At 65.4% G+C, this 96,780-nt stretch carries 73 protein-coding genes and 1 tRNA gene (2 of these 74 only partly in view); 42 read left to right on the forward strand and 32 right to left on the reverse strand.

Annotated features, from left to right (window positions below; translation table 11 throughout):
* Together LH20_RS00295 and nudC are read left to right on the forward strand one after the other, a co-directional pair.
* A protein-coding gene (locus tag LH20_RS00295) for a serine hydrolase domain-containing protein (RefSeq protein ID WP_053552496.1) crosses the window boundary here: on the forward strand, positions 1-460 show its end. 827 nt of this gene lie to the left of the window's left edge; the window shows 460 of its 1,287 coding nt (coding positions 828-1,287); its start codon lies beyond the left edge, outside the window; its stop codon occupies positions 458-460.
* Entirely contained in the window at positions 460-1,329 is an 870-nt protein-coding gene (gene nudC, locus LH20_RS00300) for an NAD(+) diphosphatase (protein WP_053552497.1), read from the forward strand. Before LH20_RS00295 ends, nudC begins: the two co-directional genes overlap by 1 nt.
* A 132-nt stretch (positions 1,330-1,461) precedes the next feature.
* On the opposite strand, the gene LH20_RS00305 is transcribed toward nudC, so the two are convergent.
* The 3 genes from LH20_RS00305 to LH20_RS00315 form a co-directional block, all read right to left on the reverse strand.
* A complete protein-coding gene (locus tag LH20_RS00305) occupies positions 1,462-1,887 on the reverse strand; it encodes a DUF2497 domain-containing protein (RefSeq protein WP_053552498.1) in 426 nt (141 codons plus the stop codon).
* Positions 1,888-1,961: 74 nt separating this feature from the next.
* The gene (locus LH20_RS00310) at positions 1,962-3,470 is read right to left on the reverse strand and encodes a TolC family outer membrane protein (RefSeq protein ID WP_053552499.1); all 1,509 of its coding nucleotides are present in this window, start codon (positions 3,468-3,470) and stop codon (positions 1,962-1,964) included.
* A 37-nt stretch (positions 3,471-3,507) separates the two neighbouring features.
* The gene (locus LH20_RS00315; protein WP_083455535.1) at positions 3,508-4,170 is read right to left on the reverse strand and encodes a protein-L-isoaspartate O-methyltransferase family protein; all 663 of its coding nucleotides are present in this window, start codon (positions 4,168-4,170) and stop codon (positions 3,508-3,510) included.
* A 255-nt stretch (positions 4,171-4,425) separates the two neighbouring features.
* On the opposite strand from LH20_RS00315, the gene LH20_RS00320 reads away from it, so the two are divergent.
* The 3 genes from LH20_RS00320 (at position 4,426) to LH20_RS00330 (ending at position 5,363) form a co-directional block, all read left to right on the forward strand.
* Positions 4,426-4,499: transfer RNA gene (locus LH20_RS00320), tRNA-Cys, on the forward strand.
* Positions 4,500-4,503: 4 nt separating this feature from the next.
* Positions 4,504-4,866, forward strand: coding sequence for a hypothetical protein (locus LH20_RS24315; RefSeq protein ID WP_158501076.1), 363 nt, complete (start codon positions 4,504-4,506; stop codon positions 4,864-4,866).
* 44 nt (positions 4,867-4,910) lie between these two features.
* Positions 4,911-5,363 (forward strand): Lrp/AsnC family transcriptional regulator, encoded by a 453-nt coding sequence (locus LH20_RS00330; protein ID WP_053552501.1) that lies wholly within the window; start codon positions 4,911-4,913, stop codon positions 5,361-5,363.
* 113 nt (positions 5,364-5,476) lie between these two features.
* Here the strand turns inward: LH20_RS00330 and LH20_RS00335 are convergent, their stop codons facing one another.
* From LH20_RS00335 to LH20_RS00375, 9 genes are all read right to left on the reverse strand, one after another.
* Entirely contained in the window at positions 5,477-6,496 is a 1,020-nt protein-coding gene (locus LH20_RS00335; RefSeq protein WP_053552502.1) for a sugar kinase, read from the reverse strand.
* Positions 6,493-7,275 (reverse strand): hypothetical protein, encoded by a 783-nt coding sequence (locus LH20_RS00340; protein ID WP_053552503.1) that lies wholly within the window; start codon positions 7,273-7,275, stop codon positions 6,493-6,495. The genes LH20_RS00335 and LH20_RS00340 overlap by 4 nt, the downstream gene beginning before the upstream one ends.
* A gap of 19 nt (positions 7,276-7,294) precedes the next feature.
* Positions 7,295-8,041: a FadR/GntR family transcriptional regulator gene (locus tag LH20_RS00345; RefSeq protein WP_053552504.1), complete on the reverse strand. Its 747-nt coding sequence runs from the start codon at positions 8,039-8,041 to the stop codon at positions 7,295-7,297.
* Positions 8,042-8,132: 91 nt separating this feature from the next.
* Complete coding sequence (locus tag LH20_RS00350; protein WP_053552505.1) at positions 8,133-10,979, reverse strand: TonB-dependent receptor; 2,847 nt, start codon at positions 10,977-10,979, stop codon at positions 8,133-8,135.
* Between the two features lie 112 nt (positions 10,980-11,091).
* Positions 11,092-11,934, reverse strand: a complete 843-nt coding sequence (locus LH20_RS00355) for a rhamnogalacturonan acetylesterase (RefSeq protein ID WP_053552506.1) — start codon at positions 11,932-11,934, stop codon at positions 11,092-11,094.
* A gap of 14 nt (positions 11,935-11,948) precedes the next feature.
* Positions 11,949-12,701 carry an SDR family NAD(P)-dependent oxidoreductase gene (locus LH20_RS00360; RefSeq protein WP_053552507.1) on the reverse strand — a complete coding sequence of 251 codons (753 nt, stop codon included), beginning with the start codon at positions 12,699-12,701 and terminating at the stop codon, positions 11,949-11,951.
* Positions 12,702-12,714: 13 nt separating this feature from the next.
* The gene (locus LH20_RS00365) at positions 12,715-13,989 is read right to left on the reverse strand and encodes an MFS transporter (protein WP_053552508.1); all 1,275 of its coding nucleotides are present in this window, start codon (positions 13,987-13,989) and stop codon (positions 12,715-12,717) included.
* Entirely contained in the window at positions 13,986-16,145 is a 2,160-nt protein-coding gene (locus LH20_RS00370; RefSeq protein ID WP_053552509.1) for a heparinase II/III domain-containing protein, read from the reverse strand. The genes LH20_RS00365 and LH20_RS00370 overlap by 4 nt, the downstream gene beginning before the upstream one ends.
* Positions 16,142-18,364, reverse strand: a complete 2,223-nt coding sequence (locus LH20_RS00375) for a polysaccharide lyase 6 family protein (protein WP_083455217.1) — start codon at positions 18,362-18,364, stop codon at positions 16,142-16,144. The genes LH20_RS00370 and LH20_RS00375 overlap by 4 nt, the downstream gene beginning before the upstream one ends.
* A gap of 240 nt (positions 18,365-18,604) precedes the next feature.
* Here LH20_RS00375 and LH20_RS00380 point away from each other — a divergent pair, with 240 nt between their 5' ends.
* The 6 genes from LH20_RS00380 to LH20_RS00405 all read left to right on the forward strand — a co-directional run bounded on the left by LH20_RS00380 (position 18,605) and on the right by LH20_RS00405 (position 27,595).
* Positions 18,605-20,884 (forward strand): TonB-dependent receptor, encoded by a 2,280-nt coding sequence (locus LH20_RS00380; RefSeq protein WP_053552510.1) that lies wholly within the window; start codon positions 18,605-18,607, stop codon positions 20,882-20,884.
* Positions 20,885-20,901: 17 nt separating this feature from the next.
* Complete coding sequence (locus tag LH20_RS00385) at positions 20,902-22,539, forward strand: carboxylesterase/lipase family protein (RefSeq protein ID WP_053552511.1); 1,638 nt, start codon at positions 20,902-20,904, stop codon at positions 22,537-22,539.
* Positions 22,536-24,104 carry an AMP-binding protein gene (locus tag LH20_RS00390; protein WP_053552512.1) on the forward strand — a complete coding sequence of 523 codons (1,569 nt, stop codon included), beginning with the start codon at positions 22,536-22,538 and terminating at the stop codon, positions 24,102-24,104. Before LH20_RS00385 ends, LH20_RS00390 begins: the two co-directional genes overlap by 4 nt.
* A gap of 52 nt (positions 24,105-24,156) precedes the next feature.
* Entirely contained in the window at positions 24,157-24,861 is a 705-nt protein-coding gene (locus LH20_RS00395) for a TetR/AcrR family transcriptional regulator (RefSeq protein ID WP_235527063.1), read from the forward strand.
* Positions 24,862-24,958: 97 nt separating this feature from the next.
* The gene (locus tag LH20_RS00400) at positions 24,959-25,858 is read left to right on the forward strand and encodes an SDR family NAD(P)-dependent oxidoreductase (RefSeq protein WP_053552514.1); all 900 of its coding nucleotides are present in this window, start codon (positions 24,959-24,961) and stop codon (positions 25,856-25,858) included.
* A gap of 72 nt (positions 25,859-25,930) precedes the next feature.
* Entirely contained in the window at positions 25,931-27,595 is a 1,665-nt protein-coding gene (locus LH20_RS00405) for an MFS transporter (protein ID WP_053552515.1), read from the forward strand.
* Positions 27,596-27,602: 7 nt separating this feature from the next.
* On the opposite strand, the gene LH20_RS00410 is transcribed toward LH20_RS00405, so the two are convergent.
* Positions 27,603-28,895: a hypothetical protein gene (locus LH20_RS00410; protein ID WP_053552516.1), complete on the reverse strand. Its 1,293-nt coding sequence runs from the start codon at positions 28,893-28,895 to the stop codon at positions 27,603-27,605.
* Between the two features lie 102 nt (positions 28,896-28,997).
* Here LH20_RS00410 and LH20_RS00415 point away from each other — a divergent pair, with 102 nt between their 5' ends.
* From LH20_RS00415 to LH20_RS00435, 5 genes are all read left to right on the forward strand, one after another.
* The gene (locus tag LH20_RS00415) at positions 28,998-30,641 is read left to right on the forward strand and encodes a carboxylesterase/lipase family protein (RefSeq protein ID WP_053552517.1); all 1,644 of its coding nucleotides are present in this window, start codon (positions 28,998-29,000) and stop codon (positions 30,639-30,641) included.
* 35 nt (positions 30,642-30,676) lie between these two features.
* Positions 30,677-31,288, forward strand: coding sequence for a TetR/AcrR family transcriptional regulator (locus LH20_RS00420; RefSeq protein WP_053552518.1), 612 nt, complete (start codon positions 30,677-30,679; stop codon positions 31,286-31,288).
* Positions 31,289-31,676: 388 nt separating this feature from the next.
* Positions 31,677-32,945: an efflux RND transporter periplasmic adaptor subunit gene (locus tag LH20_RS00425; protein ID WP_083455219.1), complete on the forward strand. Its 1,269-nt coding sequence runs from the start codon at positions 31,677-31,679 to the stop codon at positions 32,943-32,945.
* Positions 32,946-33,011: 66 nt separating this feature from the next.
* Entirely contained in the window at positions 33,012-36,197 is a 3,186-nt protein-coding gene (locus tag LH20_RS00430) for an efflux RND transporter permease subunit (RefSeq protein WP_053552519.1), read from the forward strand.
* An 11-nt stretch (positions 36,198-36,208) separates the two neighbouring features.
* Complete coding sequence (locus LH20_RS00435; protein ID WP_053552520.1) at positions 36,209-37,615, forward strand: efflux transporter outer membrane subunit; 1,407 nt, start codon at positions 36,209-36,211, stop codon at positions 37,613-37,615.
* On the opposite strand, the gene LH20_RS00440 is transcribed toward LH20_RS00435, so the two are convergent.
* Complete coding sequence (locus LH20_RS00440; protein WP_053552521.1) at positions 37,612-39,120, reverse strand: MFS transporter; 1,509 nt, start codon at positions 39,118-39,120, stop codon at positions 37,612-37,614. The genes LH20_RS00435 and LH20_RS00440 overlap by 4 nt on opposite strands.
* 139 nt (positions 39,121-39,259) lie before the next feature.
* Entirely contained in the window at positions 39,260-40,294 is a 1,035-nt protein-coding gene (locus LH20_RS00445; RefSeq protein ID WP_053552522.1) for a LacI family DNA-binding transcriptional regulator, read from the reverse strand.
* Between the two features lie 306 nt (positions 40,295-40,600).
* Between LH20_RS00445 and LH20_RS00450 the strand changes: the two genes are divergently transcribed.
* The 8 genes from LH20_RS00450 to LH20_RS00485 all read left to right on the forward strand — a co-directional run bounded on the left by LH20_RS00450 (position 40,601) and on the right by LH20_RS00485 (position 57,604).
* The gene (locus LH20_RS00450) at positions 40,601-43,357 is read left to right on the forward strand and encodes a TonB-dependent receptor (RefSeq protein ID WP_083455537.1); all 2,757 of its coding nucleotides are present in this window, start codon (positions 40,601-40,603) and stop codon (positions 43,355-43,357) included.
* Between the two features lie 88 nt (positions 43,358-43,445).
* Entirely contained in the window at positions 43,446-44,954 is a 1,509-nt protein-coding gene (locus LH20_RS00455) for a tryptophan halogenase family protein (RefSeq protein ID WP_268796085.1), read from the forward strand.
* On the forward strand, positions 44,951-46,747 hold the full coding sequence (locus LH20_RS00460) for an alpha-amylase family glycosyl hydrolase (protein WP_053552523.1): 1,797 nt from the start codon (positions 44,951-44,953) through the stop codon (positions 46,745-46,747). The genes LH20_RS00455 and LH20_RS00460 overlap by 4 nt, the downstream gene beginning before the upstream one ends.
* A complete protein-coding gene (locus LH20_RS00465) occupies positions 46,744-48,375 on the forward strand; it encodes an alpha-amylase family glycosyl hydrolase (RefSeq protein WP_053552524.1) in 1,632 nt (543 codons plus the stop codon). Before LH20_RS00460 ends, LH20_RS00465 begins: the two co-directional genes overlap by 4 nt.
* A gap of 5 nt (positions 48,376-48,380) precedes the next feature.
* Positions 48,381-50,435, forward strand: coding sequence for a glycoside hydrolase family 97 protein (locus tag LH20_RS00470; protein ID WP_053555987.1), 2,055 nt, complete (start codon positions 48,381-48,383; stop codon positions 50,433-50,435).
* Between the two features lie 95 nt (positions 50,436-50,530).
* Complete coding sequence (locus LH20_RS00475) at positions 50,531-51,841, forward strand: PAS domain-containing protein (RefSeq protein WP_053552525.1); 1,311 nt, start codon at positions 50,531-50,533, stop codon at positions 51,839-51,841.
* A gap of 168 nt (positions 51,842-52,009) precedes the next feature.
* Positions 52,010-56,710: an NAD-glutamate dehydrogenase gene (locus LH20_RS00480; protein ID WP_053552526.1), complete on the forward strand. Its 4,701-nt coding sequence runs from the start codon at positions 52,010-52,012 to the stop codon at positions 56,708-56,710.
* Between the two features lie 18 nt (positions 56,711-56,728).
* A complete protein-coding gene (locus LH20_RS00485) occupies positions 56,729-57,604 on the forward strand; it encodes a hypothetical protein (protein ID WP_053552527.1) in 876 nt (291 codons plus the stop codon).
* 4 nt (positions 57,605-57,608) lie between these two features.
* On the opposite strand, the gene LH20_RS00490 is transcribed toward LH20_RS00485, so the two are convergent.
* From LH20_RS00490 to LH20_RS00520, 7 genes are all read right to left on the reverse strand, one after another.
* A complete protein-coding gene (locus tag LH20_RS00490) occupies positions 57,609-57,848 on the reverse strand; it encodes a ribbon-helix-helix domain-containing protein (protein WP_083455539.1) in 240 nt (79 codons plus the stop codon).
* Between the two features lie 56 nt (positions 57,849-57,904).
* Positions 57,905-58,627 carry an acetoacetyl-CoA reductase gene (gene phbB, locus LH20_RS00495; RefSeq protein ID WP_053552529.1) on the reverse strand — a complete coding sequence of 241 codons (723 nt, stop codon included), beginning with the start codon at positions 58,625-58,627 and terminating at the stop codon, positions 57,905-57,907.
* A gap of 108 nt (positions 58,628-58,735) precedes the next feature.
* Positions 58,736-60,286, reverse strand: a complete 1,551-nt coding sequence (locus tag LH20_RS00500) for a DUF1963 domain-containing protein (protein ID WP_053552530.1) — start codon at positions 60,284-60,286, stop codon at positions 58,736-58,738.
* A gap of 95 nt (positions 60,287-60,381) precedes the next feature.
* Entirely contained in the window at positions 60,382-61,353 is a 972-nt protein-coding gene (hemH, locus tag LH20_RS00505) for a ferrochelatase (RefSeq protein ID WP_053552531.1), read from the reverse strand.
* On the reverse strand, positions 61,350-63,638 hold the full coding sequence (locus LH20_RS00510; protein WP_053552532.1) for a xanthine dehydrogenase family protein molybdopterin-binding subunit: 2,289 nt from the start codon (positions 63,636-63,638) through the stop codon (positions 61,350-61,352). Before LH20_RS00510 ends, hemH begins: the two co-directional genes overlap by 4 nt.
* Before the next feature lie 132 nt (positions 63,639-63,770).
* Positions 63,771-64,193 carry a CoA-binding protein gene (locus LH20_RS00515; RefSeq protein ID WP_053552533.1) on the reverse strand — a complete coding sequence of 141 codons (423 nt, stop codon included), beginning with the start codon at positions 64,191-64,193 and terminating at the stop codon, positions 63,771-63,773.
* On the reverse strand, positions 64,194-65,183 hold the full coding sequence (locus LH20_RS00520) for an Mrp/NBP35 family ATP-binding protein (protein WP_053552534.1): 990 nt from the start codon (positions 65,181-65,183) through the stop codon (positions 64,194-64,196).
* Between the two features lie 92 nt (positions 65,184-65,275).
* Between LH20_RS00520 and hflK the strand changes: the two genes are divergently transcribed.
* The 3 genes from hflK (at position 65,276) to LH20_RS00535 (ending at position 68,900) form a co-directional block, all read left to right on the forward strand.
* Positions 65,276-66,424 carry a protease modulator HflK gene (gene hflK, locus LH20_RS00525; RefSeq protein WP_083455540.1) on the forward strand — a complete coding sequence of 383 codons (1,149 nt, stop codon included), beginning with the start codon at positions 65,276-65,278 and terminating at the stop codon, positions 66,422-66,424.
* Positions 66,424-67,275 carry a protease modulator HflC gene (gene hflC, locus LH20_RS00530; RefSeq protein ID WP_053552535.1) on the forward strand — a complete coding sequence of 284 codons (852 nt, stop codon included), beginning with the start codon at positions 66,424-66,426 and terminating at the stop codon, positions 67,273-67,275. Before hflK ends, hflC begins: the two co-directional genes overlap by 1 nt.
* Before the next feature lie 125 nt (positions 67,276-67,400).
* Positions 67,401-68,900 carry a trypsin-like peptidase domain-containing protein gene (locus LH20_RS00535; RefSeq protein WP_053552536.1) on the forward strand — a complete coding sequence of 500 codons (1,500 nt, stop codon included), beginning with the start codon at positions 67,401-67,403 and terminating at the stop codon, positions 68,898-68,900.
* A 429-nt stretch (positions 68,901-69,329) separates the two neighbouring features.
* Here the strand turns inward: LH20_RS00535 and LH20_RS00540 are convergent, their stop codons facing one another.
* Positions 69,330-70,616 carry a cytochrome P450 gene (locus LH20_RS00540; RefSeq protein ID WP_053552537.1) on the reverse strand — a complete coding sequence of 429 codons (1,287 nt, stop codon included), beginning with the start codon at positions 70,614-70,616 and terminating at the stop codon, positions 69,330-69,332.
* A gap of 138 nt (positions 70,617-70,754) precedes the next feature.
* On the opposite strand from LH20_RS00540, the gene LH20_RS00545 reads away from it, so the two are divergent.
* Positions 70,755-73,445 (forward strand): M1 family metallopeptidase, encoded by a 2,691-nt coding sequence (locus tag LH20_RS00545; RefSeq protein ID WP_144423472.1) that lies wholly within the window; start codon positions 70,755-70,757, stop codon positions 73,443-73,445.
* Between the two features lie 18 nt (positions 73,446-73,463).
* On the opposite strand, the gene LH20_RS00550 is transcribed toward LH20_RS00545, so the two are convergent.
* Both LH20_RS00550 and LH20_RS00555 read right to left on the reverse strand, forming a co-directional pair.
* Positions 73,464-73,919, reverse strand: a complete 456-nt coding sequence (locus tag LH20_RS00550) for a globin (protein WP_144423473.1) — start codon at positions 73,917-73,919, stop codon at positions 73,464-73,466.
* Entirely contained in the window at positions 73,916-75,508 is a 1,593-nt protein-coding gene (locus LH20_RS00555; protein ID WP_053552539.1) for a helicase HerA-like domain-containing protein, read from the reverse strand. The genes LH20_RS00550 and LH20_RS00555 overlap by 4 nt, the downstream gene beginning before the upstream one ends.
* A gap of 293 nt (positions 75,509-75,801) precedes the next feature.
* Between LH20_RS00555 and LH20_RS00560 the strand changes: the two genes are divergently transcribed.
* Together LH20_RS00560 and LH20_RS00565 are read left to right on the forward strand one after the other, a co-directional pair.
* Positions 75,802-76,827: an integrase core domain-containing protein gene (locus LH20_RS00560; protein WP_053552540.1), complete on the forward strand. Its 1,026-nt coding sequence runs from the start codon at positions 75,802-75,804 to the stop codon at positions 76,825-76,827.
* A gap of 83 nt (positions 76,828-76,910) precedes the next feature.
* Positions 76,911-77,441, forward strand: a complete 531-nt coding sequence (locus tag LH20_RS00565; RefSeq protein WP_053552541.1) for a septal ring lytic transglycosylase RlpA family protein — start codon at positions 76,911-76,913, stop codon at positions 77,439-77,441.
* Between the two features lie 17 nt (positions 77,442-77,458).
* On the opposite strand, the gene LH20_RS00570 is transcribed toward LH20_RS00565, so the two are convergent.
* On the reverse strand, positions 77,459-77,869 hold the full coding sequence (locus LH20_RS00570) for an acyl-CoA thioesterase (RefSeq protein WP_053552542.1): 411 nt from the start codon (positions 77,867-77,869) through the stop codon (positions 77,459-77,461).
* 133 nt (positions 77,870-78,002) lie between these two features.
* On the reverse strand, positions 78,003-78,473 hold the full coding sequence (queF, locus tag LH20_RS00575; protein ID WP_053552543.1) for a preQ(1) synthase: 471 nt from the start codon (positions 78,471-78,473) through the stop codon (positions 78,003-78,005).
* Between the two features lie 151 nt (positions 78,474-78,624).
* On the opposite strand from queF, the gene LH20_RS24130 reads away from it, so the two are divergent.
* The 5 genes from LH20_RS24130 (at position 78,625) to LH20_RS00600 (ending at position 84,594) form a co-directional block, all read left to right on the forward strand.
* Complete coding sequence (locus tag LH20_RS24130) at positions 78,625-79,911, forward strand: hypothetical protein (protein WP_268796086.1); 1,287 nt, start codon at positions 78,625-78,627, stop codon at positions 79,909-79,911.
* Positions 79,912-80,103: 192 nt separating this feature from the next.
* Positions 80,104-80,946 carry a 3-mercaptopyruvate sulfurtransferase gene (sseA, locus tag LH20_RS00585; RefSeq protein WP_053552545.1) on the forward strand — a complete coding sequence of 281 codons (843 nt, stop codon included), beginning with the start codon at positions 80,104-80,106 and terminating at the stop codon, positions 80,944-80,946.
* Positions 80,947-81,112: 166 nt separating this feature from the next.
* Positions 81,113-82,441 carry a chromate efflux transporter gene (gene chrA / locus LH20_RS00590; RefSeq protein WP_083455222.1) on the forward strand — a complete coding sequence of 443 codons (1,329 nt, stop codon included), beginning with the start codon at positions 81,113-81,115 and terminating at the stop codon, positions 82,439-82,441.
* A 21-nt stretch (positions 82,442-82,462) separates the two neighbouring features.
* Positions 82,463-83,668, forward strand: a complete 1,206-nt coding sequence (metC, locus tag LH20_RS00595; protein ID WP_053552546.1) for a cystathionine beta-lyase — start codon at positions 82,463-82,465, stop codon at positions 83,666-83,668.
* Positions 83,665-84,594, forward strand: coding sequence for a mechanosensitive ion channel family protein (locus tag LH20_RS00600; RefSeq protein WP_053552547.1), 930 nt, complete (start codon positions 83,665-83,667; stop codon positions 84,592-84,594). Before metC ends, LH20_RS00600 begins: the two co-directional genes overlap by 4 nt.
* 81 nt (positions 84,595-84,675) lie before the next feature.
* Here LH20_RS00600 and ppa read toward each other — a convergent pair whose 3' ends face one another.
* Together ppa and LH20_RS00610 are read right to left on the reverse strand one after the other, a co-directional pair.
* Complete coding sequence (gene ppa, locus LH20_RS00605) at positions 84,676-85,212, reverse strand: inorganic diphosphatase (RefSeq protein WP_053552548.1); 537 nt, start codon at positions 85,210-85,212, stop codon at positions 84,676-84,678.
* Positions 85,213-85,393: 181 nt separating this feature from the next.
* Entirely contained in the window at positions 85,394-87,331 is a 1,938-nt protein-coding gene (locus LH20_RS00610; RefSeq protein ID WP_053552549.1) for a M61 family metallopeptidase, read from the reverse strand.
* A gap of 94 nt (positions 87,332-87,425) precedes the next feature.
* Here LH20_RS00610 and hisS point away from each other — a divergent pair, with 94 nt between their 5' ends.
* The 6 genes from hisS to LH20_RS00640 all read left to right on the forward strand — a co-directional run bounded on the left by hisS (position 87,426) and on the right by LH20_RS00640 (position 94,687).
* Positions 87,426-88,679, forward strand: coding sequence for a histidine--tRNA ligase (hisS, locus tag LH20_RS00615; RefSeq protein ID WP_053555991.1), 1,254 nt, complete (start codon positions 87,426-87,428; stop codon positions 88,677-88,679).
* On the forward strand, positions 88,679-89,746 hold the full coding sequence (prfA, locus tag LH20_RS00620) for a peptide chain release factor 1 (protein ID WP_053552550.1): 1,068 nt from the start codon (positions 88,679-88,681) through the stop codon (positions 89,744-89,746). The genes hisS and prfA overlap by 1 nt, the downstream gene beginning before the upstream one ends.
* Complete coding sequence (prmC, locus tag LH20_RS00625; protein ID WP_235527065.1) at positions 89,739-90,602, forward strand: peptide chain release factor N(5)-glutamine methyltransferase; 864 nt, start codon at positions 89,739-89,741, stop codon at positions 90,600-90,602. Before prfA ends, prmC begins: the two co-directional genes overlap by 8 nt.
* Positions 90,603-90,870: 268 nt before the next feature.
* Positions 90,871-91,638, forward strand: a complete 768-nt coding sequence (locus tag LH20_RS00630) for a DUF4167 domain-containing protein (protein WP_200905467.1) — start codon at positions 90,871-90,873, stop codon at positions 91,636-91,638.
* A 120-nt stretch (positions 91,639-91,758) separates the two neighbouring features.
* Positions 91,759-93,105: a DUF4139 domain-containing protein gene (locus LH20_RS00635; protein ID WP_053555993.1), complete on the forward strand. Its 1,347-nt coding sequence runs from the start codon at positions 91,759-91,761 to the stop codon at positions 93,103-93,105.
* Positions 93,062-94,687: a DUF4139 domain-containing protein gene (locus LH20_RS00640; protein WP_442800444.1), complete on the forward strand. Its 1,626-nt coding sequence runs from the start codon at positions 93,062-93,064 to the stop codon at positions 94,685-94,687. The genes LH20_RS00635 and LH20_RS00640 overlap by 44 nt, the downstream gene beginning before the upstream one ends.
* Before the next feature lie 17 nt (positions 94,688-94,704).
* Here LH20_RS00640 and LH20_RS00645 read toward each other — a convergent pair whose 3' ends face one another.
* Positions 94,705-95,100 (reverse strand): acyl-CoA thioesterase, encoded by a 396-nt coding sequence (locus LH20_RS00645; protein WP_053552552.1) that lies wholly within the window; start codon positions 95,098-95,100, stop codon positions 94,705-94,707.
* Positions 95,097-95,399, reverse strand: a complete 303-nt coding sequence (locus LH20_RS00650; RefSeq protein ID WP_053552553.1) for a hypothetical protein — start codon at positions 95,397-95,399, stop codon at positions 95,097-95,099. Before LH20_RS00650 ends, LH20_RS00645 begins: the two co-directional genes overlap by 4 nt.
* Positions 95,400-95,531: 132 nt before the next feature.
* Between LH20_RS00650 and LH20_RS00655 the strand changes: the two genes are divergently transcribed.
* The gene (locus tag LH20_RS00655; protein ID WP_053552554.1) at positions 95,532-95,957 is read left to right on the forward strand and encodes a CBS domain-containing protein; all 426 of its coding nucleotides are present in this window, start codon (positions 95,532-95,534) and stop codon (positions 95,955-95,957) included.
* A 37-nt stretch (positions 95,958-95,994) separates the two neighbouring features.
* Here LH20_RS00655 and LH20_RS00660 read toward each other — a convergent pair whose 3' ends face one another.
* Positions 95,995-96,780: the 3' portion of a lipopolysaccharide biosynthesis protein gene (locus tag LH20_RS00660; protein WP_083455223.1), read on the reverse strand. It continues 732 nt past the right edge of the window; only the last 786 of its 1,518 coding nucleotides appear in the window; its start codon lies off the right edge, out of view — the gene reads right to left on this strand; its stop codon occupies positions 95,995-95,997.

Here is a 96,780-nt window from a genome sequence, read left to right on the forward strand (position 1 = left end):
TGCGCCGGTCGGGGGCGTGCTGATCCCTATGGATCCCGCGACGAGCTCGATCTACCTCGACAAGCCGCCCTATCCATTCGGCGGCGGTGGGCTGGTGTCGAGCGCGCGCGACTATGACCGCTTCCTTGCGATGCTGCTTGGCGAAGGCGAGACAGGCGGGGTGCGGATCATGAAGACGGAGACCGCGCGGCTGGCGATGTCGAACCTCATCGATGACGCGGTCGACCGCAAGGGCACCTTCATCGAGGGCGAAGGTTTCGGCGCCGGCGGGCGCGTGTCGCTGCCGACCTCGGCTACCGGCGAGGGGCTTTACGGCTGGGCGGGCGCGGCGGGCACCGTTGGATTCGTCGACCGCGTGCGCGGTTACCGTGTTGGCGGCTACACCCAATATATGCCCTCCGACGCCCTCCCCTTCCAGTCCGGCTTTGCCAAGGCCTTCTACGAGGATGCACTGCGCTGATGGCCATGCCGCTCGGATTCACAGGGGCAAGGCTCGATCGCGCCGACCAGGTGCGCGTCGATGCGGAACGCTTTGCAGCCGCGATGGCGGATCCGCGCGCCTTGTGCCTCGCACTTGACGGTATTGATCCGATTCCCGGCGAGCGCGGAGGCCTTCGATGGGAGCCCTTCGATCCTGCCGATGATCGGGCGGTGATCCTGCTCGGCCTCGACGAGGCCGGGGTCCCGCATTTCGTGCGCGAGCCCGGGCCCGGGCAGCGCATCGATGCGCGCTCGCGCACCGTGATGCGGCTGCTGCCACTCCTTTCGCCCGAGGAAGCGGCGCTCTATGGCGGCGCGCGTAGCCTCGTAGACTGGCACGCGCGGCACCGCTTCTGCGCGGTTTGCGGCACGCCGACCTCCTTGTTCCGGGGCGGTTGGGGGCGGCAATGCAGTGCCTGCGGGGCCGAACATTTTCCCCGCGTCGACCCGGTTGTGATCATGCTCGCCGAGTTTGAAGAGCGCGTGCTCGTCGGCCGCCAGCCGGGCTTCCAACCCGGTTTCTTCTCCGCGCTCGCCGGTTTCGTGGAGCCGGGAGAATCGCTCGAAGAAGCGGTTGCCCGCGAATTGTTCGAAGAAGCGGGGATCCGCGTGACCGACGTCTCTTACGTCGCAAGTCAGCCCTGGCCCTTCCCTTCCTCGCTGATGATCGGTTGCCGGGCCCGGGCGCTCGGACCCGCGTTGACGCTCGACACGACCGAGATCGAGGCTGCGATGTGGGTAGACCGCGCCGAGGTTCGCGCGGCGCTCGCGGGCGACATGGGTGCCCCCTTCATGGCCCCGCCGCCGCTCGCCATTGCGCGGCATTTGCTGGAGGAATGGGCGGGGTAGAGCAGGTCACTTCAAGCCCGGCACAATGGTGCGCGCAGAGCGTCTCGAAGCCCTGTCCATCATCCGTTCCCGCCGGGAAAAAGGCGCCATTCGCCAAGCTCAGGGCGAACAGGCCTCAAAAGCGGCGCGCGCCTAAAGCCGCCGCCCGGTAATCCGGCTGATTTCCTTTGCCACCATCGACTCGACCATGGCCGGCAAATGGGTGTCGAGCCATTGTTTGAGCATCGGGCGTAGCGCCTCCAGCACCACTTCTTCCACGGTGCGGCCACCCGGGGCGGTCGCGGCGGGCGCGGTCGCGGCGGGAGCGGGCGCAGTAATTGCGGCGCTCAGGGCGCTGAGCGACTGGCGTGCGGCGTCGGCGCTTTCGGAAGAAACGAGTTCCTCGTCAGCCACCGGGGTGGCGGCCGCGGCCTCATCGGCTTCTTCCTCGGCGAGATCGAGGATGTCGTCGGCGGGGCTGGGCGCGCGCGCGGATCCGGGCGCCTCGTCCCGCGCTATCACGCGCCGGATCGACGACAAAATATCCTCCATCGACGGTTCTCGCGACAGGTCGCCCATATATGTCCCTTCCGGCGCGCCCCTCACGGGCGGTTAACCATCTCTTACCGGGCGGGGAGGAACCTTGCCAAGCCCTATTGTTGGAGCGCGGGGTCAACCGGGCCGATCAGGGGATTGGTGCCCTCGGGCACGCTGGCGTCAGCCGCGGCGACGCTGCGCGTGTCGGTTGCCTGCTGCTGCGGCGCAGGATCGTCAGCCCAGTCCCAGATCTGACCCTTCACGCGCGCATAATTGGCGGCAGGGTCATAGAGCGGGCCGCCCTCGATGCCGAGGTCGCGTGCCTCGGCCTTGCCCATCGCCGCGAGAACAGAGAAGGCGGCAACATAGCTATTGCGCTTCGCCGAGACGAGCTGGACCTGTGTGTTGAGATATTCCTGCTCGGCATTGAGGATGTCGAGAATCGAGCGCGTGCCGACGCTGTTTTCTGCGCGCACGCCTTCAAGCGACAGCGCATTGGCGCTCACCGCCTGCTGCGTGGCTGCAATCACTCGCTCGTTCGCCTGCCACGCGGCATAGGCGCCGCGGGTCTGGGCAATGACGTCGCGTTCGGTCGCAACATAGGTCTCGATCGCCTGGCTCGAGCGCGACTGCGCTTGGCGGACCTGTGCCGAGGGACGCCCGCCCTGGAAGACCGGGATGGTCAGTGAGACGCCCGCCGCCGCACTCGACGTTTCCTGCGACACGCCGACCCCGGGAACCCCGCTCGACAGCGAGCCGAGGAAATTGTTGTAGCCTCCGCCGAGCGTCGCTGACAATTTGGGCGCCCGGGTGGCCTTCGCGGTGCCGATGTCGGCGCGCGATGCATTGACCAGCTGATTTGCCGCCTCGATGTCAGGGTTGTTGGCGAGCGCGATTGCGACCGCATCCTCCGCGGTCGCCGGCAGGTTCGGGAGCGGCGGAGGCGGCTGAAGGTCGACCGGTGCCTCGCCGACGAGCCGTATATAGGCCTCGCGGCTGGCGATGAGATTCGCCTCGGCGGTACGCAAATCGCTTTCTGCAAGCGCAAGCCGTGCTTCCGACTGAGCAACGTCGGTGCGCGTCAGGTCACCGATTTCGAACCGGTCGCTTGTCGCCTGCAAATTGGTCCGCAGGACGGAGACATTGTTCTGGTTGAGCTGGACGATCGCCATATCGCGCAGCACGTCCATATAAGCGCCGACGACCTGCGCGAAGACGCTCGCCTCGGTCGCGCGCAGATCAGCCTGGCCCGCCTCGACGCGATATTTGGCTGCCCTCACCGCATTGCGGACCGCGCCGCCCTGATAGATGGGGACCGACAGCTGGGCGCCCGCACTGATCGAGCGGGCGGGCGAGGAGAAACTGTTGCCCGGGATAACGATATTCTCGGTATAGTCGGTGCTCGTGCCGATGCTCGGGAGACCGAAGCTCTTCTCGATGGGCACATTTTCGTCGTTCGCCCGCTGCCCCGCACGGGCCGCGGTCAGCGTTGGGTTATTCTCATATGCCTTTGCGAGCGCCCCCTGCAGCGTTTCGGCCTGGGCCGCGGACGCCATCATCAGAGCGCTGACCGCCAGGCCGGCGAGCCAGCGGCTGCGGGGCAATCTGTGGTCTGGATCGTACATGATCGTTTCAGCCTGATGAGAAGGGAGAGAAAGGTTTTTAGAACTGGAACCCGGCAGGCGCCTCGAAGCCGGGCAAGGGCGCGACGTCCATGTCGGCAAACGGGCGCAGCGCGACGATGCCGCCCGCCTTCACGCCTTGAACCAGGCGGACAACCGCGCCTTCGCGCCGGGCAGCGACCAGCTTGCCGCCTTCGGCAAGTTGGTCGGCGATCGCATCGGGAAGAACCTCGATTGCGCCGTCGATGATGATGCGGTCGAACGGGGCGCCATCGGGAGCTCCCCCCGAAAGCGGACCTTCGATCCAGCGAATAGCATCCGAAGCCGTCGCTTGGCGTCCCGCTGCGATCAGCGCGGCATCCTCTTCGAGCGCGTGAACTTCAGCGCCGAGGCGGGCGAGCAGGGCCGCGCTATAGCCTGTCGCGGCGCCGATGAGCAGAACGCGGGCGCCGGGGCGGATCGCTGCCTCGACGAGCATCCGGCCGGTGACGAGCGGAGCATTCAGGTAGCGCCCGCCGCCAAGGTCGATCGCGCGGTCGATATAGGCAACGCTCGCGAGCGCGGCGGGCACATGCGCCTCGCGCGGCTCGGCGGCCATCGCAGCCACGACGGCGGGGTCGATGACGTCGTTGGTCCGAAGTTGGCTGTCGATCATGGCCGAGCGCATCTCGGCCGCGCTGATATCGCTCAATTGGGTTGCCATGCCTGCCATCCGATTCCTGGAGTTTCAACCTCGCGGCGCAGCTCTAGCCGAAGCCGCGCTGTATTGCAATAGTAATACAGCCCTGCTGCCCGCGTTGCCGCCGCGCATAGCGGCGCAGAGGAACGCCGCCAACCCCGGATCGCGATAATCGCGGCGGGTCAGGCGAATCCTTGACAAGGCGGCGAAAGCCCCCCACTAGCGCAACCCGTCCAACACCCGGCCGTCCGCTCGTGCGGCAACGGCAGTTCGGCGCGAGGCCCGATGGCGGAGTGGTGACGCAGCGGACTGCAAATCCGTATACGCCGGTTCGATTCCGGCTCGGGCCTCCAACGAATGACGATTTTCCCTGATCGACGCAGGCCAACACAGGCGCCTCGCCGGGCCGCCTCGGGCCTGCCCTTCGGGTTAGCGGTTACGGATACGATTGACCACCATGCGATCATGAAGGCGTGCGATGATTCCACTGCCGGTTCGGGTGAAGGCCATTGGTATGACGGCGTGGACGAGGCAGGCGAGCGCACCAAGGAACATTGCGGCGGAAAAGCCAAGAGCGTGACGAAAATGCTCGCCATAGCTTTCGCCAACCGAGGCGGGATGCGCAATAAACAGGTGCTTTATCACCTCATTTCTCCTTCGCCGGGACTTTTAGCGCCGTGGCGGGAGAATGTTCTTCCAAATATTCCACCTTTCGTGTAAAACTCCGCAAATTATTTCACAAATTTTGGACGAGGTGGCAAAGTTTGCTCGACTTGATCGACCGAAAGATATTGCGCGCGTTGCAGGCTGACGCATCGCGTTCGCTTGGCGACATCGCCAGCGAAGTGGGCCTGTCTTCCAGTCCCTGCTGGAAGCGCATCAAGCGGCTCGAAGCTGAGGGATATATCGTCGAACGCGTCACCATCCTCGATCGAGAACGGCTGGATCTGGGGGTGACCGTATTCGCCGCGGTCAAGACCAACCAGCATCATGAAACATGGCTAGCTGATTTCGCCAGAACGGTTGCAGCGATCCCCGAAGTGGTCGAATTCTATCGAATGAGCGGGGACGTCGATTATCTGCTCAAGATCGTGTGCAAGGATATTGCCGACTATGACCGCATCTATCGAGCGCTGATCAAAAGCACCGCGATCTATGATGTCAGCTCTTCCTTTGCGATGGAGCAGATCAAGTGCACGACGCAATTGCCGATATGAGGGGCGGGCGATTGTTCCAGGACCCTGACAAGCCGTAAAGCGGCATTCGGTTCGTCTCCCGGCGCCGGTTTGCAGCAACTGGGTCGCCGCTGAGCACAAGCTGTCCGCAGGCCCTAGCGCGCGACGTCGCTTGGTCCGCCGGCTGCGCTGGCGACGGCTGCGGGTGAGAAGGGTGCGAAATCCCCCCGCAGGCCATGCTTGAGCGACGCGAGTGCCAGGCCCCGCGCTGCAGCATCTTCGATACTGGCGCCTTTGAACAGACCGTCCAGCACTCCGGCGGCAAAGGCGTCGCCCGTGCCAATCCGGTCGACGATCGGCGCGACCACGCGCGCCTCGGTCTGACAACTGGCATCGCGGCAGTCGATGCGGGCGGCAAGTTCGTGCCGATCGGACCCCACGATGTGGCGCGCGGTCGAGGCGATATGCTCGAGGTTCGGGAAGGCGCTGAGCAATGTGAGCGCCGCCTCGCGCCGCCGTTCGCCGCCTTCGCCCGAAAAATCGCGGCCTAGAAGAAGGGCGGCGTCGCGGTGATTGCCGAACAGCAGGCTCGCTTCGCTGATGATGGCGCGCAGGGTCGCGGCCGGATCGGCCTCCCAGCGCTCCCAGAGACGGCCGCGCCAATTCCCGTCGAACGAAAGGCCGAGCCCGGCAGCGCGCGCCGTTCGCGCGGCGGCGAGCGCAGCGTCGGCGCTCTGCCGGCCGAGCGCGGGGGTGACGCCCGAGAGGTGAAGCCAGCTCGCATCGGCGAGAAGCGCGTCCCAGTTCCATTCATCGGCTTCGGCGGTGGCGAAGGCCGAGTCGTCTCGGTCGTAGACGACCTCGCTCGTGCGTGCAGGCCCGCCCGGCAGATGATAATAGAGGCCGACGCGCCCCGGCCGGCGCAGAATGGCGCTGGTGTCGACTCCGTGGCGACGCAGCTCGGCGATTGCGGCATCGCCGATCGGACCTTCAGGAAGCGCGCTGACCATCCGCACCCGGTGGCCGAGCGCAGCGAGCGCGACCGCAACATTTGCCTCGGCGCCGCCGACGTGGACGTCGAAACGCGGCGACTGGAGCGGCTGCTCGCCGACGGGAACGGCTAGTCGAAGAACGATCTCGCCGAAACAGACGATGGTCTTGGCAGGTTCGATCATGACGCAAATCCGGGGTCGGGGCGGGCGGTGCAGGCGATACGCACCGTTTCGCCGAAATGCGCAGCTGCGGTCTGGCCGGGCGCTATCGGATGCACGCCGGTGACGGCGCCTGCCGAAATCCATTGCCCCGCTTCCAATGCAATCACGCCGTCCATATGGAGGTCGACGAGAAAGCGCAGCGAGCCGAGCGGGCCATCGAGAATGTCGCAGGGGCGGCCCGAGCCAACGCGCGATCCCTCGATCTCGGTGATGACCTTGATCCGCTCGAAGCTCTCGGCTTCAAGGCGCGGGCCGAGAAGGAGACCATTGTTGATGCCGATATCGGCAATGATCGCGTAGGGCGCGTGATCGTGAACGTCGGGGGCGGGCGAACTTGCAACCTCGAAGCCCGCACGGATTTCGCCTACGAAGTTCAATGCGTCCTGATCGCTTGCGACGCGGCGGGTGGGGACAGCGGACAGGCGGAGCATGACTTCGGCCTCGATCGCCCCCACGCCGCCGGCAAAGACGCGGGCGGCGCCGGGCACTTCGCCATCAAGTTCCGCCACCCGGAGCACCGGCCCGGCGAGACGCTCGGCTCCCAGCGTCTCGATCAGCGCTTGCGGAATGCGACCGACTTTCCATCCGAGCACCGGTACGCCGAGCGCAGCGCAAATGTCCCGCTGGACTCTATAAGCGTCCGCGAGGGTCGCAGGGACGGGCGCGGGAAAGGCCGCCAGTGCCCGGCCCGAGCGGCGTGCATGAAGCAGCGCGGCAGCTGCGCCCGTTCCGGCGCTCATGGGAGAGAAGCGCGGCGCATCAGGCGAGCTTGGCGCTCAGGAGATAACGTTCGCGACTTTCGGCGGCACGCTGGCGCAGTTCGACCATGGCGCGTTCCTCGGTCTCGTCGAGCATCGATTCGAGCAGGCGATTGAAATGGCGCCGCATCGCAAGCCGCGCTCCGCCGGCGTCGCGCTTCCTGAGCGCCTCGACCACCCCGGCATGTTCGGCCTGGCGCGCCGCACCGTCCTTGCGGCAGATCATCGAATGGCTGGTGCGCACCTCGGGCAGTTCAAGGCGCATTCGCCACAGGCTTTCGATGACATGAATGATCGCCTTGTTGTTCGACGCAGCGGCGATCGTCATGTGAAACTCGCGATCGATCACGCTGATCTCGTCCTCGCTCGCGTCTTCGTTCGCCATCGCCTCGAGCAGGCCTTCCAGTTTCGCGAGCGTTTCAGCCGAGATGGTCGGAGCGGCGAGCGCCGCCGCCTCGGCCTCGAACAGCGAGCGTGCTTCGGTGAGCTCGAAGGCACTCACCTGAGGCAAGATGCCGCCATCGCCAGGCAGCTTTGCCTGGACATAGGCGCCGGCGCCGGTGCGGATATGGATCCACCCGGTTGCCTGCAGTGCGATCTCCGCCTCGCGGATCGTCACGCGGCTCACCTCGAAGCGTTCGGAAAGTTCACGCTCCCCGGGCAGCCGCGTTCCCGGCGGATAGACTCCATCGAGAATCAGCCGGCGAATCGCATCGGCAACATCTTCAAAAAGGCGGCGTTCGGCCATGACTTAATCGTCTCCCCACATAGGCGTCAGCCCCTGCATACAATCAGGTATGACAATTTTGAAGCCATGACCGAACGTCCTTATCTCCCCGTCAGATCCGCGCGCGAATACCGATGAAATATTTAGAGCCGTAATAATGATATTGGCGGCTGCTGCCGTAGACCGGCATGTACGTTGTCTTGGGCTCGTTGAAGATATTGAGCGCCTCGAACCGCAGCGACACCCCCTTCATCAGGGCCAGCGAGGCTCGGAAATCGAAGGTTTCGTTCGGTGCGACAAAGCGCAGCTGGCTGTTGCCTCCGACAAAGTCCTGATAATAGTTCGACCGGTAATTGTAGATAGCCTGCAAGGAAACCGGCCCGATCTCATAATAGGCCTGCGCCGAGAGGACGTGCTTGGAATAGCCCGACAGGCCAGCAGGGGCGATCAGGCCGGGCGACACGGTTTCCGTCTCCGGATCGTAAATGTCGCCGAGGCGAATATCCTCATTCTCGAAATTGGCGTCGGCATAGTTGTAACTGACTTTCGCGCCCAGCCCGTCGAGGGGCTTTGGCAGAAAGCTGAAGCGCGTTGCCGCCGTCAGTTCGAGGCCGTAGACCCGTGACTTGTCGGGGCTGTTGCGCGTCTGGGTGACCGGAACGGTGACCTGCTGACCATCGATCGTGAAAGTCTCGTCGTAGACGACTGGCTGAAATCCGCCGGTGAACTGCTTGTAATAGACCGTCGCGGCAAGCATCGTGTCCTTGTTGGGATACCATTCGAGCGCGGCGTCGGCGTTCCACGACATCAGTGGCTTCAGGCGCGGACTGCCATTGGCGCGGACATTGTCGATCGCATTTTCGATCGAGGTGAAGCTGCCTCCGTCCTCCAGCGTAATGGTCCGGCCCGCGCCCAGCGCACTGGGGTTGGGACGCGACATGGCGCGATATCCCGCCACGCGCAGCAGCGTATTCGGCGCGACCTCGAAGATGGCGTTGACGCTCGGCAGGATGCGCGTGGTGCTGGCCTTGATCGTTTCGGTTTCGAAATCACCCGTCTCGTCAAGGTGGAAGGTTCCATCGCCATTGTCGACGAGGACAAGATCGCTTCGGAGCCCTTTTGAGGTCACGTCGGTCTTGACGACACGGACGCCGAAATTGCCGCGAACCGGCGTCGACCCGATCTCGCTGTCATAATCGGCCATCAGATAGCCCGCATAGGTGCGCTCGGTGACGTCGCGGTTGGAAACCGAGCGCAGGTCGTCGGGAAGACCCGGATCTTCGGTCCCCAGATATTCGCGGAAGAGGCAATCAACGTCGAACGTCGCCCAGCTGTGGATGCTATTGCCCGGCGCGTCGCTCAGATAATCGGTTTGCGGAAAAGCCTGGCGGCAGATGTTGTTGATCCGCCGATCTTCCTCAATTGCAGGGTTTTCGTTGAAGTCGCCGTTGCGCACGTCATAGTCGCTGAACTTGAGCTGCGCGACGCGGACGCCAGCGGACAGCGCGCTCAGGAAGCCGTCGAGCTCATATTTGGCGTCGAAGCGTCCCGCGACGATCTTGTTGTAGCGGCGGCTCTCGTCGCGGCGGAAGCGGGCGTCGTCCCAGAAAAGGTCGTGGTTGTTGAGGTCGAAGCGCGGGTCGATCGTAATCGTCGGGATAAAGCTGCCCGGCGCGATATCGTAGATATAGGGAATGCGCTGATCGTCGATCTCGGTGCGGACTCCGTTAACGTCCATCCGGTCGGTGCGCAGGCGGAAATTGCGCTCGGTTTCGGAACGGATCGTGCGCGAGTATGACGCATCCGCCGTGAGGGTCAGCCGGTCGGATGGCGTCCATTCGACCGAAAGGCCGCCGCCCAGATATTCCTCCGAGCGTGTCAGCGTCGAGCCGTTCGATTCGAGCGAACTTGACCCTTCCAGGTGCGAGACGATGCCATTTTCGTCGAACTCGACGTTGGTCAGGCTGCGCCGCGCCTCCGAGATAGTCAGGTCGCGCCGGTTTTCGACAAAGGTGCGGTCCGAATATTGAAGGTCGAGGTTGATGTTGAACTGGTCCGAGGGACGCCACTGGATCGCACCGAAAACAGCGTCACGCTGGTCGGTCTCGCTGATCTGGCGGAATATGTAGCTGTTGGGGACGAGATAATAGGGTATCCCGTCACCATAATTGTCGCGGCTGAGTTCCGTGCAATTATTGTTGATGACCGTGACGTCGGCGCGGCACGCGGTCCAGGTGGTGCTCGCGGCGTAGGTTTCCTCGGGATTGTTCGTGTCGTTGCGCTGGAAGCCGATCGAGATGCCGATGGTGTCGTTCGCGAACTGGTCGACATAGCTCAGCGTGCCGCGCCAGCCGACCCCGCCGCTGCCGCCAACGATGCGGTCCCCATAGGGATTATATTGGGCCTTGAGCTCGCCCTGAATGCGTGTTTTGCCATAATCGAGCGGACGCAAAGTGCCGATCTCGATCGTGCCGGCGACACCGCCCTCGACGAGGTTTGCCTGCTGCGTCTTGTAGATTTTGATCTGGTTGACCAGTTCGGAAGGGAACTGGTTGAAATTGACCGAGCGATCGCCGCTTCCGTTGGTCGCGTCGCGGCCGTTGAACGTCGAGTTTGAAAGGAAGGGCCCAAGGCCGCGCAGGGCGATTTCGGACGCATCCCCCTTTTCACGGTGAGTCGTGGCGCCCGTGATTGTCTGGATTGCCTGTCCGACCGAGATGGCGGGGATGTCGCCGATATCATCGGCCGCCAACGTGTCGACAATCGCGGTCTCGCGGCGCTTTGCCTCGATCGAGCTCTGGATTGTTTCGCGGATGCCCGAGACGACGATCGCATCACTATCATCCTGAGCCGCAGCACCCGCGTCCTGCGCCGCTGCAGGCATTGCAACAATGAGCATTGGGCCGGTCCCTGCGAGAAGCGCGGCGCGCAGCGCGCGGGTCGGATTGCGAGAATTCACTGTATCTCTCCCCTTGGTAAATCGAGTCTTTTCGGAACCGGCTAGTCGAATATCTATACCAGTTTGTCAACCACTGTGTCAGTCAAACTGGACAGTCCAGAACAGCCGGGCGCTAACGGACGAGTTGGCTGCGCAGGTCGGGAACGGCCTGGGCGAGCGCCTGCGTGACAAGCTTGGCAACGACTTCCGCCCCGACGTCGCCGAGGTGCGTATAGTCGAACTTGCGGGTCACTTGGCCGCGGGGTCCTTTCCCCTCGATCCGAGGCGGCGGCGGCGGCGCAGGCCGCGCCTTGAGCGTCGTTCCGGATTTCGCGGCCGCGAGCTCCTCCGCCGTCGGCGGTTCTTGCGCGAGCTGGGTTGCGGTTTCCGCCCCCATCTGCTGCGTCTGCGCAGCGCTCAGCGCGTTGAGGTCGACGAGGGGCACGCCCTCAGCCTTTGCGACCGCGCGCACCTGATCCGACCAGCTCTCGAGCGTGTTCTGGAGCTTGCCATCGCGAAACTCGCGGCGGGTTAGCGGCGTGAGAAGCACCGGAGTCGCGCCGGCCGCGCGCACCTCGGCGACGAATCGTTTCAAGTTTGCGGGGAACTCGGTGGTTTCATCAGTCCAGCGTTCAGCCTTGCTCGACTGGTCGTTGTGCCCGAACTGGATCAGCACAAAAGTGCCCCGATATCCAGCGACCTTCGCCTCCGCGAGCGCGATGGCCCACGAGCCTTCCTGACGATAGCTGCGCGTGCTGCGCCCGCCGCGGCCGGTGTTAAGACAGGCGACCGACGATTTGACGTGCTTGGCGCAAAAGGCGCCGCCCCAGCCGCTATGCGGCGCCATCGTCGAATCCCCGACAAGAATGATCTTGTAGGGCTCGAGCGGGGGCGCGTCGGTGCGCTCGCGCTCGGTGGCCTGCGCCCCGCCGGCGAGAACCGTGGCAGCGATGAGGCTCGTGATCAGTCGGCGCATTTAGGATCTCCCGCTTAAGAGAAGGCGAGGCCGCCGTTGATGTCGAGGCACACGCCGGTGAGGAAGCTTGCGGCCGGCGATGCAAGGTAGGTGATGCTGTCGGCAACTTCGTCGGGATGGCCTTCACGGCGCAGCGGCGTGTTGCCCGCGGTCGCGGCGCGCCCTTCGGGCTTTGAGAAGATATCGTGGAAGCTGGTGCCAATGAGGCCGGGGCAGACCGCGTTGACGCGGATGCCCTGCGGACCGAGCTCCTTCGCCATCGACCGCGTCCAGGTCATCATCGCTCCCTTCGCGGTCGCATAGACCGACGCGCCGGGTCCGCCGCCGTCGCGGCCGGCGAGACTCGACACGTTCACAACCGCAGAACCTTCCCCGAGGAAGGGCAGCGCCCCTTTCAGGACAAGAAAGGCCGATTTGAGATTGAGCGTCATCACCTGGTCAAAGAAGGCTTCGTCCATCTCGCCGAGCGTCTTGCGCGCGACCATGCCCCCCGCGAGATTGACGAGAATGTCGAGGCGGCCGCTGAATGCGATCCCGACTTCGTCAAGCATCGCCCTCACGGCGCTGCTGTCGGTGACGTCGGCCTGGATAAGGAAGGCTTCGCCGCCCGCGGCCTTGATCGCGGCGAGCGTCTCTTCAGCCGCTTCGCGGCCGCTGTTGTAGTTGATCGCAACGCGCGCGCCCGCGCGGGCAAGGGCAATCGAGACCGATCGGCCGATATCGCGGCCGCCACCGGTGACAAGGGCGGTTTTCCCCTGGAGGTTCATGTGATGCAATTCCTTATTCTTGGGTGGGTTGGGATGGGGTGGCGACCGGTTCGACGCGGCCGCCGATCAGTCGGAAGGCAAGAAATGATAGCGGGACGATTGCGGCCGACAGCGCGAAAATCGGCGCGTAGCTGGTCTTCGTCAGCACCGGAACAAGCCAGGTGGTTATCAGCGTTCCCGCGACCGCGGCGGTGCCGCTGATCCCGGCAAGGCTGCCGACTGCGCCGCCGCCGAACCAGTCGCTCGGCAGCGTCTGGATATTGCCGATCGCCGTCTGGAATCCGAAGAGGATGCACGCGATCAGCAGCACCGCGGTCAATGGGTCAGCGGCGCGGATCGTGAAGAGCAGGGCGGGCAGCATGATGGCACAGCCGATCCCGATGGAGAGTGTGCGCGCCTTGTGGACGCTGCCGCCGCGGTCGATGATCCGCCCCGCGAAAAAGCCCCCAAACAGACTGCCAAGCATTGCGCCGACGAAAGGAACCCAGGCAAAGAGCCCGATCTGCTTGACGTCGAAGCCGAAGGTTTCGGCAAGATAGATCGGCAACCATGACACGAACAGCCACCAGACCGGATCGAGGAAGAAGCGCGACAGGATGACCGCCCAGCTTTGACGGTAGCGTAGCAGTTCTCCAAGCGGCATGCGCCGGTCGTCGGTGCGGCCAGCTTCGCTGCGGCCGGAGAGTATATAGGCGCGTTCCTCGGCGCTGAGACGCGGGTTGGTATCGGGATCGGCCTTGTAGAACCAGAGCCACGGCACGAGCCAGATCAGCCCAAGGATGCCGACGAACATGAAGGTACCGCGCCACCCGAACTGCACGAAGAGCAAGGCGACGAGCGGCGCCGATACGATGCCGCCAAGAGAGGCTCCGGCATTGAAGATGCCCTGCGCGAGCGCGCGCTCACGCGAGGGGAACCAGAGCGCATTCGCCTTGGCCGCGCCAGGCCAGTTGCCTGCCTCGCTTACGCCCAGTGTTGCGCGCAGGACGCCGAGCAGCGGCATCGAGCGGACCAGGGCATGCGCGGCGATCGATAGCGACCAGAAAAGGATCGAGACCGTGAAGCCGAGCCGCGTGCCGATTGCGTCGAAGACCCGACCGAAGAGCGACTGGCCGAAGGCATAGGCGATCATGAAGATCGTCACCAGGAGCGCATAATCTTCCTTGGTCGCGCCGATGTCCTTCGAGACCTCGGGCCACATCACCGCGAGCGCATTGCGGTCGATATAGTTGATCACGGTGGCAAGGCCGATCAGGCCGATCACGCACCAGCGCAAATGCCCCTTCATTGAGCGTCTCCCTTGGCGAGGTCGAGGCGGCCGACGGGGCCGGTCCAGGCGAAGCTGCGACCGGCGACGGTCGCGTGATGGCTTGCACGCGCCGAGGTATCGTGCGCGATTGCTATGGCAAGGCGATGGCCATCGACGAAGGTCACGAGCACGATGTCGGCGCCGTCCTCGCGCCGGTGCGCGAGCGAGCCGATGCGCGAACTGCTTGCCACCACCGCCTCGGACGAGGCGTCATAGCGCCCGTGCGGTTCGAGCAGGCTGACGAAGGTCGTCTCGGCGGCGCCGTCGACGCGCTGGATCAGCGCGGGTTCGCGGCGAAGATTAAATTCGGGATCATTCGCGCCGCTTTCGGCGAGGATAAAGCGGGCGCCCTTGGGGGGCGCCATGTGGTAAGAGTAGAAACGGCTGCCCTGCATGAAGGTGAGGCGCGCCGCGCCGTTGCGGGTCCCTTCGCCGTCGACCCATAGATGCTGATAACCGTTGACGCTCCCGAGCACTGGCCGCTCGGCCAGATGCTGGTCGAACGCAATGTCGCTGTCGATGATATGTCCCGAAAAATGCAGCGGCAGGTCATAGCGATGCCTGCCGCTGCCAGTCCCGTGGAGGATGTCGAGGATCAGCGGATTTGAAAGGCCGTCGACGTCGAGCATGACGAGCGCGCGGCGGATGGTGACGCCGGGATATGCGCCTTCAATTTCGGCGATCGACCAGCGGGTCGGGGCGTCGAGGCCGGCTGAAAGCTGACGGGTCGGGACCTTTTCGCCAGCCTTCCATTGGCCGCCGAACTGGCTTTGTTCATCGACGACGAGCGTGTTGTGCGCGACGGTCGCGCTCGCCCAGCTGTCATTTTCGGGAAGGTAGCGCCCGCCGCGCTTCGCCTCGACGTTGAGGAAGCGCGCGGCGCCATAGTCGGTCACGACCGCACCTGTCTCGTCATAATAGAGCCAGTTGAGGCGGTCGAAATGGCCGTGCCCCATGCCCTGCACGCCGTTCTTGGCGACCAGAAGCGGCCCATTGCTTGCGCGGCCCTCGCGCAGGAGAACGAGTGCGCCCTGCTTGCCGTCGGGACCGTCCCCCAGCAGACGCGAAGTGAACGGCCAGGGCTTTGCCTTTCCCGCAGCGACATCGGCGGCAAGCATCTGCCCGGCCGGCGTGAGCACCGTGTGCCCCTGCCACTCGGCGATCGACAGGAAGGCGGGGTCGTGCGTCGCGGCGTAGGCAATCGCAACGCCATGATAAAGTTCTTCGGTACGCAGGCTTTTGTCGGGCATCGCGTCGTTGATCGGAATGAAATATCCCGAATGGGTGAGGTCGATGGCGGTGCGGACCGCCTTCAGCACGATGCCGTCCCGGTAGTCGAAGATCTTGCGCTGCGGTTCATTCGCCTCGATCGCGGCGGCGAAGACGACGAAAGGCTGGAGCGCGTAACGCTGGTAGTAGGGCCCCTCGGCATAATAGCCGTCGGGCGAAAACAGCAGATCGAGCTGGCGCAGGAAGCCCGCCTTTCCGCTCTTGTCGAGCCCCATCAGCGCCTTGTCGACAAGATCGCGGTCGCCGAGGAGATAACCAGCGAGACCGACCCCGGCGCACGCCCAGGTCGCATGATTGTGGATGCGATTGATGACCTCAGGCGAACCGTCGGACAGGAAGCGTGCCATCGGGCGAATGACGCCCTCGTCAATCCGGCGGCGGTCGTCGGGGGAAAGCGCCTTGCGGATTTCGGCATAGCCTTGAACCGCGTTGACGAGGAAGACGCTGTCGTTGAGGCTCTGCCAGAACAGACGCCCGGGCACCTGGTTTGCCGCGGCGGGGTGCGGCCCGAGCGCCGGATAGAGGTCGGCATAGGCGAGCAGCATGTCGCGGACATGATCGAGATAGCGCCGGTCGCCGGTGAGCCGGTAAAGCTGGCCACCCTCGAAGATGATCCGGTAATTGCGCTTGTGCTGTTCGTGGGTAAAGCCGCCCCCCGCATCCTTGGGGACCGGCACGTTGATCCCCGCCCCGATCGAGGCGTCAAGGTCGCGCTTTGCACCGGTAACTTCGGCAGCGAAGAGCGGAGCATAGGCCGGCTGCGCGGATGAAGGCTGCCCGGATGCCGGCGCTGCCGCAAGCGGCAGCGCGCTTGCTGCGAGGAGTAGCGCGAGTGCACGGGTCATGGGCGGCTATCCATGAGATTGCCCGCGAGTTCGGCCCGTAGCGGCCCCTTGTAGACCAGTTCCTCGATGCGCGGCGCGGGGGTGGCGCGAAAGGCGTTACCGCTAATGCGTGTGTGAGGTTTGCCGACTGAATGGATGACGACAAGCGGCGCCGACGTCTCGAAGCTGTTGCCGAGAATTTCGCTGTGCTGCGCGCCCGACAGGCGAAGCGAGGCATCGCCCGCCCCGCTGTCTGAAACGCTCGATCCTGTCATCGAAAAATAAGGGCCGAAGGTGCTTTCGTCGGTGCCCTTGCGCAGAAGGTCGGCCACGAGTCCGACGCGCGCAAAGCTGCTCCCCGCAATTTCGAGGCGTTCGACCGGGTACCAGCCCTTGGGTTCCTGCTCGCCCGTGCCGAGGACGACCGCGCCGCTCATGTCGGAAAAGCTGCTGCCGAGAAGCGCGATCGCGTTCGCGAACGTGCCCGGGGCCATCACAATGCCGTCGAGCCGCGCCGCCTTGCCAGGGCCGCGGACCGACACGCCCTTCATCTCGATTTCGTAATTGGGCGCCACCCCGGGGGCGACCGCGATCAGCGCCGCGTCGGCGCTGGCACCGCGCGCATCGAGCGTCAGGTCGGCCAGGCGCAGACCTCCGCCCGCCTCGATACGGGCAAAGGCGCCGCTCGCGACATGGACGACCGGCGCGGCGCCCGCCTGTCCCGCGATGGTCAGCCTGTGTCGGACCACAACCGGCGAGGCCACCTCATAGACGCCCCCGGCAAGCGCGAGCGTATCTCCTGCGCGCGAGGCGCCGACTGCGTCGGCGAGCGACGCGCCTGCCGCCAGTTCGACGGTGCGACCGGAGCCGAAGTCCGCTTCGGCGGTGTCGGGGCGATACCAGGAGGCGCCTACCTCTTCGCGCTTTACGGGAACCAGATCGCGCGGCGCACCGACCTTGGCGAGCGCGGGATCGGTGGGGTAGAGAAGGCCGTTGGCAGCGCGTTCGAACCGGAGTTCGCGCTGTTCGACACCGCGCGTCACGAGCGGCTGCGCGACGGCTGCCTCGACATTGCCCGCAAATGTGATGCCAGCGATATCGTCCTCGGCGCGGAAGGGGTCGGTGTTCTTGGTGCCGCTGACGAGATTGCCCCTGAACTGGCTTTCGACCGGCGGCGCCGAGCGTTCGGCATCTGCGCCCGCGGCGAGAGTGATGCGCGCGCTGTCGAGGATCGAGTTACGCTCGATCAGGGCATTGGAAACCTGATGGTAGCGGTTGATCACCGAATTGGGCACGCCGTTCATCACGGTGAGGGCGCTTCTGAAATCCTTGCCCGCGAGCCCTTCCATATAGTTGAAGCGTATGATCTGGTCGCGATTGATTACGCGGACGCCGCCGCTGTCGGGCACATGGTTGCCAAGGAAGATGTTGCGCTCGACAAGATTGCCGTTGCCGTGGCGCAGCACGAAGGCGCCCTGCGATGAAAGCACCAGATTCTCGCGAAGGATATTGCCGCCGGACTTGACCGAGACGATCTCGACCTCGCCGCTGGTGCGGTCGAAAATGTTACGCTCGACGACCGTGTGGCTGTCGGACAGCGATTCCTCGCTGGTGCCGATGCGGATCGTCTCGCCGCCGTTCGAGCCCAGGGGCGGACGGGGGCCGAAATAATTATGGTCGATGCGGTGTCGGTTATCGAGCGGGTCGCCGGACTTGCGGATCACCGCCAGCGTGACCCCGCTATTGGTCTTGCCCTCGAAATGCGAGTGGTCGACGCGGTTGTAGGTGCCGTATATCGCGACCCAGATATCCTCGGAGCGCCGGTCGGGCTTGCTGAAACCGTCGATGACGACCTCGGTAATGCGTGTGTTGCTCGCGAGCATTTTCGAATCGCGGCGGAAACTGATGACTTCGCGCGTCGGGCTGGCGCCGCGCTTGAAAACGAGCCCGGAAACCACAAGGTGGCGGCCGCCGAGGCGAAGGTTCGAAGCGCCAGTGAGCAGCACTTTGCCCTTGGTCTGTGCGGTGAGGGTGATTGGCGCCTCGGCCGTGCCTGCGCCGGTGAATACAAGCTGCGCGTCGCGCCATTCGCCATCGCGCAGGACGATCGAATCGCCGGGCTTCGCGCTCTTTACCGCGGCCTTATACTCGATCTGGTCGGCCACCAGTATCTCGCGGGCCTCCGCCGCCTCCATTGCAAAGGCGCAAATCGCCCCCATCAAAACAGCCCGCAGCAGCATCGCGTCCTCTCTCCCGGTTCATCTCTTGTGCCCACATTGGACTATACAACTGGTATGACGATTTCAACCCTCTTTGGCTGTCAATCTGTCAAACCAGCCTGGACCTTTGAAAACGGGGTGCAGACCCGAGGGAGCAAGATATTCACGCACATGATAGTGAATGTTGACTCGCGAGCGAATCTGACTCATACAAGGGGTCGAAGGCGGTGCCGGAGAGTGCCGCCCGGGAGGGAGAGTCATATGAAGGTTCAGCTTCTCGCGACCGCATCGGCGGCCGCCCTGTTCGCGCTACCCGTTTCCGCTCTCGCGCAAACGAGCGAGGCCGATTCACCGGCCGAAACCACCGCACAAAATGCGCCCCGCGGCGGCAAAGATATTATCGTCACCGCGACGCGCCGTACCGCCCGGCTGCAGGATGTGCCGCTCAGCGTCACCGCCTTCGGTCAGGAGCAGCTCGATGACCTCGGCATCGTCGGCTATGAGGGGATCGCCCAGAACACCCCGGGCATCGTCGTCAACCGGCCGACGCAGAACTTCAACAATTTCACCAGCCGCGGGATCAATACCAACGGTTACAGCGCCGGCCTGCAGAGTGCGGTTGCCATCTATGTCGACGAGCTGCCGATCTCGGCGAACGGCAATTCGACCATTCTCGACCCCAATCTCTATGACGTCGAACGCGTCGAATTTCTGCGGGGGCCTCAAGGGACCCTGTTCGGATCGAACTCCCTTGCGGGGGCGATGCGGATCATCACCAAAAGCCCCGACCTCGACGATTTCGAGGCCTCGGCGAGCGCTGATATCGGTCTCACGGGATCGAGTTCGGTGCGCCAGCGCTACAACGCGATGATCAATATGCCGATCATGACCGACCAGCTGGGGCTGCGCGTCACCGGCTATTACCGCAACGAGGACGGCTGGATCGACAACATCGGGACCGGCATCAAGGATTCGAACAGCCTCGAGGCCTATGGCGGCCGCGCGATCCTGCTGATGCGTCCGAGCGACCGGATGACGGTGAAATTGCTCGCCTCCTACGAGAACAGCAAGCCCGCCGATTCGGCGCTGACCAACCCGGCGCTCGGCAAGTTCGTGCGCCGTTCGGACCGCCCCGACCTGTTCCAGGGCAAGCTCACCAACTATAATGTCACGGTCAATTACGAGTTCGACTTCGCCGAACTGATCAGCTCGACGACCTTGTCGGACTATGACGCTTCATTCTACGTCGATCTTGCGGGAACCTTCGCGCAGGCCTTTCCGTTTGCGCTCGACGCATACGCTTATGACGATCTGTTCGTTCAGGAGACGCGGCTTGTCTCGCGCACCTCAGGACCAATCGACTGGGTCGCCGGCTTCTTCTATTACGACAAGCGGCGCACCGTCGATTTCGCCTATCGCTCAACGCAGGAATTCCTCGACGCGCGCGGTCTGACCGGCCTGCCCGACGAATATTATCAGCGTTTCAACAGTTACACCGATCAGAAGGAAATCGCGGGCTTCGGCGAAGTGACCGCGCATCTCAGCGACCGCTTCTGGGTCACCGGCGGCCTGCGCTACGGTAGCACGGAAGTGCAGAGCTTCACGCGCGGTGGCGGCTACAACAGCAATTACCTGACGCTCGCGCTGCTCGGGCTTTCCAATCTGCCGGTGACGATCGTTCCGATCAACTATGCCGAAGGCTTGAAGGTCAAGGCCAACCGGCTCTCATGGAAGGCCAGCGTGTCGTGGAAACCGGTCGACAGCCTTACCACCTATGCGACGGTGTCCACGGGCTTCCGCACCCCGGTGGTCAACGCGCGCGCCGGGCTTGCTAGCGTTGTCGACCCCGGCGACCTCATCATCCCTGACGGCGCCAAGTCCGACAGCGTGACCAATTACGAAGTCGGGTTGAAGGGCCGCTGGTTCGATGGCGACCTCACCGCCAATCTCGCGGCTTATTATATCGACTGGAAGGACATCCAGGTACAGGCGAACCGCGTCTCGGATTCGGTCCAGTTCGCGACCAACATCGGTGCGGCGGAAAGCTATGGCCTCGAATTCGAATTCGTCGCCCGGCCGGTCGCGGGACTCAGCCTTTCGCTCAACGGCTCGTTCAACCGCGCCAAGGTGACCAAGCTGACCGATACCGAAGCTGCGATTTCGGGCGCCGAACTCGGAACGCGGCTCGCCTCGCCGCACTTCCAGGGCTCGGGGACGCTGCGCTATGATTTCGCGATCGGCGGCGGCAAGACCGCGTTCGCATCGGTCAATGTGTCGCACGCCGGTTCCTTCCCGAACCAGTTCCCCAATGTTCCCGGCAATCCCAACGCGGCGAGCCCGACCTATGATTATACGCAGGCCTGGACCAACACGAACCTCTATGCCGGGACGAAGCTCGGGGCGCTGAACCTCACCGCTTATGTCGAGAATCTCTTCGATGCGAGCAGGATCACCTATGTGCACCCCGAGGCATTCCTGGACGGGCGTTATGCCCGGATGCGGCCTCGGACGGTCGGCCTGCGCGCCGATTATCGCTTCTGACCGGCAAGCCTGCACAAATGACCGCTCGCCCCCTGTCGCTTGTCCTGCTTCTTACAGCGCTTCTCGCGGCCCCGGCTGCTGCGGCGCCGGGACCCGTTGTCGCGGCGCCAGCGGGCGAGGTGCGAGGAGGGACGGCGGACGGCATCCGCGCATTCAAGGGCATTCCCTATGCAGCGCCGCCGGTCGGAGCGGCGCGCTGGAAGCCGCCGCAGCCGGCGCCCCGGTGGCAGGGCGTGCGCGATGCGAGCGAGTTCGGCCCGGCGTGCATGCAGCCGAAGGCGCGCGCGGGCAGCATATACAGCTGGGATCTGCCGGCGATGAGCGAGGATTGCCTGTCGCTCAACATCTGGGCACCTGAGGGGGCGAAGGATCTGCCGGTCTTCGTCTGGATCCATGGCGGCTCGCTCGTCACCGGATCGGGCGGCGATCCAATCTACGACGGAAGCGCGCTCGCGAAACGCGGGATGATCGTCGTGTCGGTCAACTACCGGCTCGGTATGTTCGGCTGGTTCGCCCATCCGGGGCTGAGCGCCGAGTCTCCCGATCATCTGTCGGGCAATTATGGACTGCTCGACCAGATTGCGGCGCTCGAATGGGTGCAGCGCAACATCGGAGCCTTTGGCGGCGATGCGAAGAATGTGACGATTGCAGGCGAGTCGGCGGGCGCGCTCAGCGTCATGTACCTGATGGCGGCACCGCAAGCGCGCGGGCTGTTCGCGAAGGCGATTGCCGAGAGCGCTTACATGGTCTCCGCCCCCGGCCTTCGCGAGCCGATCAACGGCATGGTGCCCGCTGAAGAGCAGGGCGTGGCGCTCGCCGCAAAGCTCGGCGCGCCCAATCTCGCGGCGCTGCGGGCGCTCTCTTCCGAGGAGATTGCGAGCAAGCCGCCGACTTTGGGCTATTTCCCTTTCCCGGCGGTCGATGGCCAGGTCGTGCCGCGCCAGCTCGTCGAGACCTTCGACCGCGGCGAGCAGGCACCGGTGCCGATCCTTGCCGGTTTCAACAGCGGTGAAATCCGGTCGCTGCGTTTCTTGCTCCCGACACCTCCGGCCGACGCAGCCGCCTATGAAAAGGCGATACGCGCCCGGTATGGCGAGCTCGCCGAGGCGTTCCTCGCGCGCTATCCCGCCAAACATGTCGAGGACTCGATGCTCGCTGCGACGCGCGACGCCATGTATGGCTGGACCGCCGAGCGGCTGGTGTCGGACCAGGCGGCGCTTGGCCAGCCTTCCTATTTCTATATCTTCGATCATGGTTATCCCGCCATGGAGCAATGGGAGCTCCATGGCTTTCACGCAGCCGAGCTGCCTTATGTGTTCGGGACAGCTGGCAAGACCCCGCCCATGTGGCCGAAGATCCCCGACACGCTGGCCGAGCGCAAACTGAGCCAGGCGATGGGCGATTATTGGGCAAGCTTTGCCCGTAGCGCAAAGCCCAGGGCCGGGGGAGCGCCCGACTGGCCCGACTATGCCGACGACCGGGGTTTCGTTCATTTCGCGGAGGAGCCGCGCGCCGCGCACAATCTCTTTCCCGGAACCGCCGCGCTGCACGAAGCCGTGGTGTGCCGCCGCCGCGCCGCCGGCGATATTCCCTGGAACTGGAACGTCGGCCTCGCCTCGCCGCCGCTGCCGCCGAAGGCCGAGGGGTGCCAATGATCGACGGATCGATGCAATCCTACGGACTGACGCTCGACAAATTTCTCTCCCACGCCGCCAAATGGCACCCTGACGCCGAAATCGTGTCGGGCGGGGCAGACGGAAGCATCCAGCGCATCTCTTATGCCGCGCTCCATGATCGGGCGCGGGGCGTCTCGGGAGCGCTCGCCGCGCTCGGCATCGCGCCGGGTGACCGCGTCGCGACGCTCGCGTGGAACACGCAGGGGCATGTCGAGGCATGGTACGGTATCATGGGAATGGGCGCGGTGTGCCACACGCTGAACCCGCGTCTGACCGCGGCGCAGCTCGGCTCGATGCTCGCGCAGTCGGAGGCGCGGGTCCTGCTGGCGAGCCCCGATCTCGTGCCGCTCGCGCGCGATGCGAGCGCCAACCTGCCCGCGCTGGCCCATATCCTGCTGCTCGACAGCGAAGCGGGGCAGGGGGATGCCGCGGCGCTCAATCCGCTGATCGATGCCGCGCCGCGCGACAGCCGATGGGGCGATTTCGACGAGACGGCACCCTCGGGTCTCTGCTTTACCTCGGGAAGCACCGGCGCGCCGAAGGGCGTGACCTACACGCACCGCGGCTGCTACCTCCACACGATGCGTCAGCTTCAGGCCGACGTCCTCGGCCCCACGGCGCGCGATGCGATCCTCGCGGTGGTGCCGATGTTCCACGCCAACGCATGGGGCCTACCCTTCGCAGCGCCCGCGGTCGGCGCGAAGCTGGTGCTGCCGGGCCGTCACAGCGATGGCGCGCATCTGGCGCGGCTGATACGCTCCGAAGGTGTCACCGCTGCGGCAGGTGTGCCGACCGTGTGGCTCGGCCTTCTCGAGCATCTCGAGGCCGAGGGCGGTGAGGTGCCGACCCTCCAGCGCATTCTGGTCGGGGGGGCGTCGATGCCCCCGGCGCTGATGGAACGGATCGAGACACGGCTCGGTGCCGAAGTGCAGACGAGCTGGGGAATGACGGAATTGTCGCCGCTCGGCACCGCGGCGATGCCGGGAGACCCGGCGCGCCGGGCGTCGCTGTCGGGCAAGCCGGCGATGGGGATCGACCTGCTGATCACCGATGCTCATGGGCGGCCGTTGCCCGAGCAACGCGGTGCCGAAGGCCATTTGCGCGTGCGCGGCGGCACGGTCGTTGAACGCTATTTCGGGCAGAGCGAGCCGGCGACGGACGCTGAGGGCTGGTTCGATACCGGCGACCTTGCGCGGATCGACGCGAAGGGCAACCTGACGATCACCGGCCGCGCCAAGGATCTCATCAAGTCCGGGGGTGAGTGGATCAACCCGGCGGAGATCGAAGCGCTCGTGGGAGCGCTGCCGCAGGTCTCGCTGGCGGCAGTGATCGGACGTGCCGACCCCAAATGGGGCGAACGTCCGGTGCTGCTCGTCGAAACGTGCGACCCCTCGGTCAGCGACGCCGAACTGCTCGAACCCCTCGCCGGGCGCGTTGCGCCCTGGTGGGTTCCCGACGCCGTAATCCGCCTTGAGGCGATGCCCCTCGCACCCACAGGGAAGATCGACAAAATGCAATTGCGAGCGGAATATGGAGAGGTGTAGGCCGGGGGCGGCCGCACACCCTATCGAGCGGTCCGGAAGGGAAAAGAATTTGGTGTCCAAGGCGAAGACCGCGACAAGGCAGACCGCGACCAAAAGGCCGACTAAAGCGGAACAGCGCGCCGAAACGATGGAGCAGATTCTCGACACTGCCGAGCGTCTCTTTTCAAAGCACGGCTTTTACGGGGTGACCTTGAAGGACGTCGCCAAAGAGGTCGGCGTCCACCACACGCTCCTCAACTATTATTTCGATGACAAGAAGACCCTGTTCGATGCGGTGTTCGCGCGGCGCGCGGTGGTCACCATCGAAAAGCGCATGAAGGCGCTCGACGATTATGATCGCGCTGCAGCGGGAAAGCCAACGGTCGAGGGCGCGCTCCACGCCTTTCTGGACACCGATCTTGATCTGTATATCCAGGGCGGTGAGGGCTGGAAAAATTATGGTGCCTTCAGTGCGCAGGCGTCGAACAGCCCCGAGGGCGCCGAATTCATGGACAAATATTTCGATCCCGTGGTGCTGCGGTTGATTGAAATACTGAAGAAGGCGCTGCCCGACGCCGACGAGGCAGACATCTTCTGGGGTTATCATTTCGTCACCGGCGCGCTGATGCTCACCCTCGCGCGCACGGGGCGCATCGACAAATTGTCGCAAGGCCTTTGCCATTCGGACGATTATGCCGCGGTCAAGGCACGGATGGCCCGCTTCATGGCGGCCGGCTTCCGCGACATCTGCGAACAGCGCAAACGCGAGAGAGAATAAGGAAGAAGCGGAGGACTTCAGCACCTTTCCCGCATCTCCGCACGCCATTCATTTTATTCACTCACAAGTGAGTTATAATCGTTCGAGGAGAAAAGGCATGTCGCGAGAGTTGCAGGATCGGGTAGCCATCGTGACGGGTGCGGGCGGCGGGCTGGGCCGCTCACACGCGCTGCTGCTCGCGCGGTACGGCGCGCGCGTGGTCGTCAACGATAGCAATGCAGGTGCCGCGGAACGGGTCGCTGCCGAAATCGAGGCAAGGGGCGGACAGGCGCTGGCGGCGCCAGCCTCCGTTACCGATGAGGAACAGGTCGCGACCATGGTTCGTGCGGCGACGCGCACCTGGGGCGGCGTGGACATATTGATCAACAATGCGGGCATTCTGCGCGACAAGAGCTTCGCAAAGATGGATCTCGCCGACTTTCGCCTCGTCCTGGACGTGCATCTGATGGGGGCAGCTATCTGCGCGAAGGCTGTGTGGGATCAGATGCGTGAGCGCCGTTTCGGCCGCATCGTGATGACGACCTCTTCCTCGGGGCTCTACGGCAATTTCGGCCAGGCCAATTATGGCGCGGCCAAGATGGCGCTCGTCGGACTGATGCAGACGCTCGCGCTCGAGGGCGAGAAATATAATGTCAGGGTCAACTGTCTCGCGCCCACTGCGGCGACGGCGATGACCGAAGGCGTGCTGGCGCCCGATGCGCTGGCGCGGCTGTCGCCCGAAGCTGTAAGTCCCAGCCTCCTCGCGCTCGTGGGCGATGAGGCGCCGACGCGCACGATCCTCTGCGCAGGCGCGGGGCATTTCGCGAGCGCCCATGTCACGCTGACCGACGGGGTCTTCATCGGCGAGGGTGGCGACGCCGCCGAGCGGCTGATCGCTGCCTGGGATCGCGTGGTGGACCGGGCGGGAGAGGTGGTGCCGGCGTACGGCTTCACGCAGGCCGAACGCGAACTGGCGAGCGCGGGCTTCGACGCGCCGACCATGGCGGCCGCGCGCTGACATTCCCCGAGCGTGGCGGACGGACCGGAGAAAGTGCCCGCCGCCGCACCGGGACGAACGGGAGAGAGAGTGATGGCTAGGAAGAGCGAAGCGCCGGCCGGCGCCCCCAAGGCGCGCAGCGAAACGCTGGTGATCGCCGCATCGTCGCTGGGCACGGTCTTCGAATGGTATGATTTTTACCTTTACGGACTGCTCGCCAGCGCGATCTCGGTCCACTTCTTCGCCGGAGTCAACGAGACGACCGGCTTCATCCTTGCGCTGATGGCCTTTGCCGCGGGCTTTGCCGTCCGCCCCTTCGGCGCGCTGGTCTTCGGGCGCGTCGGTGATATCGTGGGGCGCAAGAACACTTTCCTCGTCACCATGGCGATCATGGGGCTTTCGACCTTCGCCGTCGGCTTCCTCCCGGGCTATGACAGCATCGGTATAGCGGCACCGATCATCCTCATGCTGCTGCGGCTGCTGCAGGGGCTGGCGATCGGCGGCGAATATGGCGGCGCGGCCGTCTATATCGCCGAACATGCGCCGCCGGGAAAGCGCGGCTTTTATACCAGCTTCATCCAGACCACCGCGATGATCGGGCTGATCCTCGCCTCGACCTTCGTCGTGTCGCTGCGCCTGTTCATGGATGCAGAGACGTTCGAGGCGTGGGGCTGGCGGCTGCCCTTCATTTTCTCGATCGTTCTCCTCTCGGTCGCGCTCTGGATCCGCTTGCAGCTGGAGGAGAGCCCGGTGTTCCAGCGGATGAAGGCCGCCGGCGCGACGTCGAAGGCGCCGCTCAAGGAAGCGTTCGGCGAATGGCGCAACCTGAAGATCGTGCTGCTCGCGCTGTTCGGCGCCGTCGCGGGGCAGGCAGTGATCGGCTTTGCCGCGCATCTCTATCCGCTCTTCTATCTCGAGCGCATCGCGCGGGTCGACGGGGCGACCGCCAATTTCCTCGTCGCCACCGCGCTGACCATCATCATCCCGAGCTTCGTCTTCTTCGGCTGGCTCAGCGACAAGATCGGGCGCAAGCCGATCATGATGACTGCCTGCGTCATCGCCGTCTTCGCCTATTTCCCGCTCTACAAGGCGCTGGTGATGGCCGCCAACCCGGCGATGGCGGCGGCGGTCGAGCAGGCGCCGGTCACGGTCGTCGCCGACGCCGGCGAATGCTCGTTCCAGTTCGACCCGATCGGCCGTAACAAGTTCGACGGCACGAGCTGCGACATCGTGAAAGCCTATCTGGCGCGCAGCGGGGTCAATTACTCGAATGCCGATGCCGCTCCCGGGACCGTGGCCTCGGTGCAGATCGGCGAGGACGTTCACCGCGCACCGGACCCGGCGACCCTGACGGGCGAAGCGAAGGCGAGCGCGATCGCCGCCTTTCAGCAGGAGCTCCACGCCGCGCTCACCCGGGCGGGCTATCCCCCCGCCGCCGATCCGGCGCAGGTCAACAAGGTGAAGGTCATCGCGATCCTCTGCATTTTCGGCCTGCTTGCGACGATGGTCTACGGTCCGCTCGCCGCGCTGCTTGTCGAGCTGTTCCCGGCGCGCATCCGCTATAGTTCGCTGTCGCTGCCCTATCATATCGGCAATGGCTGGATCGGCGGTTTCATGCCGACGATCGGCTTCGCGATGGTCGCCGCGACGGGAAATATCTATCAGGGGCTCTGGTATGCGGTCGCCTTTGCGGCGATTACCGCAGTCGTCGGCATCCTGTTTCTGCCCGAAACCTACAAGCGCGATATCGAGGCATAGCGGGGGCTCAGGTTCGCGCTGCTTCCGCCAGCAGCTTGCCGAACGCCGCCGTGGTCGCGGCGACGTGCGCCGGATCAATGCAGCGCGCGTCGTCGTCCTCTACGTGATGGAACCGGTGGAGCCCGAACACGCCCGCGACCGACGAATAGCCGGCGGCAATGATCGCGCTCAGTTCGCCGGCTGCCAGCCTGTCGCTCGAATAGGGGCTTTCCAGGCCCGCGAGACCTGCGAACAGCCGCCGCGCCGCGGTTAGCAGCGGCGGGCTGACGACCAGATAGCGCTGCGAATCTGTCCCGGCGAGCGGGGCAAGCCCGAACAGCCCTTCGTGCCAGTCGCGCGCGGCGAGATTGGCGCCGAGGTGGAGCCAGAAATGCGTCTCGTCCGGTTTGGGTGCTGCGGCCTTCAGGGATTCCTCGGCGCCCAGATTCTCATATTCATGGCCGCTGTTGCAAAGGAAGGCGAGGTTATGATCGGGCAACATCGTCGGCGCCCGGCGCGCGAGGTCGAGCCACGCCGCAATGCCGCCGCCGCGTTCGCCCGCGCAGCCGAACCAGCCCGAGCGCGGGGTCGACACGACGATCCAGCGCCGCTTGCCCCTCTCGAGCCGCCCGATGACGTTGAAAGCCGCCCGGCGCCCCCCTTCGCCGCTGAGCGTGACCGTCGCTCGCGCATGCTCCATCGCGGCGGAAAGGAAGGGCGCGGCGTCGGCCGGAGCGAGGAGCCCGACTGGGCCCGCGAACATCGGCTCACGCCCGTCGGCATTGAGCGCGATGACCTGTCCGGTCGGGCCGTTGGTCACGACCACCGCCGCTCGTGCGCCGGCCGAAAAGGCGGCGTCGATGGGGCCGCGGACGGACTTGGCGAGCGCCGACGACCAGCGGCCATATGGAAGCTCGACGAGCGCGATGGCCTCGTCGAGCGGCGCGCCCGCGCGCCCTGCGCCGTCGATGCGCACGAGCGGGCCAGAGAGGCCGCCCGCGGGTGTGGGCACCACGATCGGCTGCGGCCACAGCGCTGCGCGCGCGTCCCCCGTGACGATCGCGCAGTCGCCGGGCGTGAACGATGGCACCGAAATGGCGGGCTTTTCGACGACGAAGCCCGCGCGTTCGAGCTCGCCGGCAAGCCAATGACCGCAAGCGATATCACCCTCGCCGCCTGACTGCTTGTTCCCGAAGCCCAGATAACGATCGAGATCGCGCACCATCGAGGCGAAGGTGTCCGCCTCGGCCGCCCCCGCTGCGGTGGCCAGCGGCAGCGCCGCGCTCCGCGCCAGAAATCCGCGCCGCGTTGGTTGCCGCATTCCCAAAGTCCGCCTCCCGCTCATCGCGCTTGATATTCACTCGCGTGTGAGTTTAGGTCGAGCCGATGGCGCTGACAACCGCGCCGCGGCGGGAGAGACGATATGATGCGCGTCGGCGTCTGGCTATGGGTGCTGCTCCTCGCGCTTGCGCCCGCCTCTCCAGGACAGGCGGCGGATCGCCCACAGGTGCGCGTCGCCGAGGGCCGGCTTGCGGGCGAATGGCGGGGCGATCTTCGCGTCTTTCGCGGCATTCCCTATGCCGCGCCTCCGGTCGGTGCGCGGCGCTGGCGCCCGCCCGCACCGCCCGAGGCGTGGCGGGGTGTTCGTAAGGCGGCAGCGTTCGGCGCGGCGTGCGTCCAGCCCGCTTATCCCGACGACAGTGTCTATTTCGAACCACCGGCGCCGATGAGCGAGGATTGTCTGACGCTCAACATCTGGACACCGAAGGCGGCGGCGAAGGCGCCGGTGATCGTCTGGATTCATGGCGGCGCGTTGCTCCGCGGCACAAGCGCGCGCCCGCTCTATGACGGCGGCGGATATGCGAAGCGCGGGATCGTCTTTGTCTCGATCAACTATCGACTCGGCGTCCTCGGCTGGTTCACGCACCCCGCACTGAGTGCCGAATCGCCCGAGGGGGTGTCGGGCAACTACGGACTGCTCGACCAGATCGCAGCGCTTCGCTGGGTCAGGCGCAACATCGCGGCGTTCGGCGGCGATCCCGCCAATGTTACCATCATGGGCGAATCTGCCGGCGCGCTGAGCGTCGCCTATCTGCTTGGCGTGCCGCGCGCGCGGGGGCTGTTTGCGAAAGCAATTGCGCAAAGCCCTAATATCCGTGCGGTGCCGAGGCTTCGCGAACCGGCCTTCGGACTTGCTGCGGCCGAGGCGATGGGAGCGCTATTCGCCGACGCGGTGGGGGCAAAGGATCTGCCGGCGCTCCGCGCGGTCGATGCAGAGCGGCTGACGCGGGCGGCGCTCGCCGCGCGCTTTGTGCCGCAGCCGACGGTCGACGGCGCGTTGCTGCCCGGCCAGCTCGCCGATATTCTTGATCGCGGCGAGCAGGCGCCGGTGCCGCTGCTTGCCGGCTTCAACAGCGGTGAGGTGCGCTCGCAGCGCGGGCTGGTGCCGAAGGCCCCCGCCGACGCCGCGGCCTATGAGGCCGGGATCGAGCGGAGCTATGGCGACCTCGCGCGCGCCTGGCTTCGGCTCTATCCGGCGGCGGACATGGAGGGCAGCCTGATCGCCGCGACGCGTGATGCCGTCTATGGCTGGGCGAGCGAACGGCTGGTGCGTGCGCAGGCCGCGGCGGGGCTGCCCGCCTATCTCTATCTGTTCGACCATTGCTATGCTGCGGCGCGGGCGCGCGATCTTTGCGCCTTTCACGCGAGCGAGCTGCCGTTCGTCTTCGGCCGCGCCGATACCGGGCTTCCCCCGAATTGGCCCGCGCCCGGCGGCCCCGTGGACAGCGCGCTGGCCGGGGTCATGATCGACTATTGGGTGAGCTTTGCACGCGAGGGGGTGCCCAGCGTCGCCGGCTCGCCGATCTGGGCTTCCTATGGGAGCGATGAGGCCTATATGCGCTTTGCCGCACGGCCCGTCGCCGGCCGCGATCCGCTGCCCGGCATGTTCGAGTTGCACGAAGCGGTGATGCGGCGCCGCCGCGCGGCGGGTGAGCAGTGGTTCCTCAATCTGGGCCCCGCGAGTGACCCGCTTGCCGGCCCGCCTGTCGCCGGCGTCCGCCCCTAGACAAACGGCGCGCGCGAACATATATACCGGACGTTATGGAAGTCGAAGCTCCTCCCGCTGCCAAGGGCCGCCCGCGCGAATTTTGCGTCGACGCTGCACTGGCGGCGGCGCTGCGCGTCTTCTGGAGCAAAGGCTATGAGGGCGCCTCAATGGCCGACCTCACCGAGGCGATGGGGATCACCAAGCCCAGTCTCTACGCCGCATTCGGCAACAAGGAGGCGCTCTTCAACAAGGCGCTAGACCTTTATGAGCGCGAAAAGCTCGATTATATGCGCGAGGCGCTGAAGGCGCCCACCGCCCGCGGGGTCGCAGAGCGGCTGATGCGCGGCGCGCTCGAAATGCAGACCTGTCCCGACAACCCCCACGGCTGCCTCGGCGTCATCAGTTCGGTCGCCTGCGGGTCGGAGGCCGAGGGCATTCGCGAAGCGGTGCTCGAACGGAGCGCTGCGGCCAAGCGCGCGATGCTCGAGCGCTTCGAGCGCGCGAAGGCGGAAGGCGACCTGCCGTCCGACGTCGATCCTGAAGGTCTCGCTGCGCTGCTGACGGCGATCAACCAGGGGCTCGCCGTGCAGGCGGGCGCAGGCGCGACGCGCGCCGAGCTCGAACGGCTGGTCGAGACCAGCCTAAAGCTCTGGCCGGGACGCTGACAAAAAATCTTTACCATACGGTACAGAATAGCCTTGACGTGGCGCATTCTCACTTATATACCGTCTAGTATATAAAACATTCCCTCCTCCCCGTTCGGCAGCCGCTGTGCGTTTGCCGAAGGAGTGTCGCCATGTCTCAACGAAACAGACTTCTCCCCCCGGCCGGCCGCCGCATGTCCCCTCTGCGGCGGCCGCGCCCCCTGACCGCGCTAACCCAGCGCATACAATAGACCAGATCCGCGCGGTGGGCGCGGCACTTCCAGGGAGGGCAGCCTCGGCTGCTCTCTGACCACCCTTTCGCGACTCCCTAGGGCCGGCGGCCATGTCCCCGGCGCCGGCCCCCTTTTGCGCTCTCGGCGCAGCGACCGACCAGAGAAAAGGCCCTGCCATGACTGTCCATACTCCGATCGAGAAGACCGACCCCTCCGACGCTCGCGTCCGGCGCGAGCTTGCCGAACTCCTCCGTCCGCGCCGGCGAAGCCGCATTGTCTGGATCGCCGCCCTGCTGGTGATCGTCGTGGGGGCGTGGTGGGTGCTCCGCGATGGCGCGCCGCAGGCGGCCGCCGCCCCGCCGCCTGTGCTGACCGTGGCGACGCCGCTGTCGCGCGAGGTAACGCTATGGGATGATTATATCGGCCGCTTCGAGGCAATCCAGTCGGTCGAGGTGCGCCCGCGCGTCTCGGGCGCGATCACCGCGGTGCATTTCACCGACGGTCAGATCGTCCGCAAGGGCCAGCCGCTCTTCACCATCGACCCGCGTCCCTATCGCGCCGCACTCGCCGAGGCACGCGCCGCTGCCGAAAGCGCGCGCAGCGACCTGGCGCTCGCCAGGCTGGAACTCGAACGCGCCGGCCGGCTCGTCGATGTGGAGGCAGTGTCGGAAAGCGAGATCGACCGGCTGCGCGCCCGCGTCCGTGCAGCGTCGGCGGCGCTCGCCGGAGCCGAAGCGCGCATCGCCGCCCGCGCGCTCGACGTCGAATTCACCACCGTCCGCGCGCCGCAGAGCGGGCGCATCTCCGACCGGATGATCGACCCCGGAAACCTCGTGTCGGCGGGCGATGCCGGCGGAACCCTGCTCACCACGATCAACGCGCTCGACCCGATTTATTTCACCTTCCAGGGCTCTGAAGCGCTCTTCCTGAAGACCAAGCGCGACGGCACCGGCAAGGGTGCGGCGGTCGAGGTGCGGCTGCAGGACGAAGGCGAGTATCGCTGGAAGGGCCAGCTCGACTTCACCGACAACGGGCTCGACCCGCGCTCGGGGACGATCCGCGCCCGCGCGCGCTTCGCCAATCCGGAAATGTTCCTGACCCCCGGCATGTTCGGTAACATGCGACTGGCCACGGGTGAGACGACCCGCGCGTTGCTCGTTCCGGCTGCCGCGGTGCAGACCGATCAGGCGCGCAAGATCGTCTATGTCGTCGGCAAGGACGGCGTCGTCGCCGCAAGGCCGGTCGAGATCGGCCCCGAGGTCGACGGGCTTCGCGTGATCCGCTCCGGGCTCGCCGCGGCCGACCAGGTGGTGATCACCGGATACCAGTTCGCGCGGCCGGGCGAGAAGGCCTTCACCAAGGCAGGCCGTATCTCGGCCGAGCCCGAGAAGGCCGCCGCGTCGGCGCGCGAACCCCTGTCGGCGCAGGCGACTTTCGCGAAATGACCTTTCTCCCCCTCCCGCCAGCGGGAGGGGACGTTCGAATTCAATCACCAGAACGGGGGCTCTCCCATGCGCCTTTCGCGTTTCTTTATCGACCGGCCGATCTTTGCGGCGGTCCTCGCGGTGATCATCACCATCATCGGGGCGGTGGCCTATGTCGGTCTGCCCGTCTCGCAATATCCCGACATCATTCCCCCGACGGTGACGGTGACGGCAAGTTATCCCGGCGCTTCAGCTGAAACCGTCGCCGACACGGTGGCGGCACCGATCGAGCAGGAAATCAACGGCGTCGAAAACATGCTCTATATGAGCAGCCAGTCGACCGGAGACGGCGCCGTCACGATTACGGTGACCTTCAAGATCGGAACCGATCTCGACGCCGCGCAGGTGCTGGTGCAGAACCGCGTCGCCATCGCGACCCCGCGCCTGCCCGAAACCGTCCAGCGGCTGGGCGTGGTGACGCGCAAGACGTCGCCCGACTTCCTGATGGTGGTGAACCTCGTTTCGCCCGACAAGTCGCTCGATCGCGCCTATATTTCCAACTATGCGCTGACCCAGCTTCGCGACCGCCTCAGCCGCATCGACGGCGTCGGCGACGTGCGCCTGTTCGGCAATCGCGACTATTCGATGCGCGTATGGATCGACCCCGGCCGCGCGGCCGCGCTTGACCTGACCGCGGGCGAGATCGTCGCTGCGCTGCGCCGCGAAAACGTGCAGGTCGCCGCGGGCACGCTCGGCCAGCCGCCTTATGCGAACGGCAGCGATTTCCAATTGAATGTGGAAACGCAGGGCCGCCTGACCGACCCCAGCGACTTTGCCAACATCGTCATCCGCAGTGACGCCGACGGGCGGCAGGTGCGCGTGTCGGATGTCGCGCGCGTCGAGCTCGGCGCGTCGGATTACAACAGCAACACCTATCTGTCGGGCGATCCGACGGTGATCATGGCGGTCTTCCAGCGCCCCGGATCGAACGCGCTCGCCGCCGCGCAGGCGGTCGAGGCCGAGATGGAAACGGCGTCAAAGAGCTTCCCCAAGGGGCTCGAATATCGCGTCATCTATAATCCCACCGAATTCATCTCCCAGTCGATCGACGCGGTGATGGACACCTTGTTCGAAGCGGTGGTGCTCGTCGTGATCGTCATTCTGGTATTCCTCCAGAAATGGCGCGCGGCGATCATTCCGGTGCTTGCCATTCCCGTATCGCTGGTCGGCACTTTCACGGTGCTTGCGGCGTTCGGATACAGCCTCAACAATCTGTCGCTGTTCGGCATGGTGCTCGCGATCGGGATCGTCGTCGACGACGCGATCGTCGTGGTCGAGAATGTCGAGCGCAACCTCGAAAAGGGGATGAGCGCGCTGGAGGCCGCGCGAACGTCGATGGACGAGGTGTCGGCCGCGCTGGTGGCGATCGTGCTGGTGCTCTGCGCGGTGTTCGTGCCGACCCTGTTTCTCACCGGGCTGTCGGGCGCTTTCTATCAGCAGTTCGCGGTGACCATCTCGACCGCCACGATCATCTCGCTGATCCTCTCGCTCACCCTGTCGCCCGCGCTCGCCGCGATACTGCTGCGTCCGCATGCGGCCCCCACGAACGAAGGGCGCGGTATGCAGATGCTGCGCCGCGCCGGCGATGCCTTCAACCGCGCCTTCGAGCGGCTGGGCGGCGCCTATGCGGCGCTCACGGCGCGGCTCGTGCGCGCGCCGAAGAAGGTCATGGCGACCTATGCGGGGCTGATCGCGGCGACCGTCGCGCTGTTCTGGGCGACGCCCACGGGCTTCATCCCGGCGCAGGATCAGGGCTATTTCCTCGTCGTCGCCAAGCTTCCCTCCGGGGCGTCGGTCGAACGCACCGACGCCGTGCTGCAGAAGGTCGCGCAGCGCGTGCTGCCGGTCGAGGGCATATTGGGTTCGGTGATGCTAGCGGGCTTCGACGGCCCGTCGCAGACCCTCGCGCCCAATTCGGCGGCCGCCTATTTCCCTCTCAAATCCTTTGAGGAGCGCAAGAAGCTCGGCGTCAAGCTCGACGACATCATCAACGAGGCGCGCAAGCGCACCGCCGACATCACCGAAGCGCAAATCGTGATCATTCCCCCGCCACTGATCCAGGGGATCGGTTCGGCGGGCGGCTACCGGATGATCGTGCAGGATCGCGGCGGGCACGGCTATGCCCAACTGGCGAAGGAATCGAACAATCTGATCGGTAAGGCGAACCAGGCGCAAGGCCTTGCAAATGTCTTCACCTTCTTCGATCCGACCAATCCGCGCGTCTTCGCGGACATCGACCGGGCGAAGGCGAACGCTCTCGGCGTTCCGCCCGACCGCGTTTTCGAAGCGCTGCAGGTCTACCTGGGCTCGGCTTTCGTCAACGATTTCAACCTGCTCGGGCGCACCTACCGTGTGACCGCGCAGGCCGATGCGCCCTATCGCCAGACGGTCGCCGACATTGCCAACCTTCGTACCCGGTCCAACTCGGGGGCGATGGTGCCGATCGGGTCGGTCGCCAATTTCGAGGACCGCACCGGGCCGTACCGTGTCACGCGCTACAATCTCTTCCCTGCGGTCGAGGTCGATGGCGACACGGCACCGGGATCGTCCTCGGGCGCCTCGCTGACCACGATGGAGAAGCTGGCGAGCGAAACGCTGCCCGCGGGCTATGGCACCGAATGGACGGGCATCGCCTTCCAGCAGAAGGCGGCGGCGAACACAGCCGGCATCGTCTTCGCGCTCGCGGTGGTCTTCGTCTTTCTGGTGCTCGCGGCGCAGTATGAAAGCCTGACGCTGCCGCTGGCGATCATTCTGATCGTCCCGATGTGCCTGCTCGCGGCGATGGTGGGCGTCAATCTTCGCGGGATGGACAATAATGTCCTCACGCAGATCGGCCTCGTCGTCCTGATCGCGCTCGCGGCGAAGAACGCCATCCTGATCGTCGAATTCGCCCGCCAGGCCGAGGAACAGGACGGGCTGTCGCCGGTCGAGGCCGCCGTGCGAGCCGCGCGCGACCGCCTGCGCCCCATCCTTATGACGAGCTTTGCCTTCATCCTCGGCGCCGTGCCGCTGCTGATCGCGAGCGGCGCGGGGGCGGAGTTGCGTCAGGCGCTTGGCACCGCGGTATTCTTCGGGATGCTCGGCGTCACCGCGTTCGGCCTCATCTTCACCCCCACCTTCTACGTCGTTTGCCGCGCACTCGGCGAGTGGTTCGCGCACCGGCGGGGCGGGACGGGCGGCCACGGCGCGCTGGCGCCGGTTCCGGCGGAATAGGAGAAAAGACGATGATACTCCGCACCACCCTCACCGCCGCGTCGGTGCTGGCGCTCGCTGCCTGCGCGGTTGGCCCCGACTATAAGGCGCCGCAATCGGCGTCGACGCCTGCCGCGGCCGGCGCGTTCGTTGCGGCGGATAGCTCCGCCGTCAGTCTCGATCCGGTCGCGCCGGACTGGTGGCGTCTCTATGACGATCCCGTGCTCGACGGTCTCGTCGCCGATGCGCTGCAGGCCAATACCGACGTTCGCGTAGCCGTCGCCAACATCGCCAAGGCCCGCGCGGCGCTGCGCGGTGCGCGTAGCGACCGGCTGCCGCAGACCGGGATTTCGGCCGGCGCGGACTATGGCCGTCTGCCCGAAGGCCAGCGTGCGCCCGGCGCGTCCCGCGAAGACTGGACGGTCGATGCCGGGCTGAACGTCGCCTACGAGGTCGACCTGTTCGGCCGCGTTGCGCGCTCGGTCGAGGCGGCACGCGGCGACGTCGCGGCGGCGCAAGCCGATGCCGAGGCGGTACGCGTGATGGTCGTGTCGGACACGACGCTCGCCTATGCTGACGCGGCCTCGGGCGCGGCGAGGCTCGACGTCGCGCGCCATATCGTCGACCTGCTCGACCGGCAGGTGATGCTGACCGGGCGGCGCAAGGAGGCGGGGCTCGCGACCGGGCTCGACCTCGCGCGGATCACGACGCTGCGCGATCAGCGCGCCGCCGATATTCCCGCGCTCGAAGCCGAGCGGCAGGCGGCGCTCTTCCGCCTCGCGACGCTCACCGGCCGCGCGCCTGCGGAGCTCCCTGCCATTGCGGCCGACCGCAACATCAGCCTCGAAATCACCGATCCCATCCCGGTCGGTGACGGGGCGGCGCTTCTGAAGCGTCGCCCCGACATTCGCGCCGCCGAACGCCGCCTTGCCGCCGACACGGCGCGGATCGGAGTTGCGACCGCCGACCTTTATCCGCACATCACGCTGGGCGGATCGGTCGGGTCGACGGGGACGGGTCTCGGCGACATTTTCGGTGGCGGGCCGCTGCGCTGGCTGCTGGGGCCGCTCATTAACTGGGCTTTCCCCAATCAGGAGCCCGCGCGGGCGCGGATCGCGGCGGCCGAGGCCGAAACGCAGGCGTCGCTCGCACGCTTCGACGGCACGGTGCTGCGCGCGCTCGAGGAAACCGAAACCGCGCTTTCGGGCTATGCGCGCGCGCTCGAACAGCGGCAGGCGCTTCGCGCCGCGCGCGAGCAGGCGGCAAAGGCGGCGCGGATCGTGCGCGCCCAGCGCGAGGAAGGCGCCGCGGACTCGCTGGCCTGGCTCGATGCCGAACGCACCGCGGCGGAGGCCGAAGCGGCGCTCGCGGCGCAGGATGCGGCGATTTCGCGCCGGCAGATCGCGCTGTTCCGGGCGCTGGCGGGCGGCTGGTCCTAGGAAGTGCGTTCGCTGGCCGGAACCAGCGGCGTCACCCGCGTCATCGCGGCGGCGGCCATGAGCAGCGTTGCCGCCGCGAAGGCCATCGTCCAGATCGGCTCGTCCGGGAAGAAGGCCTTCATCAGCTGCCCCATCACTGTCGCCACGAGCAACTGCGGGACGACGATGAAGACATTGAACAATCCCATATAGGTGCCAAGCTTCGCCTGCGGCAGGTTGGACGCGAGGATAGCATAAGGCATGGCGAGCACCGAGGCCCAGAAAATGCCGATGAACAGCTCGCTGAGGATGAGCTCGGCCGGGTCGCGCAGGACGAGAAAACTCGCATAGCCAGCGGCGCCGCACAGCAGGGCGATGATATGGGTACGCGCCGCGCCGATCCGCGCCGCGAGCCAAGGCAGTAGTGTCAGCGCCGCGACCGCTGCCACGCCGTTGTAGATCGCGAACAGCTCGCCGACCCAATTGGCGCCGTCCTGATAGGCGGCCGAAGCGGGATCGGTAGCGTGGAAATGATATTGGGTGACGATTGGCGTCGTGTTGATCCACATGATGAAGAGCGCCGACCAGCTGAAGAACTGGACGAGCGCGAGACGCTTCATCAGGGGCGGCATCCCAGCGAAATCGCCGACGATGCTCGACAACATATTCGCCGTATTGCCGCGGCGCGCGAGCGCGATCGCGATCATCGCGGCGAGGCCGTAACCCGCGAGCAACGCGCCGAGCAGCAGAATTTCGCGGAGCAGCGCAAAACGCGTCTGGACGAAGGCGACGAGGATGCCGCTGGCGATCCACGCGAGGCTCGCACCATAGCCGCGCGAGGCGAGCGCACGCTTCGCGGGCGCCGCTGCTTCGGCGCGCGCGGCCTCGAACGCCGTCATCTGTTCAGGGCTGTATTCGCTGGTGGTGACGACGGTCCACAGCACCGCGAGGAAGAGCGCAATCCCGCCGAACCAGAACGCGTAGCGTACCGTGTCGGGAATCTGCCCCGGCGGCGCTACATTGGCGACTCCCATCGCTTCCATCAGCGCGGGAAACAGCGATCCGACGACCGCGCCCGCGCCGATGAACGCGGTCTGCACGGCATAGCCGGCGCTGTGCTGGTCCTTGCGCAGCATGTCGCCGACGAAGGCTCGGAAAGGCTCCATCGAGATATTGAGCGAGGCGTCGAGCAGCCACAGCATCACCGCCGCGAACCAGATCGCGGGGCTTTGGGGCATTACGAACAGCGCCATCGCGGCGAGGATGGCGCCGGCGAGAAAATAGGGGCGCCGGCGGCCAAGGCGGCCGAGCCAGGTGCGGTCGCTCATATGGCCGATCACCGGTTGGACCAGCAGCCCGGTGAGCGGCGCCGCGACCCACAGCCCGGGCAGTTTCTCGATATCCTCCCCCAGCGACTGGAAGATGCGGCTCATATTGGCGTTCTGCAGCGCAAAGCCGATCTGGATACCGAAAAAGCCGAAGCTGATGTTCCACAGGCCGGCAAGGCTCTGCCGCGGCTTGTCCATTGCCTCTCCCTCTTTCTGGCCGCCGATGCGGCTCGCGTTCGGGCGGACTCTGCCGTGCGGCGCGGAAGGGGGCAAGCGGGGCGGGGTGGGTATACGAATGCGTTTGCCTCGCCCTCCCCTTCAGGGGAGGGGCTATCAGTCAAATTGCCGTGCTCTGCCGCCTGATCAGCCGCGCGGGGAGCATGGTGCGGTCGGCCGCCTTGCCGTCGATGCGGCGGAGCAATGCGTCGACGAGCAGTTCGCCCGCGCCCTTCATGTCCTGCATCAGGGTGGTCAGCGTCGGCGAGGTCTGGCTGGCCGCGGGAATGTCGTCGAAGCCGATCAGCGCAACATCCTGCGGGCAGCCCAGCCCAGCTTCGGCGAGCGCGCGCATCGCGCCGATCGCGATCAGGTCGCTACCTGCGAAGATGGCGTCGAATGCCTTGCCACGCGCGAGCAGCGCCTTGGCGGCGGCGTAGCCCGAATCCTCGGACGAAACCGCGTCCTGCTGAAGCGTGGGGTCCGCCGTGAGGCCTGCCGCGGTCAGTGCGCGACAGAGACCGGTGTAGCGGTCCTGAAATTCGGGTGCATGATCCGACGCATCGCCGAGAAAGGCGATACGCCGCCGCCCGATCTCGACCAGATGTTCGCCTGCCAGCTCACCCGCGCCGAGATTGTCCGACCCGACGGTCAGCCCGATACTGTCGTCCGACACTGACCCCCAGCGAACGAACTTGGTCCCCATTTCGACGAGATGCTCAAGCTTCGTGCGGTAGAGCTGATAGTCGCCATAGCCGAGGAGGATGATGCCGTCCGACCGGTGGCTGTCCTGATAGGTGACGTGCCAGTCGTTATGCATCTGTTGGAAACTGATGAGCAGGTCATAGCCTCTCAGCGCGCATTGGCGGGTGATCGACCCCAGCATCGACAGGAAGAAGGGGTTGATCATCGAATCGTCGGGGTTTGGGTCCTCGAAGAAGAGCAGGGCGAGCGTATGGGTGCGCTGCGAGCGCAGGCTCGACGCGTTTTTGTCGACGGTATAGTTGAGCTCGCGCGCGATGCGCTCGATGTTCGCACGGGTCGCGGCGCTCACCGACTTGCTGCCGCGCAGCGCGCGCGACACGGTCGGCTGCGACACGCCCGCCAGATAGGCGATGTCGAACGACGTCGGCTTGGACGAGGGCGGCCTCCCCATGTTCCTCTCCTGCCTCGCAGCCTTTCCCAAGGCGGCGCGCGCCGGAATCTAGCGGGTGGCCGGCGCCGCGCAAGGCTTCGCATCGGGACCTTTGAGGCGCGAAGCAGGCTGTGACATTTTGGTACCAGGCACCGCGGCCGCATAATATGCGTATACGTATACCCTATGGCCGCCGCTCCCGATTGGTTTCAATTGCAGGGTGAAGACGGGAACACCCGCGTGTCGGAGAGGAGCCTGGCGGACGGAGCGCCGTCCCTTAGGCCGATGCGTGGCAAGACTGCCCGTCCGAGCCAGGGGAGCCTTTTCATGACCATGCCGACCACATTCCGTCGCGGTGCTAGCGCGATCGCGCTCGGCCTTGCCTTGATCGCTATCGTGCCGGACAGTGCAATGGCGCAGAACGCAGGAGCCGCGTCGCTCGACGACGCTGCGGCCGCCGTCGAGGGGGAAATCGTCGTCACCGGCATTCGCGGCGCAATCAACAATTCGGTCCAGGCGAAGAAGGAAAATACGTCGATCGTCGAGGTCGTCTCCGCCGAAGACATCGGCAAGCTACCGGACCTGTCGATTGCCGAATCGCTGTCGCGCCTTCCCGGCCTTGCAACGCAGCGGCTCGACGGCCGCGCCAACGTCGTGTCGATCCGCGGTCTAGCGCCCGATTTCACCACCACATTGCTCAACGGCCGCGAACAGGTGTCGGCGAGCAACAATCGCGGGGTCGAACTCGACCAATATCCCTCGGAGCTTCTGAACGGCGCCATCGTCTACAAGACCCCCGACGCCTCGCTGATCGGGCAGGCGCTCGGCGGCACGATCGACATGCGGACGGTGCGCCCCCTTGCCTATGGGAAGCGCGCGATCGCGGTCGGCGCACGTTTCGAGATCAACGACCTCGGCGAGCTCAACCCCGACATCTCGGACAAGGGCTATCGCGCCAATATCTCCTATATCGACCAGAATGCCGACGGGACGCTCGGCTGGGCGATCGGCTACGCCCGCATGCAATCGCCGACCGCCGAGGAGCGATTCAACGCCTGGGGCTATCCCGAGGTGAGCGACGGCACCAACACCGCGTTCCTGATCGGCGGCGCCAAGCCATATGTGAAATCGAACGAGTTGAAGCGCGACGGTGTGATGGCCGTGCTCGAATGGGAGCCGAGCGATAAGGTCCATACGACGCTGGACGGCTATTGGTCGAAGTTCAAGGACGTGCAGCGCCTGCGCGGTATCGAATTGCCGCTGGCCTGGGGCAATTCGACGCTGCTGCCCGGCTTCACCATCGAAAACGGGCTGGTAACGCGGGGCACCTGGTCGGGAACCGAGGCAGTGATGCGCAACGACGTCGTCCACCGCGATTCGACGATCATTGCGGGCGGCTGGAACACCCAGTTCAAGCCCAATGAAAAGCTGACGCTCGAACTCGATCTCGGCTATTCGCGGCTCAGGAAGACCGAGGAGAATCTGGAGATCTATCTCGGTACCGGGCGCGGCGCGGGCGTGGGCGCGCGCGAGACGGCGCTGGGATTCGAGATGCGGCCGAAGGGCGGGATCATCCTCGACCCCTCGCTCGACTATGCCGACCCCAATCTGTTCGTGATCACCGACCCGCAGGGCTGGAACAGCTGCGGCGGCGCGGTGCCCAACTGTCAGGACGGCTTCGTCAACACGCCGAAGATCCGCGACGAGCTCAAGTCGCTGCGCCTGCAGGCGACGCAGGAGCTGGGCGGCGTGTTCAGCAGCCTGCGCGTCGGCGCCAATTATTCGGACCGCGAGAAGAGCCTCGACGACCGCGGCTTCGTGCTGACCAGCACCGACTACCCTGCCGACACCCCGGTGCCTTCGGACTATCTGTTCGACCCGGTCTCGCTCGACTTCATCGGCATTCCCGGCATGGTGGCGTTCGACAGCTGGCGCTATTACAACGACGGCAACTATACGCTGACCGACGAGGCCGGTTGGACCCCCGGGCGCATCTTCAACGACTACAAGGTTCGCGAAAAGGTGCTGACGGGCTTCGTCCAGGCCAATTTCGACGCCGACGCCGGCGGCACGCCGGTTCGGGGCAACGTCGGGGTGCAGATCGTCCACACCGACCAGTCGGCCTCCAGCTTCTATGCCCAGGTCGTGAACGGACAGACCCAGTCGACTCCCGTCACCGACGGCGTCAAATATACCGAGATTCTCCCCAGCCTGAATCTGACGGTCGAGTTTGCCGACAACAGCTTCCTGCGCTTCGGTGCGGCGCGCATGCTGGCGCGGGCGCGGATGGATCAGCTGAAGCCCGGCGGCGGCGTCAATTTCGACGCGTCGAAGCGCAACAACACCGACATCAACGCCTCCCCCTGGTCGCTCGACCTCGGCAACGCGAAGCTGCGGCCGCTGATGGCTGAAGCTGTCGATGTCGCGGTCGAGAAATATTTCGGACAGGGCGCCTATGTTTCGCTGGGCGGATTCTACAAATATCTCGAAAACTACATCTATCGCCAGAGCGACGCGTTCGATTTCACCGGCTTTGAAATTCCCGACGGCGGAACGGTCGCCACCTATCAAGGCATCGCGAACCAGTGGCGGAACGGGAACGGCGGCCACCTGTATGGCGCCGAAGCCTCGCTCTCGCTGCCCTTCGCGACCTTCACCCGCGCGCTCGACGGCTTCGGCGTGCTCGCCAGCGGCTCCTATACGAAGAGCCGCGTCCGCGAAGGCGGAGCCGCGCCGATCGCCATGCCGGGCCTGTCGCGCTGGGTCGTCAACGGAACCGCCTATTTCGAAAAGGCCGGGTTCCAGGCGCGAGTGTCGGGCCGCTATCGCTCCAAATTCCTCGCGGAGGTTTCGGGGCTGAGCCTCGTTCGCGACAAGGTGATGGCGAAGAGCGAATTCGTGGTCGACGCGCAGATCGGCTATACGTTCCAAAGCGGCACACTCGAAGGACTGGGCATCCTGCTCCAGGCATCGAACCTGACGAATGAGCCGTTCGTCACCTATTACAACAACGACCCCCGTCAGATCCGCGACTATCAGAATTACGGCCGCAACTTCATGGCGGGCATCACCTACAGGTTCTGAGTTGAACGGCGGGCCGGACGATATGTCCGGCCCGCCCGTTGCGGGGCGAGCGGTTCCCGGACGGCACGCACGAGAGGGAAGGGGAAGAGTGGGCGACAGTCGCATCACGAAGGTAGTGATCGTCGGCGGCGGAACGGCAGGCTGGATGGCGGCCGCGGCGCTGTCCCGCACGATGGACGGCCTGTCGATCCGGCTGGTCGAGAGCGAGGAGATCGGCACCGTGGGGGTGGGCGAGGCGACGATTCCGTCGATCCGCCTGTTCAACGCGCTGGTCGGCATCGACGAAAATGATTTCATCCGCGAGACCCGCGGATCGTTCAAACTGGGGATCGAGTTTCAGAACTGGGGGCGCATCGGCGATGTCTATATGCACGCCTTCGGGCAGATCGGGCGCAGCCTCGGCATGCTGCCGTTCCAACAATATTGGCTGCGCGGCCGCGCAGAGGGCATCGCGGGTCGCTTCGGCACCTATTCGCTGAACGAGACGGCGGCGCTTCAGAACCGTTTTGCTCGGCTTCCCCATATCCCGAACACCGGCCTCGAGGGCATCGCCTATGCCTTTCACTTCGACGCGGCGCTCTATTCGGCCTATCTGCGCCGGATCGCCGAAGCTGCCGGGGTGGATCGCACGGAAGGCAAGGTCGCCGAGGTCCGGCAGAACGGCGAGAGCGGCCATGTCGAAGCGGTCGTCCTCGAAGACGGAACCGCGATCGACGGCGAGCTTTTCATCGACTGCTCGGGCTTTCGCGCGCTGCTGGTCGGGGACGCTCTCCAAACCGGCTTTGAGGACTGGACGCATTGGCTTCCCTGCGACCGCGCGATTGCGGTGCCCAGCGAAAATGCTGGCCCAGCGCGGCCCTATACACAGGCAATCGCGCACCAGAGCGGCTGGCAATGGCGCATCCCGCTCCAGCACCGCACGGGAAACGGCCACGTCTTTTGCAGCGACTTCATCAGCGAGGACGAGGCGGCCGCGGTGCTGCTCGCCAACATCGAAGGCCGGCCGCTCGCCGAACCGCGGACGCTGCGTTTCCGGACGGGAATGCGCAGCCGGGCCTGGAGCGGCAATGTCGTCGCGCTGGGCCTTGCCTCGGGCTTCCTCGAACCCCTCGAATCGACGAGCATCCATCTGATCCAGAACGGTATCGCCCGTCTGCTCGCGCATTTTCCGGGCCGCGATTTCGACGGTGCCAATGTCGACGCCTACAACCGGCGGGTTCGCTTCGATTATGAGCGCATCCGCGACTTCATCATCCTCCATTATCATGCCAATCAGCGCACCGATTCCGCGTTCTGGGCGCGGTGCCGCGAGATGGCGATCCCCGAGACGCTGACGCTCAAGATCGATCTGTTTCGAAGCCAGGGACAGATCGTTCGCGAGGCCGACGAACTGTTCGTGGAGATCGGCTGGTTCCAGGTGCTCACCGGGCAGAATGTCGCACCGCGCGCCTATCACCCGATGGCTGATCAACTGAGCCGCGACGAGCTGTCGGGCTTTTTCGGGGATATCGAAACGATCGTGGCAGGCACCGCGTCGCGCCTTCCCACGCATGACGATTTCATCGCGCAGCATTGCGCGGCAGGAGTGCCCGCATGAGCCTTCTTACATCGCTCGTGGCGCTGAGCATGGCGGGCGCCACGCCCGCCGCCGCGCCTGCAGAAGATTATCGCCAGCGGCGGCCGGAAGACGAAATCATCTATTTCCTGCTGCCAGACCGGTTTGAAAATGGCGACCCGTCGAACGACCGGGGCGGACTCGAGGGTGACCGGCTGACGACCGGTTACGACCCGGCCGGCAAGGGCTTTTTCCACGGCGGCGACCTCAAGGGCGTGACCCGCCGGCTCGACTATATCCAGTCGCTCGGCGCGACGGCGATCTGGCTGTCGCCGGTGTTCCAGAACAAGGTGGTGCAGGGGCCGAAGGGGCAGGAGAGCGCAGGCTATCACGGCTATTGGGTGACCGATTTCACCCGGGTCGACCCGCATTTGGGCACGAATGCCGATTTCAAGGCGCTGGTCGATGCCGCGCATGCGCGCGGGATGAAGGTCTATATGGACATTCTCATCAACCACACCGCCGACGTGATCGAGATGGCCGAATGCGAAGGCTATGACTGCCCCTACCGTAGCCGTGCTGACTTTCCCTATTCGCGCCGAGCCGCCGACGGGGCCCCGATCAACCACGGCTTCGCCGGCGATGCGGTTCCCTCGGCAGAGAATTTCGGCCGGCTAACCGACCCCAACTTCGCCTATACGGTCAAGATAGATCCGCGCGAAAAGGACATCAAGGTCCCCGCGTGGCTCAACGACCCCATCTATTATCACAATCGCGGCAATTCGACCTTTACCGGCGAAAGCGCGACGATGGGCGATTTCGTGGGACTCGACGATCTGATGACCGAAAATCCCCGTGTCGTTCAGGGGTTCATCGACATCTATGGCGAGTGGATCGACAAATTTAAGATCGACGGGTTTCGCATCGACACCGCCAAGCATGTGAACCCGGAGTTCTGGCGGGTCTTCGCGCCCGCGATGCTCGAACGCGCAGCGAAGAACGGTATCCCTCATTTCCATATCTTCGGCGAATATGCGACGGGCGATATGGATCCGACCATCACGGCGCAGGGCACGCGTTTCGCAGGACTGCCCGCTAGCCTCGACTTCCCTTTCTTCGCGGCGGTCCGCGATGTGGTGGGGGGGGAGAAGGCGCCAGATTTGCTGGAGAAGCTGTTCTCCGCGGATCCGCTCTATGGCGACGACGCCGTGGCGCTTCAGCTTCCCACCTTTACCGGCAACCATGATTTCGGCCGCTTTGCACATTTTGCGCGCAGGTCTTTTCCAGATGCAGGCGACGCGGAATTGTTGCGCCGCGTCGAACTTGCCCATGCGATGCTGCTTGGGCTGCGCGGCGTGCCGGTGCTCTATTCGGGCGATGAACAGGGCTTCTCCGGCGACGGCGGCGATCAGGACGCGCGCGAGGACATGTTCGCATCGAAGGTCGCGGTCTATAACGACAATGATCTGATCGGCACCGATGCGACGACTGCCGAGAGCAATTTCGACCCCCACCATCCCCTGTACCGCGCCATCGCACGTCTGGCGAAACTGAGGCAGGACCATATCGCGCTGCGCCGTGGCCGGCAGATTATCCGCAGCTATGCCGAGAAGCCGGGACTGTTTGCGGTGTCGCGCATCGATGCGGTGTCGGGACAGGAGATTCTGCTTGTCTTCAACACGTCGAGCGCGCCGCTGAGCGCCAACGTTGCCGTCGATCCGGCCAAGAACAGCTACTCGGCGCTCCGCGGCGAATGCCCGGCCGCGGCCGCTGCGCCAGGGCAGCTCGCCATCACCCTCCCGCCGCTCGGATACATGATCTGCGAAACCCGATGAACGAACTCTCTCCCCTCCCATCCTCCACCCAGAAATCGCAGCCTTTGTGGTGGAAGGGCGCGGTCATCTATCAGGTCTATCCGCGCAGCTATGCCGATTCGAACGGCGACGGCGTCGGGGATCTCGCGGGGATCACGGCGCGGCTCGACTATATCGCCTCGCTTGGGGTCGATGCGATCTGGCTCTCGCCATTCTATCCCTCGCCGATGGACGATTTCGGATATGACATCGCCGACTATTGCGATGTCGACCCGATCTTCGGCACCCTCGCAGACTTCGACGGGCTCGTCTCCCGCGCGCATAGCCTGGGGCTAAAGGTAACCACCGACCTTGTCTTTGCGCACACGTCGGACCGGCACATCTGGTTCGCCGAGAGTCGGGAAAGCAGGGACAACGCCAAGGCTGACTGGTATGTCTGGGCTGATGCCAAGGCCGACGGATCGCCTCCGACCAACTGGCAGTCGGTGTTCGGCGGTCCAGCATGGACGTGGGATGCGCGCCGCGGCCAATATTATCTGCATAACTTTCTTGGTTCGCAGCCGCAGCTCAACGTCCACAATCGCGACGTGCAGGACGCGCTGCTTGATGTCGTGCGATTCTGGCTTGAGCGCGGCGTGGACGGGTTTCGGATCGACGCGATAAATTTCGCGATGCACGACCCCCAGCTGCGGGACAATCCGCCCGCGCCGCCGTCGAACAAGCGGCGCACTCGGCCGTTCGATTTTCAGCAGAAGATCTACAACCAGTCGCACCCCGACATACCGCTGTTCCTCGAACGCATCCGAGCGCTGACAGACGAATTTGAGGGCCGCTTCACCGTCGCCGAAGTCGGCGGTGACGATGCGGCGCGCGAGATGAAGCTGTTCACCGCGGGCGACCGGCGGCTGAACAGCGCCTATGGTTTCGATTTCCTCTATGCTGATCGCCTGACACCGCAGTTGGTGCGCGAAGCGGCGGAGGGATGGCCCGACGCCCCGGGAGTCGGCTGGCCGAGCTGGGCGTTCGAGAATCACGACGCGCCACGCGCGCTGTCGCGCTGGACGCCCGAGGGCGTCGATCCCGCGGCCTATGCGCGGATGAAGATGGCGCTGCTCTGCGCGCTGCGCGGCAACGTCATTCTTTATAATGGCGAAGAACTGGGGCTGGGGCAGGTCGAAATCCCCTTTGAACTCGTCAAGGATCCAGAGGCGCGCAAGAATTGGCCGCTGACCCTGTCGCGCGATGGCGCCCGCACTCCGATGCCCTGGTCGGCGGAGGCGATGCACGCGGGTTTTTCCAACGTCGACCCCTGGCTGCCGTTGGGGGCAGATCATGCCGCGCTCGCGGTCGACCGGCAGGAAGCCGACCCCACCTCGATGCTCGCGCTGACCCGCCGCCTCGTTGCGCTGCGTGCCGCGCATCCGGCGCTGCGCTGCGGACGCAATGCGCATTGGATTGCCGAGGGCGAACTGCTGGCGTTCGATCGCGTCGCCGACAGGGAGACGATCCGCTGTCTCTTCAACCTCGGCGGCGCTACGATCGACATTGCTGCGCTGGCTGCGGCCGGCACACCGCTTGTGGCGCTGAACGGCGCCAGCCCCGCCCTGCTGCCACCTTGCGGCGCGCTCTGGCTCAAGATGGAAGGATGATTTCGATGTTCCGCCCTGTACCTCCCGCGATTCTGATGTCCTTCGCGCTTCTGGCCGCCGCTCCCGCGCTCGCGCAGGACGCACGAGAGCAGCAGACGCTCACCTCGCCCGACGGCAGCATCGTCCTGACAGTGTCGACCGACAATGACGCCCGCCCGACCTGGTCGCTTTCGCGCAAGGGTAAGCTGTTGATCGCGCCGTCGAAACTCGGCTTTCTCTTGACCGACGGGGTTGGGCTCCAGCGCGGTTTCGCGATCGAAGGCGCGGAGCGCGCGAGCGGGGACGATACATGGGAGCAGCCGTGGGGCGAACGGCGATATGTTCGCGACAACTATAATGAGCTGCTCGTTCGCTTTCGCCAGGATGAAAGCTGGGGCGGGCATGCCATGAACCTGCGCTTTCGCCTGTTCGATAACGGCATCGGTTTTCGCTACGAACTGCCCGCGCAGGCGGGGTTAAAGACGGTGAGGATCGCCGACGAGATCACCGAATTCGACATCGCGCCCGCGGGCACCGCCTGGTGGATCGCGGGGGGCGAGTGGAACCGCTACGAGCAGATGTATCAAAAGACGCCGATCGATGCGGTCGCGACCGCGCATACGCCGCTGACGATGCGTCTCGAAGACGGCACGCACCTGGCGTTTCACGAGGCCGCGCTGGTCGATTATTCGGGGATGTGGCTGAAGCGCATCGAGGGACGCAAGTTTCGCGCGACCCTCGCGCCCTCGTCGCGCGGGCCGCGCGTCGTGCGCGACCTTCCCTTTCATACGCCATGGCGGACCCTCCGCATTGCTGGCGATGCGGCGGGGCTGGTCGAGAATGACCTCGAGCTCAACCTCAACGAACCGAACAGGCTGGGCGACATCAGCTGGTTCAAGCCGATGAAATATATCGGCATCTGGTGGGGAATGATTCGTGGGCCCTGGAGCTGGGCCGAGGGGCCGAACCACGGCGCGACGACCGAGCGGACCAAGCAATATATCGATTTCGCGGCGAAGAACGGTTTTGGGGGCGTGCTCGTCGAGGGGTGGAACAAGGGCTGGAACAGCAATTGGTTCGGTCACGGCGAAGCATATCGTTTCACCGAGCCCACTCCCGATTTCGACCTCAAGGCGGTTACAGATTATGCGCGCAAAAAAGGCGTGACGCTGATCGGTCACCATGAGACCGGCGGTAATATCGTGAACTACGAAGCGCAGCTTGACGATGCGATGGCACTTTACGGCAAGCTTGGGGTTGCGGCGGTGAAGACCGGCTATGTCGCGGATGCGGGCGGGATCATCGCGCCGGGGGTCGCGCCCGGGACGTTCGCGATGGAGTGGCACGACGGGCAGCGCCAGGTCGAGCACCATCTGAAAGTCGTCGAAGTTGCCGCAAAGCATCATATTGCGGTCAACCCCCACGAGCCGGTGAAGGACACGGGACTGCGCCGTACCTACCCGAATTGGGTTTCGCGCGAGGGGGCGCGGGGGATGGAATATAATGCGTGGAGCGATTTCGGAAGCGGTCCAGACCATGAACCGACGCTGGTCTATACGCGCATGTTGTCGGGCCCGATGGATTACACCCCCGGCGTTCTGAGCCTCGAAGGGTCAGGCAAGGCGCCTTTCGCATCGACGCTCGCCAAGCAGCTCGGCCTCTATCTCGCCATTTATTCGCCAATCCAGATGGCAGCCGATTTCATCGAAAATCTGGAAGCGCACCCGCGCGAGCTCGAGTTCATCAAGGCGGTGCCCGCCGACTGGGCGGAAAGCCACCTGATCGCGGGTGAAGTTGGCGACTATGCGATCTTTGCGCGCAAGGACCGGAACAGCGCCGACTGGTATGTCGGCGGGGTCAACGACGCGACCGAGCGGACGCTGGCCTTGCGCCTTGATTTCCTAGATCCAGGCAAAGGCTATACCGCGACGGTGTGGAAGGACGGTGCGGGCGCGACCTATCTGACCGAGGCGCGGCACAATATCGCCTATGAAACGATCGAAGTGAAGAAGGGCGATACCTACAATCTATGGCTTGCTCCCGGCGGCGGGGCGGCGATCCGCTTGAAGCCGATACGATAAGCGTGCCCCGAAGAGCCCGGAAACCCCATCGTTTACGCGGCCTTTACCACTCCTGAGGCATGACATTGTCCGATGTTTGCCACTGGGGATGATTGATGGACAGCATGCGCGGGTTGCTTTCGGGCAGCTACGGCCACGATGACGGCGGCATCGACGCTCCCCCGGCGGTCGGCGTCGACGAACGGCGGATGCAGGTCCGGGCCTATAATTACTGGGCCTCGCTGCTCGCCGATCGCGCCTATCCCTCGGTGGAGGATCTCGACCTCGACCGCGCGGGCGACTTCGGCCCGCACTCGGTGCTGCTCGACTTCACCGCGGGAATCGAGAACCCGGCCATAGCCTTCCTCGGAGACCGCCTGCGCGCCGAGTCTCAGATCGACCCGGATGTTCAGTATATCAGTCAGATACCGGGGCGCTCGCTGCTGTCACGGCTGACCGACCATTATCTCCAGATCATCGCGAACCGCACGCCGATCGGCTTCGAGGCCGAGTTCGTGAACGACCGCGCCGTGACGATCATGTACCGTGGTATCCTCCTGCCCTTCTCGTCCGATGACGATACGATCGACTTCATTCTGGGGGTCATCAACTGGAAGGAAGCGGTGCCCGCCGACGAGGAGGAGGAGCTCCAGCTGTCGGTCGATCAGGCTATGCGCAGTGCCGCACCGCTCACCGCGCCGATGCCGCTGTGGGCCGACGGCCCCGACTCGGGGCATATCGTCTCCGATGCTCCGGGCTTTGCGGCGTTCGACCAGCTCGAAGAGCTTGATCCGGCAGACGCCGCGCCGTCCGCTCCGGACGAAGATGCAGACCTCGCCGATTGGCTCGCCGCCGCGCGCGAGACCGCCGAAAGGGCCATCGCCGCCGACAGCCGCAGCCGCAGCGCGCTTTATCAGGCCGTCGGCAAGGCGTGGGACTTCGCGCTGGTTGCCGAAACGCAGCCCGAGGCGTTCGCCGAGCTGCTCGAGGACGCAGGGCTGAGCGCGCAGGCACGCGCGCCGATGACCCCGGTGGTCAAGCTCGTCTTCGGCGCTCATTACGACAAGACGCGGGTCGCAGAATATGCGTGCGTGCTCGGTCACGCGCGCGCGGAAGGAGTCGGGCGCGGAGAGCTCGCCGCCTATCTCGATCGCTATCCGGGCGGCCTCAAGGGCGTGGTCAAGGACGTGCGGGCGCGCCGCAGGCCCGCCGCGCGCGAGGACGCGGCAGGCACGACACTCGATGCGCTGCGCCGCGCGCATCCAGCGGTGATCCTGGAGCATGACGCAGGCGATGCCGAATTCGTCGTGCTGATCGCGCGTACGATGCCGGGCGGGCATATTGGCATTGTGGCCAAGGCCGCCGAAGATGCGGCGCTGGTCGCTCGGCTGGCGAAGAAGGCGATTGCAATCGGTCCCGGCGTTTGACGCATCTTCGCTGCAGCGCAACAGAAAATCCGAAATTTGAAATATTTTTACGCGAAACGCCGCGCGGCTCTTGAGCCCCGCGGGCGGCGGGCGCATATGGGCCGGAGCGAACGGCCCGCCGATCGTCGGTGACAGGCCCGCTTTTTTTGGTTCGGGATGCTGCACCCTATGCCTAGTCAACCGGAATCGGACGCTTCCTCCGCCTCCGTCCCCGCTGTTCCCAGAAAAATCCAGTCCGCTTACCTTGCTGCCCTGCGCGGCAGCGCCCTTCCCGGCGAGGGCGACGACATGGACGAAGCGGCGCTTGCCGACGCGAGCCGGTTCATCGCCGCCGCGGCACTCGATCGCCCCCCCGGCGCCCCCGTCCTCTCGCTCGAACCCATGGCCGCCGACGGGACCGACCGGCGGATGCGTCTTGCCATCGTCAATGACGACATGCCCTTCCTCGTCGATTCGACCTCGCAGGTCGCCGCGGCGCAGGGGCTGGTCGTGCACCGCATCCTGCACCCGGTCGTTTCGGCAACCCGTGATGCCAAGGGCCACCTCACCGATGCGGGCGCGCCGGAGCAAGGCACGCAGAACCGCGAATCGGTCATCTATATGGAACTGGAGCGCGGCGACGCGCGCGCACGTCGCCGTCTGCTCGATGCGATCGAGGCCGCGCTTGCCGACGTGCGCGCTGCGGTTTCCGACTGGAAGGCGATGCGCGCGGCCATGCTCGCCGACGCCGCGATGCGTACTGACGGCGAGGGTGCTGAACTGCTGCGCTGGTTCGAAGGCGGCGCCATGACGCAGCTCGGACACGAATGGCGTGGCCGCGACGGCGCGGCGGACGAGCCGCTCGGCATTTGCGCATCGAGCCAAGGCCAACTGCTCTCGCCCGAAGCCCTCGCGGCTGCGTTTGCGTGGTTCGACGGTGGCGGGTCGAGCCCGCTGCTCATCAAGTCGAACCGGCTCTCGGCGGTGCACCGCCGTGTTCTGCTCGACCTCGTCATCATTCCTGAACTCAAGGGCCGAACGGCCGAGCGGCTGTCGATCCACGCCGGGCTGTGGACCAGCCAGGCACTGTCGATGCCACCCGCGAAAGTCCCGGTACTTCGCGCGCAGCTGTCGGCGCTGATGACGAAATTCGGCTTCGATCCCGCAGGCCACGCGGGCAAGGCTCTCGCACACGCCCTGACCGCGCTGCCCCACGACCTGCTGATTGCCTTCGATGCGGCTTCCCTCGAGAGACTTGCGCTCACCTCCATGTCGATTACCGACCGGCCCCGGCCGAAGCTGGTCACGGTGCGCAGCGCGCTCGGCCGGCACTTGTTTGTCTTTGTCTGGCTGCCGCGCGACGAGGTATCGACCGGCCGCCGACTGGCGATCGAGGGCATGCTGGCGCGCGAAGCCCGGGCGGGTGTCATCGGTTGGACGATGGTGCTCGAGGACGGCGGCGCCGCGCTGCTCCGTTATACGCTCGACCTTCGCAGCGGCGGTGTCATCCCCGACGAAGAGGCACTTGGCACCATGCTTGAACAGATGGTGCGCGGGTGGCAGCCCGAGGTCGAGGCGGCGCTGGCCAGGCGCGGCGACGCCGGCCGGGCTGCGGCGCTCGCCGCGCGCTTTGCGCCGCTCTTCCCCCCCAATTATCGCAATCTCTATGATCCTGAAGAGGCCGCACGCGACATATTGCGGCTGCGCGACCTCGATGCTGCGCATCCGCGCGGGGTGCGCCTTGCACTCAAGAGCCTCGACGGCGACGACCGGCTGCGCCTCAAGGTCTACAGCCTCGCGGGGGCGCTTGCGCTTTCCGACGTGGTTCCCGCCCTCGAGCATTTCGGCTTCGAGGTGCTTGAGGAAATTCCGACGGCACTGAGCTATGGTCGGCCGTCCGCCGACGGCGGGGAGCAGCCCGCCTTCATCCACGATTTCACCTTGCGGGTGCCAACCGCGGTCGACGAGGCGGCGTTGCTCCCGCACGCCGAGGTGATCGAGGGCGCGATTGCTGCGGTGCTCGAAGGATCGGCCGAGGACGACGCATTCAACGAGCTGATGCTCGTGACGCAGACCGATCCGCAGGCGATCGTCTGGCTGCGCGCGTGGTTTCGCTATCTGCGTCAGGGCGGGTCGAGCTATGGCATGGACACGGTTGTGGCCGCGCTGCGACACGCGCCCACGCTGACCCGGGCAATGATCGACCGGTTTCGCGCGCTGCACGACCCGGCGGCGCACGACCCGAAGCGCGCTGCGGAACTCGACGCCGAGATCCAGGCAGGCTTTGCAGGCATCAAGTCGATCGACGATGACCGGATCTTGCGCCGGTTCAATGCGGTGATCGGTGCGACGCTGCGCACCAACGCTTTCGCGTCTGCCGCCGAGGAGGCGCTGGCGTTCAAGATCGACAGCAGCAAGGTCCCGGGTCTGCCCAAGCCGCTGCCGTGGCGCGAGGTGTGGGTCTATTCGCCGCGCGTCGAGGGTATTCACCTTCGCGCCGGCCCCGTCGCGCGGGGCGGGCTGCGCTGGTCGGACCGGCGCGACGACTTCCGCACGGAGATCCTCGGGTTGATGAAGGCGCAGCGCGTCAAGAATGCCGTGATCGTGCCGACGGGCGCGAAGGGCGGCTTCTACCCCAAGGCGCTCCCAAATCCGGCGATCGACCGCGACGCCTGGTTTGCGGAAGGGACCGAATGCTACCGCATCTTCATCCGCTCCTTGCTTTCGATCACCGACAATATCGTCGCGGGGAAGGTCGTGCACCCCCGGGACGTGGTCATCCACGACGGCGAGGATCCCTATTTCGTCGTCGCGGCCGACAAGGGTACCGCGACCTTCTCGGACGTGGCGAACGGCCTCGCAATGGAGCGCGACTTCTGGCTGGGCGATGCCTTTGCGAGCGGTGGATCGAAGGGCTATGATCACAAGGCGATGGGCATCACCGCCAAGGGTGCGTGGGTGTCGGTGCAGCGCCATTTCGCCGAAATGGGCGTCGACGTGCAGACCGACACGATCCGCGTCGCCGGCTGCGGCGACATGTCGGGCGATGTGTTCGGCAATGGCATGCTGCTTTCAAAGGCGATCCAGCTCGTGGCGGCGTTCGATCATCGGCACATCTTCCTCGACCCGCACCCCGACCCGGCGAAGAGCTGGAAGGAGCGCGCACGTTTGTTCAATCTGCCGCGGTCGAGCTGGGACGATTATGACAAGAAGCTGATCTCCAAGGGCGGCGGCGTGTTCCCGCGCAGCCAGAAGAGCATTCCGCTCAGTGCCGAGGTCAAGGCGATGCTGGACCTCAATGTCGACGAGATCGATCCCGCCGGGCTGATCTCGGCGATCCTCAAGGCGCCGGTCGACCTCCTGTGGTTCGGCGGGATCGGCACCTATCTGAAGGCCGCGAGCCAGAATAATGCCGAGGTTGGCGATCCCGCCAACGACGCGCTGCGCGTCGATGCCGAAGACCTGCGCGCCCGGGTGGTCGGCGAAGGTGCGAACCTCGGCGTCACGCAGGCCGCGCGCATTGCCTTTTCGCAGCGCGGCGGCCGCATCAATACCGACTTCATCGACAATAGCGCGGGCGTTGATTGCTCGGACAATGAGGTCAACATCAAGATCGCGCTCAATCGCGAGATGATTGAAGGGCGGCTAGCGCAGGACGACCGCGACGCGTTGCTCCTTCGCATGACCGACGATGTCGCGGGGTTGGTGCTCGAGGACAATCGCCTCCAGGCGCTCGCGCTGTCGATCGCCGAAAAGGGCGGAGCGGGCGCGGTGCCCTCGCTGGTACGGCTGATGGAAACGTTCGAGAGCAGCGGCCGGCTCGACCGCAAGGTGGAGGGGCTTGCCGCCAACGATGAACTGCTGCGCCGCGCGCAGGAAGGGCGCGGCTTGGCGCGTCCCGAACTGGCGGTGCTGCTGTCGACCGCCAAGCTGGCGCTGCAGGACGCAATCGAGGCGAGCAGCCTGCCCGACGATCCTATGCTGGACGGCGATCTCGCCGCGGCCTTCCCAGCCGAAATGCAGCGCGACTATGCGGAGGCAATTGCCGGGCATCAGCTACGCCGCGAAATCATTGCGACCAAGCTCGCCAACCGCATCATCAACCGCATGGGCGTCGTCCATCCGTTCGAGCTGGTCGAGGAAGAAGGCTGTTCGCTCGCCGACGTCGCTGCGGCGTTCGTGACGGTCGAAAAGCTGCTCGACATGCGCGAGATCTGGGAGGCGCTCGACACGGCGAAGATCGACGAAGCGATCCGCCTGTCGCTGTTCGCCCAGGCGGCCTCGGCGATGGCGTCGCAAATGGCCGACCTGCTGCGCATCGCGCCGACGGGAGGGCAGCCGGGCGTGCTCGTCGCGCGGCTCGAGCCCGGCGTCGATCGGCTCACCGCGCGCGTCGACGGCCTGCTCAGCGAATCGGTGCGCCGCCAGTGGGACATGCTGAGTCAGCAGCTGCTCGACGCGGGCGCGCCCGAGGGACTCGCCGCTGCGGTGGTGCGGCTGTTCAAGCTCGACGGCGCGATCGGCATTGTCGATCTTGCTGAGCGGCGCGGCGATGACGAAGTGGCGGTGACTCATGCCTTCACCCATCTCGGCGAGGCCTTGGGGCTCGACTGGGCGCAGACGCTTGCGGCGCATATGAGCCCGACCGACCCCTGGGAGCGGCTTCTGGTGAACAGTCTGGCGCGCGATTTTCAGCAAATGCGGCTGAGCTTTCTCGCCGGGCTGAAGGGTGACGATCTCGACGGCGCGGTGACCCGGTGGCTCGGCGAACAGGCGCCGCGCGTCGCGCAGTTCCGCTCGACCGTCGACCGCGCCCGGACCATCCCGACCCCCAATGGTGCGATGCTCTCGCACCTTGCGGGGCAGGCACGCGGGCTTCTGGGACGGTAGCAAGGGGCGTCACCACGCATGCCCTATCAGCCGCGCGTCGCGCTCCTCGTCCCGGCGCCCGATTATGACGAGCGGTGGCAGCCCGCCTTCGCGCGCAAGGCGGCGGTGCTGGCGGCAGCCGGGCTTGCGGTCGAACAGCGGGCGTGGACCGATCCTGGAGATCTTGCCGGTTTCGACCTGATCCTGCCGCTTTTCGCCTGGGGCTATCAGCGCGACCCGGCGCGCTGGTATGCGCTGCTCGACCGGCTGGAGGCCGAGGCGCTCCCCGCGGTCAATCCGGTGCCGGTGCTGCGCTGGAACAGCGACAAGGCCTATCTCGCCGAACTCGGCGCGGCAGGCGCTGCGGCCGTGCCGACGATCGACGTTGCAGCACTCGACGAGGCGAGCCTCGCCGAGGCGCGCGCAAGGTTCGGGGCCGACGAGCTGGTGATCAAGCCCGCCATCTCGGGCGGCGCCGACGGCACCCACCGCATCGCGCGCGGCGCGCCGCCTCCTGCCGACGCCCTCGGTCAGCGCCGTCTCATCCAGCCGTTGATGGCCGGCATCCTGACCGAAGGCGAAGTCTCGCTCTTCTTCTTCGCCGGCTGCTTCAGCCATGCCATCGTCAAGCGCCCCGCGGCGGGGGACTTTCGCGTTCAGGAGCAGTTCGGTGGACGCGAAATGGCGTGGGAGCCCAATGCCGAAGCCCTGGCTCTTGCGGTCGCTGCCATCGCCGCCGCCCCGGCGCCGCCCGTCTATGCCCGCGTCGACCTCGTTGGCGACGCCGCGGGGCGGCCGCACATCATGGAACTTGAACTGATCGAACCTTCGCTCTTCCTTCACTTCGCACCCGACAGCGGCGCGGGATTCGGGCGGGCCATCTATGCTGCGCTCTCATGGATGACGCAAAGATAGCTCCTCAGTGCTCCCCGCGATCGTGCCACAGCCATTGCCGGATCGCAGAAGTCAGGTTGGGCAGATTGCCCGCTTCCATCCGTTCGACATCGATCCGTGCAACGAGGGCATTGATGGGAAGGTTGAGCCGCGCCGCCGCGGCCTCGAGCGCGTCCCAGAAGACGGGTTCAAGGCTGATCGAGGTCGGGTGACCCGCAATCGTCACCGAGCGTTTGACGGGCGGGCGAAGAGCGAAAGGTGCCATGTCCGCCATTTAGCTCCATGGACCGCGCGAAGTCGAGATGCCCCCCCCGCCCTTGCTCAATACATGTGCTGGCCGCCATTGATCGACATGGTCGACCCGGTGACAAATCCGGCATCCTCGCTGCACAGGAAGGCGACGCCGCGCGCAATCTCATCGGCGTGGCCGAGACGGCCGACAGGGATCTTCGCGACAATTTTTTCGAGCACCGGCGCGGGGACTGCCGCGACCATGTCGGTGTCGATATACCCAGGGGCAATCGCGTTCACGGTCACGCCCTTCTTCGCGCCCTCCTGCGCCAGCGCCTTGGTAAAGCCGTGGATGCCGGACTTGGCAGCGGCGTAGTTGACCTGGCCATATTGCCCGGCCTGTCCGTTGATGGACCCGATGTTGACGATGCGGCCCCAGCCGCGTTCGACCATTCCGGGAAAGCATGCTTTCGCCATGTTGAAGCAACCGCCAAGGTTGATGCGCATGACGTCGTTCCAGTCTTCGAAGGTCATCCGGGCGAGCGTGCCGTCGCGGGTGATGCCGGCATTGTTTACGACGATGTCGATCGGGCCGACTTCTTCGGCGACGCGCGCGCAGCCGTCGAGGCACGCCTGATGGTCGCCCACGTCCCATTTATAGGTCCGAATGCCGGTGCGATCGGTGAAAGCCTTCGCCTTTTCGTCATTCCCGGCGTAGTTGGCGACCACCGTGATGCCATCGGCCTGAAGTCTCAGCGAGATTGCTTCTCCGATGCCGCGGCTGCCGCCGGTGACGATTGCGATACGTGCCATGTCTGCTGCTCCCACATGAGTGCTTCGCGCCATGGTTAGGGTGCGCGGCAGGGCCTCGCAAGTTGACTGTTACGTCAACGGCAAAGCTATTCTGCACTCCGCTGCGGGTCAGTGCATTTGCTGCACGCGAAGCCGCGAGAAGTCGCCGGCAGCAAGGTCGGCCTTGCGGATGATCAGCGCGGCGGTTGGGGCATCGCCGGCGCGGCGGCTCATCAGCCCGCTGGCAGGCAGCTCGATCAGCACTGCGTCGCGTTCCTCGTCAAAGCCCGCAAGATAGCGCGAGGGGATATGACCCATCATGGCGGCTTCCTTTTCGCCAAGCGCCCGCCAGAGCGGCTCGAACCAGGCACGCGCGGGCCCCGACAAACGGTCGGGATCGGCGCACCACGCATGCTTTGCATGATCGAACAGCAGCGCGCGATAATCCTCGACCCACGTTGGAGCGCCAGGATGGTGGCGGGTGAGGGGCAATTCGAGCGCCTCGACGCGATCCTCGCCGGTTTCCGGATCGGGTTGGCAGCCGACATGGACCCAGCGGATGGCGTGGAGTGCCGCCATCACCGCGCTCGCGTCGTTCGCGGTAAAGCCATGCTCCTTTGCGCTCTCGCGGATGATGCCGATGATCTCGATAGCGCGCGCAGCGGCTTCGCGATTGGCCTCGGCAGCGTCGGCGAGGGCGAGCGCCAGTTCGTCGCTGGCGTCGGCGGGAATATCTGCCTGGCCGGCGAGCTGCGCCGCGTGCCGCTCGAGGAGTGTGGCCATCGCCAACATGGCCCCCCAGTCGAAGGGATGGAAGGCCGGGTCGGCAATGTCGTAGTCCTGACCCGCGAGCGGATCGGCAGCGGTTGCCTCGTCGCTCGGGCGCCCGTCCGCGGGAACGAGGTCGACGGGCCACTCGGGAAAGGCGCGCACCGCGAGCGCTGCGAGATTGCCGAGACGCAGCGCCCCATAGGGTGAGAACCACGCCTCTCCGGGGGCGGCCGGCGGCTCGCGCGGTGGACCCGCCTCGGGCAGATGCAGTGCGGTCGCCGCGGTCGTATCGGGATGGCCGAAGATGACAAGCCAGCCTTCGCGGGGGCCGAGCCCGTTCCAAAGGTCTCTCGGCAGGTCAGCGCAGGCGATCTGCGCGAGGAAGTCGGCGCGCACACCCTCGATGCGTGGCCATTGCTCCGTCTGGGGAAGTCTCGGCCGCCCGCCGAGCCAGCTTCGGGTGTGGATCGCGTCACGCGGCGGGATGCGCGGAATCAACTTGATCCCGCCGCCGGCGCGCGGCGCGGCCGCTTGACGCACGGTCGCCGCCGCCATGGCTTCGAGGCTCTCTTCCAGCGATGACGCGGATGGCCGCGCCTCGACGAGCGTCGGGGCCACGACGGGCGCGGCTGTTTCGCTTGCGGCGTGGGCAGGCTCGCTGACGTGATCGTATGCCGGTTTGGCGCTGATCCGCGCGAGGCGCGACGGCGCAATTTCGACCGGCGGCTCGGGATCGCGAGCTTTGCGGGCCCGATTGGGGAGCCTGGGTTCCCAGGGCAGGGATGCCCTTGGCGCGCGGGAGACGGGTTCGGCGCGCGGACGACGCAGCCACCAGACCGCGAAAACCGCGAGCAGGAACAAGGCCGTGGCGCCGGCGAGCGTCAGCGCTGCCGATTGAACCTGGCTCATGGGGCAATCTCCCGAACTCATGCCCGGTGTCACTACCGGGATCGCGCGGAGGCCAGTCTAGGCGAAGGAGCTAAACAGGACGTAAGCGTAACGGCTCATATCCACCCGGCGAGCTCGCGCCGGACCATCGTTTCGATGAGCTTCATCCCCGGCGGATCGGCGTTGAGGCAGGGCAGATAGGCGAAGTCGCGCCCGCCAGCCCCGGCAAACTGCGCCTTCCCGCGGATCGCCAGTTCCTCGAGCGTTTCGAGGCAGTCGGCGGCAAATCCCGGCGCGAATAGCGCGACGCTCTTTTGCGCAGCGCCAAGATCGGCGAGCACTGCATCGGTGGCGGGTTCGAGCCATTTCGCGCGGCCGAAGCGTGACTGGAAGGCGACCTCGACGGGCCGCCCCAGCGCGCTCGACAGGTGGTGGGCGGTGTTGCAGCATTGTTCGTAGTAAGGATCGCCGAGCTCGCGCGTCTGCTCGGGCGTGCCGTGAAAGCTCGCGAGCAGTACATCGGGCTTGAAATCAAGCGCGGCGAGAGCGGTTTCGGCCGATGCCCTGAGGGCCGTTATATAGGCAGGGTCATCGAAATAGGGCGGCAGGAAGCGCAGCGCGGGCTGCCGGCGCAGCGACTTCAGATGATCGCCTACCGCGTCGACCACCGTTGCTGTGGTCGCGGCGCTATATTGGGGGTAGAGCGGCGCGACGAGGATACGCTCGCAACCATCGGCGATCAGCCGGTCAATCGTGGGTCCGATCGCCGGGTTGCCATAACGCATCGCATGGGCGACGCGCACGCTGCTTTTCAGCGCCGACTGGAGCGCGGCCGCCTGCGCCTGCGTAATCGCGGCGAGCGGCGACCCCGCTTCGGTCCAGACCTGCCGATAGGCGTGCGCCGATTTTCGGGGCCGCGTCCGCAGGATGATCCCGCGCAGGATCGGTTGCCAGATCAGCCGCGGAATTTCGACGACCCGGCGGTCGGACAGAAACTCGGCGAGATAGCGGCGCACGGCATCCGGCTCGGGCGCGTCGGGCGTGCCGAGGTTGACGAGAAGCACGCCGATGGAAGAGGGGGCCGTCATGCGGGGTGTGCCGAAAGAGGAAGCCGGCGAATGCGGCGGCCGGTCGCGGCAAACAGGGCATTGGCAACTGCCGGGGCGACGACGGGGACGCCGATCTCGCCCAGCCCGCCCGGCTCGCGATCGCTTTCGAGAAATTCGACCAGGATTTGCGGGGTCTGGGACAATTTCGGGAGGCCGAGCTGGTGCAGCTTGCGCGCAGTCGCGACGCCGCCTTCATAATCGGTTGTCGCGCCGACTGCGGCGGCAAGACCGAAGATCAGCCCGCCCTCGACCTGCTGGCGTGCAATCGCCGGATTGACGAGGCGTCCTGCATCGACGGCCGCGACGAGTTGTTCGACCTGGAGTCCCTTGTCACTCTGGCGCGCGGTCGCGAGCAGCGCGATATAGCTGCCCCGCATCGCATGGCAGGCGAGCCCCTGCGCGCTCCCGGCGATCCCGCCTTCCCAGCTGCCGAGCGTTGCTGCCGTGAGCAGGCAACGTGCGAGGAGGGGTGCATCGCCGAGCATCGCCATGCGATAGGACAGGGCATCTGATCCGGCGCGGGTCGCCATCTCGTCGACGAAGCATTCGGTGAAGAAAGCGGTGTAGCTGTCGGCGTTTCCGCGCCAGCGCGCAGTCGGCAGTCCGATGTCGGCCGGGCAGTGGTCAACCGCGACATGGGGGATTGCATAAAGCGGCTGGGCACCCTCGACCGCGGCGGCGTCGGGCGATCCCGCCGCCGCGCGCTGAGCGACGTCGCTCGGGATATTGTCAAACAGCCGCGCGCGCACCTCATGATTGGTCGGCGGCACCGCGATGCGGCTGACCAGTGCGTCGATACCCCCTGCGGCGTTGAGCGTGGCGACCATCTTCGCCCGCGCCGGCGCGCGCGGCGGGACGCGCATGATCTCTTCGGCGCGCGACCAGGCGAGCTGTACCGGCCGCTTCACCTGCCGCGCAATGATCGCTGCCTGCACGGCGACGCTATGATCGAGACAGGCATCGAAGGAGCCCCCCGCCATCATCGGGAATAGCGTCACCGCGCCGGGCGCGAGCCCGGTTGCGGCAGCAACCGCGTCGCGGCACTGCGCGGGCGCCTGAGTCGCGACCCAGACGCGTAGCCCGTCGCCGTCGATCGCAGCCGTCGCGGTGCGCGTTTCGATACTGGCGTGGAGCGCGGGAGCGACCAGATATTCGGCGGATATCTTCGGGCGGCCTTCCATCGCCCCGGCAACATCGCCCTTCTTTGCGATGCGATAGCCATCGGCGCGGAGTGCGGCCCTGAGCGCGCTGTCGATACTTTTGCTCGATACCGGCGTGCCCTTCGTCTCGAACAGCGGCGCGAAGCGGTCGAGCGCGCGGTTTGCTGCCCACCAGTTGCGAGCGACAGCGGCGACCCAGCGCTCGTGTTCGACGACGTGGAGCACGCCGGGCGAGGCAAGCCCGGCCTTGCGGTTGATGCTTTTGAGCCGCGTTGCGCCGAGCGGACCTTGACGAATTGCAGCGTAGACCATGTCAGGCAGGCGGATGTCGCCGGCGAAATTCGCCGATCCGTCGACCTTCGCAGGCAGGTCGAGGCGTGTCAGCTCCTTGCCGTAGAGCGGGTCGGCGCTCGACGCGCGATAAACGGGGGTCGCGGGCGGTTCGAGACCGGCCGCGCCTGCCGCCAGTTCGCCAAAGCGCAGCCGCTTCTGCCCCAGAATGACGAAACCATCCTGCGTGTCGCAATCTTCCCAGTTCGCGTCCCAGCGGCGCGCGGCCTCCATCATGAGCAGCGCGCGCGCCTGCGCCGCTGCATCTCGGCATGGTCCCTCGAACATCCGCACCGACGAGGAATTGGCCGTCAGCATCACGGCGTGGCGCACCGCCCATTCGCGCCGCGCCCAGCTGCGCACGTCCTGCACGAAATCGGGGACGCCGGCCCGCGGCATGAAGACGCTGCTATCCTCGTCGACCACCAGTGTGTTCGCATAGAGGGGATTGATGGGTGCAGTTTCGACCGCGATCGTCCGCCAGTCGGCGCCGAGTTCGTCGGCCATGATCTGCGGCAGCAGCGTCGTTACGCCCTGCCCCATCTCGCACTGGGGGACGATCGCGCTGATATGGCCGTCGTCGCCGATCTTCAGGAAAGCGTTGAAGATATGCTCGTCGGGGGCAGCGGTCAGGTTGGGACGGTAATCTCGCGGCCACACCGACCAAGCGAGTGCAAGCCCGCCCGCGGCGGTTGCGCCAACGAGCAGCGTGCGGCGCGTGACGAGCGACGCTCGCGTTGATTTGCTCCCCACCGTATCGCGAATGCCGCTCATGCCCGCTGCTGATAGTCGCGGCGATGTACCGAGGCAAAGCCTATATTGCCCCTCGATGCCGCGAAGCACGGCGGCTTCTGGCGCAGCGCGGTTCCCGGACCCCGTCGCTGCCATCGGGGACGAAGAGGCTGCCTAGCGGAGCAAGCCGAGCCGCGGGATTTCCACCTTCGGGCAACGGTCCATCACGACGGTCAGACCGGCGTCGGCGGCGCGCTTTGCCGCGGCCTCGTCGATCACACCGATTTGCAGCCATACGGCCTTTGCGCCGTGGACAATCGCGTCGTCGACCGCACGGCCGGCCTCGGCGCTGTTGCGGAAGATGTCGACGATCTCGGCAGGTGGCTGGACGTCGGCGAGGCTCGCAACGACGGGCGCGCCGTGGATCCTCTTGCCGGCGTGGCCGGGATTGACCGCGATGACGTCATGCCCTTGGCGGACGAGAAAGCCGAGAACCCCGTTCGAGGGGCGAGCGGGGTTGGGCGAGGCGCCGATCACCGCGATGCGGCGCGGCTGGCCGAGCAGCTCGCGAATCTCGCCTTCGTCGTTGATCGCCATTCAGCGCCCCTTTCGTGACTCGAGCCATTCAGCGACCCTTGCCGCTACGGCGTGGAACGGCTCACCTGCGGGGTCGGTTCCCGCCGCGGGGGGCACGCCGCCGTCGCTGGCAAGTCGGATGCCCATCGCCAGCGGCACACGGCCAAGGAAGTCAAGCCCCATCGTCTTCGCCGCCGCCTCTGCGCCGCCACTGCCAAAGGGGTCACTGACTTCGCCGCAGTGCGGGCAGACATAGCCCGCCATATTTTCGACGAGGCCGATGATCGGTACCTCGGCCTGTTCGAACAGGCTGATGGCGCGTGCTGCGTCGATCAAGGCCAGATCCTGCGGGGTGGACACGATCACCGCCCCTGCGGGTTTGTGGCGCTGGATCATGGTGAGCTGAACATCGCCGGTGCCCGGGGGCAGATCGACGACCAGCGTGTCGATGTTGCCCCAGCTTGCATCGATGAGCTGTTCCAGGGCCTTGCCCGCCATCGGGCCGCGCCAGGCGATCGCCTGACCCGGCGCCGCGATCTGCCCCGTCGACAGCATGGGAACGCCATAAGCGTTGGGAACGGGGACAAGCTTGGATCCGCGGGCCTCGGGCTTCACGCCCTCGCTGTCGAGGAGCTTGGGAAGTGAGGGGCCATAAATATCGGCGTCGACCAGCCCGACCTTCACCCCGCGCCGCTGAAGCGCGACGGCGAGATTGGCGGCGAGGGTCGATTTTCCGACCCCGCCCTTGCCGCTGCCGACCGCGATGACGGTCATCGCCCTTTTCTCGGCCGTCATTGCGATGCGAACCTCGACGACCCCCGTCGCGGCGAGCAGGCCGGCGCGCAGGCGATCCTCGAGCGGCTGCCGTTCCTCATCGGCAAGACCGGTGACATCGAGCACGACCGCAAGCGTCCCGGCCTCATCGAGCAGGCGCAGACCGGAGGCACGGCCCTCGCTGAGCTCGGCGGCGGTAGCAGTCAGGCGCGCGATGTCGGGGGCTTTGTCGGTCATGTCCCGGCGAAATAGGCATGATGGGCGCGATTGCCAGCCATTTTCGCGCGAACCCCCCTGTTAATCGCGTCCGCCGCCCCTATAACTGCAGCATGAGCAACGACAATGACGGCATTATGGGGCGCCGCGCTCCAGGGGGATGGCGGCGAATTTTCGATTCGATCAGCCTGATGGCGAACAGCCCGTGGGGCAATGGCCCCAAGGATGGCGAGGACGGGAAGGGCGGCGGCCGCAAGCCAGGCCCGCGCAACCCCTGGGTGACGCCCGATCCTGCCGATGCCGGGCGCGGTCGCCGCCCGCGCGGGCCTTCTGCGTTCGACGAACTGCTGCGCAAGGGGCGGGGCAGCTTCGGCGGCGGCGGATCGGGCGGCGGCGGCGACGGCTTTGACCTGGCGGCGTCGGCGCGACGATGGAAATGGGCGATTTTCGCGCTCGTCGCCGTCATGCTCATCTTTTCGACCGTGCATGTCGTTCCGCCTGAAAAGGAAGGGGTCGTCACGCGCCTCGGCAGCTATTCGCGCACCGTCGGACCGGGCGTCAAGCTCACGCTCCCGCCGCCGTTCGAGCGAATCCGCCTCGAGGACGTGCGCGCGATCCGCACGATGGCGATCGGTTCGCCCAATGCGACCGATGAGAATTTCGTGCTGACCCGCGACCAGAGCATCGTCGACCTTGCCTATGAGGTGCGCTGGTCGATCCGCGATCCGGAACTTTTCATCTTCCAGCTTGCCGATCCTGAAGGCACGATCCGCGAGGTCGCCGAAAGCTCGATGCGCGCGACTGTCGCCAATTTCGACCTCGTGCAGGCGATCGGTCCTGGCCGCGTCGAGATCGAAGCGCAGGTGCAGCAGCGCATGCAGGACCTGCTCGATCAATATCGCGCCGGCGTGTCGATCCAGGGCATTGCAATCCGCCAGGCCGATCCGCCAAAGCAGGTCGACGAGGCGTTCAAGGAAGTGACCGCGGCGCGCCAGGAACGCGAATCCGCGATCAACCTCGCGCGCGCCTATGAGCAGCAGGTGCTCGAACGGGCGCGCGGCGACACGGCCGCGTTCGATAAAATCTATGAGCAATATCAGCTGTCGCCAGCAGTAACGCGGCGACGCCTCTATTACGAGACGATGGAGTCGGTCCTGTCGAAAGCCGACAAGACAATCGTCGAGCCGCGCGGGGTGACTCCCTATCTGCCGCTCCCCGAAGTCCAGCGGCGTGCCGATTCGGCCCTGAAGGGAGGCCAGTGATGTTCGACAATCTGCTCCGCCGGCCCATGCGGTTGCTCATCACGCTGCTCGCGCTGCTCGTGCTCGTCTCGATGACGGTGTCGATTGTCCCCGAGGACAAGCAGGCGCTTATCCTGCGCTTCGGCGAGATCCGGGCGACGGTGAACAAATATAAGGAGGGGGAGAATTTCGGCCGCTCGGGAGCGGGGCTCGTGCTAAGGATGCCCTTTTTCGACAATATCCAGATCATCGACAAGCGCATCCTCGGCATCAACATGGAGCGTCAGCAGGTGCTCTCGACCGACCAGCAGCGGCTGCAGGTCGACGCTTTTGCGCGCTTCCGCATTACCGATCCGGTGCGCATGTATACCGCGATCCGCACCGAGGACCGGTTGCAGCAGCAACTTGCGACGATCCTCGGCTCCTCGCTGCGCAACGAGCTCGGCAAACGCACTTTCGCGACGCTGTTGTCGCCGGAGCGCGGCGCCGTGATGGACAATATCCAGATCGCGCTGAACCGCGAGGCGCGCAAATATGGGGCAGAGATTATCGACGTGCGGATCAAGCGCGCCGACCTTCCCGAAGGCGCCACGCTTGACGCGGCCTACAACAGGATGCGGACCGCGCGCCAGCAGGAGGCAACAGCGATCCGCGCGGAGGGGCAGAAGGAAGCGCAGATCATCCGTGGTAACGCCGATGGCGAGGCGGCGCGCATCTACGCTGCGAGCTATGGCAAGGATCCCGAATTTTATGATTTCTACCGAGCCATGATAAGCTATCGTCAGACCTTCCTCGGCGACGACAGCAGCGGTGCAACGTCGATTATCCTGTCGCCTGACAATGAATATCTGAAGCGGTTCCACGGAGATTGAGGGCTGCGCGGCGGACATGAACGGCTTGTGCAACCGCCGTTCATGTTCAAACGCTGTTCAGCCGTCCCGGGGCAGACAGCCCCGCCGGGAACGCTGGGACCCAGAAACGAAGAGGAAATGCAAACGTGCGTTATGTATATGGCATCACTTCGGCGCTGCTCGTGGGCGGGACGGCGCTGGCGCTTGTCACCCAGTCGCCGGTCGGGGCGCAGGTAGCGCAGAACGAAAAAAGCGAAATCGCCAGGGCCGTCCCGCGCTCGGGAGCACCCGAAAGCTTTGCCGACCTCGTCGAACAGCTCCAGCCCGCGGTGGTCAATATCTCGACCAAGCAGGAGGTCACGCTGGGCGTGCGGCTCAACCCCTTCGCGGGGACGCGGGAGCCGATCACCCAGGAGCAGCAGGGCGGCGGATCGGGCTTCCTGATATCGTCCGATGGCTACATCGTCACCAACAATCATGTCGTCACTGGCGGCCCGCGCGGCGAGCAGGTGAACGAGGTCACCGTGACGATGACCAACCAGAAAGAATATCGCGCAAAGATCGTGGGCCGTGATGCGACGTCGGATCTTGCGCTCCTGAAGATCGACGCGACGGGCCTGCCCTTCGTACGCTTTGGCGAGAGCAGCAAGGCGCGCGTGGGTGACTGGGTTGTCGCGATCGGCAACCCGCTTGGCCTCGGCTCGACCGTCACCGCGGGGATCATTTCGGCGGTGCAGCGCAATATCGGCAGTGGCGGCCCCTATGATCGCTACATCCAGACCGATACCGCGATCAACCGCGGCAACTCGGGCGGCCCGCTGTTCGACCTGCAGGGCAATGTCGTCGGCATCAACAATATGCTGATCTCGCCTGTCGGCGCGAATATCGGCGTCAATTTCGCGATCCCCGCCGACGCAGCAGCGCCGGTGATCGCCGCGCTCAAGGCGGGCGAAAAGCCGCAGCGCGGTTACCTCGGCATCGGTATTGCACCGGTGGGCGAAGACTTCGCCGCCGCACTCGGCCTGCCCAAGGACCGCGGCGAGATCATCCAGCGAATCGAAGACGGCGGCCCGGCAGCAAAGGCCGGACTGAAGCGCGGCGACGTGGTCACGAAGGTCGATGGCAAGGACGTCACGCCGCAGCAGACGTTGTCCTATCTGATCGCCAATGTGAAACCTGGCACCCGCATTCCGCTCGAGATCATTCGCGACGGAAAGCCGATGACGATCAATGCCGTGGTCGGCACCCGCCCGCCCGAGGAGGAGCTGACGGGCAGCAACTTCGACCCCGAAGAAGAGCAGACGATGCCCGACGATCCGAAGGGAAGTGCCGACCAGGCGATCCAGGATAGGCTCGGCATGGCAGTCCAGCCGCTGACCCCCGCGATCGCGGGCAGCATCGGTGTCGAGCGCAACACCAAGGGTCTCGTCATCGCAGCTGTCGGCAGCAGCAGCGATGCCGGCCGAAAGGGCCTGCGCCGCGGTGACGTGATCCTCAGCGCCAACCGTGTGCCCGTAACGACGAGCGAGGCACTGGCAAAGGCGATAGCGGATGCGAAAAAGGCGGGCCGTACGGCGGTTCTGCTCGAAATTCTGCGCCGCGGCCAGCCACCGGCCTTCATCCCGGTCCGCATCGACGGAAAATAGACCGCGCGTGGAGAGATTTCGCCAAGGGCGCCCGATCTTCGGACCGGGCGCCCTTTTCGCTTTGCGCAAACCATGGTTGTTCTTCCTCATTTCCTCTCATGACGTCCGCGACTGGTGAACTCCGAGGGGTTCATCGCCTGGAGCAAGGAGCTGCGGGCCGGGGATTGATCTCACCCGGCCCCTGGATGGCAATGCCGTGCATGCCGGTAATGCCGTAAGGGTTGCGCTCGAGGCGAAGGAGGGGCAGGGGCGCCGCCTTTGCACCATCAGGTTGGCGAACGGCGGCACTGATCAAGGCGTCCCTGGCCCCTTGCGGTGAGCGCTTTCGTGGCCATGTCCGAGATGTCGAGGGGAACAAGCTCGACGCCCTCGTCATGGGGTAGCCGAGCGCGGGCTGCGTCCGGCCGCGGTTCGATAACGGCCGGCCGCCTAAGCGGCCTCGAACCGAATCGGCAGCCGTTTCAGCCCACCCACGAATACCGATTCAACCCGGGCGGGCTCACCGGCGAGCTCAACCGACTTCAGTCTCGGCAGCAATTCCTCCATCAATATCCGCATTTCCATTCGCGCGAGATGCTGGCCGAGGCACACATGGGCCCCGAAGCCGAAGGCAATCTGCTGATTCCTTGCGCGGTCGGGATCGAAGGTGAAGGGGTCGGCGAACACCGCCTCGTCGCGGTTTGCCGAGACATAGTTCAGCATCAACCAGTCGCCTTGGCGGATCGTCTGCCCGCCGATCTCCACATCTTCCTTGGCGCTACGCATGAAATGCTGCACCGGAGTCGACCAGCGGATTGCCTCTTCGATCAACCCCCCCTTGTCGCTCGCCGCATCGCGGAAGCGCGCGAAGAGCGCCGGGCACTTTGCAAGCTCCATCATCGCCCCTGCGGTCGATGCGCTCGTTGTATCGTGCCCTGCGGTCGCGACAATCATATAATAGCCCGCAAGCTCGCGGTCGGGGATCTGACCGCCATCGATCGTCGCATTGGCAATCACCGTCGCAATATCCTCGCGCGGGTTGGCGCGGCGGTCGGCGGTGAGGTTGCGGAAATAATTTTCGAAATCCGCGATCACATAATGAAGCATCGCGATCACCTGTTCGGTGCTCTTGACCGCCTCGCGCCCGCGATTGAGCTCAGGGTCGGTCGAGCCGAAAAGCTGCTGCGTCAGCATCAGCATCCGAGGCTCGTCCTCAGGCGGCACCCCCAGAATGTCCATGATCACGCGCAGCGGATAATGCGCTGCGACATCGCGCGCGAAATCGCACGTGTCGCCGAGCGAGAGCATATGATCGACTGTCTCGCGCGCGATCTCGCGGATCCGCTCTTCCACGATCCGCAGATTCTTGGGCATGAACCAACCTTGCGTCAGGAGGCGGTATTTCATGTGATCCGGTGCGTCCATCTGCACGAGCGAGCGGATGAGGTGCCCGTCGCCCCCCGGCGTCGCGGCGCGCGCGAGCGCTTCGCCGTCGCGGTCGGTCAGCACCGTCGGGCGGATGCCGTTCGCAAAGCGCTGCGGGTCACGGCTGATCGCCATGATGTCGGCGTGCCGCGTGACGAGCCAGAAGGGATCGTGGGTCGGGTTTTCCGCGACCGCCAAGGGCGCGTTGGCGCGCGCCCAGGCCAATTGTTCGTGAAGCGGCTCCCACGCGGCATAGGCGGTGGGGTCGATGACCGCAGCGGCAACCTCTCCAGGCAATATAGGTTTTGTCATGAAACGAAACTGCCGCAAGAATGGCCGTCTGTCGAGCAGGATTGGACGCCCGTCGAATTGAGGCCGTGACGCCCCGGCATGCAGGGCCTAGGTCCCTGCAACATTATTGCCTCATTCTGGAATAACGGGGAAGCCACCATGAAATCTGCCACGCGCAACCTGCTGCTCGCGACGCTGTCGTCGCTGAGCCTCGCCGCCGCTCCGGCGCTTGCCGAGGAGACATTCATGGCAGCTCCTGCGATCGCCGCCGGACCGCTGACTGAAAGCGTACCGAGCCAGCTCCCGCGGATCGCGCGCCCCTCGCATTACGACATTGCGGTCACGCCCGATGCGAGAGCGCTCACCTTTACCGGACGCGTCGCGATCGACCTTGAATTATTCGAACGCTCGAACAGCATCACGATGAACGCGCTCGACCTCGGCTTTTCCGGTGCGAGCCTTTCCAAGGCCGACGGGTCGGACAAGGTGCCGCTTACCGCGACGCTCGATGCTGCGGCGCAGACGGTCACCTTCACGGCGCCTGCCGCACTCGTGCCCGGGAAATATACGTTGGCGGCGGATTACAGCGGGGTCATCAACACCCAGGCGAACGGCCTTTTCGCGCTGGACTATCCCGACAAGGCGACCGGGCAGCCGCGCCGCGGCCTTTTCACCCAGTTCGAGGCGCCAGACGCGCGGCGCTTCGTGCCAAGCTTCGACGAGCCGAGCTACAAGGCGACCTTCACCCTGAGAGCGACGGTTCCCGCGGACCAGCTTGCGGTCAGCAACATGCCGGTTGAACGCGAAACCGCCGCCGCAAACGGTCTTAAGACCGTGCATTTCGGCACCTCGCCCACAATGTCCTCCTACCTCCTCTTTCTCGGCGTCGGCGATTTCGAGCGCTTGTCGAAGCAAAGCGAAAGCGGCGCCGAGGTCGGCATCGTGTCGCCGAAGGGCTCGGGCGAGCAGGCGCGCTTTGCACTCGACAGCCTCGCGCCATTGCTCAGCTACTATAGCGATTATTTCGGCCAGCCCTATCCACTTCCCAAGCTCGACAATATTGCGGGGCCCGGCCAGTCGCAGTTCTTCGGCGCGATGGAGAATTGGGGCGCGATCTTCACTTTCGAGCGTATCCTCCTCGATGACCCCGCGATCACGAGCGAGGCGACACGGCAGGCGATATACGGCGTTCAGGCGCATGAGGTCGCGCACCAATGGTTCGGTGATCTCGTGACGATGGCATGGTGGGACGATCTGTGGCTCAACGAAGGCTTTGCGAGCTGGATGGCGACCAAGGTCACCGACCATTTCCATCCCGAATGGCAGCCGCTTCTTACCCGCGTGCACGGGCGCGAGAGTGCGATGAGCCTCGACGCTTATCGCACGACCCACCCGATCCTGCAGACGATCCGGACGGTCGAGGACACCAACCAGGCCTTCGACGCGATCACCTACAAGAAGGGCGAGGCGGTCATCTCGATGCTTGAGGCCTATGCGGGTGAGGATGTGTGGCGCGGCGGGCTGCGCCGCTACATGGCTGCTCACCAATATGGCAACAGCCGCACCGACGATCTGTGGAACGCAATCGAAGCCGCAGGCGCCAAGGGGCTCACCGCGATCGCGCACGATTTCACCGGCCAGGCTGGTATCCCGCTCATCCGCATGACGAGCAGCCAGTGCAAGGCCGGCGCCACTCTCATCGGCGTGACGCAGGGCGAGTTTTCGCGCGATCGCCGCACAAGCATCGACGACGAGGGGCGGCGCTGGCAGGTACCGATGCTCGTGCGGAGCATCGGCGGCGGGGAACAGCGCGTCATTGTTCGCGACGGCAAGGCCACGGTCAAAGTCGATCATTGCGGTGCCATCATCCTTAACGGCGGCCAACTAGGCTATTTTCGGACCCTTTACACTCCTGAAGCTCTTGCCGCCCTGCGCAGCGCTTTCGCGCAAATCCAGCCGATCGACCAACTCGGCCTCCTCAACGATAATTTTGCCCTCTCGATTGCGGGCTATCAGCCCATGGGGGCCGCGCTCGGTCTGCTTGCCGCGACGCCCCCCAATGCCAATCCCTATGTGCTGACCGAAGCGGCCAGCCGCTATGCGCAGCTCTACGGAGTCTTCAAGGGCGATGCCGCGACGCAGGCGGTGATCGCGGCGCGCGGCGCGGCGGCGCTGCGCCCGGCGCTGACCCGCCTCGGCTTCGATCCTAAGGATGGAGAACCGGCGCTCGACGCGGTGCTTCGCGCTGACGTGATTCGCGAGCTCGGCATGATGGGCGATATTGCGGTGCTCGGCGAAGCGCGCCGCCGCTTTGGACGTCTCGACAGCGATCCCAAGGCGCTTGACGGGCCCGCGAAGGGCCTGTGGCTCGATATCGTTGCAACCAATGCAGGCGCCGCCGACTGGGACAAGCTTCACCGCCTCGCGCAGGCAAGCAAGTCGGCGGTCGAACGCAGCATGCTCTATACGCTACTCGGCGCCGCGAAGGACGCGGCGCTCGCGCAGCAGGCACTCGACCTCTCGCTGACCGCCGAGCCCGGCCAGACGACAAGCGCCGCGATCATTGGCCGCGTCGCGGGTTACCATGCCGACGCTGCTGTCGCCTTCGTCGAGGCGCACCAGGCCGAGGTCGACAAGCTGATCGACGCCTCCGCGCGCGTTCGCTTCCTTGCCAGCCTCGCGATGAACTCGGACGATCCCGCGATGATCGCGGCGCTTGAAGAAAAGGCTGCTGCTCTGCCTGCCGACGTGCGCAAACCCTATGAGCGCACGATCGCGGTGCTCAAGGAGCATGCCGAAAGCAGCCCCCGCATTAGAGCCGAAAGCAAGGCCTGGCTCGCGGGGCAATGAGCGCGGTGCCGCCGCCGCTCAGGCGGGGGTAGCCGCGCGGCCCCCGGGCATCGCGCTCTCCCATTCGGCAAGCGCGCGGCGGATCATGGCTTTCAGGATTTCGCCCTGCCGCCGCCATGCCGCGGCGTGGGCGCCCGTCCATGCTCGTCCCGCGGCGCGGCCGAGCTCATCTATCGCCAGGTCGATGAAGGCGTCATATTCGTCGGTCGGAAGCATGCCGTAATTGCGGTGCGTTGCGACAAGCTCGGCGACGAGAGGCCAGACCCAGCCTTCGTCAGTCGCGAGCCCAAAGAGGATCTGCAGCGTCTCGTCGGTCATGCGCCGTGACGCGGCGTCAAGGTTCAGAAAGGCAGGATGCCGCTCGGGGTAGGCGGAGAAAAAGCGCTCAAACAGCGTGTGGCGGATGTCGATCCCGGTCTCGGCGACGGCCGCGAGGGTCGCCTCCATCAGCGCGGCATCGGACCGCTCCTTCACTTGAACAGGCCGCCCAATATTCCGCGCATCAGCTGACCGCCGAACTTGCCCGCCACCTGACGTCCGATGCTTGTCGCAGCCGAGCGTGCCGCCGACTGGATCATCTTCTCCGCCATGCTGGGCTTCGCGGCTTCGCGCGCAGCCGCCTTTTCGAGGCGCAGCCGTTCCTTCTCTTCTGCCGCCTTGCGCTTCGCCTCTTCTTTTGCAGCGATCGCGGCCTGCTTGTCCGCTTCGGCCTTGGCTTTCGCCTCGGCGGCGGCCGCCTGCGCCTGCTCGGCCTTTACGGCGAGCAATTCTTCGGCGCTTTCGCGGTTGACCGGCGTGTCATATTTGTCGGCTACAGGCGAGATCGACTTGATGATCGCGCGTTCCTTGGCATCGAGGGGGCCTGCCCGCGAGCAGGGTGCCTTGATAAGCGTACGCTCGACCGGTGAAGGCGCGCCGTCCGCCATCAGCAGCGATACCAGTGCCTCGCCGACCTTGAGCTCGGTGATCTCGCGCGCGACATCGACCTTGGGATTGGGACGGAAGGTTTCGGCAGCCGCCCTCACTGCCTTCTGGTCGCGCGGCGTGAAGGCGCGCAGTGCGTGCTGGACGCGGTTGCCAAGTTGGCCTGCGACGTCCTCTGGAATATCGATCGGGTTTTGCGTCACGAAATAGACGCCGACGCCCTTCGAGCGGATCAGCCGCACGACCTGCTCGATCTTGTCGGTCAGGGCCGGCGGCGCGTCGTCGAACAGCAGGTGCGCTTCATCAAAGAAGAAGACGAGCCTTGGCTTGTCGGGGTCGCCCACCTCGGGAAGCGTCTCGAACATCTCGGAGAGCAGCCAGAGCAGAAAGGTCGCATAAAGCTTGGGGCTCGCCATCAGCTTGTCGGCAGCCAGTATGTTGATATAGCCGCGCCCCTGATCGTCGCAGCGTATCATGTCCATGATGTCGAGCGCGGGCTCGCCAAAAAAATGGTCGCCGCCCTGACTTTCGAGGCTGAGAAGCTGACGCTGGATTGTGCCGACTGTCGCTTTCGACACATGACCATATTTGGTGGTTAGCTGGTCGGCATTTTCAGCGCACCAGGCGAGCATTGCCTGCAGATCACCCATGTCGAGGAGCAGCAAATTCTGCTCGTCCGCGACGCGGAAAGCGATCGCAAGCACCCCTTCCTGCACGTCGTTGAGGCCCATCAGTCGCGCAAGCAGCAGCGGACCCATTTCGGATACGGTGGTGCGAACCGGATGGCCCTGTTCGCCGAACAGGTCCCAGAAAATGACCGGATTGTCGCGGTACGCCCAATCGGTGTCGCCAATCTCGGCCGCACGCTTTGCGAAGGCTTCGTGCGTCTTCGCCGTCGGGCTGCCGGCCATCGCGATGCCGGACAGATCGCCTTTTACGTCGGCGACAAAAACCGGCACGCCGACCGCCGAAAAGCTCTCGGCAAGACCCTGCAGTGTTACCGTCTTGCCAGTGCCGGTGGCACCCGCAATGAGCCCGTGGCGGTTTGCGCGCTTCAGGACCAGTGCCTGCCGCGGGCCATCAGCGCCCCCGCCGCCAAGGCCGAGATAGATTTCCGTCGCTTCGCCGCCTTCGCTCACTGTCCATTCCTTCCAAACCGGGCGTTAAGGGAAGGTCTAGAGCGGAGCGTCGCAGCGGGCAATCGGCAAAGCCGCGAAGCGCGGTGTTGGAAATGGGCAGATGAGCGCTGCGTGCTCCCCCATCCCTCGGAAGGCTGCGTCGCTGCCAGGGCTTCGCCGCAACGCGACGGGGAGGCGCGAAAGTTCCGCATAGGCCCTGACCGGGTCCAGACACATTTGAGACGCGAGGCTTGAGAAAGACTCGGGGGTCTTCGAAGCTGAGGTTGCAACACACCAGCTGAAGGAGACCCCCGATGCAAGTATTTCACCTGCCAGGCCGCGTTAGCAGAACCGCCCAGTTGATGTCTCGCCTGATCGGCGCGAAAGCCCCCGATAGCGAAGCGGCGATCAGGCGAGACATTGTTCATCGCTGGCGGCAGGCCATCCGCGAAGGGCTCTGCGCCGCTGCCGCGGCGAGGGCCGTGGGTGTCCCGCGCGCAACCCTCTACCGCTGGGAGAAGCGGCCCGAGCCGCTGAGCCGAAGGCCACTGCGGGTGCGCCAGCCGCGCTGGTCGCCAGCACTCGCCGAAGCGGTCGAGGAACTGCGGCTCGACAACCCCATGTGGGGCAAGCGCAAGATCGCCGTGCTGCTCGCCCGCGAAGGCTTCATGACCTCCGTCTCGACGGTCGGGCGCATCCTTCGAAGACTCGTCGCCAGAGGAGCAGTCGTCCCCGTGCCCCTGCTGCGCAGAAAACCCGGAGGACGCCGCTTCCGCTACAACAACAAGGAACGACACGCCCGTCGCCTGCCCAAAGGCCTCAGGCCATCGCTCCCAGGCCAGCTGGTCCAGATCGACACGCTCTTCATCAACATCCGACCCGGCAAGGCGATCAAGCACTTCACAGCCTATGATCCCGTCGCAAAGTGGACCCTCGGCAAGGTCGCCGCCAGCGCCACCGCCACCAATGCCACCGCCCTCCTCGACAAGCTCATCGCCGAAGCACCCTTCCCGATCACCGGTATCCAGGTCGACGGCGGCTCCGAGTTCAAGGCTGAGTTCGAGACCGCCTGCCAAATCCGCGGCCTCCCGCTCTTCGTCCTCCCTCCCAAAAGCCCCCAACTCAACGGCGCCGTCGAACGAAACCAGGGATGCTGGCGATACGAGTTCTACGAATCCTACGACCTGCCCCATCGCATCGATCAATTACAGCCATTCGTCGATGCCTTCGCACACCGCTTCAACCACGTCAGGCCACACGAGGCTCTCGACATGAAAACCCCCGCCGAGTACCTCCAGTCCATCAGCTGCGGAAATCTCCAGCAGTCTCATATGTACTGAACCCGGACAGGCCCTTTATTCCCCGCCCTTGCACCTCTACGATCGCATCGATGCGGCGGGCTCCGACGATCCGATGGACAAGCATGGGCGTGGCGGCCTTGATGCTGTCGGCCTGTGCCGGTGGAAATTTCAGGCCGGTTAGCGACACCCCCGTGCGCATCGGTCAGCCCTATTCGGTTCGCGGAGTCACCTATGTGCCCGCCGCCGCGCCCGCCTATGACGCACTTGGCTATGCGAGTTGGTACGGCAACGAATCGGGCAATCGCACAGCAAATGGCGAGAAATTTCACGCAGGCTGGATCACCGCCGCGCACACGACACTGCCGCTGCCGACCTATGTCGAGGTAACCGCGCTCGACAGCGGGCGGCGGATCCTGGTGCGGGTGAACGACCGCGGGCCCTTTTTGCGCGGGAGGATTATCGACTTGTCGCGCGGCGCGGCTGAGGAACTTGGCATCCGGGCGCAGGGCCATGCGCCGGTGCGCGTGCGGCGGGTGGAGCCTTCGGAGAAAGACCGCAAGCGCCTGCGCAGTGGAAAGCCCGCGGCGGCGTTACCCCGCGTGCCCGAGCGCGAATTGCAGCAACTTCGAACACAGCTCGCGCAAGGCCGCTGAGCGCGACCGGAATGCTTCTAGATTTTCTCGTTCGGGAAGAAACGCGCGACGACTTCGCTCGCAAGACGGGCGGGGCGGAGCGTCTTGGCGTCGATGCAGCACCAGCTCGACTTGACCTCAGCCAGCACGTCCTCGCCGCGCTTGATCACCGTGTCATAAAAGGCGCGCGCGCCCTGAACCTTTTCAAGAATCACCGTCGCAATCACGCGGTCATCGAGGAAGGCGGGGCGGCGATAGGTGATCTCGTGTTTTAGCGCGACCCACAGATGCTGCGCGACCGCCTCGGGCGGCGCGATCTTGCGCCAGTGGGCGAGTACGGCCTCCTGCACCCAGCTCAGATAATGGGCGTTGTTGACGTGCCCCATGAAGTCGATCTGATCGGGGGCGACGGTGATCTTGTGGTCGTGCGGGGTTGCGGCGGCGGTCATGACGTTGACACTAATGTCAACAGAATGTGACGGAAAGATGAAATTTCAGATTCTTTCGGTGATCGCACGGCAACATCAAAGATCGTCAGGAAGGGCCAGAATCCCGGGGCAGGATGCCCGAGCCTATGCCTGCTCAGCCCCGGCCCCGATAGGGGGGGACGCCCTGGTCAGGGAGCCATAGGCCGGCGGGCGGCGGGCCCGATTGCCAGAAGACGTCGATCGGAATGCCCCCGCGCGGGTACCAATAACCGCCGATGCGCAGCCATTGCGGCCGCATTTCGTCGAACAGGCGTCGGCCGATGCCCACGGTGCAATCCTCGTGGAAGCCTGCATGGTTGCGGAACGAGCCGAGAAAGAGTTTCAGGCTCTTCGATTCGACAATCGTCTCGTCGGGCGCATAGTCGATCACGAGATGCGCGAAATCGGGCTGACCCGTCACCGGGCAGAGTGAGGTGAATTCGGGCGCGGCAAAGCGCACGAGATAGAGCTCGCCGCGGCGGGGATTGGGCACATAGTCGAGAACGGCGGCCTCGGGTGAGGCAGGAAGTTCGCTCGATTGGCCAAGATGTTTGGGCGCAAGGGGGGGATGGCTGGAATCACTCATGGAAACCGTCTAGTGCGGCGCGCGGTCGCTGTCATCCGTCGATGGCCGGCCGGGTTCAGCACCCGTTCAAGGTGCGGACCGAAAGAAATGATCGGGCCCCGGGCTAGAGATGAAGAAGAGGAAATTCGGTCGGAATAAGGGAGCGGCGTCGTTGCCGCTGATCGCGCTGGCGTTTTCGCTCGCTGCGATCGGGACCGCGCGGGCGCAGCAAACGGAGGCGCCCGCCCCGGCCCCCGCGCCGGGCAGCCTCAGCGATTTCCGCCTCCGTCCCGCCGACGACGGGCGCCAGTCCGGCGTGCAGGGTCCCGCCGACAATGGCATCGCGCCGCTTGCACCCGGCGAACGGCGCGGCGTGCCGACCCCTGCGCCGCAGCCCGCCGCACCGCGCGTCGTGCCGACCCAGCCGGTGCCCACCTCGCCCGCGCCGGCTCCCGCTCCCGCTCCCGCGCAGGTGCGCGAAAGTACCGCGCCTGCGCCAACCCAAAGGGCGCCGGCTAGCGCCTCAGCCGCTGCAGGCGCCGCATCGCCCGCGCCGACCGAAACGGCGCCGGCTGGCGCAGCGCCCGTATCCGCGACGTTGGATTCGGCGCCCATCGCGGACCGCGATCCGACGCCTCCGGCAGCCGACGATATGACGCCGGTTCCAGCAGCAGAAGGCGACGAGGGCAACCCTCCGATCTGGGGTTGGCTGCTCGCGGCGTTCGCCGCAGCCGCCGCCGGCTTCTGGTACTGGCGGCGCCGTCCCGTGCTCGCGGACGGTGCGCCCGGCGAGCCCGCGGAGCCGCTAAACCCGCCGCCCGCCCCCCGCGCATCGACCTCCCCCATGCGCCCCGCTCCTCGCCCGCCGCATCCTTCCGGTCCTCCGCAGCCCGCCCCGACCCCTGCTGCTGCGTCGTCGCTCGTTACGCGCCCTGCCGCCGAGCAGCGCGCCGAGGTCGTGATGACCCTCGACGTGCAGGCGATCCGCCTTACGGAAGAAAATCTCGTCGTCGGCTTCGTGCTTGATCTTGCGAATCGCGGGCCGGTCGCCGCAACGGGCCTCATGGTCCGCATTGCGCTCAACCAGGGCTCGGCGATGCAGGAAGGCGTGCTGATGCGTTTCTTCGACGGCGCGGGGGGCAGCGTGCTGCGCGACGACATCGAATTGGCGCCGGGCGCAGGCGAGGCGCTGACGACCGAGGTGATGCTGCCGCGCGCGAGCGTCGAGCCGCTGATGGTCGGCGGCAAACCCATGCTGGTTCCCGTCCTCGCGTTCGATGTCACCTATCACTGGGAAGGAGACGCCGATGCCTTCGGGCAGGTCGCCGGCACCTTCGTTGTCGGCCGCGGGCCGGCGCCGGGGGCGGGCGACAAGCTCGCGCCGCTGCCGCTCGACCGAGCTTCCTATAGTGTCGATCGTCCGGCCGCGCGCGCCACGGCCATGCGGCGCAAGCTCTAGCCCTCGGGGTCGCTTCGATCCCTTTTTTGTTGCGGCGCAGCATCGGGTGAGGCAGAGCAGCCATACGCTTGAAAAAGTGCCGGTGGAGGCATAGGCTGATCATCTTCCCCGGAAAAGAGCAGAGCCGCAGCAGGATGGCCGGCGGAGGGACGGATCAACAAGGTTCCCCGCAGGTTGTAACAGGAGCATGACATGGACGCCTTGGTGTCAACGGAATGGCTGGAACGCGAACTGGGGGCATCCGACCTGCGGGTCGTCGATGCGACGAAATTCATGCCCGACGCAGGCCGCGACCCGCGCGCCGAATATGAGGCGGGCCACATTCCGGGCGCGGTGTTCATGGACCTCGCCGAGCTTGCTGACACGAACAGCGCCATCGACAATATGGCGCCCCCGCCCGAAAAATTCGCAAGCCGTATGCAGTCGCTCGGGCTCGGCGATGGCAGCCGAATCGTGATCTATGACGACAGCCCGCTCAAGAGCGCGGCGCGTGCCTGGTGGCTTCTCAAATTGTTCGGCGCGCACGACGTCGCGTTGCTCGATGGAGGCCTCGCCAAGTGGAAGGCCGAGGGGCGTCCGCTCGAAATGGGCAAGCAGACGCTGCGCCACCGCCACTTCACCGTGTGGCGTGACGCCAAGGCGGTGCGCACGAAGGAGCAGATGCTCGAAAACCTGGCGAACACCGCCGAGCAAGTCGTCGACGCACGCCCAGCGGCGCGCTTCACGGGCGAAGAGCGCGACCCGCGCCCCGGTGTCGCCCCCGGCCATATTCCGGGCTCGCTCAGCCTGCCGCACAGCACGCTCTTCCACGCCGATGGCACCTGGAAGCAGGGTGACGAACTGAAGGCGGCCTTCGACGCCGCCGGGGTCGATCTCGACAAACCCCTCGTCACCACCTGCGGCACGGGCATGACCGCGACCGTGGTAGCGTTCGGCGCGCACCTGCTCGGCAAGGATGATGTGGCGGTCTACGACGGCAGTTGGACCGAATGGGGCGCCGACCCCGCGACTCCCAAGGCGACAGGTACAGCCTGAGGTGCGGGGTGCCGGCGCCCTTGTCCGGGCGCTGCTTTTTTCCGTCTTGCCGCACTCGGCCCTGCTGGACTAATCGTCGCGCACCGGGGCAAGGCAACCTCCCGGTCAGGCGTTCGCCCAAGCGTTGCTTTTTCGCCCGGCTCTGCCGGATGGAGAAGCATGACATATGGCCGCCCTTCCTGACGACGCCCCTGAAAATGCCCTCGTCCAGCCAAACTTTGCCGAAGCGCTGCGCGTCTATGTCCGCATCGGCTGGCTGAGCTTCGGCGGTCCCGCCGGGCAGATCGCGTTGATGCACCGCGAGTTCGTCGAGGAGCGGCGATGGGTCGACGAATCGACCTTCCTGCACGCGCTAAACTTCTGTCACTTGCTGCCCGGCCCTGAAGCGCAGCAACTTGCAACATGGATCGGCTGGCGACAGCACGGACTTCGCGGCGGCCTCGCGGCGGGGCTCCTCTTCGTCCTTCCCGGCGCACTTGTCATGTTCGGCCTGTCGCTGCTTTATGTTGCGGCGGCGGGGCTCGACTGGTTCGTGGCGCTGTTCCTTGGCATCAAGGCTGCGGTGCTCGCTATCGTCGTAGAGGCGCTGATCCGAATCGCCCGGCGCGCGCTCAAGACGATCTTTCTTCGCGCCGTTGCGCTCGCGGCGTTCCTCGCGCTCGCGGCTGCGGGCTTGCCCTTCCCCATCGTGGTCCTTTCGGCGCTGCTGCTCGGCTGGATGGCGGCACGATGGCGTCCTGGCTGGTTGAACATTGGGGCGGGCGGTAAGACGACCCTGCCGCCGGCCGGGTCGGCATGGCGGCAAAGCCTCTCGGCGGTGATGCTTTGGGGCGCGCTCTGGGCGACCCCAATGCTGCTGATCCTCGGTACGCTCGGACGCGGGCATATTCTGTGGGATATCGGCGTCTTCTTCTCTCAGCTCGCGGTGGTGAGTTTTGGCGGCGCTTACGCGGTCCTTGCCTATATGGCGCAGGAGGCGGTAAGCGGCTTCGGCTGGCTGCAGCCAGGCGAGATGGCCGATGGCCTGGGGCTCGCCGAAACGACGCCGGGGCCGCTCATTCTGGTGACGCAGTTCGTCGGATTTCTTGCCGCATGGCGCGACGCTGCGCCCTTCACGCCCCTCGTCGCAGCATTGCTGGGCAGCGCGCTGACTTTATGGGTCACCTTCGCGCCCTGTTTCTTGTGGATATTCTCCTTTGCACCCTGGATTGACCGGCTCGAGCGCGCGGCGGGCCTCAAGGGCGCGCTGGCGGCGGTCACCGCGGCGGTGGTTGGCGTGATTGCCAATCTTTCCTTGTGGTTCGCGCTACATGTGCTGTTCCGCCAGCTGGAGCGGACGGCATGGGGTGTCGACTTGCCGGTACTCGAAAGCATCGACCCTGCGGCCCTGCTGCTCGCAATACTCGCCTTCATCCTGCTGTTTCGCGTCCGGCTCGGGATCATCCCGCTGCTGGCGATTTGTTCTGCGGGCGGCGTGCTACTGGATTTTGGCTAGGGCTCCGCTAACAAGGCGGGCATGAGCACGAGCGACGATCAAGGCCTCCGCCCCGCGACGAAACTGGTGCAGGGTGGGCGGCGGCCCGAGTGGACGGGCGATCCCCGGCTCGGGGGCGCAGTCGTCAATCCTCCGATATGGCGTGCCTCGACCGTTCTTTATGATTCGATCGCGGATCTGAAGGCGCGCGGGCATGCGACCCACGACCGGCTCTATTACGGTCGGCGGGGCACGCCGACCGTGTGGGCGCTCGCCGACGCGCTGACCGAAATGGAGCCGGGTGCGGAGGGGACTTTGCTCTATCCCTCCGGAGTCGCGGCGATATCGGCAGGATTGCTCGCGCTGCTCGCGCCGGGCGATCATCTGCTGATGGTCGACAGCGCCTATGAGCCGACGCGGCTGTTCTGCAACGGGATGCTGAAACGCTATGGCGTAACCACCACTTACTACGACCCGCTTGTCGGTGGCGGGATCGCCGAACTGATCCGACCCGAGACGAAACTCATCTTCCTTGAATCGCCGGGTAGCCTAACCTTCGAGGTGCAGGATATTCCGGCGATCACCGCAATCGCGCGCGAGCGCGGCGTGCTCACGATGCTCGACAATACCTGGGCGACGCCGCTGCTCTTTCCCGCGCTCGCGCACGGGGTCGACGTGACGATGATGAGCCTCACCAAATATGTCGGGGGCCATTCGGACGCGATGATGGGATCGCTCACCGCGACTCGGGCGGTCTGGCCCCGGCTGCGGCAGGCGGCCTATCAGCTGGGACAGGCGGTATCGCCCGACGATTGCGCGCTGATGCTGCGTGGTTTGCGCACGCTCGACGTTCGGATGCGGCGGCACGGGGAGAATGGCCTCGCGATCGCACGCTGGCTCGCTGCCCGGCCCGAGGTTGGGCGCGTTCTCCATCCCGCGCTGCCGGAGGATGCCGGACATGCGACCTGGTCCCGCGATTTCTCGGGCGCGAGCGGGCTGTTCGGCTTCACGCTGAAGGGCGCGGACGACGCCGCGCGCGCGCGTTTCATCGATGCGCTCGCGCATTTCGGCATCGGCTTTAGTTGGGGCGGCTACGAAAGCCTCGTCGTGCCCAGCGATCCGGGGACGATCCGCACGGCGACGACATGGACCGATTCCGATGCGCTTGTTCGCCTGTCGATCGGGCTTGAGGATCCTGCCGACCTGATCGCCGATATCGAGCGCGGCTTCGGGGCGATGGCCGGATGAGCGTCGAGAGCGGGCTGCGCAGCGGCGCCGCCGAGGTGATCGGCACCATGAAGGCGCTCGGTCTCGATGTGGGCGATTATCGACTGTCGCTTTATTCGCTGTTTGCGACATTGGTAGTCGCGGTGCTGCTCTATGCCGGCGTCCGGTTGGTGCTGCGAGCGATCAAATGGCTGCTCCGCCGCAATAAGCAGATCGACGATACGCAGCGAATCCTCACCGAAAAGTTGATCGCTATCGCGCTTTTCATTTTCGCGATCCTGTTCGGCGTCGACCTGCTGGGCATCGACCTCACCGCCCTCGCCGTCTTTTCGGGCGCTGCGGGCCTCGCCATCGGTTTCGGACTCCAGAAGACCGTTGGCAATCTGATCGCGGGGATCATCCTTCTGATGGACCGGTCGATCAAGCCTGGCGACGTGATCGTGGTCGGTGATGCTGCCTCGATGGGGGTGGCGACGCTCGGAGGCGTGCCGAATGTCGGGCGCGTCGCGAAGATCGGGGTGCGCGCGGTCAGCGTCGTCACCCGCGATGGCAAGAAGCATCTGATACCGAACGAACTGCTGATGACGCAGGCAGTCGAGAACTGGAGCTATTCGAGCCGCGAGGTTCGCGTCCGGATGCGCGTTCCCGTGGCCTATGACAGCGATATCAAGCGGGCGCAGCATATCATGCTCGACATTGCAAAGGCGAATCCGCGCATTCTCGATTATCCCGAGCCGGCGGTGTGGATCACGGCTTTCAGTGAACGCGCGGTCGAGCATGAACTGCGCTACTGGATTGCCGATCCCGAATCGGGGCTCGGCAACATCCAGGGCGAGGTGTTTCTGGGGATATGGGATGCATTCCAAGCCGCCGGGATCCGCGTGCCCTATCCGCGGCAGGATGTGCGGCTCCTAGATGCCGGAGGCGATACGAAGGAAGAGCGATAGGCGTCAGCCGGGTGAAAAAGGGCCCTTGCTCGTTCCCCGTAGACGACAGCCGTCCCGGCTTTCGCCGAGACGGCGTTTGTCTCAGATCCCCTTCGCCTTCGCGCGCTCGACCCCTTCGAGGATGATCTTCTTTGCCTCGTCGACATCGCCCCAACCGCCAAGCTTCACCCACTTGCCGGGCTCAAGGTCCTTGTAGTGGGCGAAGAAGTGCTCGATCTGCTGCAGCACGATCTCGGGCATGTCCTTGTAGGTCTTGACCTTGTCGTAATAGGGGAAAGTCGCGCTGACCGGGACGCACAGCAGTTTTTCATCGCCGCCGGCATTATCCTCCATCCGAAGCACGCCGATCGGGCGGCATTTGACCACCGCGCCCGCGACCAGCGAAGAGCGTGCGACGACCAGCGCATCGAGCGGGTCGCCGTCATCGCCCAATGTGTGCGGGATGAAGCCGTAGTTGGCGGGATAGCGCATCGGCGTGTGGAGAAAACGGTCGACGAAGAGGGCACCTGACGCCTTGTCGAATTCATATTTCACCGGCTCGCCGCCGATCGGCACTTCGATCAGCACGTTGAGGCTGTCGGGCGGGCTGTCGCCGGCCGGGATCAGGTCGATGCGCATGGGAGATGTCCTTTAGTATGTTTTGAATCGCGCGCGCCTTTAGCGCCGGATGGCGCAAAAAGTCGAGGGGATCGTGCAAACGCGCCTTGTCTTCGCGAAGCGGGAGCAGGCGTCGCCCCCCTTCTCGTGGCGGTACGATTGTCTGGCGGGTCCGGCCCTGCTGCAGCGAGGCTGACGGCGGTTAAAGCGAGCGTTTCGCCGCAAACAGGCGGTCGAACCAGTCGGGGCCCGTGCCTGTCCGTTCGAGCCAGGGCCAGCGTAGTCCGCCATGATACTCGATCGCGACGTCACGGTAGCGCCCGCCGCGCTCGACGAGAAGGCGCACCGGCGTCTTCCCGTCGGTCGCGGCCTTGATCGCGGCCTCCAGCCGGTCCCTGCTGTAGGCAAATCCGTCGACCGCGACGATCTTCGTCCCATTGACGATATCGGCGCGGAAGGCGGGGCCGTCCCAGAGAATGGCGCCCGCAATTCCGTCCTTGTCGATGGTCAGTCCAAGCGAATGGGTAAGGTCATAGGACTTCGACATCGCCATTCGTGCCTTGTCATAGATGTTGGGAGTGTCGCGCCAGACGAGCCTGTAGCCCGCACGCTCGATCCCGCCCACAGGGGCGGGCTGGGCAGGCGTCTGCAGCCGCTGATGGAGGAAGGTCGCCCAGTCGTAGGGATGGACCGCATTCAACGCCTGGATGACATCGCCGAAGTCATAGGTCACCTCGCCCCAGTCGCCCTCGCGCCCGCCGAAAAAGCTCTTCGCGAAATCGTCGAGGCTCTTCTTGTTATTTGTCGCGGTGCGGATCAGCATGTCGGCGTCAAGCCAGACCAGCGAGCCTTCATTGTAATAATCCTCACCTCTCGACCAGCTCGCGAAAGGTTTGGGTTTGCGCGCGGCGATCACCGGGTCGAGCGTCGTATCCTCGACCGAGCGCCAGCTTCGTCCCGGCATTGCGGCATAATTGGCGGCGGTGGTCGCCCATTGCGCAAGCGCCATGTCCTTGGACTGCATTCCCGACCGCGCCGCGAGGACGATGTCCCAAAAGCTCGTCTGCCCTTCATAGACCCACAGGAGATTGCCCTGCATCGGCGTGCGATAGTCGGGGGTCCAGAGCTTTGCCGGGCGGCGGTATTTGCCATTCCAGCTGTGGGTGAATTCGTGCGGCAGCAGCCCGCGCAGCACTTCGCCATCGCCCCATTTGGTAAAATAGTCGGGGTTGCTGCTATTTTCGCTGCTGCGATGATGCTCAAGCCCGATGCCGCCGAGTTCGTCGGTGAGCGCGAGCAGAAACTCATAGCGGTCGAAATGCCGGATTCCGAAGAGGGCGAGTGCCTCCCCGACGAGCGCCGCGTGGGTTGCGATCTGGTCAGGCCTTGCCTCGAGATATTGCGCCTCATCGGCAACGACGTTCAGCGTGACATTGTGTCCAAGGTCCCATTTGCGGAAATAGCGCCCCGCGAACATCGGGCTGTCGATCAAGGTTTCGTAGGTGGTGGGCGCGTAACTGTAGCGATTGCCGCTGACCTTTAACCCGTCGAGTGCAGCGGCGCCTGTCCACCCCTCAGGCAGCGTCACGTCGAGCTGCACCGGTATGTTGCGGGTGAAGTAGCCGGCGGGATAGAGGCTGACCTGTTCCCATTGCAGGTTCATGATCGCCGGGGTGACGACGACGCGGCCCTCGCTGGTCCGGGTCGGCGACAGGAAGTCGAAGGCGACGTCGATGCTCTTTACCCCCTCGGGAACGTCGATGTCGAAGGCGTAGACATCGGTAGGCTGGCGCGTCCAGGTGAGCGCCTTGCCGCCAGCACTGGGGCGAAAGCCTGCAAGCTCAGCGATCGCACCGCGCGGCGCATGCTTGCCGGGCAGCCATTTGGGGTAAAGAAGGGTGAGCTTGCCACTCTTTGCGACGGGAATTGTCTGGCGGACGCGAAAGATTCCGCGGGCCACGTCGGTTGCATCGACCTTGAGCCCGATCGTGCCGGGATAAGGCTTGTCGGCGGGCAGCGGAACGATGTGCGACGGAACAGCCGGTTGCGGCTGGCTGTTGACCTGCTGCGCGTGGGTGGCGGAAACGAGGGCGAGGGGAGCGGCCAACAGGGTCGCCGCGACGAACGGTGCCTTTTTCATGGCGGGTTTACTGCCGGGAAAAGACCCGAAGGTCCAGCATGGGCTCTGCGAGGGCCCTTTGCGTTTCGACGAAAAGCCAGTAGACGCCGCCGCCATGAGCAAGGATAGAAGCGCGAAAATCCCGACGCCGCAACCGGTGCGCGGCACCCAGGACATGCTCGGCGATTCCGCCGACCGCTTTGCGCATGTCGTCAGCACCTTCGAGCGGGTGCGGCGCCTTTATGGCTTCAAGCGCGTCGAAGTGCCGGTGATCGAACCAACTGCGGTGTTCGCGCGCAGCCTCGGCGAGACGACCGACGTCGTATCGAAGGAAATGTACAGTTTCGAGGACCGCGGCGGCGAATCGATCACGCTGCGCCCCGAATTCACCGCAGGGATCGCGCGCGCCTTCATCACCAATGGCTGGCAGCAGTTCGCGCCCCTCAAGGTCGCGACGCACGGGCCCTTGTTTCGCTACGAGCGGCCGCAAAAGGGCCGCTATCGTCAGTTCCACCAGCTCGACGCCGAAGTTATCGGAAGCGACAGTCCGCTCGCCGATGCCGAATTGCTCGTTTTCGCCGACCAGCTTCTGAAGGATCTGGGAATCGCCGATGGCGTGACCCTGACGCTCAACACGCTCGGCGACGGGGACAGCCGCGAGGCATGGCGTGCAGCGCTGGTCGAACATTTTGAAGGGCATCGCAGCGACCTCTCCGAGGACAGTCTTGCGCGGCTAGAAAAGAACCCTCTGCGCATCCTCGACAGCAAGGACCCGCGCGACCGGCCGATCGCCGACAGTGCGCCCGACATCGACACATTCCTCACCAGCGAAGCGCAGGACTTCTTCGGCGCAGTGACGTCCGCTCTCGACGCTGCGGGGGTTGCCTGGGTGCGCAATGCGCGGCTCGTGCGCGGGCTCGACTATTATCGCCACACCGCCTTTGAATTTGTTACCGATCGTCTGGGCGCGCAGGGGACCGTGATTGGCGGGGGGCGCTATGACGGGCTGATCGAGATGCTGGGCGGCTCCGCGACGGCGGCGGTCGGATGGGCCGGCGGGATCGAGCGGCTGGCGATGCTGCTCGATGCGGGTGCTGTCGACAGCCGGCTCGATGCGGTGATAGCGGTCGAAGACGACGCCCTGTTCGACCTTGCAATGCGCGGGCTCCGGCTGCTGCGCGAGAATCAACTGGCCGCCGACATCGTGGCGACGGGTTCCCCGCGCAAGCGCTTTGACAAGGCTGCGAAGATGGGCGCTCGCGCGTTGCTGTCTGTCAGTTTGCGCAACGGCGCTCCCCACACCAATGCCAAGACGGACGGCGGCGACGTGGCGGCACGGGCTGAAGCGCTGTTCCGTTCGATCGGCTGATGACCTCCGTTTCCGAAAAACAGATCGACGCGATCATCGAGCGCCATGCCGCCCTGCAGGCGCGAATGGCGACGGGCGATATGGCGCCCGCCGATTTCGTCGCGGCATCGAAGGAATTCGCGGAACTCGAGCCCGTCGCGAAAGCGGCGGCCGAAGTCACGCGGCTCCGCGCCGAATTGGTCTCGCTGAACGAGATGCTCGTGGATCCCGAGATGAAGGCGATGGCCGAGGAGGAGATTGCGGCGGTCGAGGCGGCGCTTCCCGTTGCCGAGCACGACCTTGCTATCAAGCTGCTGCCCAAGGATGTCGCCGACGAGCGCGCCGCGATGCTGGAAATCCGTGCGGGCACCGGGGGCGACGAGGCCGCCCTGTTCGCGGGCGATTTGCTTCGCATGTACAGCCGCTACGCCGATACGCAGGGGTGGAAGGTCGAAATCATCTCTGCCAACGAGGCCGAGGTGGGCGGCTACAAGGAAGTCGTCGCCTCGGTCGTGGGGCAGGGTGTCTTTGCCAAGCTGAAGTTCGAAAGCGGCGTGCACCGGGTTCAGCGCGTGCCGGTGACTGAGAGCGGCGGGCGTATCCACACGAGCGCCGCGACCGTTGCGGTGCTGCCCGAGGCCGAAGAAGTCGACGTGGCTATCAACGACAATGACCTCAAGATCGATATCTACAGGGCGAGCGGCGCGGGCGGCCAGCACGTCAACACGACCGACAGCGCGATCCGTATCACCCATATCCCGACGGGACTGGTCGTGATTCAGCAGGATCAGCGTAGCCAGCACAAGAATCGCGCAAAGGCGATGCAGGTGCTGCGCGCGCGCCTCTATGACCTTGAGCGCGAGAAGATCCACAGTGCCGAGGCGTCGGCGCGCAAGTCGATGGTCGGGTCGGGCGACCGATCGGAGCGCATTCGCACCTATAATTTCCCGCAAGGGCGCGTGACCGACCACCGGATCAACCTGACGCTCCACCGCCTGCCCGAGATACTGGAGGGTCAGATGGACGAGCTGATCGACGCACTGATCGCCGAAGACCAGGCGCAAAGGCTGGCGGGGCTGGGTGAATAGCGTTCCGCTGAACTTGGAGGAAGGCGAGGTTCGCGCAGCCCTTCGCGACGCGGCTTCCCGGCTGGCTGAAACCTCCGACACTCCGCGCCTCGATGCCGAACTGCTGATGGCGCATGCGCTGGGGGTCGAGCGCGAGGCGCTGTTGCTTGACCCAACGCGCTTTGCCGTGCCGCAATCCTTCGCGGGATTGATCGAGCGTCGGCTGGCGCACGAGCCGATCGCCTATATTGTCGGTCACCGCGATTTCTGGACGATCCCGCTTCGCGTCGGCCCCGGCGTGCTGATCCCGCGGCCCGACAGCGAAACCCTGATCGAAGCGAGTCTCGATGTCGCGCGGCAGCGGGGAGAAGGCTGGCCGCGAACGGTGCTCGACCTCGGCACCGGGCCAGGCACGCTGCTGCTTGCGGCGCTTTCGGAATGGCGCGATGCGACCGGGCTGGGAGTCGACGCGAGCGAGACGGCGCTGGACTATGCCCGCAGCAATGCGGCGGCGCTTGGCCTTGCCGGGAGGGCGGAGTTCGCTCGCGGGGACTGGGGGGAGGGGCTGACGGACCGCTTCGACCTGATTTTGTGCAACCCGCCCTATGTTGCGGTGTCGGAGGACCTCATGCCCGCTGTCGCCGATCACGAGCCTGCGATGGCGCTATTTGCAGGTGACGATGGTCTCACCGACTACCGCAGGATCATTCCGGGCCTCCCGCGATTGCTCGCGCCGGGCGGGGTTGCGGTTCTTGAAATCGGCGCAACACAACTTACCTTGGTGGGGTCGCTGGCCGAACAAGCGGGTTTCGCGGTTCAATGCCGCAAGGACCTCGCTGGTCGCGATCGGGCCGTGCTGCTCACCCCGGCAGCATAACGACCCGCCAATAAATCGCTTGGTTTTGCGTTCAAAGCGCGTTAGGGGCGGCTCACAGGCCTGATCGGGGTCCCTTTGGCGATGCTCTTGCATCGATACTGGCCCGACTGGTTTGCTTCCCATTTACGGCGCTGGTGCAGGACCCACGGTCCCGCGCAAGCGGTAGAGGGCAAGGGCCGCGCACGAAAGCGCGGGCGCGACGCACATATGTTGCGGTCGGCCAAAAAGGGGTTTGGCATAGCTTTTCGACAGGATGCTTCAGTTGAACATGAACAACCGGCAGAGCGGTCGCCGTCGCGGCCGCAACAACAGCAACAACAACCGGTCGCAGTCGGGTGGGCGCGGTGGCGTCGATCAGGCGAACCGGATCGACAGCCGGGCGCGCGGTAACGCGGTCCAGATGATCGAGAAGTACAAGAATCTTGCGCGCGACGCGCAGCTTGCCGGCGATCGCGTTCAGACCGAATATTATCTGCAGTTCGCGGACCATTATTTCCGCGTCCACAGCGATTTTCGCGCTCGCCAGGAAGAAAAGGCAGCACAGAACGGCCAGGAACGCCACGACCGTGGCCGCGAGGTTCGCGGGGTCGAGGATTTCGACGGTCACGACGACAGCGAGCTCGACACCGAGAGCGAAAGCGATCGCAGCGACGAGCGCGACAGCCGCTCGCAGGGTGGACGCGATCGCCGCGACGATGACGACAATCGCGGCAATCGCCAACAGCAGGGCCGGAGCCGCCGCGAACGCGAGCAGCCGCGCGCCGAGCAAGAAGAGCCGCGCGAGACTGAAGCGAGCGATAGCGAGGAGACCGCCGAAGCAGCGCCCGCACCCAAGGCCCGCCGCCCGCGGCGCGCGCGCCAGCAGGACCAGGGCGACAGCGGTGCCGGCATTGACAGTTCGGTACTGCCGCCGGCAATCGGCCGCAACAGCGACGCCGCCGAACCCGAGGCCGAGGAAGCGGCGCCCGCTCCCAAGACGCGCCGTCCGCGCCGCACGCTTGCGGCGCGGAGCGCTGGTGTTGAAGCGGCCGAATAAGCCCGCGATTTCGCGCTGGTTTTTGGCGCGAACATGACATAGCCTTCCCGCACGGACAGCGGCGGGGAGGGTATGATGCGCGCAGCCACAGGGGCCTGGACCGGGCTTTGCGTCGCGGTGATGCTGGGCGGCACTTTCCCGGCTGCCGCGCAGGAATCGGCCGGCAGCGCGCAGGGCGACGTCGCTGTCACCATCTATAATAATGGTCAGTCGCTTGTGCAGGACGACCGCCAGCTCAGCGTCCGTCCGGGGCGCAATCGAATCGAATTCCCCGATGTGTCGGCCCGCATCCGACCCGAAACAGTGACCTTGTCGGGCCCCGGCCTTTCGATCGTCGAACAGAATTTCGATTTCGATCTGCTCACCCCTGACAAGTTGATGGACAAGGCGGTCGGCCAGACGATCACCCTCGTTCGTACAAACCCCGCAACCGGCGTCGAGCGGACCGAGCGCGCGAAGGTGCTCGCAGCCAATGGCGGCATCGTGCTGCAGATCGGCGAGCGGATTGAAGTGCTGCGCGATGATGGTCTGCCGGTGCGCGCGGTTTTCGACCGGCTGCCACCCAATTTGCGCGCACGCCCGACGCTGTCGGTTACCGTCGACGCGACGAGCGGCGGCACGGTCCCAGCGCGATTGTCCTATCTTACTCCCAACCTTGGCTGGACCGCCGACTATGTTGCGCTGTTCGACGCGGCGAAGGGGGCGATCGACATTCAGGGCTGGGTGACGCTCACCAATTCGACCGGCACGACCTACAGCAACGCGCGCACGCTGCTCGTCGCGGGTAGCCCTGGCGGGGGTGGGGGCTTTCGCCAGCTCAGCGGGGCAATGGACATGGCTGGCACCGAATCGAATAGCCGCGAGCGGCTCGGCGACTATTATCTCTACCCGCTCGCGGCGCGCACGACGATCGCCAATGCGCAGCAGAAACAGGTGAGTTTCCTCGACGTGAAGGGGGCGCCTGCGCGGTCGACCTATGAATATGCCAATCGCTGGCTCGGCAGCAGCACTGACCCCGTCAGCACCGCGAGCGTCTTGCGCTTTTCGACGTCGAGACAGGGGGGACTTGGCGAGCAGCTTCCGGCCGGGACCATCCGCGTCTATATGCGGGATGGACGCGGCGATCCGCAGTTCATCGGCGAGAATCGTATCGATCACACGCCGATGGGATCGGCGATGTCGCTGCGTACCGGCGACGCTTTTGACGTCAAGGTGCAGCCGACCGTGGTGTCGCGCACACGCAAGGGTGATTCGCGCTGGGTGACCAAAATGCGCTACACGCTCAGCAATGCGCGCCCCGAAGCCGTGACGGTCCTGCTCGCACAGGATGGCCTCCATGGGGACGTGCGGATCAGCGACGAAAGCCTGAAGAGCGAACGCATATCGGCCGACCGCGTCGAATGGCAGGTGCCGGTGCCCGCGAATGGCAAGACCGACGTCACCGCCACCTTCGACACGCGCTATTGAGGACGGCGCGTTGCGGGCCCTCCCGCTGCTGCTCGGCATTGCGGCGCTGCTCGCGCCGCTGGCGGCACTTGCGCAGCAGGCGCGGGCGGTCGTTGTCTCGTCGCGAATCGATGATGTCGCGGTCACCGTTTATCGCGCGCCTGCTCGGAGCGGCGGGCCCATCAACCCCAATTGGCCGCAGGGCTTTGCCTTCATCACCGAGACGCGCACGGTCGAGCTGCCCGCGGGACCTTCAGCGCTGCGCTTCGAAGGCGTTGCCGAGGGGCTGCTTCCCGAAACCGCGGTGGTGAACGGTCTGCCCGACGGAGTGCTCGAAAAGAATCGCGACGCGCGCTTGCTGTCGCCCGCAGGACTGGTCGACGCCTATCTGAAGCGGAGCGTCACACTGCAGCGTACCAATGTCAAAACCGGCAGGGTCGTCGAGCAGGAGGCGGTGATCCAGGCTGGACCAAATGGGGGGGTGATAGTCCAAACCGCCGAGGGCTTTGAGGCGCTTGGCTGTTCGGGCCTGCCCGAGCGCATGATCCATGCCCGTGTTCCCCGCGACCTGTCCGCAAAGCCCACGCTGTCGGTGCTGGTCGACAGCAATGCGGCGCGCACCGTGACCGTCCAATTGCTCTACCTTGCCGAAGGATTTGACTGGGCGGCCAATTATGTCGCCGACCGCGCCGCCGATGGCCGGACGATCGGGCTGACCGGGTGGGTCACGGTTGCGAACGGCGGCGTCACCAGCTTTCCGAACGCGCAGCTCAACGTGATCGCCGGGAGGCTGAACAAGGTCTATAGCCCGCCGCTGCCGCGCAGCACCCCGGGATCACTCGTCCTTAAATGCTGGCCGATGGATATAACGAGCACTCACCCCTATTGGGAGCTTCCGCCCGTCATCGAGTTTGACGACGCGGCGCTTGATAGCCTCGAAATGGTCGTCGTGACGGGACAGCGCCGCGCCGGATATGCGATGGCCCCACCACCGCCGCCGCCGCCGCCGCCGGCCCCGGCCCCGGCCGAGGATCTGGGCGATCTCAAATTCTATCGCATTCCCTTTCGCGTCGATGTGTCGGCGAAGGGTCAGAAGCAGGTCGTGCTGCTCGCGAAGGACAATGTGCCGATCGAACAGCTCTATGCCGCAACGCTCTATACCTCCGCCGCCGGCCGCCCGCAGCCGCTGACCTTGCGGCTTCGCGCACGGAACGAAGAGACCGATGGGTTGGGGATGGCCCTTCCGGCGGGGATGGTGAGCGTTTTCGAGATGGCCGGAGACCGCCGCCTGCTCGTCGGCGAGGCAAAGATCGGTGACAAGGCGAAGGGGGAGCGCGTCGATTATGACGTCGCTGCGAGCCCGGCCGTGCAATATAGTGTTCGCAGCCTCCCCGATCCGGATCCCAAGAAGTACCGGCAGTGGGAGGTAACGCTGACCAATGCCCGGTCATCCGACGCCGAAGTCGAGATGCTGATCCCCTTTGCGCTCGACCGCACGCCAGAAGGCTGGGAACGACGCGGCAGCGCGTGGGTCTGGCGCGTGACGGTTCCGGCGAACGACCGGCTTAACCGAATTTTTCGGCAAAAGCTGAAAGGCGACTGAATCGCACGTCGTTGCAGTCAGGCCGGAGGAAGCGGCCTTGGTCGATGATTTGCGTCGAGCGCGACGAAGGTGAACAGGCCTTCGGTCACCTTGACCTCGGTCTCACCTTGGTCGCGCGTCGCGATCACCTCGATGCGAATGCCCATCGACGTGCGGCCACGCCTTTCAAGATGCGCATAGACCGAGATGATGTCGCGCAGCAGGATTGGCGCAATGAACTCCATCGCCTCGATCGCCACGGTCGCCGTCGGACCCTGGGCGATTCGCGCGGCGACGATGCCGCCTGCGATATCCATCTGGCTCAGCACCCAGCCGCCGAAGATATGGCCATTGCTGTTGATGTCGGCCGGCGCCGGGACGACACGCAATATCGGGTCCGGGCGCTGGGGCAGATTATGGATGCCGTCAGTCATGGCTTGAGATCCGGATCGTCCTTGAACGGGTCGTCTATCGCCTCGTCATGGCCGCTTCCGCTCGACAGGAAGACGAGCCCCATCAGCGCGGCGCCGAGCATGACTGACAAACCCACTCCCGCCGCGGTGGCAATGATCATGTGAATGGTCAGCGCATCACCCATTGCCCATCGCAGATATCCAAGCGCCCCGACGACCGCGAGGAGCGAGACGATCGCCATGCCGCGCATCAGCCGGCGATAGCGGGTCCAGGCGATTTTCGACGCGCCATCGTCGTCGAGGGGGGAGGGTTTGACCATGATAGCGCTTCCATGAACCATGCAGAGGCGAAGGCCAAGGGCGAATGCCCGCCCGGCATGTTTCGGCTTCGTCGCGAATCATGGTAGGATGGCACCGATATCAAAGCGACAGGGAAGAGGGAGCCGCAGCTTATGACGATCGCAGCGATCTTGCACGGGCGCACGGGACCGGTGATTTCGGCGCGGCCCACCGATTCGGTTCGGGCGGTGGTCGATTTGCTTGCGCAACATCGTATCGGTGCGGTGCCGGTTGTGGAGGGCGACGCGATCGTCGGCATTTTTTCCGAACGCGATCTTGTCCGACTGATGTCATCCTATGGTCCGGACGCGCTCGACCGTACCCTTGACGAGGTGATGACCCAATCGCCCGTCACCTGCGATTCGGGCATGGCGGTGATCGGCGCCCTGTCCCAGATGACGCAAAAACGCATTCGCCACCTGCCGGTGGTCGACGGTGGCCGGCTCGTGGGTTTTGTGTCGATCGGCGACCTCGTCAAATATCGCATTGACATGATCGAGGCCGAAGCGGCGGCAATGCGCGATTATATCGCATCATGATGCGGCGTTTCGGCGGGTGGGCCCTTCGGCGCAACCGCTATGCTGAGGCCTCGCCCGCAGGTTTCCGCCGCAGCACAAGCCGGGTCACCTCGGCGAGCGCCTCACGCTCGAGCAGCCACAGGAGCGTCCCGTAGAGGAGCGCGCCGAGGGCGACGAGCAGTGCGAGACGAATCGGGGCGGCGAGGCCGTGGCCTGCGATCGCTTCGCCCGTGAGGCCGACCGCAATCGCCATCACCAGCGCGGGTACGAGGCCGGGCAGCATCGCGCGCCCAATGTCCGCGATCGACACACCGTTGAGTGGTGCAGACAGGCTGGCGGTCACCAGCAGGAGCACCGGCGCCGCCCCCAGCCAGGCCCACGCCATGCCGATGAGGCCCCATTGCGCTCCGACGAGGAAGGCGGTGGGAAAGAGAATCGCCCCGCACAGCGACACGCGCATTGACACCGACGGCCGGCCGAGCGCGTTATTGACCGGTGCGAAGAGAATCTGCACCGTCATGAAAATCAGAGCGAGCGCGATCAGCTGGATATAGGGGACCATGCCGATCCACTTTATTCCGAACAATGTCTCGACGATCGGCGCCGCGGTCACGGCCAGTCCGCAATAAAAGGGTGCGGCGATCAGCATCAGCAGGCGAATCGTCTTTATCAGCCCCCAGCGCACCGCGGCGGGATCATCCTTGATTCTTGAATAGGCAGGGAACGCCACTTCGTTGAGGGGCGGCACGAATTTCGCCATGAAGATCTGGGCGAGAAAGAGCGCCTCGGCATAAAGGCCAAGCGCGTGCGGTTCGAATCGACGGCCCGCGATGAATACGTCGGA

The organism is Sphingopyxis sp. 113P3 (genome assembly GCF_001278035.1).
In the GTDB taxonomy this organism is placed as follows: Bacteria; Pseudomonadota; Alphaproteobacteria; order Sphingomonadales; family Sphingomonadaceae; genus Sphingopyxis.

Excerpts from the sequence above, each read along its gene's own strand:
- phbB (WP_053552529.1), bottom strand. The coding sequence starts at position 58,627 with ATGGCACGTATCGCAATCGTCACCGGCGGCAGCCGCGGCATCGGAGAA.
- LH20_RS00460 (WP_053552523.1), top strand. The coding sequence starts at position 44,951 with ATGAGCCTTCTTACATCGCTCGTGGCGCTGAGCATGGCGGGCGCCACG.
- hflK (WP_083455540.1), top strand. The coding sequence starts at position 65,276 with ATGAGCAACGACAATGACGGCATTATGGGGCGCCGCGCTCCAGGGGGA.
- sseA (WP_053552545.1), top strand. The coding sequence starts at position 80,104 with ATGGACGCCTTGGTGTCAACGGAATGGCTGGAACGCGAACTGGGGGCA.
- LH20_RS00485 (WP_053552527.1), top strand. The coding sequence starts at position 56,729 with ATGCCCTATCAGCCGCGCGTCGCGCTCCTCGTCCCGGCGCCCGATTAT.
- LH20_RS00565 (WP_053552541.1), top strand. The coding sequence starts at position 76,911 with ATGGGCGTGGCGGCCTTGATGCTGTCGGCCTGTGCCGGTGGAAATTTC.
- LH20_RS00440 (WP_053552521.1), bottom strand. The coding sequence starts at position 39,120 with ATGGACAAGCCGCGGCAGAGCCTTGCCGGCCTGTGGAACATCAGCTTC.
- LH20_RS00500 (WP_053552530.1), bottom strand. The coding sequence starts at position 60,286 with ATGAGCCAGGTTCAATCGGCAGCGCTGACGCTCGCCGGCGCCACGGCC.
- hemH (WP_053552531.1), bottom strand. The coding sequence starts at position 61,353 with ATGACGGCCCCCTCTTCCATCGGCGTGCTTCTCGTCAACCTCGGCACG.
- LH20_RS00305 (WP_053552498.1), bottom strand. The coding sequence starts at position 1,887 with ATGGGCGACCTGTCGCGAGAACCGTCGATGGAGGATATTTTGTCGTCG.
- LH20_RS00630 (WP_200905467.1), top strand. The coding sequence starts at position 90,871 with ATGAACAACCGGCAGAGCGGTCGCCGTCGCGGCCGCAACAACAGCAAC.
- LH20_RS00470 (WP_053555987.1), top strand. The coding sequence starts at position 48,381 with ATGTTCCGCCCTGTACCTCCCGCGATTCTGATGTCCTTCGCGCTTCTG.
- LH20_RS00475 (WP_053552525.1), top strand. The coding sequence starts at position 50,531 with ATGGACAGCATGCGCGGGTTGCTTTCGGGCAGCTACGGCCACGATGAC.
- LH20_RS00510 (WP_053552532.1), bottom strand. The coding sequence starts at position 63,638 with ATGAGCGGCATTCGCGATACGGTGGGGAGCAAATCAACGCGAGCGTCG.
- hisS (WP_053555991.1), top strand. The coding sequence starts at position 87,426 with ATGAGCAAGGATAGAAGCGCGAAAATCCCGACGCCGCAACCGGTGCGC.
- LH20_RS00480 (WP_053552526.1), top strand. The coding sequence starts at position 52,010 with ATGCCTAGTCAACCGGAATCGGACGCTTCCTCCGCCTCCGTCCCCGCT.
- LH20_RS00435 (WP_053552520.1), top strand. The coding sequence starts at position 36,209 with ATGATACTCCGCACCACCCTCACCGCCGCGTCGGTGCTGGCGCTCGCT.
- LH20_RS00335 (WP_053552502.1), bottom strand. The coding sequence starts at position 6,496 with ATGATCGAACCTGCCAAGACCATCGTCTGTTTCGGCGAGATCGTTCTT.
- LH20_RS00600 (WP_053552547.1), top strand. The coding sequence starts at position 83,665 with ATGAGCGTCGAGAGCGGGCTGCGCAGCGGCGCCGCCGAGGTGATCGGC.
- LH20_RS00385 (WP_053552511.1), top strand. The coding sequence starts at position 20,902 with ATGACCGCTCGCCCCCTGTCGCTTGTCCTGCTTCTTACAGCGCTTCTC.
- LH20_RS00635 (WP_053555993.1), top strand. The coding sequence starts at position 91,759 with ATGCTGGGCGGCACTTTCCCGGCTGCCGCGCAGGAATCGGCCGGCAGC.
- chrA (WP_083455222.1), top strand. The coding sequence starts at position 81,113 with ATGGCCGCCCTTCCTGACGACGCCCCTGAAAATGCCCTCGTCCAGCCA.
- LH20_RS00390 (WP_053552512.1), top strand. The coding sequence starts at position 22,536 with ATGATCGACGGATCGATGCAATCCTACGGACTGACGCTCGACAAATTT.
- LH20_RS00360 (WP_053552507.1), bottom strand. The coding sequence starts at position 12,701 with ATGAACCTCCAGGGGAAAACCGCCCTTGTCACCGGTGGCGGCCGCGAT.
- LH20_RS00640 (WP_442800444.1), top strand. The coding sequence starts at position 93,062 with ATGGCAAGACCGACGTCACCGCCACCTTCGACACGCGCTATTGAGGAC.
- LH20_RS00545 (WP_144423472.1), top strand. The coding sequence starts at position 70,755 with ATGAAATCTGCCACGCGCAACCTGCTGCTCGCGACGCTGTCGTCGCTG.
- LH20_RS00425 (WP_083455219.1), top strand. The coding sequence starts at position 31,677 with ATGACTGTCCATACTCCGATCGAGAAGACCGACCCCTCCGACGCTCGC.
- LH20_RS00450 (WP_083455537.1), top strand. The coding sequence starts at position 40,601 with ATGACCATGCCGACCACATTCCGTCGCGGTGCTAGCGCGATCGCGCTC.
- LH20_RS00355 (WP_053552506.1), bottom strand. The coding sequence starts at position 11,934 with ATGCGCCGACTGATCACGAGCCTCATCGCTGCCACGGTTCTCGCCGGC.
- LH20_RS00375 (WP_083455217.1), bottom strand. The coding sequence starts at position 18,364 with ATGCTGCTGCGGGCTGTTTTGATGGGGGCGATTTGCGCCTTTGCAATG.
- LH20_RS00515 (WP_053552533.1), bottom strand. The coding sequence starts at position 64,193 with ATGGCGATCAACGACGAAGGCGAGATTCGCGAGCTGCTCGGCCAGCCG.
- LH20_RS00540 (WP_053552537.1), bottom strand. The coding sequence starts at position 70,616 with ATGACAAAACCTATATTGCCTGGAGAGGTTGCCGCTGCGGTCATCGAC.
- LH20_RS00610 (WP_053552549.1), bottom strand. The coding sequence starts at position 87,331 with ATGAAAAAGGCACCGTTCGTCGCGGCGACCCTGTTGGCCGCTCCCCTC.
- metC (WP_053552546.1), top strand. The coding sequence starts at position 82,463 with ATGAGCACGAGCGACGATCAAGGCCTCCGCCCCGCGACGAAACTGGTG.
- LH20_RS00560 (WP_053552540.1), top strand. The coding sequence starts at position 75,802 with ATGCAAGTATTTCACCTGCCAGGCCGCGTTAGCAGAACCGCCCAGTTG.
- LH20_RS00430 (WP_053552519.1), top strand. The coding sequence starts at position 33,012 with ATGCGCCTTTCGCGTTTCTTTATCGACCGGCCGATCTTTGCGGCGGTC.
- LH20_RS00410 (WP_053552516.1), bottom strand. The coding sequence starts at position 28,895 with ATGCGGCAACCAACGCGGCGCGGATTTCTGGCGCGGAGCGCGGCGCTG.
- LH20_RS00310 (WP_053552499.1), bottom strand. The coding sequence starts at position 3,470 with ATGTACGATCCAGACCACAGATTGCCCCGCAGCCGCTGGCTCGCCGGC.
- LH20_RS00465 (WP_053552524.1), top strand. The coding sequence starts at position 46,744 with ATGAACGAACTCTCTCCCCTCCCATCCTCCACCCAGAAATCGCAGCCT.
- LH20_RS00380 (WP_053552510.1), top strand. The coding sequence starts at position 18,605 with ATGAAGGTTCAGCTTCTCGCGACCGCATCGGCGGCCGCCCTGTTCGCG.
- LH20_RS00490 (WP_083455539.1), bottom strand. The coding sequence starts at position 57,848 with ATGGCACCTTTCGCTCTTCGCCCGCCCGTCAAACGCTCGGTGACGATT.
- LH20_RS00370 (WP_053552509.1), bottom strand. The coding sequence starts at position 16,145 with ATGACCCGTGCACTCGCGCTACTCCTCGCAGCAAGCGCGCTGCCGCTT.
- LH20_RS00655 (WP_053552554.1), top strand. The coding sequence starts at position 95,532 with ATGACGATCGCAGCGATCTTGCACGGGCGCACGGGACCGGTGATTTCG.
- LH20_RS00645 (WP_053552552.1), bottom strand. The coding sequence starts at position 95,100 with ATGACTGACGGCATCCATAATCTGCCCCAGCGCCCGGACCCGATATTG.
- LH20_RS00415 (WP_053552517.1), top strand. The coding sequence starts at position 28,998 with ATGATGCGCGTCGGCGTCTGGCTATGGGTGCTGCTCCTCGCGCTTGCG.
- LH20_RS00420 (WP_053552518.1), top strand. The coding sequence starts at position 30,677 with ATGGAAGTCGAAGCTCCTCCCGCTGCCAAGGGCCGCCCGCGCGAATTT.
- LH20_RS00345 (WP_053552504.1), bottom strand. The coding sequence starts at position 8,041 with ATGGCCGAACGCCGCCTTTTTGAAGATGTTGCCGATGCGATTCGCCGG.
- LH20_RS00365 (WP_053552508.1), bottom strand. The coding sequence starts at position 13,989 with ATGAAGGGGCATTTGCGCTGGTGCGTGATCGGCCTGATCGGCCTTGCC.
- nudC (WP_053552497.1), top strand. The coding sequence starts at position 460 with ATGGCCATGCCGCTCGGATTCACAGGGGCAAGGCTCGATCGCGCCGAC.
- LH20_RS00570 (WP_053552542.1), bottom strand. The coding sequence starts at position 77,869 with ATGACCGCCGCCGCAACCCCGCACGACCACAAGATCACCGTCGCCCCC.
- LH20_RS00520 (WP_053552534.1), bottom strand. The coding sequence starts at position 65,183 with ATGACCGACAAAGCCCCCGACATCGCGCGCCTGACTGCTACCGCCGCC.
- LH20_RS00315 (WP_083455535.1), bottom strand. The coding sequence starts at position 4,170 with ATGGCAACCCAATTGAGCGATATCAGCGCGGCCGAGATGCGCTCGGCC.
- LH20_RS00340 (WP_053552503.1), bottom strand. The coding sequence starts at position 7,275 with ATGAGCGCCGGAACGGGCGCAGCTGCCGCGCTGCTTCATGCACGCCGC.
- LH20_RS00400 (WP_053552514.1), top strand. The coding sequence starts at position 24,959 with ATGTCGCGAGAGTTGCAGGATCGGGTAGCCATCGTGACGGGTGCGGGC.
- LH20_RS24315 (WP_158501076.1), top strand. The coding sequence starts at position 4,504 with ATGACGATTTTCCCTGATCGACGCAGGCCAACACAGGCGCCTCGCCGG.
- prfA (WP_053552550.1), top strand. The coding sequence starts at position 88,679 with ATGACCTCCGTTTCCGAAAAACAGATCGACGCGATCATCGAGCGCCAT.
- LH20_RS00445 (WP_053552522.1), bottom strand. The coding sequence starts at position 40,294 with ATGGGGAGGCCGCCCTCGTCCAAGCCGACGTCGTTCGACATCGCCTAT.
- queF (WP_053552543.1), bottom strand. The coding sequence starts at position 78,473 with ATGAGTGATTCCAGCCATCCCCCCCTTGCGCCCAAACATCTTGGCCAA.
- hflC (WP_053552535.1), top strand. The coding sequence starts at position 66,424 with ATGTTCGACAATCTGCTCCGCCGGCCCATGCGGTTGCTCATCACGCTG.
- LH20_RS00405 (WP_053552515.1), top strand. The coding sequence starts at position 25,931 with ATGGCTAGGAAGAGCGAAGCGCCGGCCGGCGCCCCCAAGGCGCGCAGC.
- LH20_RS00650 (WP_053552553.1), bottom strand. The coding sequence starts at position 95,399 with ATGGTCAAACCCTCCCCCCTCGACGACGATGGCGCGTCGAAAATCGCC.
- ppa (WP_053552548.1), bottom strand. The coding sequence starts at position 85,212 with ATGCGCATCGACCTGATCCCGGCCGGCGACAGCCCGCCCGACAGCCTC.